This window comes from Kitasatospora sp. NPDC005748 (assembly GCF_040630735.1).
Classification (GTDB): Bacteria; Actinomycetota; Actinomycetes; order Streptomycetales; family Streptomycetaceae; genus Kitasatospora.
This window is the reverse complement of record NZ_JBEXYD010000003.1, coordinates 1-112,718: the sequence shown is the minus strand read 5'-3', so window position 1 is coordinate 112,718 and position 112,718 is coordinate 1. Positions and strand designations below refer to the sequence as shown.

Below are 112,718 nucleotides of genomic sequence, written 5' to 3'. Positions count from 1 at the left end.
GACGAGCACCGGGTCCGGCGGCGGCTGCGCGACTCCTTCTCCACCCGCTGGACGTCGGCCGTGCTGGTCGACGGCGCCCTCGCCGGCTGCGTCACCGTCCGCCCCGACGGGCAGGGCGGGCGGCTGCTGGAGCACTTCTACCTCGCCCCGGAGCTCCAGGGCCGGGGCGTCGGCTCCGGCGTCCTGCGGTCCGTCCTGGCCGAGGCCGACGCCGCCGGCGAGCCGGTGCGGCTCGACGTCCTCCGGGGCAGCCCCGCCCGCCGCCTCTACGAGCGGCACGGCTTCACCCTGGTCTCCGAGGACCCGGTCGACGTCCGGCTGCTCCGCCGGCCCGTCGGCTCGCCCGCCGCCGCCCGGCTGCGGGACCGGGCCCTGCTCTGGACCATCGGCGAGCTGCGGGCCCGCGAGGTGGTGGAGGCGGCCTGCGGGGCCCTGGCCGCGGGGCTCGACACCCCGGCCCTGCGGGCCCTCGCCGCCCGCACCTACGGGGAGGCGGACGCCTCGGTCGCCGAGCTGCTGGCGCCGGCGCTCGCGGAGCTCGGACTCGACCTCCCGCCGGTCGACAGCCGCACCGCCGAGCGGGCGGGGCTGGTGGCGCTGGCCGCCCGGCTGCTGACCGGCGAGCTGACGCCGAGGGAGCTGGCGCACGCGGCGCACCGGCGGTGGGGGCACGAGGACGGGCCGGCCGAGGCGCTCGCCCTCCTCGACGACGACTACGACCTGCTCGGCCGCAGTACCCGGACGCGCGGCGAACTCGACGAGGAGGTGTGGGCCGAGGCCCGCCGGCTGACCGCGCACGCCGGGGCCGGGGCCGGGGCCGGGGCGTCGGCCGCGGCGGCGAACTGATCCGCGGGCGCCGGGCGTCCCGCCACCACCGCCGAAGCGCCGCCGCCGCGTCGGTCGGAAACCGGCGGGCCCGGCCCGCTCGCGGCGGCCCCGGTTGGCCGCCCACCGGTCCCGGCGGGCTGTCGACCGGCCCTGGGCCAGGGGCGGAGCCGTCATGGCCGCGTCGGTCAGCGGCGGTCCGGACCGGTCGCCGGGCCACTCGCGGCGGGCCACCGCCGCTGGGCACTTCGCCGGTCTCCACCGGGCCCGGGACGGTGCCGGCGGGCCGGGCCGGAGCCTGCCCGGCAGGGCCCGGGGGCGGTGCCCGACCGCCCCACCGGCGGCGTTGTCGGTGGCCCGGGCGATGATAGGGGCTGTTTCGACCAGCAGGACGGAAGGACGCACCCCTATGAGCTGGTGGCAGCAGCCACTGGTCGGCTTCGACCTGGAGACCACGGGCACCGACCCGACCGTGGACCGCATCGTCACGGCCGCCCTCGTGGACACCGTCGGAGCCCGCCGGCTGAGCGCCACCGGCTGGCTGGTCGACCCGGGCGTCCCGATCCCCGCCGAGGCGGAGGCGATCCACGGCATCGGCGACGAGCTCGTCCGCAGCAAGGGCCGCCCGGCCAAGGCGGCGGTCGACGAGATAGCCACCGCCCTGTGCGAGCGGCTCGCCGCCGGTCACCCGGTGGTCGCCTTCAACGCCCCCTTCGACCTCTCGCTGCTCGACGCCGAGCTGCGCCGCCACGGCCTGGCCCCCTTGGCCGAGCGCCTCGGCGGTCCGGTCGCGCCGGTCCTCGACGCCCTGGTCATCGACCGGGCCGTCGACAAGTACCGCAAGGGCTCGCGCACCCTCCAGCGGGTCTGCGAGGTGTACGGGGTCGAGCTGACCGACGCCCACGAGGCCGGCAGCGACGCCCTCGCCGCCGTCCGGGTCGCCGTCGCCCTCGCGGAGCGGTACCCGGCCGAGGTCGGCGAGGTGCCGCTCGCCGTCCTGCACACCCGCCAGATCGACTGGTACCGGAGCTGGGCGGAGGGCCTGGAGGCCTGGCTCCGCCGCGGCAAGGACCCGCAGGCCGTCATCGACCCGCGCTGGCCCCTGCGCTGAGGGCCTGACCGCCGGAGCACCCGGCCGCGCGGGCCGGGCCGACCCGGGCCTCGCGCCGCGTCGGGCACCGGCCCGGTCGTGCGGGACGGCGATCAGGTCCGCCGACCGGGTGGCCGGCGGTGGGGAGGCCGTCGCACCCCGTACCCGGTGTTCAACCGCTGTCCGGGCGCGTCGGGTTGATCGGTCGCCCGGTGCGGAGCGGTGATCACCGGGCCGGGCTGTCGCGAGGTGTTCGGCCGGTCGGCCGGGTCAGCGCGCGGGGAGGTCGAAGCGGTAGCCCTGGGCGATCAGCCAGGGGAGCAGCTGCTTCAGCGCGGCGACGGTCTGGCTCCGGTCGCCGCCGCCGTCGTGCATCAGGATCACGCCGCCGGGCCGGAGTTGGCTCTGCACGGTGGAGACGATCGAGGCGACGCCCGGGCGGGACCAGTCGCGCGGGTCGACCGACCAGCCGAGCGGGCGCAGGCCCTCGGCCGCGGCGATGTGCTGGTTGTCGGCGGTGAACCCGCCGCCGGGGGCCCGGAACCAGGCGACCTCGGTGCCCGGCCCGCCGGCCCGCACGATCATGTCCCGGCCGCCGGAGATCTGGGACGCGGCCTTGTCGTGCGAGAGCGGGGCGAACGGCAGCGGGTGGCTCACGGTGTGGTCGCAGAGCCGGTGGCCGGCCGCCCGGATCCGCTTGACCATGGCGGGTTGGGCGGCGGCCTGCTGGCCGATCTGGCAGAACGTCGCCTTGACGCCGTACCGGGCCAGCAGGTCCAGGACCTCGCCGGTGGCGGGGCCCGGCCCGTCGTCGAAGGTGAGCGCCACCGTCCGCCCGCCGGAGGAGGTGGAGCGGACGACCGAGGTGGACACCCCGGTCGCGGGCGGGGCGGGCGGGGCCGGCGGGGCGGGTGTCGTCGTGGGCGGCCGGGTGGCCGGTGCGGAGGACGGGGCCTTGGCGGGCACCGGGGTCTTCGAGGGCGCCGGGGTCCGGGGAGGAGCCGGTGGCTTGGGCGTGGCCGGTCCGCCGGTCGCGGGCTTCGAAGCCGGCACGGCGTCGCCCGGCGGGGTGGCGGCGGGGGCGCTGCCCGACGGCGTGGAGGAGGACGGGGAGGAGGAGCCGGAGGGGGACCCGGCGGACGGAGCCGGGGCGCCGGTGCCCGACGCGGTGGTGCCCGAGGCGTTCCCCGACGCGGTGAGGCCCGGCTGCGGCTGCAGCGCCCCGTTGGCGGTGCCGCAGGCGGCCAGGGCGAGTGAGGCGACCACCGCCACGCAGCCCGCGAGCAGCCGGCGGCGGCGTCGGACGGAGGGGGAGGGACGCTGCGAGGTGGTGTGCTCCGGCATGGCTGCGGCTCCTGAGACACTGGGCGGCTACCGGTCCCCGATCAGGGAGACTGTCCGACAAGACGCCCGTCGGACCGCCCCGGTTGCACGCCGGAGCCGCCGATCCCACGCGGAAGACGGCAGGCTCAGAACGGGTACCAGCGCACTCCGGTGGCGCCCTCGCGCAGCGAATCGACCCGCCGGCGGAACTCCGCCAGCGCGGCCGGGTTGCCCGGCGCCTGCTGGGCCACCCAGGAGGCGCTCGCCGTCTCGCGGGCGCCGCGCAGCACCGCGAAGCCCGCCCACTCCCGGACGTCCCAGCCGTACGCCTCGGTGAACGCCCGGTACTCCTCGGCCGGGACGCCGTACCGGTCGTGGCTGAGCGCGAGAACCACCAGGTCGTGCTCGCGCAGGTCGTGCGAGGCGTACTCCAGGTCGAGCAGGACGGGCCCCTCCGCCCCGATGTGGACGTTGCGCGGCAGCGCGTCGCCGTGGATCACGCCGGTCGGCAGCTGCGCGGGCAGGCCGGGCAGCGCGGCGGCGAAGTCGTCGCGGCGGTCCCGGAGGAAGGCGACGTCGGCGGGGTCGACGTGCCCCTCGGCGGAGGCCAGCCAGCGCTCGACAGGGGCGAGGAGGTCCCGGCGGGCGAGCGGGAAGGGCGGCAGCGGCAGCCGGTGGAGGGCGAGCAGCAGCGGCGCGAGGTCCACCGGCCGGGCGGGCCGTTCGGCGGGGGCCAGCCGCTCCCAGAAGGTCACGGGGTGGCCGTCGACGACGTTCGGCTCGGGCGGGACGGCGTCGTACGGGCGGACCACCGGGATGCCCCGGTCGGCCAGCCAGCGGGCGAAGCCGAGCTCCCGCCCGGCCCGGTCGGACAGCTCGGGGCCGCGGCCGACCTTGGCCACCACGGCCGGGTCGCCGAGGTCGAAGACGGCGTTCTCGCCCAGGGCGAGCAGCCGGGCGCCGCCGGGCTCGGGCAGGCCGGCGGACGCGCAGGCCCGGGCGAGCAGCAGCCGGGCGCGGCCCTCGTCGAAGGGGATCATGGGGCTGCTCCGTTCCGCGGGACGCCTGGACGGTGATCATCATGACGCACGCGGGCCGGGCCCCGCGCGACGCGGGGCCCGGTCACGGCCGGCGGCCGGCGGCCGGCGGGCGACGGGCGGGTGGCGGCCGGTGGACGGCGGGGTGCCGGCGCTGGTGTCAGACCCCGACCCGGCGGTGCCGGGGCCGCTCGGGTTCGGCCGGCCCGGTGGTGGTTCCGGGGCCGTGGACCGCTGCGCCGACCGGCGGGAGGCTCCCGCCGTGCGAGAGCTCGGACAGCCACCGCAGCCAGGTCGGCAGGTACCAGGTGCGCTCGCCGAGCAGGGTCATCACCGCGGGCAGCAGCACCGCGCGGACCACCGTCGCGTCGATCAGTACCGCGACGGCGAGGCCGGCGCCCATCTGCTTCATCGCCCGCATGGAGAGGGTGCCGAAGACCGCGAACACCGCGACCATGATCACTACCGCGCCGGTGACCACCCCGGCGGTGCCGGGGCGGCGCAGCCGGCCGAGCAGCGGGACGCGGCCCTTCTCGACCCGGTCGCCCAGCATGGACAGCAGGGCGGGGAGCACGGTGAGCGAGCCGAGCACGGCGGTGACCACGACCACGATGGTGGCGTAGGCCATCGCCTGGAACTCGGCCATGCCGGGGAGGAACGTGCCGGCCATCGCGACCACCACGGCGACCCCGGAGACCAGCACGGCCGTGACGTTCTTCACAGGCACCTCGTCGCCGCCGGCGACGTCGAACCGGACGAGGACGGAGCGGCCGTCCGCCGAGACCGCCCCGGTGTCGTACGGGGAGCGGACGTAGGTGGCCCGGCCGGTGCCGGTCACCCCGGCGAGCACCTGGTCGACGGCGGCACGGAAGGCCGGTGCGTCGGCGGTCGTGGTGGCACTCTGGACCAGCACGGTCTCGCTCGCCGGGGCGGTCAGCCCCGCGTCGTCGAGGATCCGCGCGGCTCGGGAGACGTGGCCGGGAAGGGGCCGTTGAGCAGGCATCCGGCTGGCGGGGGAGTCGTCCCGGGGGGTCGGCCACGGGAACGGGGTGGGGTCATCCCTACCGGGGAACCCTGACTTCTCCTCCCTCAGAGTGGGTGCGAACTCCACCCTGAGGGGGAGTGGTCTCCACCCCGAGCACGAGGTGAGAGGGCCGGTCGGCGGGTGAAGATGGTGCGGGGCGGCTGGACGGCGTCCCTGAGGGGGTTGGTCTACGGGGGATATTTGCTTGCCGGTCGGCAAGCAAGTTCTCGTATGATGATGTCCTCATCTCACTTACCTGCCGACCGGCTAGGGGCGGGCCTCGTCGCCATGCCCTGCCCGGTCCTCCGTCGCCCGGAGTCCCGTCCCCCAAGGGCTGGCGGTGAACCATGCCCAGGAGGCATCACGAGCATGTTCCACCGACTCGGACATTTCGTCGTCCGTCGCGCCTGGTGGGTGATCGCGGCATGGGTTGTCGCGATGATCGCGATCGTGGCCGGCGCGCCGACGATCACCGCACAGACCGACGAGGCTTCCTTCCTTCCCAAGCACTACGAGTCCATCCAGGCCTCGGCGCTCCAGGAGAAGGCGTTCCCGGCCAACTTCACGCCCTCCGCGATGGTGCTCTTCGAGCGCAACGACGGCGCCGCGATGAACGACGCCGACAAGGCCGCCATGGCCAAGATCGTCCAGGGTCTCTCGGACAAGAAGATCGCGGACGTCGAGAAGGTCATCCCGGTCAGCGAGCAGACGACGTCCAAGGACGGCAAGTACGCGCTCGCGCCGATAGCCATCGACAAGGCCAAGCAGCAGTCCGAGGACTTCGGCGAGGCCGCCAAGCACCTCCGCGAGGAGGGCAAGTCGCTCACCTCGGGGACCGACCTGAAGTTCCAGCTCGGTGGCGCCGCCGCCCAGGCGCTGGACCAGAAGGAGTCCTCCGGCTCGGCCGACGCGCTCATCGCGATGTCCACGGTCGTCCTGGTCGCGCTCATCGTCGGAATCATCTTCCGCAGCGTCCTGGCCGGACTCCTGCCGATCCTGATCTCGCTGGTGGTCGCCATGCCGACCGCCAACGGCGTGATCGCCTACGCCACCAAGGCGTTCGGCCTGGAGAGCACCCCGGTGCTGTCGGCGATCCTGATCGTCGTCGTGCTCGGTGTCGGCACCGACTACTTCCTCTTCCTGGCGTTCCGCTACCGCGAGCGGCTGCGGGCCGGGGACGACCGCAAGGAGGCCGTGGCCAACGCCGTCGGCCGGGTCGGTGAGGCGATCGCCTCGGCGGCCGGCGCCGTCACCGTCGCCTTCGCGGTGCTGATCCTCTCCAGCCTCGGCATGTTCAAGGCCCTCGGCCCGGCGCTGGCCATCGCGGTGATCGTCACCGCGCTCGCCTCGCTCACCCTGGCCCCCGCCGTGCTCGCGGTCATCCCGGCGCGCGGTGTGTTCTGGCCGGGCAAGAAGTGGATGAACGAGCCGGGCAACGCCCGCTTCACCGCGCTCGGCCGCATGGTCGAGAAGCGCCCCGCCCTGGTCGCCCTGGCCTCCGGCGGCGTGCTGGTGGCGCTGTCGGCCGGCGCCCTGGGCTACAACGGCACCTTCGACCTCGCGGGCAGCTCCATGCCCAAGGACAAGGAGTCGATGGTCGTCCAGGACAAGCTGATGAACGGCTTCTCGGCCGGCGCGGCCGACCCGAGCCACGTCTACCTGACCAGCACCGCGGGCACCAAGCTCGACCCGGCCGCGTTCGAGGGCTTCGCGGCCAAGCTCGGCGGCGTCCACGGGGTGTCCCCGGTCGCGGCGAAGCCCCAGCTCAGCGAGGACGGCACGACGGCCGACTTCACCGTGCTGCTCAACAACGAGCCGTCCAGCAACGCGGCGATCGACTCGCTCACCGAGCTGCGGGAGGTCGCGCACAGCCAGGCGCCGACGGGCACGGAGGCGAAGGTCGGCGGTCTGACCGCCGTCTACAAGGACATCAACCTCGCGATGAACCACGACTACAAGCTGGTGTTCCCGGTCGCGGGTCTGCTGATCCTGCTGATCCTGGGCCTGCAGCTGCGCAGCGTGGTCGCCCCGTGGTACCTGATGGTCTCGGTCGGGCTCGGCTTCACGGCCACCCTCGGCTCCGCCACGCTGCTCTTCCAGAAGCTGGGCAGCGAGAGCGGTCTGATGTTCATGCTGCCGATCCTGATCTACCTCTTCGTGGTGGCGATCGGGACGGACTACAACATCCTGATCATCGCCCGCCTGCGGGAGGAGGCCCGCGCGGGCCGCAACCCGCGTGAGGCGGCCCGTGAGGCGCTGCGCCACGGCGGCCCGACCGTCGCGGCGGCCGGGTTCATCCTGGCGGCGTCGTTCGCGACCTTCATGCTCGCGGGCAACGTGTTCATGCTGGAGTTCGGCTTCGCGATGGCCTTCGGCATCGCCCTGGCGGCCTTCGTGATGGCGCTCTTCTTCACCCCGGCGCTCACCGCGCTGATCGGCCGCGCCGCCTGGTGGCCCGGCCACGGCGCCGACGACCAGCACCAGTCCGGCCCGGCCCCGGTGGCCGGTTCGCACGGTGTGCCGGAGCCGGCCGGACGGCACTGACCGCCCCGTCGCACCGCACGGCACGCGGCGTCCGCTTCGGCGGGCGCCGCGTTCCCGCTTTGCGGCGCGGGCAAACGTGACGTGCCAGGCAAAAAGTCCCCGGTCAATCGGGGTGGCGCCGTGCTACAGTCGACTCAGTTGCAGTTTTGGTTCCCATGAACGTTTGTGTGCGCCTGCTGGTTCAACCCAACAGGCGCATTTGTTTTGTCCGGTGTTTCAGTCTCCGGATGGGGATCGCGGCTACTTGGGGTCCACGAAGTGTGGGCTCTGATGCCCCAGTTTTTTGAGGAGACGGTTATGGCTACCGGCACCGTGAAGTGGTTCAACAGCGAAAAGGGCTTCGGCTTCATCGAGCAGGATGGTGGCGGCGCTGACGTGTTCGCCCACTACTCGAACATCAGCGCTCAGGGCTTCCGTGAGCTCGTCGAGGGCCAGAAGGTCGAGTTCGACGTCACGCAGGGCCAGAAGGGCCCGCAGGCCGAGAACATCCGCGTCATCTGAGTCCAGCTTCCGAGCTGACTCGCGATCTCGCGTAGCGAGGGCCCGTACCGCACGGTGCGGGCCCTCGTGCATGCCGCCGAACGGCCGGGGCGGCGAATTCCCACCCGACGGCCGACCAGCCCCGACCGGGCTGTGCCTCCCATCGGATGGAGAATCCATGACCACCCCTGCCCGCGCACCCCGTGACAACGAGCGCGGCGGCGACCGTTCGCGCAAGCCCCGCACCGGCGGCGGCGCCCGCAACGGCGGCGCCCCCCGCGCCTCCCGCGGCGGCGCCCCGCGCAACAGCGCCCCGCGCGCCGCCCAGGCGCCCGCCGACTTCACCGTCGTCCAGGGGGGCACCCCGCCGCGGCCCCCGGCGGCCACCTTCGGCGAGCTGGACCTGCCCAAGGGCATCCTCAGCGCGCTCACCCGCGAGGGCGTCACCGAGCCGTTCCCGATCCAGGGCGCCACCCTGCCGGACTCCATCGCCGGCCGCGACGTGCTCGGCCGCGGCCGCACCGGCTCCGGCAAGACGCTCGCCTTCGGCCTGCCGCTGCTGGCCCGCACGGCCGGCAAGCGCGCCGACTCCCGGCACCCGCTGGCCCTCGTCCTGGTGCCCACCCGTGAGCTGGCCCAGCAGGTCACCGACGCGCTCACCCCGTACGCCACCGCCGTGAACCTGCGGATCGCCACCGTCGTCGGCGGTATGTCGATCACCCGGCAGGCCAACGCCGTGCGCCGGGGCGCCGAGGTCCTGGTCGCCACCCCGGGCCGGCTGGACGACCTGATCAACCGCGGCGACGTCCGACTGGGCGACGTGGCCATCACCGTCCTCGACGAGGCCGACCAGATGGCGGACATGGGCTTCCTGCCGCAGGTCACCAAGCTGCTGGAGCAGGTCGCCGAGGGCGGGCAGCGGATGCTGTTCTCCGCCACCCTGGACCGCAACGTCGACCGGCTGGTCAAGCGCTTCCTGACCGACCCGGTCACCCATTCGGTCGACCCGTCGGCCGGCGCGGTGACCACCATGGACCACCACGTGCTCCAGCTGGACCCGGCCGACAAGGCCTCCGCGACCGCGCACATCGCCTCGCGCGACGGCCGCGTGATCATGTTCGTGCACACCAAGCACGGCGCCGACCGCCTCGCCAAGCAGCTGCTGGCCAACGGCGTGAAGGCGGCGGCCCTGCACGGCGGCAAGTCCCAGCCCCAGCGCAACCGGGTGCTCGACCAGTTCCGCGACGGTCTGGTGACCGCGCTGATCGCCACCAACGTGGCCGCCCGCGGCATCCACATCGAGGGCCTCGACCTGGTCGTCAACGTGGACCCGCCGATCGACCACAAGGACTACCTGCACCGCGGCGGCCGCACCGCCCGGGCCGGCGAGTCCGGCACGGTCGTCACCCTGGTCCTTCCCGACCAGCGGCGCGAGGTCAACCGGCTGATGACGGTCGCCGGCATCCGCCCGACCACGACGAAGATCCGCCCGGGCGACGCCGAGCTGACCCGGATCACCGGTGCCCGCACTCCCAGCGGCGTACCCGTCGCGGTGGTCGTCCCGGCCCCGGCCGCCGCCCCGGCCGCCGAGGCCAAGGCCGGCGCCCCGCGCCGCCGCCCCGCCAAGCGCTCGGGCCTGCCCACCGACGTCGACATGAACGGCAACCCGCGTCGCCCCCGTCCGAAGCAGCGCCTCGGCGGCGCCGGCGGCGGCCAGGGCGGCGGCGGCAGCCGCCAGGCCGCGGGCTTCATCGGCCGCTCCTCCGGCCGCCCGGCGCCCGGCTCGGGCTCCAAGACCGGCGCCAACTACGGCACCGGCCGCCAGCGCCGCAAGACCGACTGAGTCCTTCCGGACGCGGACGAGGACGAACGGCCCGGCTCCCCTCGGTGGGGGAGCCGGGCCGTTCGCGTGCGCCGGAGGGGGCGTGCCGGGGGGTGTGTTCCGGCCGGGCGGCTCAGGCGCTGGCGCTGAGCGCCGGTGCGGCGACGGCCTCGCGGCAGGCCCCGAGGTAGCGCCTGAGCACCAGGCGGGCGATCTCGGGGGCGGCGCCGAGGACCTCGGCGAGGACGTCCGCCTCCGCCTCGGCCGCGGCGTCCACGATCCGGTCCGGCAGCAGACCCGGGGCGAGCAGGTAGGGCGCGACGGCCACCCGGCGGGCCCCGGCCGCCCGCAGCGCGGCGGCGGCGGCGGGGACGCGCGGGCCGCCGGCGGAGGCGTACGCGACCTCGACGCCGGCCCAGCCGCGGGTCCGGCGCCACTCGGCGGCCACCGCCCGGGTGGCGGCGTCGGCGGCCGGGTCGGAGGAGCCGGCCGCGGCCAGCACGACACCGGTGCGGGCGCGGACGACGGGGGAGCCGACGGCCAGCCCGGCCCCGGCGAGGCGGCGGTCCAGCGCGGCGAGCAGCAGTGGGGAGGGGACGGGGAGCGGCCCGGTCGCCTGCGCCGCGTCCGCGACGCGCGGTCGCGCCGGGCCCAGCACGTTCGCGACCGGCAGGTCGGCGCCGGCGGCGCGCAGGGCGGCGGGGATGTCGTGCTTGGCGTGGAAGGCCCGGTTCAGCAGCAGCGGAACGGCCACGGCCGCCGGCAGCCGGCCGGCCACCTGCGGGATCCGCGGCGCGCAGTGGTCCAGGTACGCGGTGGCGACCTCCAGCCCGGGGCGCAGCGCCCGGACCTGCTCGACCACCCCCGCCACGGTCGCGGCGTGGCGGGGGTCGCGGCTGCCGTGGGCGATCAGCAGGAGCGGTCGATCCGGTGCAGACATGATCACAGGAACCTCGATGGTCAGCGGGCCGTGCCCACCAGGCCCCGGTTGCGCAGCACCCGGCGCTCCAGCGGGGCGAAGAGCAGGAGGTCGATGGCGATGCCGACGAACAGGACGAGGATGATGCCGAGGAGGACGCCGGACATGCTGGCCGACTCCCGCTGGTTCTCCAGGAACCGGCCCAGGCCCAGGCCCAGGTCGGGGGAGGACGCGACGAGTTCGGCGGCCATCAGCGAGCGCCAGGAGAACGCCCAGCCCTGCTTGAGGCCGGCCAGGTAACCGGGGAGGGCGGCCGGCAGCAGGATGTGGCGGGCGTTCGACAGGCCGGTGGCGCCCAGGGTGCGGCCGGCCCGGAGGAACAGCGGCGGCACCTGGTCGATGCCGGCCACCAGGCCGTTGGCGATGGAAGGGACGGCGCCGAGCAGGATGACGGCGTACATCATCGAGTCGTTGATGCCGAGCCAGATGACGGCGGCGGGCACCCAGGCGACCGAGGGCAGCGACTGCAGGCCGGAGAGCACCGGCCCGAGCGCGGCCCGGACCGGCTTGACCCGGGCGACCAGCAGACCGATCGGGGTGCCGATCACGACCGCGATCAGGAAGCCGGAGATACCGCGCCAGACGCTCGTCCAGATGATGCTGAACAGCGTCCCGGCCTCCCAGAGCTCGACCAGCGAGCGCCAGACGTCGGCCGGGCTGGGCAGCTTGTAGGAGGAGGTCAGTTCGAGGCTGTAGGCGCCCTGCCAGAGCGCCAGCACGAGCAGCAGCCCGAGCAGCGGCGGCAGCGCCTTCGTCCGCAGGATCTCGCCGAGCGGCACGCGCCGCACCTGGACGGCGTCCAGCGCGTCCAGGCCGGCGCCGACGTCGGCGATGTCCGCCGGCCGGTCCTTGGCCAGGGTGGTGGTGCTGTCAGTGCTGGCCATGGCGGCGGATCTCCCCACGCAGTTCTTCGGTGATCTCGATGGACAGGTCGGCGACGCCGGCGGACTCGATCCGGCGCGGCTGCGGCAGGTCGATCCGCCACTCGCGGGCGACCCGGCCGGGGCGCGAGGAGAGCAGCACCACGCGCTGGGCGAGCCGGACGGCCTCCCGCACGTTGTGCGTGACGAACAGGACGGAGAGCTTGTGCTCGGCCCAGATCCGGGTGATCTCGTCGTGCAGCACGTCCCGGGTGATGGCGTCGAGCGCGGCGAACGGCTCGTCCATCAGCAGGACCGAGGCGCCCTGGGCGAGCGCGCGGGCCAGTGCGACGCGCTGGCGCATGCCGCCGGAGAGCTCGTGCACGCGCTTGCCGTAGGAGCCGCCCAGCCGGACGAGTTCGAGCAGCCGCTCGGCCTCGGGGCGGCGCTCGGGGCGGGGCACGCCGGCGAGCTTGAGCGCGAGTTCGATGTTCTTGCCGGCGGTGAGCCAGGGGAACAGCGCGTGCTCCTGGAACATCAGCGCGGGGCGTCCGCCGGTCACCTCGATCGAGCCCGCGGTGGGCTTGTCGAGGCCGGCGACCAGGTTGAGCAGGGTGGACTTTCCGCAGCCCGAGGCGCCGAGCAGCGTGACGAACTCGCCGGGCGCGACATCGAGCGTGATGTCGTCCAGGACGTGCGTGGCGGCACCCGGGCGGCCGAAGGACTTGTGCACGTGCGAGATCCGGACGGCGGGCGAGCCGCCGCGGGTGTCGACGCCGACGGCGTCGTCCGAGGTGGTCAGTGCCGGGGTCATCCGGGCACCTCCTGCATCTGGGGGCAGCTCCCGGCCGGGGGCCGGGGGCGGTCATGGGCCCCTCCTGCCGGTCGGCGGGCGAGGAGGGCGGGTGGCGAAGGAATCGGGGCCGGGGTCCGGCCCCGCCCGTCCCGTGTGCTCTGGGGGCATCGATCGGGCATCGACCGGGCGGGCGGGGAACCGGACCTCGGGGCTTGGGTGCGGCGGGGCTTCCGTGCGCCGTGGGTGGCGCGGGTGCCGCGCGGTGCTACTTGGCGCCGAGCCCGGCGTCCGCCACGGGAGCCTGGCCCTTCTCCTTGAGCACCTTGTTGAGCAGCGTCAGGTCGTAGATCCCGGCCAGGTTCGGCTTCTTGAGCAGGCCGGCGGTGACGGCGTGGTCGGCCTCGGCCTGCAGGGTGCCGGCCAGCGGGTCGTCCAGGAAGTCGATGTCGGCCCAGGCCGGGTCGAGGATCTCGGCCGGCAGGGCGTTGCCGGCCTCCTTCTTGATGGCGGCGTTGGCGTCGGCCTTGGCCTTGTCGGAGTTGGCCTTGATGAAGGTGTTGGTGTTCACCGAGCCGCGCAGCACGGCCTCCACCACGTCGGCGTGCTCCTTGAGGAACTTCTGCGAGACGATGATGTTGGTGATCACGAACTTCTTGTCCGGCCAGACGTCCTTCTCGTTGAGCAGGACCTTCGCACCGAGGGTGACCAGCTTGGACGCGGTCGGCTCGGGCACCCAGGCGCCGTCGATCGAGCCGGAGCTGTAGGCGTCCGGGGTGACCTTGTTGTCGCTCCGCACCACCGAGACGTCGCCGGCGCCGGTGTCGGGGTTGACCTTCAGCCCCTTGCCCGCCAGGTAGTTGAGCAGCGCCACGTCCTGGGTGTTGCCGCGCTGCGGGGTGGCGATCTTCTTGCCCTTGAGGTCGTCCAGGCTCTGGATCTTCTCGGGGTTGACCACCAGCTTGACGCCGCCGGAGGCCGAACCGCTGATGATCTTCAGCGACTCGCCGTTGGACTGGCTGTAGCCGTTGATCGCGGGGGAGGGGCCGATCCAGCCGATGTCGATGGAGCCGGCGTTCAGCGCCTCGATCTCGGCCGGACCCGCGTTGAAGACCTGGGTCTTGATCTGGGTGGTCCCGAGCTCCTTCTGGAAGAGGCCCTCCTGGAGCCCGACCAGCGGGGTGCCGTGGGTCAGGTTGGCGAAGTAGCCGATCTTGACCGTGTCGGCGGAGAGCTTCACGCCGGAGGCGGAACCGCCGGCGGCGGCGGCCGCGGCGGGCTTGTCGTCCTCGCTCTTCGAGCCGTAGCCGCAGGCGGAGAGCAGCGCCACCGCGGTGAGGCCGGCGACGGCGGCCGCGGCGGAGCGTCTGATCCGGCCGGCGGCCGGGTGTGTCGGCCGATCGGGGAGGGTGGCGGGCGCGAGTGCGTGGTTCGGTGCCATGGGCGAAGTCCTGTTCACGGGCGGACCGTCGCGGGGACGGTCCCGGGCGGGAAGGGGCGGGTCGTGCTCGCGGCATCGGGGGATGCCGGGCAAGCCGGGTCGGTGCGCCGCACCAGCTGTGGGGTGGGACAGCGGCCGGCCCGGTGACAGGGCTCCGGTCAGCCCTGTCGGCCCGCACATCGGGTCAGGCCGCCCTGGCCGCTGCCGAGGACGCCGCTGCCGATGCGGCCGCCTTCCTTGTCCATGCCCGAGAACGCCTCGCGGGGCATCAGACCCAGTCCTCCTCGTCGGGTGCGCCGGACGCGTCGGGGCGCACGGTGTCGAAGGCCTCGCCCGCCATGCCGGCGGTGAGGGTGGTGCCGTCGGCCGGGTCGATCAGCAGGAACGAACCGGTCCGGCGGTTCACGCGGTAGTCGTCGAGGGCCAGCGGCTCGGCGGTGCGCAGCACCACGTGGCCGATGTCGTTGACCTCCAGCCCCTGGGCGCCGGAGCGCTGTTCGAGGCTGTCGATGTCGATGCGGTAGGAGATCGCCTTGACCAGCGCGCGCACGGTGCGGGTGGTGTGCTTGAGCAGCACCTTGTCACCGGCGCGCAGCGGGCGCTCACTGAGGTGGCTGACGGTGGCCTCGATGTCCTTGGTGGGCACCGGGACCGGGCCGGCCGCGATCAGGTCGCCGCGGGAGACGTCGATGTCGTCGGCGAGGCGGACGGTCACCGACTGGGGGGCCCAGGCGAGGTCGGTCTCCGCGCCGAGCGCGTCGATGCCGGCGACGGTGGTGGTGTGGCCCGAGGGCAGCACCGTCACCGGGTCGCCGACCCGCAGCACGCCGGAGGCCAACTGGCCCGCGTAGCCGCGGTAGTCGGGGTGCTCGTCGCTCTGCGGGCGGATCACGTACTGGACCGGGAAGCGGGCCGGCTCGACGCTCGGGTCGCTGCCGACCGGCACCGTCTCCAGGTGCTCCAGCAGGGTCGGGCCGCCGTACCAGTCCATGTGGGCGGACGGCTCGACCACGTTGTCCCCGGCGAGGGCGGAGATCGGGACCGCGACCACGTCCCGGACGCCGAGCGAGGCGGCGTAGGCGGTGAACTCCTCGGCGATGGCGGCGAAGACGGGCTCCGCGTACTCGACGAGGTCCATCTTGTTGACGGCCAGCACCACGTGCGGCACCCGCAGCAGCGCGGCGACGGCGGCGTGCCGGCGGGTCTGCTCGACCACGCCGTTGCGGGCGTCCACCAGGACGACGGCGAGTTCGGCGGTGGAGGCGCCGGTCACCATGTTGCGGGTGTACTGCACGTGCCCGGGGGTGTCGGCGAGGATGAACCGCCGGCGGGGGGTGGCGAAGTAGCGGTACGCGACGTCGATGGTGATGCCCTGCTCGCGCTCGGCGCGCAGGCCGTCGGTGAGCAGTGCGAGGTCGGGCGCTTCCTGGCCGCGGCTCAGGGAGGCGCGCTCGACGGCCTCCAGCTGGTCGGCGAGCACCGACTTGGAGTCGTGCAGCAGCCGGCCGACCAGGGTGGACTTGCCGTCGTCGACGGAGCCGGCGGTGGCGAAGCGCAGCAGGGCGGTGGCGCTGGTCCGGGTGGTGGTGCTCATTTAGAAGTATCCCTCGCGCTTGCGGTCTTCCATCGCGGCCTCGGAAAGCTTGTCGTCGGCCCGGGTGGCGCCGCGTTCGGTGAGGCGGCTGGCGGCGATCTCGGCGATCACGGCCCCGATGTCGGCGGCGTCGGAGTCGACGGCGCCGGTGCAGGACATGTCGCCGACCGTGCGGTAGCGGATCAGGCGCCGCTCGACCGGCTCGTGCTCCTTGGGGCCGCCCCACTCGCCCGCGGTCAGCCACATGCCGCTGCGGGAGAAGACGTCGCGCTCGTGCGCGTAGTAGATCTCCGGGAGCTCGATGCCCTCGCGCTCGATGTACTGCCAGACGTCCAGCTCGGTCCAGTTGGAGAGCGGGAAGACGCGCACGTGCTCGCCGACCGCGTGCCGGCCGTTGTACAGCGACCAGAGCTCGGGGCGCTGGCGGCGCGGGTCCCAGGCGCCGAACTCGTCGCGCAGGGAGAAGACGCGCTCCTTGGCGCGGGCCTTCTCCTCGTCGCGGCGGCCGCCGCCGAAGACGGCGTCGAAGCGGTTGCGCTCGATGGCGTCCAGCAGCGGGACGGTCTGCAGCGGATTGCGGGTGCCGTCGGGGCGCTCGCGCAGCCGGCCGTCGTCGATGAAGTCCTGGACGTGGGCGACGTGCAGGCGCAGGTTGTGCTCGGCCGCCACCCGGTCGCGGTACTCGATGACCTCGGGGAAGTTGTGGCCGGTGTCGACGTGCAGCAACGAGAACGGGACGGCGGCCGGCCAGAAGGCCTTGAGCGCCAGGTGCAGCATGACGATGGAGTCCTTGCCGCCGGAGAACAGGATCACCGGGCGCTCGAACTCCCCCGCGACCTCGCGGAAGATGTGCACCGACTCGGCCTCCAGCGCGTCCAGGTGGGACAGCGCGAAGCCGCTCTCTTCGGTGGGGACCAGGCTGTCGGTCGCGGTGGTCACGCGAGACCCCTCTCGGTCAGGAAGGCGTGGAGTTCGGCGGCGCTCTCGGCCACCTCGCGGCCCTGGGTCTGGAGCCGCAGCTCCGGGTCCACGGGGGCCTCGTACGGGTCGTCGACGCCGGTCAGGCCGGAGAGCTCGCCGGCCGCCTGCTTGGCGTACAGGCCCTTGACGTCGCGCTCGGCGCAGAGCTCGACGGGGGTGGCGACGTGGATCTCCAGGAAGCCGGTGCCGTGGGCGGCGTGCCGCTCGCGGACCGCCGCCCGGGAGTCCGCGTAGGGGGCGATCACCGGGGCGAGCACCTTGACGCCGTTGGCGGCGAGCTTCTCGGCGACGAAGCCGATCCGGGTGACGTTGGTGTGCCGGTCCTCCCGGGTGAAGCCGAGGCCCTTGGAGAGGAACTCGCGGATCTCGTCGCCGTCCAGGACCTCGACCTTGTGGCCCTCGGCCCGCAGCCGCTCGGCCAGGGCGAAGGCGAGCGTGGTCTTGCCCGCACTCGGGAGCCCGGTCAGCCACACGGTGGCGCCGCGCTCGCAGGGGGCGGCCGCGGGGGCCGCCTCCGCGGCTCCGTCGGCGGCCAGGGTGGTGGCTGTGCTCACGGTGGGTTCTCCAGACGGGTAGTGACGGTGGATCGGTGGTGGGGCGGTGGCTCGCTCAGAGGTGGATGCCGCACTCGGTCTTGCCGGAGCCGGACCAGCGGCCGGCCCTGGCGTCCTCGCCCTCCTCGGGCTTGCGGGTGCACGACAGCGGCGAGCAGCCGACCGACGTGTAGCCCTCCCACAGCAGCGGGTTGAGCAGGACGCCGTTGGCGTTGACGTAGGCGTCCACGTCCTCCTGCGTCCAGCGGGCGATCGGGGCGATCTTGACCTTGCGGCGCTTGGCGTCCCAGGCGACCACCGGGGTGCCGGCCCGGGTGGGCGACTCGTCGCGGCGCAGCCCGGTGGCCCAGGCGTCGTAGCCGCCGAGGCCGCGGTTCAGCGGCTCGACCTTGCGCAGCGAGCAGCAGAGGTCCGGGTCGCGGTCGTGCAGGGCGGGCCCGTACTGGGCGTCCTGCTCGGCGACCGTCTGCAGCGGCTTGAGGGTGATGAGGTTGACCGGCATCACCGCGGCCACCGCGTCCCTGGTCCCGATGGTCTCGGGGAAGTGGTAGCCGGTGTCCAGGAAGACCACGTCCACGCCGGGGAGGACCGAGGAGGCGAGGTGGGCGACGACCGCGTCCTCCATCGAGGAGGTGACGCAGAACCGCGCGCCGAAGGTGTCGGCGGCCCAGGCCAGGATCTCCTGGGGGGTCGCCTCCTCCAGCTCGCGGCCGGCGGCGGTCGCGATCGCCTCGTAGTCAGTCGTCGTGCCGGTCATGTGACGTACCCCCGTCGGTCGCCGTGGTCCTGTCGGGTGCCGAGAGCAGGCCGAGGAACTTCAACTGGAAGGCCCGGCGGCAGCCGTGGCACTCCCAGGCGCCGTGCCCGGCCTCGGAGGGGCGCAGGTCCTCGTCGCCGCAGTACGGGCAGAAGAACGGTGCCGCCCGCTCACTCATTGCCCACCTCGCTGCGCTCGGCGTCCGCTTCGCGAGACACGCCCCTGCCCCATGATTCGCTCGCTGCGCTCACTCATGACAGCTGCTCCTCGCTGGCGCGGGCGGCCCACTGGGCGAAGCGCTCGCCTTCGGCGCGGTCGGCCTGGTAGCGCGTCAGCACCCGCTCGACGTAGTCCGGCAGGCCGTCCTTGGTGACCTTGAGGCCGCGGACCTTGCGGCCGAAGCCGGCCTCCAGGCCGAGCGCGCCGCCCAGGTGCACCTGGTAGCCCTCGACCTGCCGGCCGTCGGTGTCGGTCACCAGCTGGCCCTTGAGGCCGATGTCCGCGACCTGGATGCGGGCGCAGGCGTTCGGGCAGCCGTTGATGTTGATGGTCAGCGGCTCCTCGAAGTCCGGCAGGCGCTTCTCCAGCTCGTCGATGAGCGTGCGGCCGCGCTCCTTGGTCTCGACGATGGCGAGCTTGCAGTACTCGATGCCGGTGCAGGCCATGGTGCCGCGGCGGAAGGGCGAGGGGGTGACCCGCAGGTCCAGCGCCTCCAGGCCGGCCACCAGCGACTCGACCCGGTCCTCGGCGATGTCGAGGACGAGCATCTTCTGCTCGGCGGTGGTGCGCAGCCGGTCGCTGCCGTGGGCGGCGGCGAGGTCGGCGATCCGCCCGAGCAGGGCGCCGTCGACCCGGCCGACCCGCGGCGCGAAGCCGACGTAGTAGTTGCCGTCCTTCTGCCGGTGCACGCCGACGTGGTCGCGCCAGCGGCCGGCGGGCTCCTTCGGTGCGGGGCCGTCCACCAGCTGGTACTTGAGGTACTCGTCCTCCAGGACCTGGCGGAACTTCTGCACGCCCCAGTCGGCGACCAGGAACTTCAGCCGGGCGCGGTTGCGCAGCCGGCGGTAGCCGTAGTCGCGGAAGATGCCGATGACGCCGCCGTAGACGTCCGCGACCTCGTCGAGCGGGACCCAGGCGCCCAGGCGGACGCCGAGCTTGGGGTTGGTGGAGAGGCCGCCGCCGACCCAGAGGTCGAAGCCGGGGCCGTGTTCGGGGTGCTCGACGCCGACGAAGGCGACGTCGTTGATCTCGTGCGCGACGTCCAGCAGCGGGGAGCCGGAGACGGCGGACTTGAACTTGCGCGGCAGGTTGGAGAAGTCCTTGTTGCCGATGAAGCGGCGCTGGATCTCCTCGATGGCGGAGGTGCCGTCGATGATCTCGTCCTCGGCGATGCCGGCCACCGGGGAGCCGAGGATGACGCGCGGGGTGTCGCCGCAGGCCTCGGTGGTGGACAGGCCGACGGCCTCCAGCTTCTGCCAGATCGCGGGGACGTCCTCGATCCGGATCCAGTGGTACTGGACGTTCTGCCGGTCGGTCAGGTCGGCGGTGTTCCGGCCGTAGAGCTCGGAGACCTCGGCGATCGCCTTGAGCTGGGCGACGGTCAGCCGGCCGCCGTCGATGCGGACGCGGAGCATGAAGTACTCGGCGTCCAGCTCGTGCGGGTCCAGGATCGCGGTCTTGCCGCCGTCGATGCCTTCCTTGCGCTGGGTGTAGAGGCCCCACCAGCGCATCCGGCCGCGCAGGTCGGCGGGGTCGATCGAGTCGAAGCCGCGCTGCGAGTAGATCGTCTCAATACGTGTCCGCACATTGAGACCGTCGTCGTCCTTCTTGAACTGCTCGTTGGCGTTCAGAGGAGTGAAGTGGCCCATGCCCCACTGGCCCTCACCGCGGTGGCGGGTCACCTTGCGAGGCGCGGCGGGGCGGCGTGCCTCGGCGCGATCGGCCGTCGGCTCGGCGGTCTCGGGGGTGGTGGCCATGGTGAAGTCCTTCGGGGCAGGTGGCTCTGACGCCGGATCGGTCGCTGGGCGTGCTCGGCCGGGCGCTGCTGCTGTGACCTGCGGGTTTCTCAAGGCCGGGAGAGCAGTGACCGTGGCCGGGCGGGCGCCTGCGCATCCGCGTCGGCGGGGATGGCGGGGTGGTGGCGCCGGGTGCGGTGGGTGGCGGCGGGGTGGGGCTCAGATCACCGGACAGATGGCGCTGGACACGCGAAGGAGATCGACGTGGAGTCGACCTACTAGGGTGGTTCCGGCGCTAGGCATGGCAAGAGATTCGCACGGAGCACGACGCGAGGTCCACTAACGTCCGAATGATGGACGCAAAGGTTTCGCATACCGAGATGCCGAGACGTTCCCGCCGCTCCCCGGATCGGACCCCCGTCGAACGGCCCGCGACACGGGAGATCAACGGACCTGCCCCGGCCCGATACCGTTAGCCCTGTGCAAGCAGCAGGCGAAACGACGAGACCGAACCCGGAGCGGCCCTCCCGTCGTCGGGGCAAGGGCTCCCGACGGGCGGCCAAGGCCACCTGGCGCACGACGGCCTGGGCGCTGGTCAGGGACACCACCAACACCTGCGTCGAGTACCGGGTCACCGGGCTCGCGGCGGAGGCGGCGTTCTTCACCCTGCTGTCCATCCCGCCGCTGCTGCTCTGCCTGGCCGGCACCCTCGGCTACCTGGACGACCTCCTCGGCGCGGGCACGATCGACAAGCTGAAGCAGGACATCCTCAAGGCCTCCGGGACGGTCCTCTCGGACTCGTCCATCCAGGACGTGGTGATCCCGCTGCTGGACGAGGTCTTCAAGCACACCCGCCCGGACCTGGTCTCGATCGGCTTCCTGCTCTCGCTCTGGTCCGGGTCCCGGGCGCTGTACATCTTCATCGACACCATCACCGTGATGTACGGGCTCGACGGGAAGCGCGGCATCGTCAAGACCCGGCTGATGTCGCTCGGCCTCTACCTCGGCGCCCTGGTGATCGGCTCCCTGGTCCTGCCGCTGCTGCTGGTCGGGCCCGGGCTGGTCCAGAACACCGTCCAGGACCTCGCGACCGTGGTCAACGCGCTCTACTGGCCGGTCGCGATCCTGTTGCTGATCGTCTTCCTGACCACCCTGTACCACCTGGCCGTACCCGTCTCGACGCCCTGGCGGGAGGACATCCCGGGCGCGCTGGTCGCGCTGGTGGTGCTGGTCTTCTGCAGCGTCGGACTGCGGCTGTACCTGGTCAGCTCGGTCGAGGGCCCCTCGGTGTACGGCTCGCTGGCCGCGCCGGTGGCCGTGCTGCTCTGGATCTTCGTGGTCGCGCTCGCGGTGCTGATCGGCGCCGCGATGAACGCCGCCATAGACCGCCGCTGGCCGACCCTGGAGACCGCCGACGCCCGCGCCGAGAACGAGCGCGCGCAGGAGGAGGCCGCCGCCGCCGTGGTCCGCGAGGTGGCCGCCCGGCGCGCCGCCGAGCGCGCCCGGCGGGCGCGCGAGCTCGGCCTCGCCGAGGGGGCCGAGGAGGAGTACGCCGAGGAGGGGGATGACGTCGACGTGCCCTCCGAGTACCCCGAGCGCTGGGCCGACGTGCTCGCCGCCGACAACGTCCGGGCCCGGCTCACCAGCCGGAGCGGTCCGCACCACCGGCCGACCCCGCCCCCGCCGGACAGCGACCGGCCGACCGCGCCGCCGCCCGAGCGCACGCTGCCCAGCCACCCGCCGCGGCCGCCGTGGGAACAGCGCTGACGCGCCGCGGCGCCGGGCGGTCGGCGCGGCGCCGGCCGTCGGCGACCGGGTCGTCGGCGACCGGATCGGCGCAGGTGAAAAACCGGTTGGCAGCGCCGGAGACGGCCGCTACGGTGTGACCAGTTCGGTTTGAGGGGACCGCTGTACCGGTCCACGGAGAAGAGAAGCGAGGTGAGCCTTGTGACCGTCTTTGCCGTCACGGCTGCCCTGGGCAGCGCTCGCACCCACCACCTCTCCCTCCCGGCCGTCGGCTGACGCCGCCTTCGCGCGCGCAGCCGTAGCCCGGCGGGATCACTTTCCTCCCGAAGGGCCCACTGCGTTGTTCAACGCTGCCTCCGTTTCGTCCCTCCTCTCCTCCGATTCCGACTCCTGTGACTTCCCGCTGGCCGACTACGGCTGGACGGCCGAGTCCGAGGAGCTCTTCGCCCCGCTCGCCGAGGCCGGGCTGACGCCCGCCCGGATCGTCCGGGTGGACCGCGGCCAGTGCGACGTCGTCCTGGCCGACCCATCGACCGGCGAGCCGCGCACCGTCCGGGCCGACACCCGGTCGGTCGGCGACGTCGACATGATCAACTGCCCCTGCACCGGCGACTGGGCGGCCGTGGACCTCGCGGCCCAGCCCATGCCGGCCGTCGCGGCGCTGCTGCCGCGCTCCACCGCGATCATCCGCAAGGTGGCCGGCAAGCGTTCGGACGGCCAGGTGCTGGCGGCCAACGTCGACACCGTCCTGATCGCCGCCTCGCTCGCCGCCGAGCCCGACCTGGGCCGGATCGAGCGCTTCCTGGCCCTGGCCTGGGAGTCCGGCGCCGATCCGGTGGTCGTCCTCACCAAGGCCGACCTGGTGGACGACGCCGACTTCATCCGGGCCGACGTCGAGGCCATCGCCCCCGGCGTCACGGTGCTGGTGGTCAGCGCCGAGACCGGCGAGGGGGTGGACGTGCTGCGCGCCTGCACGCCCGGCACCACCGCCGTGATCGGCCAGTCCGGCGTCGGCAAGTCCACGCTCACCAACGTGCTGGCCGGTGCCGAGGTGATGACCGTTCAGCAGGCCCGGGCGGTCGACCAGAAGGGCCGTCACACCACGACCACCCGTGAGCTGATCCCGCTGCCCGGCGGCGGGGTGCTGATCGACACGCCCGGCCTGCGCGAGGTCGGCCTCTACGGCGGCGAGGGCGTGGCGATGGCCTTCTCCGACATCGAGGAGCTGGCCGAGGGCTGCCGCTTCCATGACTGCGGCCACCACACCGAGCCCGGCTGCGCGGTGCGGGCCGCGCTGGAGGACGGCACGCTCCCGCAGCGGCGGATGGACAGCTACCTCAAGCTCCAGCGCGAGAGCGAGTGGATCGCCTCCCGTTCGGACGCCCGGCTGGCCTCGGCCCGGCTGAAGAAGTGGAAGACCATCACCAAGTCGGTGCGCGCCCGGGGCGTCGTCAAGCGGTGACGGCGGACCGGCGGGGCGGCGGGTGCGCTGCGGCGGCCCGTCGCCCCGCGGGCCCGGCGGGCGTTCGAGGCACTCGACCGGACGGCGCGCTACCGGCTCGTCCTCCCGCTGCTCCAGGCGCTCACCCCGCTGGCCCGGCGGGACCGGCTCGACCGGGCGCTGCAGCGGCTGACGGGCGACGGCGGCCCGGCGGCGTAGCGGTCGGCGGCCGGTGCGGCGCGACGCCGAGCGGGCGGCGTCGGCGGCCGGTCGGAGCTCCGTCAGCGCAGGAGGTCGGCCACCACGCGGAACCGCTCCAGCACGACGGGAGTGGAGTCGTCGACGGTGAAGCCGGGATCGCCCAGCGCCGCCCGCAGCTCCTCGCTGTGCCAGAAGTCCTCGTGGCCCGCGCGCCACGCGGCCACCGTGGTGAAGCCCTCGCCCTCGTCCACGGCGTGCCGCAGGTCGACCTCCGCGAGCGGGACGACCCGGACGTCCGTGGTCTCGGTCACCGCCACCGCCCGGCCGTCCGAGTCGATCACCGCCGAGCGGACGCCCACCCTCGGCAGCGGTTCGTCCTCGTGCTCGTACTCGGCGAGCAGGCCGGTGGTGCTGGTCTTGGCGCCGCTGACGACGGCCGCGACCAGCCGGTCGCGCAGCGGCCCGGGGAAGGCGAACTGCTCCACCCGTAGCGCGGTGACCCGGGGATCGTCCGGGCCGGTGTACGGCTGCTCGGTCACGGGAGGCTCCTAGTCGCGGGGAGAATGGGTCAGTCGGTCGGGCGGATCGGGTGCCCGGCCCGGCCAGGGTAGCCGCGGGCCCGGCCGCACGGCTCGTGGTTTTCCCGGCGCGGGCGAGCGGTCGGAAGCCGCTTCGGCGGACCCGCACGCCCATGTCCGATTCCCGCCAGTCCCACCCCGCCGAGTGCCGCAGACTGGACAGCGTGATTGACGACGACATCCGGTACCGAGCCGTGGACAGCAGGGACTCCCGCTTCGACGGCGTCTTCTTCACGGCCGTCACCTCGACCGGCATCTACTGCCGGCCGAGCTGCCCCGCCGTGACCCCCAAGCGCGTCAACTGCACCTTCTACCCCAGCGCCGCCGCCGCCCAGGGCGCGGGCTTCCGCGCCTGCCGGCGCTGCCGCCCCGACGCGGTGCCCGGCTCGCCCGAGTGGAACCACCGCGCCGACCTGGTCGGCCGGGCGATGCGGCTGATCGGCGACGGCATCGTGGACCGCGAGGGCGTCGCCGGTCTGGCCCACCGCCTCGGCTACAGCTCCCGCCAGCTCCAGCGCCAGCTCACCGCCGAACTCGGCGCCGGGCCGATCGCGCTGGCCAGGGCCCGCCGCGCCCAGACCGCCCGGCTGCTGCTGCAGACCACCGAGCTGCCGGTCACCGAGATCGCCTTCGCGGCCGGGTTCGCCTCCGTCCGGCAGTTCAACGACACCGTCCGCGAGGTCTACGACCGCACCCCCAGCGGGCTGCGCGCCGAGGTCACGGCGGGGCGGCGCACCGCGACCCCGGCCGGCGGGCTCACCCTGCGGCTGGCCTACCGGGGCGCGCTGGACAGCGACCACCTGATCGGCTTCCTGGCCCTGCGCGCCGTGCCCGGGGTGGAGGAGGTGGTCACCGGCACGCGCCCGGGCCTGCGCACCTACCGCCGCACCCTCACGCTTCCGTACGGCCACGGCATCGCCGAGGTGGACGGGCTGGCGGCCGACGAACCCCGGACCCGCGGCTGGCTGGACTGCCGCCTCTTCCTGACCGACCTGCGGGACCTGCCGACCGCCGTCCAGCGGCTGCGGATCCTGTTCGACCTGGACGCCGACCCGGACGCGGTGGACGGCCGGCTCGGCACCGACCCGGTGCTCGGCGCGCTGGTCCGCGCCCGCCCCGGGCTGCGTTCGCCCGGTCACGTCGACCCGCACGAGCTGGCGGTCCGCGCCGTCCTCGGCCAGCAGATCACCGTCGGCGCGGCCCGCACCCTGGCCGGGCGGCTCGCCGAGAAGTACGGCGCCGTCCTTCCTGAGCCGAACGGCGGGCTGCGGCTGCTCTTCCCGACCGCCGCCGCCCTGGCGGTGGCCGACCCCGAGGACTTCGCGATGCCGGCGGCCCGCCGCCGGGCGCTCACCGGTCTCTGCGCGGCGCTGGCCGAGGGCGTCGTCCGGCTGGACGGCGGCGTCGACCGGGAGGAGGCGGCGGCGCAGCTGCTCGCCCTCCCCGGCATCGGCCCCTGGACCGTCGGCTACCTGCGGATGCGGGCCCTCGCCGACCCGGACGTCTTCCTGCCGAGCGACGTCGGCGTGCGCCACGGCCTCGTCCGGCTCGGCGCCCCCGGCGACCCGAGATCCGCCGACCGCGCCGCCGAGGCCTGGGCCCCCTGGCGCTCCTACGCCGTCCACCGCCTCTGGGCGGGCGCCGCGAGTGACCTCAGCACTGGAACGGAGAACACCCGAGCATGAGCACCACCGTCTTCACCTTCATGGAGAGCCCGTTCGGCCGGCTGCTGCTCAGCGGCGTCCTGCCGACGGACGGCGGACCGGCCGCGCTGTCCACCGTCACCGTCCCCGGCCAGAAGTACGCGCTGGCCGAGCCCGCCGACCACTGGGTCCACGACCCGGACGCGCTGGTCGAGCCGGTCGCCCAGCTCACCGCCTACTTCGCCGGTGAGCGCACCGCCTTCGACCTCCCGCTGGCCCCGGTCGGGACCGACTTCCGCCGGAGCGTCTGGGCGGCGCTGGACGGCATCCCGTACGGCGAGACGGTCACCTACGGCCGGCTCGCCGAGCTGGCCGGTGCCTCGCCGAACGCCGTCCGCGCGGTGGGCGGCGCCGTGGGGGCCAACCCGCTGCTGATCGTCCGGCCCTGCCACCGCGTGATCGGGGCCAGCGGCTCCCTCACCGGCTTCGCCGCCGGGGTGGACCGCAAGCGCTGGCTGCTGGAGCTGGAGGGCGGCACGCTGTTCTGAGCCTGGCGGGGACCGTGCCCGGCGCGGTCCCCGCCGGGCCCGGTCCGTCAGGAGGACCGCTCCGGTCTTTCAGGAGGACCGCTCCGGTCCGTCAGGAGGACGCCAGGACGTGGCGGTCACGGCTCGCGCCGAAGGCCGCGACGGTCTGGGCGACGAGCACGGCGAGCAGCGCGGCGACCGGCAGCGACCATCCCCCGCTCGCGGAGTGCAGCAGGCCGAGACCGAGCGGGCCCAGGCAGGCGACGAGGTAGCCGATCCCCTGGGCCATGGTCGAGAGCCGGCCGGTGTGGTGCGCGTCGGGCGAGCGGGCGACGATGTAGCCGAGGGCGAGACCGATGGCGAGGCCCTGGCCCAGCCCGAGCGCGGTCATCCAGAGGTAGGCGCCCGACACGGGGGAGGTGAGCAGGCCGACGAAGCCGGTGGCGCACAGCAGGGACGCCGCCAGGGGCGGGATGAAGGCCGGGCGCAGGCGGTGCTGCAGCCAGGGGGCCGCGAAGGACGCGGCCATCCCGGGGAAGCTGGAGAAGGAGAGCATCCATCCGGCCTGGCTGTCGCTCATGCCGTGGTCCCGCAGGAGCGTCGGCAGCCAGGAGAGGATCGCGTAGTAGCCGAGGGACTGCAGACCCATGTACAGGGTCACCGCCCAGGCGGTCCGGTCGCGCCACAGCGACCCGCGTGCGGCGGTATCGGCTCCTCCCCGCTGCACCGGCTCCGGTCGCCGGCGGTTCGCGGAACGCCGGTCCGGCGCGAGCAGTTCGGGAAGCCAGGCGAGAGCGGCCAGGAGGGCGGGGACCGCCCACAGCGCGAGCACCGGCCGCCAGCCCCAGCCGGTGGCCGACACCAGCGGGACGACCAGGCCCGCGGCGAGCGCGGCTCCGCCGGACAGGGCCAGGGAGTAGCAGCCGAGCATCAGCCCGGCGCGGCCGGCGAAGTCGTGCTTGATGAGCTGCGGCATGAGGACGTTGCCGACCGCGATCGCCACCCCGGCGATCAGGGTCCCGCCGAACAGGGCGGGCACTCCCGGGACGGAGCGCAGCACGATGCCGCCGGCCAGCGCGAGCAGCGCGTACCAGAGCAGGTGGTGGGGGCCGAAGCGGCGGGTGAGCCGGGGCGCGAGGAACGCGAACGCCCCGAAGCAGACGACCGGCACCGTCGAGAGGGCTCCGGCGCCGAAGGACGAGAGGTGTTCGTCGTGCTCGACCTCCGCGAGGACGGGGGACAGGGACGCGACGGCGATGCGCAGGTTCAGCGCGGCCAGGCTGAACGCGAGAGCGGCTTGTACGGCGCGTGCTCCGGCCGGTCCGGGGAGGGACGGCCGCCGGGACGCCGACGGGTGGGCCGCCGGGGCCTGATGGGTCACTGGGGCCTGATGGGTCACTGGGCTGGTCATGCCGTCCACTCTCGGGCGGAGCCGGCGTGGCGGGCCACCGATAGGATGCCAAGCTATGAGGGAAACCCGCCATCTCGATCCCGCGGCACGCGGCCGCATCGCCCTGGCGCACGGGCAGCGGCTGCCCGTCCACGCCCACGACCGCGGTCACCTGGTCTATCCGGCCACCGGCGTGCTGTCCGTGACCACCGTCGGGGGCACGTGGATCGCCCCGCCGACCCGGGTGGCGTGGACTCCCGCGGCCTTCGAGCACCACCACACCGCGCACGGCAACGCGGACATGCGGATCCTGTTCCTGGTCGACGCGCTCGCCGCCCGGCTGCCCGCGCGCCCGGCCGTGCTCAGCGTCTCCGGGCTCGCCCGCGAAGCCCTGCTCGCCCTCACGGCCGAGGAGGCTGCCGCCGGCGGGCGGGCGCCGGAGGCGGTCGACCGGCTGCACGCCGTCGTCGTCGACGAGCTCGCCCTGGCGCCCGAGCAGCCGCTGCACCTGCCCGAGCCGGCCGACGACCGGCTCCGGGCGCTGACCGGCATCCTCTACGCCGACCCGGCCAACCAGCAGACGCTCGCCGAGCTCGGGACGCGGGTCGGGGCGAGTGAGCGCACGCTCAGCCGGCTCTTCGGGCAGGAGCTGCGGATGAGTTTCCACCAGTGGCGCACTCAGCTCCGCGTCCACCACGCGCTCACCCGGCTCGCCGCGGGGAAGTCCGTCACCGAGACCGCTCTCGCCTGCGGCTGGGCCAATCCGACGACCTTCATCGAGGCTTTCGCCGCTCTCGTCGGCGAGACCCCGGGCCGTTACCGCACCCGTCAACTCCCCGGCGGGCGGGGCTAGGCGGGGTCCGCGCGGAGGTCCACCCGCCAGTCGTTGCTGCGCATGGGGCGCCCGGGCGGGAACTCGAAGGCGGTCTCGCCGAGGAGGGTGAAGCCGGCCTTGCGGCAGACGGCGTTCGAGGCGGGGTTGGCCACGTCGGGGAAGGCGTGCAGATGGGGGTGGCGGGCCTCGCGGCGGGCCGCGGCGACGGCGGCCCTGGTGGCGGCCACCGCGATGCCCCGGCCCTGGTGGGCGGGCAGGACGTTCCAGCCCATCTCGTGGACGGTCGCGCCCTGCCACGTCCGGGTGCCGTAGCCGACGGTGCCGACCGGCTCGCCGCCGGGGAGCAGCACGATGCGGTACATGCAGCCGACGCCGGAGGGGACGAAGTCGAGGTAGCGGCGGTGCCGGTGGAGGAGTTGCCGCTCCGTCTCCGGGCCGCCGACGTGCCGTTTCATCTCCGGGGTGTTGACCTGGCGGAGCAGCGCCAGATCGGCGTCCGTCCAGGGCTCGATCCGTATCCGTGCGGCGTCCGCCCGAGTGCTCTCCACCCACGGACGGTAGCCGCCGCCGGGCCCGCTCGTCACCCGACTATTCGGGCCCGGTCCGCTGCTCGGGCGCACCCGGGTCGGCCAGCGCGCGGGCGAGCCGGTCGAGGGCGGGGAGCGCCTGCATGACGGCCTCGCGGTCGGGGGCGGTCAGGGTGGCGAGGGCGGTGGCGATGCGGCGCTCGTGGGCGTGCCGCCAGTCGTCCAGCTGGCGCAGACCCGCCGGGGTGAGCGCGATCCGGGCGGTGCGGCGGTCGCCGGGATCGGCCTGGCGGTCGACGAAGCCGGCCTCCAGCAGCTTGCCGACCAGGCCGCTGACGGTGTTCGGGGCCAGCCGCTGGCGGGCGGCGAGTTCGCCGACCCGCAGCGGCGCGGCGGCGAGTGTCTGGAGGAGCTCGACCTGCGCCATCGGCAGGGACTCCCACGGGTACTCGGTGCGGATGCTGCTGCGCAGGGCGCGGCGCAGCCGGGTGACCACGTCGGTCAGCCGCCGGGCGCGTTCGATCGCCGGAGCGGGGAGCTCCGCCGGGACCCCGGGGGCGGCCTGGGTGTCGGCAGGCGCGGCGGCGGGGTCGGGAACGGGGGGTGACGACGGCATGGCGGACAGCGTAGCGCCTGGTGGCGGCCGCGCCGTCGGCCCGATCACCCGCCGAGAAGGGGTCGGTCGCCGACCCCAGGCCGCCCACCGACCGCCCACCCCCGACCGCCCGCCGGAGGCCGCGGCCGCCGGTCGCGTACCGTCTCGACACCGGGCCGACACCCATCGGTGGCCGATCAGCTCGTAGAAGGAACATATCTGTATCCGATATATTTCGCCGCATGAACGCCACCGCCCTCGCCGCCAGGCTGCTCGCCGAGCGCCCCCGGCCGCGCGGCATCGCCGGGTGGCGGCACGCCCACTGGCTGGCCGTCGGCACCGTCTGCCTAGGGGCGTTCCTCGGCCAGCTCACCGCCGGCATCACCGCCCTGGTGCTGCCCGCGCTCGGCGGGCACTTCCGGGCCGACTTCGCCGCGGTGGAATGGGTCGCGCTGGCCTACCTGCTGGTGCTGGTGGCCCTGCTGGCCCCGGTCGGCCGGCTCTCCGACCTGGTCGGGCGCAAGACGATGTACCTCGGCGGCTTCGCCGTCTTCGCACTGGCCTCACTCGGCGCGGGGTTCGCCGGCGGCCTCTGGATTCTGGTGGCCTGCCGGGCCGTGCAGGCGGTCGGCGGCGCGATGATGCAGGCCAACAGCGTCGCCCTGGTGGCCCGCGGCGTCCCCGGCCACGCGATGCGCCGGGCGCTGGGCATCCAGGCGGCCGCCCAGGGCCTCGGCCTGGCGCTCGGGCCCAGCCTCGGCGGGCTGCTGGTCGAACACGCCTCCTGGCGCTGGGTGTTCTGGATCAATGTGCCGATCGGACTGTTCGGCATCCTGGCGGGCTGGTTCCTGCTGCCCCGCACCCGCGCCCGGGCGTGGGTCCCCGGTGTCGCCGACGGCGACGGCGACGGGGGCGTGGGCGGGGGCGTTACCGGGGGCGGCCGGTTCGACCTGTCCGGGTTGCTGCTGCTCACCGGAGCCACCACCGCGCTGCTGCTCGCCCTCTCCACCGCCTCCGGCCTGACCCTGCCCGGCTGGGCCGCGGCGGCCCTGCTGCTCGCCTCGGCGCTGCTCACCCTCGGCCTGGTCCGCCAGGAGCGGCGGGCCGCCCGGCCGATCCTGGCGCCGGGGCTGGTCAACACCCCGGGCGTGCGGCCCGGGCTGGCCGTCGCGCTGATCGGCTATCTGCTGCTGTTCTGCCCGCTGGTGCTCGGCCCGGTGCTGCTCGCCGGGGCGGGCGTCCCGGTGGTCCGGGCCGGTCTGGTGATCACCCTGCTCCCGGCCGCCTTCGCGCTCGCCGCGACCGTCGGCGGCGCGCTGCTGCCGCGGGGCTGGTCGGACGTCGACCGCTGCCGGTTGGGCGCCGCCGTCGCGGGCGCCGGGCTGCTGCTGCTCGCGCTGCTGCCGGTGGGGGCGGCGACGGCGGCGGGCCCGCTGCTGGTCGCCGGGTACGGGCTGGGGCTGCTGCTGCCAGCCAACAACGCGCTGGTGATGCGGGCGGTCCCGCCGCAGTGCTCGGCGGTCGGCGGCGGCATGGTCAACATGGCCCGCAGCCTGGGGACGGCGCTCGGCACCGCGCTGCCCGTCCTCGGTGTCCATCTGGCGGGCGCGGCGTCCGGCGGGCGGACGGTCCTGCTCGCGCTCGCCGCCGTGGCCGTCCTCGCGGTGGCGCTGGTCCGCCCGGCCGGGCGCACGCCGGGGCGGCCGGAGCCGGGCGGGGCCTGACCGGTGGCGCCGCGGAGGGGGCCCGGGGCGCCGGCCCCGGTGGCCCGTCACCCCTCGGCCTGGGCCTTGAGGTGGTGCAGCCAGGCGTCCAGCGAGGCATCCAGCGCCGCCTGGAGTTCCGGCCGGGCGGCCTCCACCGGCGCCCCGGCCCAGGACTCCTCGGTGTGGACGCGCACGCCGTCCCGGACCGGGGTGAAGGTCCAGACGTGCACGGCGGTGATCCCCTGGGCCGGGCCGCCCCAGACGATCCGGTGCGGCGGGCGCACCTCCCGGACGGTGGAGGTGATGTCGCTCAGGCCGTGCACCGACCAGCGGAACACCGAGCCGGTGCGCAGCGGGCCGGGAGTCAGCCACTCGGTGCGGGTGACGTCGGGCTGCCAGGACGGCCAGGCCCCGATGTCCGTCTGGATCCGCCAGATCCGTTCCAGCGGCGCGTGGATGACGATGTCGTCGCGGGTGATCACCGGGGCCCGGGGGTCGATCCGGACGGCAGGCTGCTGCCCGCCGCCTCCGCAGAGCCCGGTGACGACGGCGACGGGCAGGGCGGCGGCCCTGGCGGCGAGGGTGGTGAACATGGTGGGTCTCCTGGTCGGGGTGCCTGAGGGGGATGCCTAGGGGGGATGCCTGGGGGGCGATCGGGCGGGGCCGCGCCTACGGGACGAGGACGACCTTTCCGGCGACGGTGCCGGACTCCGCCAGGCGCATCGCCTCGGCGGCGCGCGCCAGCGGCAGTTCGGCGGCGACCCGGGCCGTGATCTCGCCCCGGTGCAGGGCCGCGAACACCTGCGAGAGGTCGGCGCGCAGGCGGGCCCGGAACCGGTTCGGGGCGAACGCGCGGCCGGCCCAGACGTTGAAGAAGTAGGCGTGGCGCCCGTTGGGCAGCAGGTTCCACAGCCACACCCGGCCGAGCAGCGCGAGCACGGGCAGCTGCTTGGAGCCCTCGGCGTCGCGGGTGGCGGCGCTGCCGTAGGAGACGAGCGTGCCGCCGGGGGCGAGCAGCCGCCAGGAGTCGGTGATGCCGGGGCCGCCGACGTGGTCGAACACGGCGTCCACGCCGCCCGGGGCCAGCTCCCGGACCCGGGCGGGGACATCCTCGCGGCGGTAGTCCACGGGCGTGACGCCGAGGGCCCGCAGGGCGTCGTGGTGGCGGCCCGAGGCGGTGCCGATCACCCGGGCGCCGGCGCCGAGCGCCAGCTGGACCAGCACCGAGCCGACCCCGCCGTTGGCGCCGTGGACCAGGACGGTCTGACCGGCCCGCACCCGGGCCTTGCGGTGCAGCATCTGCCAGGCGGTCAGGCCGTTGACGACCGCGGTCTCGGCCGCCGCCGCGCCGACGCCGTCCGGCACCTCGACGAGGTCCGCGGCGTCCAGCGCGACGTGGCTCGCCCAGCCGCCGGTCTTGGTCATGGCGGCGACCCGACGGCCGACCAGCTCGGGCCCGACGCCGGGGCCGGCCGCCAGGACCGTACCGACCAGGTCGTACCCGGGGACGAAGGGGAACGCCGGCTGGTCGTAGTAGCGGCCGCGCCGCATCTGCTGCTCGGCGAACGAGACCCCGGTGGCCTCCACCCCGACCAGCACCTGACCGGCGGCGGGCACCGGGAGCGGCAGCCCCGAACGAACCTCCAGGCCTTCCGGCTCGACCTTGCCCGGCAGGACGACCTCGACGTACTCGGTGGCAACCATGGTGATCTCCTCTGTGTTTGATGCTCTCGCTTCCGTTAGAAGCTATAACTAGAATGAATGCCGCCGAGGGTCGTGTCAAGCGAGCGAATCCATCGATCGTGAGCGCCTCTGCCGTGAGTGATACCGTCTAACCCGTGCTGTGGTCCCCGTACCCGGCGGGCGGCGGGGGCGGGCGAGCGGGCAGGACGGGGGCGGGCGGCCGGGTACGGCGACGGACCGATCCCGGGACGGATTGATCCAGGGAGGGACCGATCCCGGGACGGGCGGATCCCGGGGCGAGCGGAAGAAGGAGACAGACATGGCCGACAAGGCGCCGACCCCACGCGAGCGGTACCGGCAGCAGGTCCGCGCGGAGGTCAAGGAACGGGCCTGGGAGCAGATCGCCGGGGTGGGCGCGTCCGCGCTCTCACTGAACGCGATCGCCAAGCAGATGGGCCTGAGCGGACCCGCGCTGTACCGGTACTTCGCCAACCGCGACGAGCTGATCACGGAGCTCGTCCGGGACGCCTACCGCAGCCTCGCCGACGCCCTGCTGGCCACCGGCTCCGCCGGTGGCACCCACCCGGCGGACCTGCTGGAGCTGACCCGGACCCTGCGCCGCTGGGCGCTGGCCGACCCGCACCGCTACTTCCTCGTCTACGGCACCCCGGTCCCGGGCTACCACGCTCCCGAGGACACCACCGTGATCGCATCGGAGATCATGTCGACCCTGCTCGACGCCTGTGTCGCCGCCGGTCCGGGGCCTGAGCCGGCGGGGCCGGCCGCCGCGCTCGACGCCCACCTGGAGCACCACCGCCCCTGGGCCGCCGGACACCCCGGCGCCCGCCCGGCCGAGCTGCGCCGCGCGCTCGCCTTCTGGACCCGCCTGCACGGCACGCTCTCGCTGGAACTGGCGGGCCACTTCACCGGGATGGACCTCGACCCGGAGCTGCTCTACGCCGCCGAGGTGGCCTCCCTCACCTCGTGACGCCCGCCCACCGGGCGGCCCCGTCCGATGGGAGCGACGGCCGGGGCGGGCGAGGACGGCGGCGGCGCCGAGACGTCGGCGGGCGGGGGTGAGGCGGGTGGTCATGGCTTTCCTCCTGGTGACGGGGCACGAGGAGGGCGGCAGGGTGTGTGTGGCAGCCGGGCGGCAGGAGGGGCGGGGTGGGTCCGGGGTGGGAAGTCCGCCGACTCCCCACCCCGGACGTTCAGGATCAGCGCGCGGCGGTCGCGGGCGGGGTGAGGAGCAGGCGCTGGTTGCGCACCCCGGTCGAGTACCACTGGATCACCGGGGCGCCGTCGGCGAAGTCCCCGCCGTTGACGTCCAGGACGAGGTCGCTGTGGAAGTTGACGACGGCCATGCTCCGGTCGCTGACGCCCAGGCCCCCGTTGCCGACGTTGACGGCCCCCCAGCGCTGGTTGTCGCCGCCGGTGCAGGTCCACTGGCCGATCGGGGCGGCCGGGGCGGTGCTCCAGCCGGGGACCTCCAGGCACTTGCCGCTGTGCACGTTGACGGCGTAGCCGTCGGTGAAGCGCCACTTCTGGTTGTCGCCGCCGGTGCACGTCCACTGGCGGACGGGGGCGCCGTCGTCGGTGCGCCAGTCGGCCACCTCCAGGCACTTGTCGCTGAAGGTGGCCCGGATCTCGACGTCGCCCGTGCTGTTGACGGGCCGGTAGGCGGTCGTGGCCGAGGCGGGTGCGGCGATGCCGGCCGTGCCTGCCGCGCCGAGGAGAAGGGCTGCGGCGGCGGAGCCGAGGTGTCGCTTGATGCTGTTCATGAGTCCCCCTGGGACGGAGCTGTGCAGAGATCGGGCAGGACGGACCGCCCCGGTCCGGCCGGCGGCCGGTTGCGCGGATCGGGCGCCGGGTGGCCGGAGGCGTCATGTGATTGGACGTGCGTCGTTCGAAAAGGTTGTGCGTCGCTCCGGTGGATTTGCCGGCCGTCGGCGGACCGGTGGGTGCGCGACAGACGCAAGCCCCGGCCGACGGCGCCCTTCGGCCGGGGCTCCGGTGGTGTTCCGGATCAGGAGGCCACGTAGTGCCAGCCCTGGTTCGTGCCGCCGGTGCGGGCCCACTGGATCACCGCGGCGCCGTCGGCGGTGCTGGCGCCGGACACGTCGAGCAGCAGCCCGCTGTTCAGGTTGGGGAACCGGCGGGCGGAGTCGTTGGTGCCGTCGGACTCCTCGAACCACCACTGGTTGTCGCCGCCGTGGCAGGTCCACTGGACGGCCTGGGTGCCCCACGCGGTGCTTCCGCCGGGGATGTCCAGGCACTTGCCGGTGAGGACGTTGACCAGCAGGCCCCGGTCCCAGGTCCACTTCTGGTTGGCCCCGCCGTGGCAGCTCCACTGGATCACCGCGGCGCCGTCGGCGGTGGACCCGCCGGAGACGTCCAGGCACTTACCGCTGGCGGCGTTGACGAGCTGGAACACGCTCGGGGTGTCGGCCCGGGCCGGGGCGGCGGGCGCGGCCACGGCGAGCCCCGCGGTCGCGGCGAGCACCGCGGCGGCGGAGGCGATGCGTCTGGTGTCGATGGCTCTGATCAATGGCCCCCCTGTGGATCGGTGGCGTGCTCCCTGCACGGCCGCGCGTATTGGATCACACCGCGGGGACGGGCGGGAAGCGTGTTTCACTCTGTCAGGACCGGGGCGGGGTGCGGGCGGCCGGAGCCGGCCGGCACGGCGGGACGTTCGGCGCGGCGCAGCGCGCCCGCGCTCAGGACCAGCGCGAAGGCGAGCGCGGCGCCGTGCCTGACGACGGCGTTGTGGTAGCCGGCGTCCACCCAGACCTTCGTCACCGTGGGTCACTGGCCGGCGAGGGTGTCCAGGACCTGCTTGCCGCCGGCAGAGTCCTGGACACCGGCGGCGGTGACGATCAGGACCAGGAGCAGGCCGAGGGTGTCGGTGGCGATGTGCCGCTTGCGGCCCTCGACCCGCTTGCCGCCGTCGTAACCCTGGCTGTCGGCCGGGGTGTTGGGTGATGCCTTCAGCGCGGCTGCGTCGCCACTCCACCAGCATCGGCTCGATGAGCTCCCCCCTGACCGCCCTTCAGGTCCCAGGGAGACCTGCGTCGTTCCGTCACAACTGATCAATGTCGCGGACACGGATCCGGCCGCCACGAGATCCTGGAACCGAGTCCGTGCCCCAAGAATCAAAGCCGGACAGTTGGGGGGAATCCCCTGTCGAACACCCTCCGAGAGGGCCGGGGCTGAGACGGTCGGGGCTGAGACGGCCAGGGCTGAGACGGCCGGGGGCGGTGGACGGAATCCGTCCACCGCCCCCGGCCGGGTGCTGCGGGTCGATCAGGACGCGGGCACACCAGGGGTGGCGCCGCGCTCGGTGAGCATGTCGGTGATCAGCTGGATCTCCGAGGTCTGCCCGACCACCATCGACTGGGCGAGCCGCTTCTCGGTCTCGTTCTTCGCCAGGTCGACGTAGCCCTGGGCCATCTCCACCCCGCCCTTGTGGTGCTCCAGCATCAGCTGCAGGTAGAGCACCTCGGCGTCCCGCCCGCTGAGCGAGCCCAGCTTGGCGAGCTGGGTGTTGGTGGCCATGCCGGGCATCAGCGAACCGTCGTGCGCCGCATAGTCGTGGCCCATCTTCATCCAGGCCATCGGCTTGGCCGCCGAGTGCTGCGGGAGCCCCCACTGGTCGAGCCAGCCCATCATCATCCCGCGCTGGTTCGCCTGGGTGTTGATGATGTCGAAGGCGAGGGTGCGCACCGACGCGTCGCCGGTCCGGTCCCGGACGATGAACGACAGGTCCACGGCCTGCTGGTGGTGGGTCGCCATGTCACGGGCGAACCCGGCCTCGGGCGAGTCGTCCGCCGGGGCCGCGATCGAGGACGAGCCGGACGCCGACGTCCCGCTCGCCACCAGCGCGGGGACCCCGAGCGCGAGGGCGAGCGCGGCGGCCAGCGCCGCCGGCCACCAGAGCCGCTTGCGGCCGGGCCGGGGCGCCGCGTCCGGGGTGTCGTCCAGGGCGTCGCCGTGGCCGGTGTCCCGGCCGTCGTCGTGCGCCCCGGACACCGCCGCGTCGGCGGTCACATCGCCCCCATGGTGCAGGACGCGCCCGGCTCCTGGGTCTGCTTGCCCTGCACGTACTTGGTGAAGAACTCGCCCACCCGGGGGTCACTGGCGCTGTCCACGACCAGCTGGGTGCTCCAGGCGCTGAGGGTGATGGTGCCCTTCTCGTCCGGGTACGGGCTCATCAGCGAGTACGGGGTGGCCTTGACCTTGTCGGAGAGGGTCTTGATGTCGTCCGGCGTGGCCTTGCCGTTGTAGGTCACCCAGACCGCGCCGTGCTCCAGCGAGTGGACGGCGCGCTCGTTCTCGACCGGCTGGTCGTAGACGTGGCCCATGCAGTCCAGCCAGATCGCGTTGTGGTCGCCGCCGACCGGCGGGGTCTGCGGGTAGGTGACCTTCTCCTTGACGTGGTTGCGGCTCAGGTCGCCGAAGGTCTGGACGCCGTCGATCGGCGCGGCGGCCGCGGTCTCCTTGGCCTTCTTGTCGTTGTTGGCGTCGACCACGATCCAGGTGCCGGTGGCGATCGCGGCGATCACCAGGGTCCCGGCGACCACCGAGGCGATGATCTTGTTGCGGCGGTCGCGGCGCTGCTCGGCGGCGCGCAGCTCGGCTATCCGGGCACGACGGTCGAGACCGGCCTGCTTGCCGCTCGGCTTGTTGGACTGCTTCGAGGCGGAACCCATGAGGTGTCCTTGTCCCCGCCGCGCGCTTCGGGCGCGGCGGTCAGATGAGAGGGCGGAGGGGCGGATCCGTCGGTGCCGCCCCGGCCGCCGTCCGTTCGGACGGGCGGGGGGAGGACCGGCGGTGGGTTCCGCTCAGGACCGGTGAACTTGGAGCTCGTGCAGGTCGGGTGCCGGGCGCGGACCGTCCGGGAGCCCGCGCGGAAGCATCCGGGGCCGGGCCCCGGGAGTCTCCGGGCGGGGCGTCAGGGCGGGCTGCTGCTGGGGCGGCGGATTGGGCAGCTGGGCGTCCTGGGCGCAGTACGGGTGACCGGAGCAGCCGTTGTCGCGGTGCGGCGGCTCACCGTCGGCGGAGCACCACGTCCGGTGCCGCTTCTGCTCGGCGAGCCGGTCGGCGAGCGTGCCGGCCGGACCGGTGCGCGGGGCTCCGGCCTGCCGGGACGCGTGCTCCGCCGCCGGCGTCCGCGGCGCTCCGGCGGTCGGAGGTGTCCCGGCGGTCCGCGGTGTCCCCGTCGTCGGGGCGGCCGCGAGGGCCGGGCCGGCGGCGCCGTCCGGAACGGACGCGGGGGCGGACCGGTCCACCGAGACCGCCTGGGCCTGGCCCGCGCACGGGAGCGCCGCCAGCAGCCCGACCAGCAGGAGGAACCACAGGGCGCCCACCGGGCGGCCCGCGAACGCGGTCCTCCCCGGTCGGAGCGATCTGGGGGCCGACGCGGTCATGCGCACATTTAATCAGCCGAACGGGTGAAGCGATGCCCCTCCTAGGCCCCCATTTTCGGCCCCCGAACCTCCTGAATACCCCGGAAACGCCCTGCTCGGGGCAGTTCCGGCAAGCGCGGACGGAACGGAAACGAAACATGGGGCGAACCCGGTCATTGGGATCATCCGATCAGTGTGCGGTTGTCGCCGAAACCCGGACACCGTCGTTGCACTCGGAGACAATGACGTCGAGTCCGGCCCCGCCGGGGGCGGCGCGACCACGGACCGACCAGGAGCCGCCAGATGAGCAAAAAGGGTGCACCCGCACAGCAGCCCCGACCGGACGACGGTTGGTGGGAAACGGTCTACGAAGGGCCGGCGGGCACCCTCCCCGACACTCCGGACGCGGTACCGGGGGAGGGTAGCGTCGACGACTGGTTCGACACGGCGGCCGGGCTGATCGGCCAGCAGCGCACGGGTGGGCCGGAGGGCGAGGCGAAGCCCGCGATGGCGCCCGAGGTGGCGGAACCTGCGGCGCCGGCGGCGCCGGTGCCCGAGGGGTCGGCCCCCGAGGCGTCGGAGCGGGCCGTGCCGGAGCCCGACCTGCTGGAGCGGGACAGCATCGACGACTGGTTCGACACCGCGGTCGGGGTGATCGGGCAGCAGCGCGGGCCGGAGGAGACGCACCGGTTCCCGGCCCCGGCCTGGGCGGCCGCGCCCGAGGCGGAGGCGGGGCCCGAGCCGGAGCCGGGTCCGGGTCCGGAGGCGGTGGAGGAGCCCGTTCTCCGGAAGGGCCCGGAGCCGGCACCGGAGCCGGACCCCGTGGTGGAGCCCGAGCCCGAGCCCGTCCCCCCGGCTGCGGCGGTGGCCGTCGCCCGCCCCGCCGCCCGGTCGGTACTCGCCGACGCCGGGCCCGCCGTCCCGCACGTCGGCGAGCGCCCGCCCACGTACGGGCCCGAGCCGACCGCCGTACCGGAGGCCGACCCGGGCTCGCTCGGCGCCGTGGTGCCGGACACCGTGCTGGAGGGGGCCCAGTACGCCACCGCCACCGTGCGCGCCGTCTCGGTCCGCGGCGACTCCGCCCGCTACCGCGGCGAGCCCCGCCGGGACGCGCTGCTGGTGACCAGGTTCGGCGAGGGCACGGACGGCCTGCTGCTCGCCGTGCTCGGCGGCTTCGACCGCACGGGCGCGGGCTCCGCCGAGACGCTTGCCGGCCTCGCCGACATCGCCCCGGAGGCGGTCGCGACGGCCTCCGCCGAGGCGTGCCGCCAGCTCGCCGCCGCGATCGGCCGCAGTCGGGCCGGCCTCGCCGCCGACCTGCGCGACGGCGCGCGGGACCGCCTCCGCTACGGCCTCCAACGGCTCGCGACGGCCGCCGCCGCCCCGCTGCGCGGCCTGGCCCCCCGGGCGGCCGGCGAGGACCCGGTCTTCCCGGCCTCGCTGCACTGCCTGCTGCTCTCGCTCGACCCGTCGGCCTCCTACCGGGCGGCCTTCGGGGTCGGCCCCGGCGGGCTCTACCTGCTGCGCTCCGGTCACTGGATCGACGCCTACGCGGCCCGGCTGCTGCACCACCCGGACGGTCAGCCCCCGCTGCCGGACGGTCCGGCGCCGGACCCCCGCCCGTTCCGGTTCCGGATGGTCCCGGCCACTCCGGGCGACATCCTGCTGCTCTGCACCCCGGGTCTGGCCCGGCCGATCGCCGACGAGCCGGCCGTCGCGCACTTCCTCGCCGCCCACTGGGCACACCCGCACCCGCCGGGCACCGTGGACTTCCTGCGCCAGGTCCAGGTCCGTGCCAAGGGGTACGCCGACGACCGCACGGCGGCCGCGATCTGGACGGAGTGACGCTGCCGGAGTCCCTCCGTCAGGCGGGCGCCAGCAGGGTCCGGCAGGCCGACTCCGCGAGGTGCAGGGCCCTCGCGCGGAGCGCGCCGGGCAGGCCGAGCGCGAGCGGTACGGCGAGACCGTCCAGCAGCGCGCGGATCTGGGCGGCCCGCTCGGTGGTCGCTCCGGGCGCCGCGGCGAAGGAACCGGAGGCGGCGCCCTCGTCGAGCAGGGCGACCAGGTCGGCGTCCCAGGGGGCCTCGATCTCCAACTGCCCCTGCCGCAGCTCCTCGCTGGCGGGGGAGCGCCCCCACACCTCCACCCAGAGGATCCAGCGCGGATCGCCCGCGCCCTCGGGCAGGTAGAGCCGGGTGTAGTCGCCCAGCCGCTCCCAGACGTCCCGGTCGCCGTCGGCCAGCGCGGTGCGGCGGCGGGCCCCGAGCTGGTCCTCGCTCCAGCGCAGCGTCTCCAGCAGCAGTTGGTCCTTGCTGCCGAAGTAGTAGAGCAGGTGACCGGCGCTCATCTGCAGCTGCTTGCCGAGGCCGGCCATGGTCAGCTTGGCGAGCCCGTGTTCGGCGATGGCGGCCCGCGCGGTGGCGAAGACCTCCTCGCGGGGCCGCGCCGGCCGGCGCGGGCGGGCGTCCGCCATGTGCTGCTCTCCTCTGTGCCGCTGCGACCGCGCCGCAGCGGCACCCACGATACCGGCGGCGCCCGAACCCCCCCCTGACCAGGAGCCCACCGGGCCGACGCCCCACCCCCGCCCTCTCGGCGCGGGCGGGGCCCGCCGCCGGGGCGGCTCAGCTGTTGGTCCGCGCGAGCCGGTAGGGCCCGAGGAAGTACGAGAGTGCGGCGTGGGAAGGGCCGTCGGAGATCTCGCCGCTGGTCAGCAGCTTCACGACCCCGGCTTCCGACACCCACTCCACCCGGGCCGCTTCGGAGATGTCCTCCGGCTCGCCGATGCGGGTGCATCCGGTGACGTGGTAGCTGCGGAAGTGTGCGTCCGAGATGCCGGCCATGGCGTCGTACTCGGTCATCAGCTCGACCCGGCCCGGACGCCAGCCGGTCTCCTCCTCGACCTCGCGGGCGATCGCCACGGCCGGGTCCTCGCCGGGATCGGCCCAGCCGGCCGGTACCTCCCAGCCCCACCGGCCGGTGATGAAACGGTGCCGGTGGATGAGCAGGAACTCGCCCGCCTCGTTGGTGACGACGGAGGTGGTGGAAGCCCGGGGCATGCGGACCACGTGATGCTCGATCCGGCCGACGCCGGGAATGTCCACATCGTCGAGCCAGACCTCGACCCAGGGCGAGCCGTACACCTGCCGCCGACCATGCACCGGCCACTCCGCTCCCGCCACCGGGCCCTCCTCATGCGCGTGCGAGCTGGTGGCCCGACTCTCTCACGCGTGCGGCCAGCTCCTGTACGGGCTTCTCGCCCGCCCATGGGGCGAGGGCCTGCTGGAGTGCGCGGGCCCGGAGGATGAGCGGCTGGACGACGGCAGGGCCGGCGAGGTCAAGGCCGGCGTGCGCGGTGGCACATGCAGCATCGAGGTCGCCTTGGCCGAGTCGAACTTCGGCGAGGTCGAGGGTGAGGACGGCCCGGCCCTTGATATCGGCGACGGCCCGGTGGGCGATAGCGGTCTCCAGGAGGTGACCGGCGGCGTCGTGTTCGCCGAGGTGGGCGTAGGTCTCGCCGGCGAGACCGTCGAGGCGTGGGGCGGTGAAGAAGTCGAGGCCCGCTGGCTCCTCGCCGGTGAGGTCGAGAAGGTGGCCCGCCTGGTCGAGAGCTGCGAGCGCCTTCTCTCGGAGCCCGCTGGCCGCGAGAGTGCGGGCGAGGTTGGCGTTGACCCATGCCCGCCGCCGGGGCGCCGCCGTCTCAGCGTGGGTGACGGCCTTCTGAAGGAAGACGGCGGCGGTGTCTCGGCGGCCCGCGGTGTACTCGACGATCGACTGCATGGTGTAAAGCCAGGCCGTGAGGTCGTCAGCTTCGCCTTCGCCCGCCGCGACGGTTCCGAGGTGGAAGTGCGCCTCGGACCGGCTGCGGTCGCCGAGGTCGTGGTTGGCAAGCCCGAGGAGCCCCGCGACGACAGCCAGTATCCGTACGCCCCGGCGCCGGGCGGCGAGGGACTGGGGCCGGGCGAGCATCTCGTGCACGCCGACGAGCTGCCGCTGGAGTAAGGGCATGGAGTCTGCGGGCGGAGTGGCCGGATAGCGGTAGGCCGCGTCGGCGACGGCCGCCTCCAGGTGGGTGAGGGCGGCATTCGATGCGGTGGACCGGCTGAGCATGTCGAGGACTTCCCAGGTCTCAGGGACAGCTGTGGGCCGATATGCCTCCGAGGCCGGCTGGTTCTCCCAGGGGCGCGCGGCAAGCCCGAGTAGCTGGCCGGGGATGTGTAGGCCGTCGGCGATGCGCTCAATGACGTCCATGCTGGAGACGGATCGGCCGCCGGTCATGATCTCGGTGACGCGGCTGGTCGTCAGCCCGGTACGTCGGGCAAGGTGCGCCGGGCCGATGCCGGCCCGTCGGGCTAGCTGAAAGACGGTGCCGATCTCTCGCTGAGCGCACGCGCTGATGAACGCGGGGTCAGCGAGAAGTCGGGCGGGGAGTGGTTCCGGTGCGGGCACGGCGGCCTCCCGGGTCGGTGATGGCAGAAGCGTAGTGGTGCCATCGGGCTCGTCGGGGCGCCACGGTGGGTACCCATGGTGGCTCTGGTACCGGCGTGTGTGGGTGCCGATGCTGTGGCCGTGACGATCGTTCAGTTGTCTCCCCCGACACCGTTCACCCGGGCTCAGCGCGAGCTCCAGGCGTGCATCAGGTGCGGGGGCGAGGACGGCGAGCTCGTGCCGGACGGCCACCGCTACACGGCGACTGGGTCCACCACGTCTCCGCTCGGCTGGGCGGTCGTCGCACACCCCGCCTGCCGGACCGCCGTTCCCGAGGAGGAGCAGTGACCACTTCAGACCCCGAGCCCCAGTCCGAGCCGGAGCTCCGCGACATGGCCGACCTCATGGGCTCGACCCCGCCGGCGCTCCCGCCGATTCCCCCGCAGGATCCCCGGTGAACGCTGTCGGCGGCCGTGCCCTCGATCGGGACGACGTGGGCGTGATGCCAGCCCCGCACGGCGGGTGCCACACGTGCGCGGAGCTGACACGCCAGCACGGGGACGCGGTGGAACGGCACGACCACTCGGCTGCTGTCGACGTGCGCATCTGGATGCGCGGACACCAGGAGCAGGACCACCGCTGATCTCCCTGGCCGGCCGTACGGCGGTACGACCGGCCAGGGCTACTCGTCTCGGAAGAGGTGATCTGGAGGGATGCCGAGTGCGTGGGCGATCAACAGCAGGCTGTCGACACTGATGCTGTTCGTCCCAAGCTCGGTCTCCGGGAGATGGTGCGCCGGTCTAGGCCTGCCGCGTGGGCGAGGCCCTCCTGGGAGCGGCCAGCTGATCTTCGTACCGCGCGCATGCGGTGACCACTCCGCTGGCGCTCGTGGAGAACCCAGCTGGGGAGATGGGACGGCACCCCGGCTCTTTCATGATCAAGTGGGAGAAAGGGGGGAGATGATCTACGAAGGAGCTGCTGTCCAGTGCCGGCACTGGACAGCAGCTCTCGGTAATCCGGCAGGTCAGGGGGCTGACCTGCCGGGGTGTCACACCTTGGGCTGCTGCTGGGTGATGCAGTGGATGCCGCCGCCGTTGGCGAAGATCTCGCGGGCGTCGACCAGTTCGACGGTGCGGCCGGGGTAGGCCTGGCCGAGGATGGCGGCGGCCTCCTGGTCGCGGGGATCGTCGAAGGCGCAGAGCACCACGGCGCCGTTGGCCACGTAGTGGTTGATGTAGGAGTAGTCGACCGGCTCGCCGTCCTCGTCCGACAGGACGGTGGGGGCGGGGAGTTCGATGACCTCCAGGGCGCGGCCCCGGGCGTCGGTGGACGCGCGCAGGATCGCCACCAGCTCCTGGCACACCTCGTGGTCGGGGTGGGCCGGGTCCGGCTGGACGTGGGCGACCACGACGCCGGGGCGGACGAAGGAGGCGACGATGTCGATGTGGCCGCGGGTGCCGAACTCGTCGTAGTCGCGGGTGAGTCCGCGCGGCAGCCAGATCGCCTTGGTGGTGCCGAGGTGGGCGTGCAGCTCGGCCTCGACCTCCTCGCGGGTCCAGTCGGAGTTGCGGCCCTCGCCGAGCTGCACGGTGTCGGTGACGAGCACGGTGCCCTCGCCGTCGACGTGGATGCCGCCGCCCTCGTTGATCAGGCGGGAGGCGAAACGCTGAACACCCGTCAGTTCGCTGATGTGCTCGGCGATGTGCTGGTCGTTGTCCCAGCGGGCCCAGGACTGCGCCCCCCAGCCGTTGAAGATCCAGTCGGCGGCGGCCAGCGAGCCCTTGCCGTCGATCAGGAAGGACGGGCCGATGTCGCGCATCCAGGCGTCGTCCAGCGGGCGCTCGACGATCTCGACCTCGGGGGCGACGTACTTGCGCGCCTCCTCGGTCTCGCCGGTGTTGACCACCAGCGTCACCGGCTCGTACCGGACGATGGTGTTGGCCACCGCGGCCCAGGCCTCGCGCCCGGCGTGCAGGTGCTCCGGGCTGTGGAAGGTCGGGTTGGTGGTGGGGAACGCCATCCAGGTCCGCTCGTGCGGGTGCCACTCGGCGGGCATCCGGTAGCCGAGCGAGGCGGGGGTGGGGGTCATCTTCGCGTCCTTGGAGGGGAGGTGAGGGTGGGTCAGAGGAAGTACAGGCGGCTGAGCGAGACGCTGTCGGCGGGCTCGGAGCGCAGCGGGTCGCCGTCCAGTGAGACCAGGCCGGTCTCGGTGACCTGCACGTCGCCGATCCGGGCGTTGCGGACCATGTCGCGCGGGCCGATGCCGCGGGTGTTGCGGACGCCGACCCGGCGGCGCCGGGTGGGCATGCCGTCGGCGGCCCGGTCCAGGTAGGCGCCGTCGGCGGCGGCTTGGGCGACGAAGGCGACCGAGAGGTCGGCGGCGGTGGCGCCGTGGGCGCCGAACTGGGGGCCCAGTACGAGGGGTTCGCAGCGGTCGGTGGAGGCGTTGGGGTCGCCCACGACGCCGTAGGCGGGGAAGCCGGCCTTCAGGACGAGCTGCGGCTTGGCGCCGAAGTGGTCGGGGCGCCACAGGACGATGTCGGCGAGCTTGCCGACATCGATCGAGCCGACCTCGTGGGCCAGGCCGTGGGCGATCGCCGGGTTGATGGTGAGCTTGGCGATGTAGCGCAGGACGCGCTCGTTGTCGTCGCCGCCCTCGGTCGTCCCGTAGGAGCCGGTGCCGTCGAGGGCGCCGAGCTCGGCCTTCATCTTGCCGGCCATGGCGAAGGTGCGGCGCACGGTCTCGCCTGCCCGGCCCATGCCCTGGGCGTCGGAGGAGGTGATGCCGATGACGCCGAGGTCGTGCAGGACGTCCTCGGCGCCCATGGTGCCGGCCCGGATGCGGTCGCGGGCCATCGCGGCGTCGCCGGGGAGGTCGACCTTGAGGTCGTGGGCGGAGACGATCATGCCGAAGTGCTCGCCGAGGGCGTCGCGGCCGAACGGCAGGGTGGGGTTGGTGGAGGAGCCGATGACGTTCTCGACGCCCGCCATCTTGAGGACGTTGGGGACGTGCCCGCCGCCGCAGCCCTCGATGTGGAAGGCGTGGATGGTGCGGCCTTCCAGGACCTTGAGGGTGTCCTCCACGGAGAGGCACTCGTTGAGGCCGTCGGTGTGCAGGGCGACCTGGACGTCGTACTCCTCGGCGACCCGCAGGGCGGTGTCCAGGGCGCGGGTGTGGGCGCCCATGTCCTCGTGCACCTTGAAGCCGGAGGCGCCGCCCTCGGCGAGGGCCTCGACCAGCGGGGCCGGGTCGGAGGAGGAGCCGCGGCCGAGGAAGCCGATGTTGACCGGCCAGGCGTCGAAGGCGTTGAAGGCGTGCCGCAGCGCCCAGGGCGAGTTCACGCCCACGCCCCAGACCGGGCCGAACTCCTGGCCGATGATCGTGGTGACGCCGGAGGCGAGCGAGGCCTCCATGATCCGCGGCGAGAGCAGGTGGACGTGGGTGTCGATGGCGCCGGCGGTGGCGATCATGCCCTCGCCGGAGACGATGGTCGTCCCGGTGCCGACGACGACCTCCACGCCGGCCAGGGTGTCCGGGTTGCCGGCGCGGCCGATGGCGGCGATCCGGCCGTCGATCAGACCGATCGAGGTCTTCCGGATGCCCTGGATCGCGTCGATCACCAGCACGTTGCTGATCACCACGTCGCAGGTGTCGCGGACGGCGGCGGCCTTGAGGTGCAGGCCGTCCCGGGCGGTCTTGCCGAAGCCGGCCAGGAACTCCTCGCCGGGCGCCTGCGAGTCGGACTCGACCCGGACGATCAGACCGGAGTCGCCGAGCCGGATCCGGTCCCCGGCGCGCGGACCGTGCACCGCGATGTAGTCGTGCGGGGTGATGGCGGTCACGATTCCACCTCGGCGTCGTCGAAGTTGGTCAGGTAGCCGGTCGCGCGGGCCTTGGCCAGGGCGGCCTCCTTGGCGCCGGGCGCGTCCAGCGGGCCGTCCACCAGCCCGGCGAAGCCGATCGCGACCCGCTCGCCGCCGATCGGCACCAGGCCGACCTCGACGGTGGCACCCGGGTCGAAGCGGACCGAGGAGCCGGCCGGTACCGCGAGGTGGGTCCCGTAGGCGGCGGCGCGGTCGAAGGCCAGGCGCGGGTTGGCCTCGAAGAAGTGGAAGTGCGAGGTGACCGAGATCGGCACCCCGGAGGTGTTGTGGACGGGCAGCACCACCGTCTCCTCGACGGGGTCGTAGCCCGTGCCCGCGCCGATCAGCGCGCCGCCGGGCGCGTCGTCACCGAGCGAGCCGGCGCCCTTGAACGGGTCGTTCACCACGGCCAGCCGGGTGCCGTCGTCGAACACCGCCTCGACCTGGACCACGGTGACCACGTCCGGGACGCCGGGGAGCACGTCGTCGGCGGTGAGCACGCTGCGCCCGGCCTCGATGGCCTCGGCGAGCCGCCGGCCGTCGCGCGCGGCCTCGCAGACGGTGTCGGCGATCAGGGCGTGCGCTTCGGGGACGTTGAGGCGTACGCCTCGGGCGCGCCGGGCGCGGGCCAGCTCGGCTGCTGTGAAGATCAGCAGCCGGTCCCGCTCGGTGGGGGTCAGTCGCACGGTTCCTCGCTCGCGGTCGCCGGGGGGTGCCGATGGGTGCTGGGGGTGCCGGGGGTGAAGTTAGAACGGCGTTCAAACATCTCGGGTCATTGAACCCGGACCCGGCCGCTCTGTCCAGCGTTGCCCGAAAACGACTCGTACGCATCGCAAACCTGTCCGGCGCGGGCAGTTGGATCACGAGTGCCGCGCCGTGCCCCTTTCACCCCAGGTGATCGGACGCATACTGTTCCAAACGGCGAAAGCTGGGCATGAGGATGGTGGTCAGAACGAGGCGGCCACCCGACCGGCGGGGGATCCGGCAGCGGGTGCCCGGATTGAGGGCGGGGGCAAGTGGTGATGGACGGTCAGTCGCGATTCCCGCGGCAGCGGACGGGCTCGGGGGACGCCTTCCGAGCCAGGCCCCAGGGGGGTGCGCCGGGTGCGTCGGCGGCCACAGGCACGGCGGGCCAGGCACTGCCGAGCATTCCGGCCCCGGGGTGTGCGCTGAACCGCCGGCTGCACGTGACGCTCGACGCGGCCGACCTGGTCGCGGTCGGCGCGGTCCGCCGGCGGCTGCGCTCCGCGCTCGGCCACTGGGGGGTGCCCGAGCTGGCCGACACGGCGGAGCTGCTCTCCTCCGAGCTGGTCACCAACGCGTTGCTGCACACCGGCCAGGGCGCGGTCTTCGACGCGGTGCTCACCGCCGACCTGCGGTTGCGGATCGAGGTCCAGGACAGCGTCACCCGGCTGCCCGGCCGCCGCCGGGACGCGGACGCCGAGTACGCCACCTCGGGGCGCGGGCTGCTGCTGGTCGAGGCGCTGGCCGACTCCTGGGGGGTCCAGCTGCGCGGGGACGGCAAGGTCACCTGGTTCGAGCTGGTCACCGCCTGAGCTGTTCGGGCTGGTCGCCGCCCGCGTTCCCGCCGCGTGACGCCCGCCTGCCTCCGCGCCCGCCGCCGCCCGCTTCCGCGCCCGCCCGCCTCCGCGCCCGCCCGCCTCCGCGCCCGCCGCCGCCTCCGCCCGCCGCCGCGCCGCTCCGGTGGCCCCGGCGCCACCCGTTCGGCGCGGTTCCCGGACCCCGGCCGACCCGGCGTCCGAGCCGGGAGGACCAGGTCGTTCGCCGCCGAACGGCACCTCCGGGCGAAGGGCGAGCCGAAGATTCCCGGTCCGGTGCCATTGCCGCTCGGCCGAACATTGGCGAGGATGGTGGGAATGTGTGTCCACGTGCGGCAAACAGCGGGGAGACCTCACCTCGACTGGTCGCCGCCCGGCCGCACGGTCCGATCGAGCACCACCCACTCACACTGCCCCGCGGCCAGGCCGGACACCCGGCGCGGCTCGCCACGGCAGCGGCAGGAGCAGCATGCCCACTGAGCCCGAGTCGCCGGGGCCGGCGCTTCCTCCCGGTCAGTCCACGGCCGGGTCGGGGCGGGCGAGACCACCCGCCCAGGCGGTGCGCAGGCACGCACTGCGGACGACGCCCGGACTCGCCGGGGGCCGGCTGGCGCCGATGCTCTCGGGTGGCCTGCCCGTCGCCTCCGGGGACTCCACGCCGGACTGGCTGGAGCCCGCGATGGCCGCCAACGGCATCGGCTCCTTCGACTGGGACATCCGCCGCGACGTCCTGGAGGGCGACCAGCGGGCCTGCGCGATCATGGGCCTGGACGCGGCCGAGCGGGACCGCTTCGACCGCACCTCGTCCTCCTTCCTGGCCCTGCTGCACCCCGAGGACGCGCCGGTGGTGCGCCGCCGGGTCGAGCGCGCGGTCGCCGAGCTGGGCCAGTGCGGCGCCTACTACCGCACCGTCGGGCCGAGCGGGACGATGCGCGCCGTGCGGTTCCGCGGCCGGGTCCTCGCGGACGCCTTCGGCCGGGCCTCGCGGATGGTGGGCTTCATCTGGGACGCCACGGTCGAGCTGCGCAAGCGCGACCGCGCCGACCGGATGGCCCTGCTGCGGGAGGAGCGCTCGCGGTTCATCAAGGAGGCCGCCCGCGCGCTCTCCGAAGCCGTCACCGTCCGTGACGTCGCCCGGGTCTTCACGGAGCTCCCGCTGCCCGGGCTGCCGCCGGACGGCCTGGTGCTGGCCTCCTTCGAGTCCGGCCGGGTACAGATCCTCGGCGCCTCCGGCTACCGGCCCGAGGAGCTCACCTTCTGGGACCGCTCGGTGCTGCCCGCCGACCATCCGGCGGCCGAGGCGCTGCGCAACCGGGCGCCGGTCTTCATCGCCAGCCGCGAGGAGTTCCTGGAGCGCTACGCGAAGGTGTGGACGCCGACCAGCCGGACCGGCCGCAGCTCCTGGGCCTTCCTGCCGCTGGTCGCCAGCGGCCGGCCGATCGGCGTCTGCCTGGTCAGCTTCGACGACGACCGCCAGCTGGACACCGACGAGCGCACCCTGCTCTCCACCCTCGGTGGCCTGGTCGCCCAGTCGCTGGCCCGGGCCCGGCTGCACGACGCCGAGCACGAGCTGGCGGCCGGCCTGCAGCGGGTGATGCTGCCGCGCAATGTCCCGTCGGTGCCCGGCGTGACCACCGCCGTCCGCTACCTGGCGGCCGGCTCCGGCCTGCAGATCGGCGGCGACTGGTACGACGTCGTCCCGCTGCCCGGCGGGCACGTCGGACTGGTGATCGGCGACGTCCAGGGGCACGACGTGCACGCCGCCGGGATCATGGGCCAGCTGCGGATCGCGCTGCGCGCGTACGCGGCCGAGGGCCACCCGCCGGCGGCGGTGATGGCCCGCGCCTCCCGCTTCCTCGCCGACCTGGACACCGACCACTTCGCCACCTGTACCTACGCCGAGGTCAACGTCGACTACGGCGTGGTCTACGCCGTCCGGGCCGGCCACCTCGACCCGCTGGTCCGCCGGGCCGACGGCACCGCCACCGTGGTCCAGGTGGCCGGCGGGCTGCCGCTGGGCATCGCCCCGGACGAGGAGTACCGGGTCACCCGGTTCAGCCTGGACCCGGGTGAGACGGTGCTGCTCTGCACCGACGGCCTGGTCGAGGCGCGCGGCATGGACCTCGACGACGGGATCGCCCGGCTGGCCGAGGTGGTCGCCGGCCCGCTGGCCGAGAGCCGGGAGGGCCACGCCGACCCGCTGGAGGAACTGGCCGACCGGATCTCCTCCCAGGTCGCCGACTCCAGCGAGCGCGAGGACGACATAGCGCTCCTGCTGCTGCGCTGGGACGGCCCGGAGGGCGGCCTCGCCGCCCAGCAGCTGCGCCGCCGGATCGGGCAGGCCGACCTCGAACGGATCTCCGAGGTGCGGGCCGAGCTGCGGGACGCGCTGCGCCGCTGGGGCGTGGCCGAGCTGGTGGACACCGCCGAGCTGCTCGCCTCGGAGCTGGTCACCAACGCGATCCGGCACACCGACCGGGACGCCATGTTCACCGCCCGGCTCTACCGCGAGGCGGCGGCGGACGGCGGCCGGGCCCGGCTGCGGGTCGAGGTGGAGGACGAGTCCGACCTCTGGCCGACCCGCCGGACACCGGGGGAGCAGGCTTCCTCCGGGCGCGGGCTGATGCTGGTCGAGGCGCTGGCGGACGGCTGGGGCGTGGAGCCGCGCGGCTCGGGCAAGCGGATGTGGTTCGAGCTCACCGCGACGACGCCGACGGCCTGACCGGCCCGGCTCACCGGCGCCGGCCGGACCGGGGCCGCCCGGCGCCCCTGAGCCGGGCGCGGGTCGTGCGCCGGGCGCTGCCGTCCGGCGCCCGCCCGTCGGCCCTGCGGCGTCCGAGCGGCCCGGGGCCGGCCGGTGGAGCGCCGGCCGGCGGGCGGCCTCAGCCGAACTGCTGCTCCAGGTCCTTCAGCTTGCGCTCCAGCGAGTCGAGCCGGGGCAGCGCGACGGTGTCCTCCTCCATCGTGAGGTCGATGGTGCGCCGCTCCGGGCGGGCCGGCAGCCCGGTCTGCACCACCGGGCCCTCGGTGGCCGGCGCGGGCGGCTCCACGGCGGGCGGCTCCACGGCGGGGCGCTCCGCCATGGGCCCGCCGGTTATGGCGGACTCCTGGCCGGCCTCCAGCTGCCGGGCGGCGCCGCGGCCGCGCCAGGCACTGTTGGAGCGGTTGATGGCCCGGATCTCGGCCCGTTCGCGGCGCCCGGCCAGCCTGCGGCGCTCCTTCTCCATGATCTTCTCCCGCTTGTCGTCGCGGACCTCGTCCACCGCCTCGTCCAGGCTGCGCACGCCCTCCAGCAGCATCAGCGACCAGGCCGCGTAGGTCTCGCGCGGGGCGCGCATCCAGCGGACGATCCGGATCTGCGGCAGCGGGCGCGGGACGAGGCCCTGCTCGCGCAGCGCGGCCCGGCGGGTCTGCTTGAGCGCCCGGTCGAACAGCACGGCGGCCGAGAGCGACATCCCCGCGAAGAACTGCGGGGCACCGGCGTGGCCGAAGCCGCGCGGGGCGTGCACCCAGTTGAACCAGGCGGAGGCACCGGCGAACAGCCAGACCAGCAGGCGCGAGCCGAGTGCGGCGTCACCGTGGCTGGCCTCGCGGACGGCGAGCACCGAGCAGAACATCGCCGCCCCGTCCAGGCCGAACGGGACGAGGTATTCCCAGCCACCGGAGAGGTTGAGGTTCTGCATCCCGAAGCCGACCAGGCCGTGGAACGACAGCGCGGCCGCGACGCCGGCGCAGCAGAACAGCAGCGTGTACGAGGCCGCGCCGTACAGGGATTCCTTGCGGCGGCGGCGTTCCTCGGAACGCTCCCAGGAATCCGAGCCGCGCGGGCCGGCGGATCCCCGATTTCGGACCAGGGCCACCAGCAGGGCGGTGACCAGCAGCACCGCAACGCCGGTGACGGCCCAACCGAGCGGTATGTCGGACAATTTCATCGCCTGGACCAGCCTCGCTTTCCTGCGTCGTGATGGCGGGGACCATCATGGCGGATGCTCGGCCCGAGAATGGCCGATTCTCCGTCAATGCGCTGAGGAGAGGGATTTCTGACGTGGGAGAAGTCCCATTGTCGTATTAATTAAGGGGTGCTATTCCCCGGAATTCCGGGGATTCCGGGGGCCGTCCGAAGGCCGATGCCGTCAACTTCGCGTGACGCGGGGGCAGCCGCCGCACATCTCCTCCGGCCGCACGGTGTAGACGAGGCAGCAACTGGCCCGGGCACGGTCGGTGCCCGAAGCACCTTCGGTCGCGAAGCCCGCGCCGGGGGTGAAGGACGGCGCGCACACGCCGGGCGTGCACGCCCTGGCCACCGGGAGCGCCGGGGCTGCCGCTGGCCCGTCGTCCGCCCGGTCCGGTGCCAGCAGGTCCGAGAGCTCCGCCCGGGCCCGTTCCTCCTCGCCGAGCAGCCCGCCGACGTACCAGAGGCCCTCCACCACCGCGTCGGTCGCCATCGCCCAGAGCATCCGTGGGCTGCGCCGCACCGCCGGGCGGAAGGCGGTCAGCACCGGGGCCAGGAAACCGGCCAGCGCGGTGCGCAGTTCGGCGGCCAGTGCCGCCTCGTCGGCCACCGTCCGGGCGCCGGGCAGCCCGGCCGCCGGGTCGTCCGGCAGGCAGACGAACACCCCCGGGCGGGCGGTGAGTTCGCCGGTGGCGCGGCGGATCGAGACGTCCTCGGGGGTGAGCAGCGGCACCCGGCGCTCCAGGAACCAGGGCAGGGTGAACAGCAGCGCCGTCGGCCAGCTGAAGCGGTGCAGGCCGAAGCCGGCCGCGACGTCGGGGCGCAGCGGGCGGCCGTACCGGGCGAGCCCCTCCCGGGCGTCGTGGGCGATCAGTTCGGCCAGTGCGTCCGGGTCGGTGAGGAGGTCGGTGCCGCTGATCCAGCCGTCGCCGGTGCGGGGAGGGGCGCTGTGCACCCGCAGTGCCGGGAAGAGCCGGCCGAGTCTGCGGTAGCTGGTGGTGCATGGCGCCGGCGTGCGGGTGACAGCGTGCGCGGGGGTGGTGCGGGGGGCGTACGGCGCGGGGCCGGGTCGGGTGCTGCTCGCGGTCATGGTGCGGGCCCTATCGGGTCGACCGGCCCCGTGCCGGACCGTCCGACCCGTGCCCGGCCGGGTTCGCCGGCGGCCGGGCCCGGCCGGCCGGGGCCTGGCGGAGCCCGGGAACGGCAAGGCGAACCTGGCCGGAGTACTGCTCACCCCGGCCAGGTTAGGCTCACCTTAGCTGATTGTTCCCCGGGGTTCCCGTTCGACGCGTCCGTCCGGGGGAGCGCCCGGCGTACGCACCGCGCTCAACTGGCGTGCGAGCCAGACCGGTACGCCCCCGAGCGCCTGGACCAGCCTGGTCGCCTCGGCCCGCAGCCGGACCGCCTCGTCCGGTTCGGAGACCTCGGCAAGCGCCGCCAGCGCGGGTGCCACCCCGACCGTGAAGCCGAGCTGCTCGCGCAGCCGCAGCGAGGCGTCGAATCCCTCCCGGGCCCGGTCGTGGTCCCCGGCGGCCTGGGCCAGTGCGGCCAGGTGCCGCCAGGTGTAGGAGCGCAGCAGCTCGTCCCCGCGCTCGTCGGCCCCCTCGTGCGCGCGGCGGTAGGCGATCCAGGCCGCCGTCGGGTCGCGCAGCAGGTTCTCCGCGACCAGTCCCCGGCGGAAGTCCAGCAGCGGACGCCCGGGGGCGTCCGGCGGCAGCAGCGCCGAGGTGCGTCCGAGCGCCGCCTGTGCTTCGTCCAGCCGGTCGCGTGCGCCGAGCACGCTGGAGACGTAGGCGAGGAACCCGCGGGCGCAGGAGGCGCCCGCGCGCTGCTCGGTGCTGGTCACCAACGCCTCGGCGAGGCGCAGCGCCTGTTCCGCCTGGGTCCAGTTGGCCGCGGTGAACAGGCACTGCTCGATGAGCAGTTCGGCCCGGCCGAGGGCGGCCTCGGGGTCGCGTTCGGCGGCCGGGCGTAACAGCTCCGCGGCCTCCTGCCAGCACGCCCGGGACCGCAGCCGCCATACGGTGTCCCCCGGTTCGCGGGGCGCCGGCCGCCCCCGGCCGTCGCGCCCGCCCTGGCCACTCGGGCCCCATCCGTGCTCCGACAACGCCACCTCCTTGTGTGCGCCATCCAGCAGGACGCCGGCCTCTGCCCCCAAGGCCCGCGTTGTGGCGGCAATTCAACACGGGGGTGAGCTTGTGCACCAGATCACGAGCGCAGGTTGTTGCGGGCGAACCGGTTCCGCGCCGATCGCTCCCGGGGGCGGGTGGGGCCACCGGGACGGCCGGGGCCGGTGGGCCGGGCAGGCCGACGGCCCGGGCCGCGGGCGGACGGTGTCAGGCGGGCCGGGCCGGTCGGAGCGGGGTCAGGACGTCCAGCCGGTCTCCATCAGCGCCTCGGCGGCGCCGTTGGCGGGCTGGGGCACTCCGGCGAGGTCGAGGCTGAACAGGGCGACCAGCAACTGCTCGCCGCGCACGGTGGCCTGGTGCGAGTAGCCGGCCAGGGTGAACATCGCGGCGGCCATCTCCTCGGCGTGCAGGGTCTGCAGCCAGAGGCACTCCACCGACTTCACGTCGGCCGGCTCGGTCCAGGTGTCCACCTGGGCGACCATCCGGCTGCCGAGCAGGGTGACGCCGTCGCGCTCCTGGGCCTCCGTCAGCTCCAGGTCGTCGAAGCCCAGCCACTCCAGGTAGCGGGCGGCGGTGAACACGGCGTCCTGCGAAGTGCGCACCGGGTGCGGGCGGAACGGCGCGCGCCGCCGCCAGGGGGTGGCCGAGGCACCGGAGCCGCCGGGCGGGGCCGGGACGGGCGCGTTGAGCGGGTGGGCGGGGTGCGGGCGGGAGTTCTGCGGGCCGGCGGTGCCGAGCTGGCCGGTGGTCGCGCTGCCGCCGAGGCGGGTGGTGCGGTCCACCGGCAGCCGCACGGTCGCGCCGCAGTTGCAGGTGAACTCGGGCTGCGGCCACTGGTCGGAGCGGCCGCAGTGCGGGCAGCGCATGTTCAGCCAGGAGTCCTCCCAGGACCGGAACCGCACCTGGACCGGCACGCCGCCGCGCAGCAGCGGCACCTTGAGCGAGGCGCCGCACGGGCAGGGCAGCGACGGCGGCTCGTACAGGTGCTCGCGCCGGCAGGCGGGGCAGCGGATCGCCCGGGCGCCACCACCCGCCACCGGCCCGTGCTGCGCGGGGTCGCGTCCGGTGAAGTCGTCGGGCAGTCCGGACATCGCGGGCACCGTCCGTTCGAATCGAGGGGAAGGACGTGTCCCATGCTCCCCGAAACCCGGGGGCCGCGGCGCGGAATGGGGCAATCCTCAGGGACAGATCAGGGGTGTGCGGTCGATCCCTCGTCGGGGAGGAGGAGCCCGCCCCACCCCGTGGGGGGACCGGCCGCCGGTCCGGACCGGGAGAGGATCACCCCGTCGTCCAACGGGCGAGGTCGGCGGGGGTGTCCAGGTCGTCGGGGACGGCGATGTCGGCGCACTCGACGAGCGTGATCCCGTCGGCGTGCGCCGCCAGCAGAGCCCGCGCGCCGGAGTCGCCGGCGGCGCCCGCCGCAGCCTCGGCGAAGTGCCGGGCGCCGATCAGGACGGGGTGCCCGCGCCGCCCCGCGTAGGCCGCCGCCGCCAGCTCGGCACCGGCCCGGTGCGCGGCGAGCAGCCGGGCCACCGCCGCCGGGGTGACACCGGGGGTGTCCACCAGCATCACCAGGACGGCCGAGGCCTCCGGCGCCAGGGCGGCCAGCCCGGCCCGCAGCGAGGAGCCCATCCCGCCGGCCCAGTCCGGATTGGCCACCAGCCGGCAGCCCGGCAGATGGGCGGTGGAGCGGACCCGGTCCCCGGCCGCGCCCAGCACCACCGTCACCGAGGCGCAGCCGCCGGCCCGGACCACCCCCGCCGCGTGCTCGACCAGCGGCCGGCCCCGGTACCGGATCAGCGCCTTCGGCCGGCCGCCGAGCCGCCGCCCGCCCCCGGCGGCCAGCACCAGGGCGGCGACCGGCCGATCACCACCCGTCCGGCGGCTGGTCCCCGTCCGGCCACTGGTCCCCGTGCTGTCGCGCATGGACCCAGCCTGCCCGTCCGGGGTGCCCCGGCGCAGCCGTAGGAAGCCACAGTTGGACGAACGCACAAGGAGAACCCGCAGGTCGGGGCAGCTCCCCGGTGGTTCGGCCGCTGGTATCCCGGCCCGGCTGCCCCTGTACTGGGCCGATGAACACCGCACCGCGCCCGCTGTCGGACCGCTTCGGCAGGGTCCACACCGACCTGCGGGTCTCCCTCACCGACCGCTGCAACCTGCGCTGCACCTACTGCATGCCGGCCGAGGGCCTGAACTGGCTGCCGAAGGCCGAGGTGCTGAGCGACGACGAGGTGGTCCGGCTGGTGCGGATCGCCGCCGGGCGGCTGGGCATCGGCTCCGTCCGGCTGACCGGGGGTGAGCCGCTGCTGCGCCGCGGCCTGCCCGACCTGGTCCGGCGGATCACCGCCCTCGGCCCCGAGGTCTCGCTGACCACCAACGGCATCGGCCTGGCCCGCACCGCCGACGCGCTGCACCGGGCCGGCCTGCACCGGGTGAACGTCAGCCTGGACACCCTGCGCCCCGAGCGGTACGCGGCGATCACCCGCCGGGACCGGCTCGCCGACGTCCTCGCCGGCCTGGCCGCCGCGCAGGCCGCCGGGCTCGCGCCGGTGAAGGTCAACGCGGTGCCGGTGCGCGGGGTCAACGACGACGAGATCCTCGACCTGGTGGAGTTCGCCGCCGAGCACGGCTACCGGATGCGGTTCATCGAGTCCATGCCGCTGGACGCGCAGGGCGCCTGGGACCGGGCGACGATGGTCACCGCCGACGAGATCCTCGCCGTCCTCGGCACCCGGTGGGACCTCGTCCCGGTCGGCCGGCACGGGAACGCGCCGGCCGAGGAGTGGCGGATCGCCGGCACCGGCACCGTGGTCGGCGTGATCGCGTCCGTCACCCGCCCGTTCTGCGGCGGCTGCGACCGCGTCCGCCTCACCGCCGACGGCCAGTTGCGCAACTGCCTGTTCGCCACCGAGGAGTCCGACCTGCGGGCACTGCTGCGCGGCGGCGCGGACGACGACCGGATCGAGGCCGCCTGGCGGGCCACCATCGGGCGCAAGGGCCCCGGCCACGCGATCAATTCGGCCGACTTCGTCCAGCCGGACCGGCCGATGTCCGCGATCGGGGGCTGAGCCCGGCGGGAGGAGGCGGGGCGGGGCCCGGGCGGGCGCCGGGGTGTGAGCTTCGACATGCTCGAACGCTCCGTGCCGCGCCGCCTTGACGGCCCGTGGGGCGACTGGTCTGCTGGGGCGCCGTCAGCCACCCCCCAGTCCGGGAGTCCCCGTGCCCGCCCGCCGCACCGCCCTGCTCGCCGCCGCCGCCTTCCTGATATCCACGCCGGCGCTGGCCGGTTGCACCGGGGGTGCCGGGAAGCCGGCCACCGAGGCGGCCGGGCCCGCCGGCGCGGGCACCAGCCCGCTGCAGAATCCCGACGGCACCAGGCCCGGCCTGGCGCCGCTGACCACGCCCGAGGAACGGAAGGCCGGCCGCGACATCATCGCCGGGGTCGCCACCGCCGCCGCCGGACCCAAGGACGGCTACGACCGCGACGAGTTCGGCCCGGCCTGGACGGACAACGTCGACGGCGTCCCGGGCGGCCACAACAACTGCGACACCCGCAACGACCTGCTGGCCCGGGACGGCCGCTCGGTCGAGCGCAAGGACGGTTCGGCCTGCACCGTCACCGCGATGACCATCGATGACCCGTACACCGGGAAGACCGTCCGGTGGAGCAAACAGCAGGCCTCGAAGATCCAGATCGACCATGTGATGCCGCTGTCCTACGACTGGCAGATGGGCGCGTCGACGTGGGACAAGGCCAAGCGCGTGCAGATCGCCAACGATCCGCTCAACCTCGTCCCGGCCGACGGCTCGCAGAACGCCTCCAAGGGCGACTCCGGTCCGGCCGCCTGGCTCCCGGCCAACACCGCCGTCCGCTGCTCGTACGCGGTGCGCTTCGCCCAGGTCTCGCTGAAGTACCGACTGCCCGTCACCGAGGCGGACAAGAAGGCCATGCTCCAGCAGTGCGGCGGTTGAGGAAACGTTCCGTCACGCTTTGCCCCCCTTCGCCGTCCGCCGGTCGATCACGAGATGACCGGTGTGACGGTCAGGTGATATTCGTGTGCGGTGCATTCGATGATCACCCGGTTCTCCCGGCGCGCCCTGCCCGCGGCCGTCGCCGCCGCCCTCCTGGCCGGCTGCGCCGGCTCGGGCGGATCCACCACCACCGACGCGGCCTCCGGCACGCCGTCACCGGCCGCCGCCCCGGCCACGCCCAGCGCGTCGCCGACCACCCCGCCCACGCCGACGCCCAGGCCCACCGGCGCGGCCGACCCGGCACTCAAGCCCTTCTACGGCCAGCAGATCGCCTGGGCGCCCTGCGCCGACGACCCGAAGACCGCCAAGGTCGACGAGTCGGTGCTGCAGTGCGGCTCGCTCAACGTCCCGCTGGACTACGCCCATCCGGCCGGCGACCCGCTGGCCGTGGCCGTCGTCCGGGTCCCCGTCGCCAGGCAGGACCAGCGGCTCGGCTCCCTGCTGGTCAACCCCGGCGGGCCCGGCGGCTCCGGCGTCGGCATGGTCAAGGCCGCCCCCGCGCAGTTCGACGGCCCGATGCACGACCGCTTCGACGTGGTCGGCTTCGACCCGCGCGGCGTCGGTCTGACCACGCCGCTGAACTGCCTGGACGACAAGGCCCGCGACGAGTGGCTCGCCACCGGCACCCCGGGCGACGACCACGGCAAGGTGCTCGCCGACGCCTGCCAGGCCAAGTTCGCCAAGCTGCTGCCGTTCATCGGCACCCGCGACACCGCCCGCGACATGGACGTCCTGCGCGCCGCGCTGGGCGACCAGAAGCTCAACTACTTCGGCATGTCGTACGGCACCTACCTCGGCAGCCTCTACGCCGAGGAGTTCCCCGACCGGGTCGGGCGGCTGGTGCTGGACGGTGCGGTCGACCCGTCCGTGCCGCTGGCCCAGCACAACACCGTGCAGTACGCGGGGTTCGAGCGCTCGCTGCGGCTCTTCGCCGCGTACTGCGCGAAGCAGGACCAGTGCCCGCTCGGCAAGGACCCGGCCAAGGCGGCCGACAAGCTCGCGGAGTTCCTCGACGGGCTCAAGGCGAAGCCGCTCACCACCACGAGCGGGCGCGCCCTCACCGCCAACGCCGCCTGGGCCGGCGTGCTCGACAGCCTCTACGGCGACGAGAAGACCTGGGACGCGCTGCGCAACGACCTCGGCTGGGCCATGGTCCGGAGCAAGGGCGACAACCTGCTCGCCCGCGCGGACGGCGCCTACGGCCGTGACGAGAAGGGCCACTACGGGGTCTCCGCCGACGCCTACACCGCCATCCACTGCGCCGACGGCGCGACCGCCGTCCCGACCGGCGAGGCCCTCCAGGCCGCGTACGCCGACCTGGCGGCGAAGGCCCCGCTGATCACCCGGCACGAGCCGAGCCTGGCGCTGTTCGACCCCGACTGCCGTGCCTGGCCGTTCCGTTCCGCCGAGCAGCCGCACCCGATCGTCTCGAAGAGCGCGGCCCCGATCGTGGTGGTCGGCTCGACCGGTGACGCGGCGACGCCCTACGCCTCGGCCGAGAAGCTCGCCGCCCAGCTCGGCAACGCCGTCCTGCTCACCCGCGAGGGCGAGGGCCACATCGGCTACGGGCGGAGCACGTGCGTCCGGGCCGCGGTCGACGCCTTCCTGACGGACGGCACCGCGCCGGCCGCCGGAACGCGCTGCCCGACCGACTGATCCGCGCCGAACGACGACGGAGGGGACGCACCGCCGCTGGGCGGTGCGTCCCCTCCGTCGTTCTCCCGCGGCTCCCGGCTCAGGGGGTGCGGCTCAGGGGGCGGGCGTCTGCGTCAGGTCGTAGAAGGTGGTGCCGCCCACCGTCTTCGCGGTGAAGTGGCTCGCCACCCAGGTCTCGATCTGGGCGGTCTGCGACTCCTGGGCGCCGCCGTCGGCACCGGCGGTCGGACCGGCGGTCGCGGCGGGATCGGTGCTGGTGCCGGTCCCGGTGCCCGTGCCCGTCCTGGTGCCCGTGCCCGTCCCGGGGCCGGCCGTCCGGCGGGAGCCGCCGCTGATGAACCAGTGCACCTTGCCCTCCCGGACGTACTGCCGGAAGGCGTCCAGGCCGAGCGACGGGTCGGTGCCGTTGAAGCCGCCTAGGGCCATCACCGGTTCGCCCGAGGCGAGTTGGTAGCTGGCGGCGGTCTGCGAGCCGCCGGTCGCGGCGGCCCAGGTGTAGCGGTCGGCGTCCTGCCGGAGCAGGGCGGCGGCCTCGTCGCTCACGGTGGCGCCGTTCAGCAGCCCGCCGATGCCGCCGGGGGCGCCGCCGGCCATTCCGCCGCCGCCGAAGCCACCCGTGCCGCCGAAGCCGCCGGCGGCGCCGCGTCCGTTGCGGCCGCCGCCCGTTCCGCCGGTGCCCGTTCCGTCGCTGCCCGTGCCGCCCGCGCCGTTCGCGGCGCCGCCGGGCAGCTGCCCGGGCGCGCCGCCCTGACCGGGCGAGCCCTGCTGCCCGTTGAGGAAGAACCGGCCGTCGCCGCCGGGCGGCATCCCGCGCATCCCGCCCGGGCCCATTCCCCGCCCGCCCGCGACCGCCGGACCGGCCGTCACGATCGAGCCGGTGTGCGGCGTGTTCACGGTGTCCACCGCGTACGCCGCCGGACCGCCCAGCGCCGCCGCCAGACCCACCAGCCCGACCGTCGTGGCGAGTCGGGCCGCCAGCCGCCCGGCCAGCAGCAGCGCCGCCCCGGCGGCGAGCCCGCCGACCAGGACCGCCCAGCGCAGCCACGGCAGGAAGTCCGCGCTGCGCCCGAGCAGGACGTACGCCCAGACCGCCGTGACCGCCAGCGTGGCGCCCAGCACCGCGGCGTAGGGCAGCCGGTGCCGGACCCGCCAGAGGCCGTCGACGCCCATGCCGACCAGCGCCGCGACCGCCGGGGCCAGCGCCACCGTGTAGTACTGGTGGAAGATGCCGGACATGAAGCTGAAGGTCAGCGCGGTGCAGACCAGCCAGCCGCCCCAGACCAGGAAGGCCGCCCGGGCGGTGTCGGTGCGGGCGTAGCGGCGGGTCGCCCAGAGCCCGAGCAGCAGCAGGATCAGCGCGGCCGGCATCAGCCAGGCGATCTGCCCGCCGATGTCGCCGTCGAACAGCCGGGTGATGCCGGTCTCGCCCCAGCCGCCGCCGCCCATCGCGCGGCCGCCGCCGGGCGGTGCCTCGGCCCCGCCCATCAGCCGGGCGCCACCGCCGCCGACACTGCCGGTCTCGTCGCCGTTGAGCCGGCCGAAGCCGTTGTAGCCGAAGGTGAGCGAGAGGAAGCTGTTGTCCTGCGAGCCGCCGATGTACGGGCGGGCCGAGGCCGGCACCAGCTCGACCACCGCCACCCACCAGCCGCCCGCCACCACCATGGCCAGGCCGGCGGCCAGCAGTTGCCGCACCCGCCGCCAGAGCCCGGTCGGCGCGACCACCAGGTAGACCAGCGCGAACGCGGGCAGCACGAGGAAGGCCTGGAGCGTCTTGGTGAGGAAGGCCAGCCCGAACATCACCCCGGTGAACACCAGCCACCGGGTACCGGCCGCCTCGGTGGCCCGCAGCAGGCCGTACGCGGCCAGCGTGAGCAGCAGCACCAGCAGCGCGTCCGGGTTGTTGAACCGGAACATCAGCGCCGCCACCGGCGTCAGCGCCAGCGCACCCCCGGCCAGCAGGCCGCCGAGCGGCGAGAACCGGCGGCGCACCGTCGCGTACAGGGTGGCCACCGTGGCGACCGCCATCAGCGCCTGCGGGGCCAGCACCGACCAGGAGGAGAGGCCGAAGAGGCGGGCGGAGAGCGCCATCGGCCAGAGCGCGAGCGGCGGCTTGTCGACGGTGATGAAGTTCCCGGCGTCCGAGGAGCCGTAGAAGAAGGCCTTCCAGCTCTGGCTGCCCGCCTGGGCGGCCGCCGAGTAGAAGGAGTTGGCCCAGCCGGAGGCGCTCAGGCCCCAGAGGTAGAGGACGGCGGTGGCGGCCAGCAGCGCCAGCAGCGCGGGGCGCACCCAGCGCGGGTCGTCGGCGCGGCCGCGCCAGGACCGGGCCGCCAGGGTGCGCAGCCGGCCGGCCCAGGACGCCGGGCCCTTGGGACCGGCGGCGGGTGGCGGGCACGGCGGGAAGAGCGCCTCGGCCGGCGCGGGGGCGGGAGCCGCTCCGGGGACGGGGGCGGGGCCGGGGAGCCCGGGGGCCGGCTGCGGCACCTCCGGCGGCGGATAGTTCGCGGCCTCCGGCCACGGTTCGCCGGCCGGAGGGGAGAAGCTGGTCGTGGTCATGGACGCTACGCTCGGCCGCCCGGCTGAGAGGACCGTGAGACCGGGCTGTGAGCCGTCTCTAATCCTGCCGGGGGCCGTGCGGACGGCCGCGTGCGCACGCCCCCGGCGGCCGCGGCGGGTCGGTGCGCGGCGGGGAGTGCGCGGCGGGTGCTACGCGGCCTGGGGCATCGTCAGGTGCTTGCCCAGCCACTCCATCGCCGGCGGGATCTCCCGCGTCCAGGTGTGGAAGTTGTGGCCGCCGGTGTCCAGGGTGATCGTGGAGAGCTTGGTCGGCGCCTTGAACGCCTTCACCATGTCCTGGGTGGCGGCGTAGTTGTTCTCGTCGTGGGCGGTGGCCAGCAGCAGCGAGACCGGCGCGGCCGGTTGGTTCTGCAGCCGCCACAGCAGGTCGTTCTCCTGCTTCAGCCGGCTGTCGCCGCCGAAGAGGTCACCGGTGGTCTCGTCGATCGGCGCGGTGTAGTAGCCGGAGAGGGAGACGGCGGCCCGGTAGGCGTCCGGCTTGCGCAGCGCGAACTTCAGCGCGCAGTAGCCGCCGGTGGAGTTGCCGATCACGGCCCGGTTGGCCGGGTCGGTGCCGATCCGGTAGGTGGTGCCGAGCGCCTTGGGCAGGTCGCTGGTGAAGAAGGTCTCCACCTGCGGGCCGTTCGGGACGTCCACGCACTCGGTGTCCCGGTTGTTGACGAGGGTCGGCCGCATCATCACCAGGATGGTCGGCGGGAGCTTCTTCTGGTCGATCGCCTCCAGCGCGGAGGCCGGGTACTGCATCAGCGAGATCAGCTTCTCGGGAGTGCCGGGGTAGCCGGCCAGGACCAGGGCCATCGGGAACTTCTGCTGCGCGAAGTCGGGCTGGAAGTACTGCGGCGGCAGGTAGACGAACCCGTCGGTGCTCAGGCCGCTGCCCGCTCCTTTGACGGAGACCTTGTGGATCAGGCCGACCCGCTCCGGGTTGGAGCCCTGCTGGGCGTAGAACTTCTGCTCGCCGGTGATGGCGACGGAGGCGTTCGGCTGGTGGTCGACCACCGTGCCCGGCCCGCCGTTGGTGCCCAGGAGGTCGGTCCAGGAGCTGTAGAAGCCGAAGTAGCCGTTGGCGATCAGCCCCATCGCGACCAGCACCGAGATCTGGGTGGCGAGGAAGGCGCCGATCCGCCCGAGCCAGGCCTGCCAGCCGCGCCCGCCGAATCTCGGCCAGAGCCACATCGTGGCGGCGAAGACGCCGATCGCGAGGAGGGACGCGATGATCTGGAGGGGGAGTCCCGTAAGCCTGAGCACGTGACCGATCGTAGTTGACGCGCGGTGGCGTCCCGTGCGCCCCTCTCTGCGCCCCGCCTGCGCCTCAACACGCCTCTTGTGCGCCCTGTTGACCGCGTGACAAAGGCTCGGGATCATGTCCGCGGGGAATGCACGGAGCGTGCATGAGAGATCACCGGGGGAGCGGGCATGAAGTCCTTCGTCAAGGTCGGCCTGGCGGCCGGCACAACGCTGCTGCTGGCGGCGTGCTCCAGTGGAGGGTCCGGAGGGGCGGACTCCTTCGGCCTGGGCCCGGGCAAGAGCGCCCCGGCGTCGGCGAGCGCCAGTGCGAGCCCCAGCCCGACACCCACCCCGACCCCGACGCCGACCAAGCCGCCGTACGGGCCGGTCCTGGTGAGCTACATCGACCCGGTCAGCGCCGCGCTCGGCAAGCTCAACGCCTCCGCCGGTCTGGACGCCTTCGCCACCACGCTCCAGGAGGCGGCCACCGCCGCGTCCTCGGCCGGCAGCGGCCTGGGCCTCGCGGGCGAGCCGGCGGCCGTCAGCACGGCGCGGCGCCAGCTGGTGACGGCGCTCGGCCAGCTCTCCACCGACCTGACCAAGGTCCGCAGCGACATCAAGGCGAAGAACCTCTGCGCCACCACCTCGGCCTTCGCCCAGGTCGGCCTCTCCGAGGGCCTCAAGGCGGTGCCCCCCGCCCTCGCCCAGATGGCCGCCGCCGGGTATCCCACCACCTTCAACGTCCCGCAGACCCCGCAGCTCCAGACCCGGTCGCTGGAGAGCGGCACCATGGTCCGCTCGGGCCGCCTCAAGGGCGAGGGCGTCCTCAACGTCGACAACGGCGGCAGCTCCGACGCGGTGGTCTCGCTCGCCCAGAACGGCAAGTCGATCCACTCGGTCTACGTCGGCAAGGGGAAGAAGGCGTCCATCGAGGGTGTCGAGGACGGCACCTACGACGTCTACTTCGCCGGCGGCGTCGACTGGGACCCGACGCTGAAGGCGTTCACCCAGAGCTGCGACTTCAGCAAGTTCGACGACAGCATGGCCTTCGAGACCGGTCGCACCTATACCTCGTGGTCCATCACCCTCCAGCCGGCGGTCGGCGGCAACGCCAAGACCAGCGACGTGGACGAGGACACCTTCCCGCAGCCGTAGCGGAAGAAGTACCCGCGGCGGGCCGGGAGCCCGCGGCGCCGTCGGCCGATCCGGCCGGCGGCGTCGTCCTGCGTGGGGCGCCGTCCCGTGTCGCGGGCGACGCGCGCCAGGGCGGCGAGCGGTGTGCCGACGAGGACGGGCAGATCCAGGTGCAGGTGGTGCCGGCGGGGGCGGGCAGGTCCCGGGTGGGCCCCGGAATCTGCGACACCTGACGGTTCACCCGGTGGCACCGGTCCTGCCGTCGCACCGCCGGGCAGGCTCGCGGGTGGCGCCGCCGACATGTGGTGCACATCTCGAACCTGCCTCCCGGGTAGCAGGTTTGGGGCGGGGCGCGTGCTGCGACCTCGGGTGATGGGGCCTAGGGCGGCGAAGGCCGTGGCAGCGGCGCGGAATCGGTGGCGCGAGTTCTGTCGGCATGGTTGACCCGTTGAGGTGGTCATGGCACTTTCGTGCGGCGCGGGCGTCCGCGACCGGTCGTACGCCCCGCAATCCCCCACAAGGAGAAGCATGTTCAAGAGACTTGCCGCCCTCGTCGGCGCAAGCGCCGTCGTCGCGGGTGGGCTGACCCTCGCCGCCACCCCCGCCCAGGCGGTCCAGGCCGGCGATCTGACGTCCACCATCGCGCTGAGCAACTGCTCGGCCTCGCTGGTCCGTTACCCCTCGTCGGTGGACACCGACCGGGCCCTGATGCTCACCAACGGCCACTGCCTGCCGACGATGCCGTCGGCCGGACAGGTCGTCCAGAACCAGAGCGCCAGCCGCAGCGGCACGCTGCTCGGCTCCTCGGGCAACTCGCTCGGCACCGTCCAGGCGGACAAGGTCCTCTACGCGACCATGACCGGCACCGACGTCGCCCTGTACCAGCTGACCGACACCTTCGCGTCCATCACCTCGAAGTTCAGCGCCACGGCGCTGACGATCAGTGACACGCACCCGGCCGACGGCTCGGCGATGTACATACCCTCGTCGTACTGGAAGCAGGTGTGGAACTGCTCGGTCAACGGGTTCGTCGACACGCTGCGCGAGGACGAGTGGACCTGGCACGACTCGCTGCGCTACAGCGCGGGCTGCAACACCACGCACGGCACGTCCGGTTCGCCGATCGTCGACGCCGCCACGAAGAAGGTCGTCGGCATCAACAACACCGGCAACGACGACGGCCAGATGTGCACCCTCAACAACCCGTGCGAGGTGGCGGCCGACGGCACCACCAAGGCCACCAAGGGCCAGAGCTACGGCCAGGAGACGTACTGGTTCACCACCTGCCTCGGCGCCGGCCGGGTCATCGACCTCAACGTCAGCGGCTGCCTGCTCACCAAGCCGGCCGGCACCAGCGTCTCGGTGACCAACCCGGGCAGCCAGAGCACCGCGCTGAACGGCTCGGTCAACCTGCAGATCTCGGCCTCCGGCGGCACCGCCCCGCTGACCTTCACGGCCACCGGCCTGCCGACCGGCCTGTCGATCAGCTCCAGCGGCAAGATCACCGGCACCGCCACGGCCGCGGGCACCTACAACGTGACCGTGACCGCGAAGGACGCCGCCAACAAGACCGGCACCGCCGCCTTCACCTGGACGGTCACCGGCGGCGGTGGCGGCACCTGCACCCCGGCGCAGCTGCTCGGCAACGCGGGCTTCGAGACCGGCAGCGCCGCGCCCTGGACGGCGTCCAGCGGTGTCGTGGACAACAGCGCCTCGCAGGCCGCGCACGGCGGTTCGTGGAAGTCCTGGCTGAACGGCTACGGCTCAGCCCACTCGGACAACCTCTCGCAGGCGGTGGCCGTCCCGGCCGGCTGCAAGGCGTCGCTGAGCTTCTACCTGCACATCGACACGGCGGAGACCGGCTCGACGGCGTACGACAAGCTGACCGTCTCGGTGAACGGCACCGCGCTGAAGACCTACTCCAACGTAGACGCGGCGGCCGGCTACCAGCTGCGGACCTTCGACCTCTCGTCCTACGCGGGCCAGACGGTCACCGTGAAGTTCGCGGGCACCGAGGACGCCTCGCTGCAGACCAGCTTCGTGATCGACGACACGGCGCTGCAGACCAGCTGACGCCTGCGCCGTAGTCCCCTCGGCCGCCCGGTCCCCGACCGGGCGGCCGTTCGCGGGTCAGAACAGCCGGTGCCCCTTCACCCAGACGCTGCGCCTGCCGTCGGCGCCCACCAGCCGGAACTTGTTGATGCCGGGGTAGGACCAGCCGACCCGGAAGAAGCTCAGCCCGAAGACGAACGCGAGGAAGGCCCACAGGAACAGGAGGCCGAAGCCGTCCGTCGCGTCCGGGTCGTTCTCGTCCACGGTCTGCCCGCCCAGCTGGACCAGCATCGGAACGACGACCGCCAGCGAGAGCAGCAGCACCGCCCCCACCACCAGGTAGATCCACCGCTTCCGGCGCGCCGTGGGGCGGCTCTCGACCCTGGCGCAGAACGCCCGCCGGCACCGGTCGCAGGTGAACGACGCCACCGCGCTGCCCTGTTGAGGGCGCTTGCGGTCCTCGCCCGAGATGATGCCGATGTTCCAGTTGACCCTCGTGGCGGTGAACCCGGCCTCGACGCTCACCCGGCACCCCAGCGCGATCGAGTACCGCTCCTCGATCGACGGATTCCTGACTCCCATACGTCCCCCCCTGCCGCCCGCGCCCGCCGCGGGTGAGCCAGGGTACCGCCCGAGACCGGCCCGGGGGTCGGAGTGCCGCCCAAGTTCCTTGTTTTGCAGACGCGTTGGCCTAGCCGGTCGGCGTAGGCCGTCTCGCCGGGGCCCGCTCGGCGGGCCACGGTGCGGGGCGGGCCGGAGCCCGCCCGCGCCGCAGGCGTCAGCAGTCCGACCCCGGGGGAGGATGCCGGCACTGTCCTGGTGAGCGGGCCCCGGCGGGGCGCGACGGGGGCGTCAGGCCTTGCTGAGCCAGGCGGTGGCGTTGAGGGCGAGGGCGGCGTTGGTGCCGGCCGGGTCGTTCCAGCCGTTGAAGAGGGTGTTGCCGGACTGCCCGGTGCCGTCGTCGGCCGGGGAGCTGTCGCCCCAGATCGCGACCCGGCCGCTGCCGTAGCCGCTGGTGACGAAGAAGGCGCCGGTGGTGCCGCTGTAGCCGGTCCGGTAGAGCAGGCCCTTGACGGAGGGGTTGTCGGCGGGCTTCAGGGTGAAGGTGGTGCCGGAGCGCAGGATCGAGCCGGTGACGGTGCCGAAGGCGCCGTGCAGGACGGGGTCGGCGGGGTCGTTGACGGCGCGCGGGTTGTCGGTGGAGATGTTCTTGACGTCGACGCTGAAGCCGAAGGGGTCGTTGTTGTCCACCCCGTTGTTGGTGAGCAGGTCGTTGATGACGGCGGGGGAGTCCCAGCCGTCGTTGTTGCGGTCGCTCTGGTTGTGGTCGGAGATCAGGAAGAGCCCGCCGCCGTTCTGCACGAAGCGGATCAGAGCGGCCTTCTCGGCGGCGCTGAAGCGGACGTTCGGCTCGGGCACCACGAAGGTGTCGAAGTTGGCGAGGTCGAGCGCGGCCCCGGTGCCGTAGCTGATGGTGGAGCCGGCCGGGAGGGTCTTGAGGCTGTACTGGCCGGTCTTCTGCAGGGCGACGCCCCAGGCGGAGAGCGCGCCCGTCCAGCTCTTCTCGGTGCTGGGACTGGCGTTCTGGGCCAGCGGGTCGGGCTGGCTGGTGGAGATGATCCAGTCGGCGTTGCCGGCGGTCTCGGCCTTGGTGTTGTCGAACAGCACCCGGTGGGGGGCGGCGGCGGCCGCGGTGGGGGCGGGTGCGAGGCCGGCCGCGGTGCGGGCGGTGGGGGAGGCCGAGGCGGTGGGGGCCAGGCCGGAGAGGCCGGCCGCGAGGAGGGCCGGGGCGACCAGGGCGGCAGCCGTTCTCATGCGGATCATGTGCCGTTCCTCCGTGGGGAGTTGAGGTGTCGGCGCCCGAGTATTCGCGCGTAGATCCGAGTATCCGCGTGCGGTCCGTCCGGTGAAAGCCTCCGGAGGTTACGGGTATTTGTACGGTACATGGCGATCTTTGGGAGGACCGGAGCGCTTCCGGAATGCGCCCTCCGCGCGCCGTCACGTCCCGACCGCCCCGGACCAGTACTTGCGTATGACTTGCAAGTACTTCCTCGCCGAGGGAAAGATGGCCCAGCTCCGCCCGCTCCCCCGAAAGGACGACACGATGTCCAGCCCCGCCGCAGGTGCCACCGCCGTCAGATGGCGCGACCGGCTCACCCGTGAGGAGTGGATCCGCCTGGCCGGCATGGGCGGCTTCATCCTCGCGCTGCACGTGATCGGCTGGTTCACCCTCCTCGCGGTCATCGCACCCGAGCACTACGACGTCGGCGGGCAGGTGTTCGGCGCCGGGATGGGCCTCACCGCCTACACCCTCGGCATGCGGCACGCCTTCGACGCGGACCACATCGCGGCCATCGACAACACCACCCGCAAGCTGATGGGCCAGGGCAAGCGACCGCTCTCGGTCGGCTTCTGGTTCTCGCTGGGGCACTCCTCGATCGTCTTCGGCCTCTGCGCGCTGCTCGCCTTCGGCATCCAGTCGCTGGCCGGCCAGGTCGAGTCCGACGACTCCACCCTGCACGACACGACCGGCCTGATCGGCGTCTCCGTCTCCGGGACGTTCCTGCTGCTCATCGGCCTGATCAACCTCGGTGCCTTCAACGGCATCCTCAAGGTCTTCCGCAAGATGCGCGAGGGCGAGTTCGACGAGGCCGAGCTGGAGCAGCAGCTCGACAAGCGCGGCTTCATGAACCGCATCCTGGGCCGGGTGACCAGGGCCGTCACCAAGCCCTGGCACATGTACCCGGTCGGCCTGCTGTTCGGCCTCGGCTTCGACACCGCGACCGAGGTCTCGCTGCTGGTCCTGGCGGGCGGCGCGGCCGCGTTCCAGCTGCCCTGGTACGCGCTGCTGGTGCTGCCGGTGCTGTTCGCGGCGGGGATGAGCCTGCTGGACACCATCGACGGCTCGTTCATGAACTTCGCCTACGAGTGGGCTTTCTCGAAGCCCGTCCGCAAGATCTACTACAACCTGACCGTCACCGGTCTCTCCGTCCTGGTCGCGCTGGTCATCGGCTCGATCGAGCTGATCGGGCTGCTCGGCGAGAAGCTGGACATCACCAGCGGGCCGGTCGCCTGGATCGGTGAGCTGGACCTCAACTTCGTCGGCTACGCCATCGTCGGCCTCTTCGTGCTCACCTGGGCGGCGGCGATCGCCTACTGGAAGCTCGGCCGGGTCGAGGAGAAGTGGTCGGCGGGCCTGGCGAGCGCGGCGGAGAAGGCCGAGTAGCGGCGGGGCTCCGCGGGTGGGCGGTCGGCGCCGGCCGCCCGGAGCGCGCGAACGGCGGGCCGGTCCGGGGTTCTCCCCCGGACCGGCCCGCCGTTTCGTCGTTCGGTCCGTCCGTCCGTCTGTCCGGCTGTGTCCGTCCGCATCGTCCCGGCTCCGCTCGGAGCCTGCCCGGAGCTCGCTCGCAGCCCGCCCGGACCGGCCGGCCGACCCGCCCCGGGGGACGGAGCGCGGGTGCCGGGCACCCGGTCGGAGCGGCGAGCGCTCGAAATCGGCCAAATTTCCGAGGGATGGGGATCGGTGGAAACCCCTACGGAAGGCCGGAAAGCGGCGCCGGCGGTGCCGTCAGGGCATCGCGGGCGCGAAGCGGCCGGTCGGGCCGGCCGCCAGGGTGCGGTCGAGCAGGGACAGCGCCCGCAGCTCGGCCACGCCCTGGTCCGGCGCGCGGACGTACAGCACCAGTCCCACACCCCCCGGGACGGCGCAGGCGCGCACGTGCTCCAGACCGTCGCCCGGCCCCGCGCACCCCCACACAGCTGCCTGGACGTCGGCGGCCCCCGCCTCGCCCGTCGGCGCGGCGGAGACGTCCAGGAGGGTCAGGTGGACGGGGAACACCGAAGGGTCAGTCCCAGCCGATGCCCGGGTTCCCGGTGGGGGTGGTGTCCCAGCCGATCGCCGCGGGCAGCGGGTGGTCCCAGCCGATGCCGGTGTCGGCGGCCACGCCGGCGGTGACGGCGGCGGCGGCCGGCTGGGCGGCGAAGGCGGGCGCGGAGATGCCGGCGAGGGAGAGTGCGAGGGCGGCGGCGGCGAGCAGCCGGACGGTCTTGGGCACGGCGGTTCCTGTTCTGGGCACAGTGGTTCAGGGCGCGAAGGGGCAGAGCGCGGGGGAGGTGTGCGAGCGCGGGGCGTTGGAGCGCGGGGGAGGGTGCACGCACGGGGAATCCTCCCCGGTGGCGGCCCCCGGGCGGGAGGGGCGGCGGCGGGCAGCAACAGGCCAGGCAGCAAGCTGCAACCTCCTGGCGAAATCCCCGCGGATGCGCCCACCGGCCGGCCCGCCCCCGTCGGCCGGTCCGCCGGCGGGGCCGTGGGCGCGGTGGCGGTGCCGCTCGCCAGGGCCGCTGCCGGTGCCCCTCGGGCGACACCCCCGGTACCGTTCCGGCGGGGCTGTCGGCGTGGTTCCCCGCCGGGGGCCGGCGTACACCCGAGTCGCTTGACCGGATCATGCCTTGTGAGGCCGGTGCCACGGCGCAAGGATCGAGCCGCAGATCGCCCGATAATCCCATTGCGACGAGCAGGGGTCATTGAAGTGCTGGAACTGCTGGGCCTCGACACCACCGCGGAGGCCGTCTACCGCGAGATGCTGGCCGACCCCGAGGGTGGCGTGGTCGAGCTGTGCCAGCGGCTCCGGCTGCCCGAACGCGCCGTCCGGGAGGCACTCGACCGGCTCGCCGACCTCACCCTGCTGCGCGCCTCGCGGGACCGCCCCGGGGCGTTCTGGCCGGTCAGCCCGGAACGCGGACTGGAGCTCCTGCTGCGCCGTCAGGAGGAGGACCTCGCCCGGCGCCAGCAGGAGCTGGCCGTCTCCAAGGCGGCCGTGGCGCGGGCGGTGGCCGAGTACGCGACGCTGCGCGCCAGCACCCTGGTGGACGGCGGCGAGCGGCTGGTCGGCCTGGACGCCATCCAGGCCAAGCTGGAGGTGCTGACGGCCCGGCTGACCTCCGAGTGCCTCGCGGTGATGCCCGGCGGCGCGCAGTCCGCGGCCAGCCTGGCCGCCTCCCGGCCGCTGGACGAGGACGCCCTGGTGCGCGGGGTGAGCCTGCGCACCATCTACCAGGACAGCGTCCGCAACGACCCGGAGACCCTCGGGTACGCGCAGTGGATGACCGGTCTCGGCGGGCGGGTGCGCACCGCGCCGGTGCTGCCGCCCCGGATGCTGGTCTTCGACCGCTCCACCGCCGTGGTGCCGATCGACCCGGAGAACACCCGGCTCGGCGCCCTGTGCACCGAGGAGCCGGGCATCGTCGCGTCGCTGGTCGCGCTCTTCGAGCAGACCTGGGAGACGGCCGTCCCGCTCGGCACCCACCGGGCCGAGGATGCCGGCACCGGCCTGAGCGCCGGTGAGCGGGAGCTGCTGCGGCTGCTCTCCACGGGGCTCACCGACGACGCGGCGGCCAAGCGGCTCGGGGTCTCGGTGCGGACGGTGCGCCGGCAGATGGCCGCGCTGATGGAGCGGTTGGACGCGGGCAGCCGGTTCGAGGCGGGCCTGAAGGCCGCTCAGCGCGGCTGGCTGTAGCGGGGGTCGCGGCCGCGGCGGTCGGCCCCACGGTGACGGGCTGCCGGGGTGGCCCGTCGGCCCGGGCGGCCCGGCGGTGCCGGGACAAGCATCCCCTCGGCCCCGGGAGTGACCGTCAGGGCGGCGGCGGGACCTCGTCGGGCGCCCAACCTGTCGCGCGCGTCACAGCTTCGGGTGTGATCTCGCCGACGGTCTCGATTGTTCACCGCCGAGGTCTTGTCGCGTCATTTTCTACGCGCGTATCTTAAGGCGCTGCGGGGGGCCGTCCAGGATCCCCGGGCCCGCGCCTCTACGCGGGTAGCGCACTCGCGCCCGTCTGACCCACCCTCACGTCCCGGCAGCCCCACGACTGCCGGGCCACTCGTGCCACCCCCGTTGCCGTGCCGCTGCGCGCCACGACGAACCAAGGAGTCCCGTCCAGGTGACCACCTCCCCCGCTTCCCGCCCGCGGTCGCGCCGCACCCTGCTCCGCGCGACCCTCCTTCCGGCCGGCCTGGCCGTCTCGCTGGTGCTCGTCCCGCTGCCGGCCGCGGTGGCCGCGCCCTCGGCCGACGCGGTGATCGCCGAGGTGTACGGCGGCGGTGGCAACTCGGGTGCCACGCTGAAGAACGACTTCATCGAGCTGGCCAACAAGGGCGGCGCCGCCTTCGGCCTGGACGGCTGGAGCGTGCAGTACATATCCGGCACGCCCGGCGCGAACTCCCAGTGGGGCGTCACCCCGCTGACCGGTGCGATCGCCCCCGGCACCCGCTACCTGGTCGCCGAGGCGGCCGGCGCGGCCGGCACGGTCGACCTGCCCACCCCGGACGCGGCCGGCTCGCTGGCCCTGTCGGGCACCAGCGGCACCGTCGCGCTGGTCCGCGGCACGGACCCGCTGACCTGCAGGACCGCCGCCGACTGCGCCGCCGACCCGCGCGTGCGGGACCTGGTCGGCTTCGGCACCGCCGTCGTCCACGAGGGCTCGGCCGCCGCCGCCGGCGCCTCCAACACCGCCTCGGTGGCCCGCAAGGCGGGCCTCGCGGACACCGACGACAACGCGGCGGACCTCGCCGCCGGCGCCCCGAGCCCGACCAACAGCAAGGGCGAGGTTGCCGAGGGCTCCACCCCGACCGGTCCGACCGAGCCGGGCACCGTCCGGATCCACGACATCCAGGGCACCACCCGGCTGTCGAGCCGGACCGGCAAGACGGTCGCGGGCGTGCCCGGCATCGTCACCGGCGTGCGCGGCTACGGCTCCAAGGGCTTCTGGATCCAGGACCCGAACCCGGACGCCGACCCGGCCACCAGCGAGGGCGTCTTCGTCTACACCGGCAGCGCCAACCCGACCGTCAAGGTCGGCGACTCGGTGCTGGTCACCGGCAAGGTGACGGAGTACTACCCGAACTTCAACGGCGGCTCGCAGTCGCTCACCCAGCTCAGCGGCCCGGCCGTCACCGTGCTCTCCTCGGGCAACCCGCTGCCGGCCGCGGTCGAGGTCGACACCCGCAACATCCCCGGCACCTACACCCCGCAGGCCCCGGCCGGCGGCACCGTCGAGTCCCTGCCGCTCCAGCCGGAGAAGTACACCCTGGACTTCTACGAGTCGCTGGAGGGCATGCGCGTCCAGGTCAAGGACGTCCGGGTGATCCAGGCGACCGACAAGTACAACGAGCTCTGGGTCGCGGCCGACAAGCAGGACCAGAAGAGCCGGCGCGGCGGCGTGCTGTACGAGTCGTACGAGGAGCCGAACGTCGGCCGCCTGATGGTGCAGCAGCAGGCGCCGGCCGCCCAGCAGCCGTTCCCGGTCGCCAACGTCGGCGACGTGCTGACCGGCACCACCGACGGCCCGCTGGACTACAACGGCTTCGGCGGTTACACCCTGGTCGCCGGTGCCCTCGGCGCGCTCCAGGACAACCACCTGGCCCGCGAGGTGACCGCGCAGCCGGCCGACCGCGAGCTGACCATCGCCACCTACAACGTGGAGAACCTGGCGCCCGGCAACCCGGACGCCAAGTTCGCCGAGCTGGCCCAGGCCGTGGTCACCAACCTGCGCTCGCCCGACGTCCTCGCCCTGGAGGAGATCCAGGACAACAACGGCGCCAAGAGCGACGGCACGGTGGACGCGAGCCAGACCGTCGCCAAGTTCGTCGCCGCCATCAAGGCGGCCGGCGGTCCGGCGTACGACTGGCGCTCGATCGACCCGGAGGACGGCAAGGACGGCGGCGAGCCCGGCGGCAACATCCGCCAGGTCTTCCTCTTCAACCCGCAGCGGGTCTCCTACACCGACATCGCCGGCGGCAGCGCCACCGCCGCGGTGGACGTGGCCGGCACCGGCGCGGCCACCGCGCTGACCGCCTCGCCCGGCCGGATCGCCCCGGCCGACGAGGCCTGGGTGAACAGCCGCAAGCCGCTGGTGGGCCAGTTCTCCTTCCGCGGCAAGAAGGTCTTCGTCATCGCCAACCACTTCAACAGCAAGGGCGGCGACCAGGGCATCGACAGCCGCTTCCAGGCCCCGGCCCGCAGCTCCGAGGTGCAGCGCCTCAAGCAGGCCACGGTCGAGCAGGCCTTCGTCGCCAAGCTGCTGGCCGCCGACAAGGAGGCCAAGGTGGTCTCGCTCGGTGACTTCAACGACTACCAGTTCTCGCCCGCGCTGGCCGCGCTGACCAAGGACGGCGTGCTGCGCGACCTGGTGAACGAGCTGCCGGAGAAGGAGCAGTACTCCTACGTCTACCAGGGCAACTCGCAGGTGCTGGACCACGTCCTGGTCAGCCCCGAGGTCGGGTACGCCAAGTACGACGTGGTGCACATCAACAGCGAGTTCGCCGTCCAGGCGAGCGACCACGACCCGCAGGTGGTCCGCATCAAGCCGTAGGGCCCGCGGCACGACCGAGGGGGCGGTGACCGGAGTCCGGTCACCGCCCCCTCGGGGTTCCCGCCCGCGCCCGCGGCTACTTCAGGGCGGCGAGCACGGCGTCCGCCATCACCTTCTCGCCGGTGGCGTTGGGGTGGAACGGGACGGCCGGGGAGCCCGGCAGCGCGCCCTCGATCCAGCGGTCGTCCGAGCAGACGTCGTGGCCGGCGGTCGGGGTGGCGGTGTCCACGTAGGTGGCGCCGCCCGCGGCCGCGGTGGACCTGAGCATGGCGTTCAACCGGCCGAGCACGCCGTACATGTACTCGACGTCCCCCGCCGTGACGGGCTGGCGCAGGAAGCACGCGGAGCCGTCGGCCGGCAGCACGGACGGGTAGCCCACCAGCAGGACCCTGGCGCCGGGGGCCTTGGCGTGGATGCGCTTCAGGGTGTCGGCGATCTGCGGCCGGGCGGCGGCGATCCGGTCGGCCAGGTCGTCGTTGCCGTACTGCCAGGACCAGCTGGACCAGTCCCAGTAGCCGTGGTGGAAGACGTCCTTGCAGGGCGTGCCCAGCGGGTTGACCGCCGCGCCGGCGATGCAGACCCCGACCAGTTCGCCGAGGCCGAGGTCGGTGGCGCCGAGGTCGTTGCCGCCGATGCCGAGGGTCACCAGGTCGGTGTCGGCGGTGACGGCGTCCAACTGCGGGTCGTTGACCCGGATGAACGCGTCGTACTGGGGCTGCGTCATCGCCTTCACCTTGGCGGCGGCGCAGGTGACGTCGGTGTAGGCGGTGGCCTTGAGGGCGGCCGCCACCAGGTGGCCGTAGTTGCGGTCGGAGCGCAGGCACAGGCCGGCCGACTGGCCGGGCACCCCGGCGCCGGCGGCGTAGGAGTCGCCGAGGGCGACGTAGTGGCGGGGGGCGGGCGTGGCGGCCTGCGCGCTGGTGGAGGTCAGGGCGAGGGCCGCGCCCAGTGCGGCGGCGGCGAGCAGGGCGGGCTTCCGGGAAGTCCGGGTCGTACGGCGTTTCCGGGCAGGGCTGAGCACGGGTTCCTCCTGGGGGAGAGAGAACGAGTGGGGGGTCGCGCCAGCCGGGCCACAGCTTTACTACTGACAGGTAAGTTACCGCCAGGTTTCGAATGCGTCCATGCCCGGCGCGGAAATTCCCGAAAACCCGTCAGAAGCATTTCGGAATAACGCTCCACCGTGTATCGGAGGTATTTCCGAAACGCCCCGGAGCGGAATTGCCGCCGCAGCTTGTTACCCACCGGTTGACGCGCCCCGCCGCAGGCCGCAGTATCGGGCGCACGCCGCACCGCCCGAACGCCGCACCGCAGGACCACCGGCCGCACCGCCGGACCACTGATGGAGGAGAGCGCATGGCCCTGGACGCCGATGTCATCGTCATCGGAGCCGGTCTCGCGGGCCTCGCCGCGACCGCCGAACTCGCCGACGCCGGACGGCGGGTGATCCTGCTCGACCAGGAGCCCGCGGCCTCCTTCGGCGGGCAGGCGCACTGGTCCTTCGGCGGTCTCTTCCTGGTCGACTCGCCCGAGCAGCGCCGGATGCGGATCCGCGACTCGCACGCGCTCGCCCTCCAGGACTGGCAGGGCACCGCCGGCTTCGACCGCGCCGAGGACGCCTGGCCGCGCCGCTGGGCCGAGGCCTACGTCGACTTCGCGGCGGGGGAGAAGCGGGCCTGGCTGCGCGCCCAGGGCGTGCGGTTCTTCCCGGTCGTCGGCTGGGCCGAGCGCGGCGGGCTGCTGGCCGACGGACCCGGCAACTCCGTCCCCCGCTTCCACATCACCTGGGGCACCGGTCCCGGCCTGCTCGAACCCTTCGTCCGCCGGGTCCGGGCCGCCGCCGAACGCGGCCTGGTCGACCTGCGGTTCCGCCACCGCGTCACCGGCCTCTCCGCGCACGCCGGGGTCACCGACACCGTCGCCGGCGAGGTGCTGGTGCCCAGCAACGCGGCGCGCGGCGAAGCCAGTTCGCGCGAGGTCGCCGGCCAGTTCGAACTCCGCGCGCAGGCCGTGATCGTCACCTCCGGCGGCATCGGCGGCAACCACGACCTGGTCCGCAAGGCCTGGCCCGCCCGGCTCGGCACCCCGCCCGAGCGGATGCTCTCCGGCGTCCCCGCCCACGTCGACGGCCTGATGCTCGGCATCACCGGCGAGGCGGGCGGCAACCTGATCAACGGCGACCGGATGTGGCACTACACCGAGGGCATCGAGAACTGGGACCCGATCTGGGCCCGGCACGGCATCCGCATCCTGCCCGGCCCGTCCTCGCTCTGGCTGGACGCCCGCGGCCGCCGGCTGCCCGTCCCGCTCTTCCCCGGCTTCGACACCCTCGGCACCCTCGAACACCTCCGGACCACCGGGCACGACCACACCTGGTTCGTGCTCAGCCAGAAGATCATCGAGAAGGAGTTCACCCTCTCCGGCTCCGAGCAGAACCCCGACCTCACCGGCCGCTCGGTGCGCGGCGTGCTCGGCCGCGCGCTGCCCGGCGCCCCAGGCCCGGTCCGCGCCCATCTGCGGCACGGACCCGACTTCGTGGTCGCCGGCAACCTGGCGGACCTCGCCCGCGGCATGAACGCCCGCACGCGCGAGGCGCTGATCGACCCGGACGAGCTGCGCCGCACCGTCGAGGCCCGGGACCGGCAGCTCGCCAACCCGTTCGCCAAGGACCTCCAGGTCACCGCCATCCACGGCGCCCGCCGCTACCTGGGCGACAAGCTGATCCGCACGGCCGCTCCGCACCGCATCCTCGACCCGGCGGCCGCCCCGCTGATCGCCGTCCGGCTGAGCATCCTGACCCGCAAGTCGCTCGGCGGGCTGGAGACCGACCTCTCCGCCCGGGTGCTGCGGCCCGGCGGCGAGGTGCTGGAGGGCGTGTACGCGGCCGGCGAGGCCGCCGGCTTCGGCGGCGGCGGGGTGCACGGCTACCGCTCGCTGGAGGGGACCTTCCTCGGGGGCTGCCTCTTCTCCGGCCGCACGGCGGGCCGGGCGGCGGCGGCCGCGACGGCGTAACGGGCGGAAGCGGGTCCGTCGCACCTCAACGTGCCAGGACCGCCGTCGAGTCGGCCCGGGAGCGTGCTGCGGCCGGCGTGGATCCGGGCTGCACCGGTCGGTCCCGGGTGCCCGCACCCACGCGCCCGTCACCGGCCGTTCGACGGCCGTTCGGCGGCCACCACCCGGCCCCGGGCGGGGCCGTGCCGACCCTGCCCGGTAGCGTCTGATGCTCGCCGCGGCCCGAACGGCCGGGTCCGACCGGTACCGGTGGCGCGGCGGGCGGGGGAGAGTGGTGGCAGCACAGGCCGTGTTGGTGACGACCCGTTGGGGCGGGGCACTGCGAAGGGGCGGGGCATGAATGGTCGGGGGACCGTACTCGGAGGTCGGTACGCGCTGACCGAGTGGATCGGTGGCGGCGGCATGGGCGCCGTCTGGCGCGCCGACGACCGGGTGCTGGAGCGGCAGGTCGCCGTCAAGGTCCTGCACGCGGGACTGCTGGAGGAGGGGACGTTCGCGTCGCGGTTCCGGCGCGAGGCCCAACTGCTCGCGGCGATCAGCCACCCGGGCATCGTGGAGGTCCACGACTACGGGGAGCAGGGCGGCGACGCCGGCCACGGAGCCGAGGGCGAGCGGATCGCCTACATCGTGATGGAGCTCGTCGAGGGGCGGCCGCTGGACAAGGCCCTCGCCGAGGACGGCCCGATGCCGCCCGAGCGGGCGCTGAGCCTGCTCGCCAGGGCGCTCGACGCGCTGCACGCCGCCCACCAGCAGGAGATCGTGCACCGGGACGTCAAGCCGTCCAACCTGATGCTGGGGGACGACGGCCGGGTGACGGTGACGGACTTCGGCATCGCGCGGGCGCTGGTGAGCACCACGCTCACGGCGACCAACGTGGTGGTCGGCACCGCCCTGTACATGGCCCCGGAGCAGGCCGGCGGCGGCGGAGTCACCCCGGCCTCGGACCTCTACTCGCTCGGTGTGGTCTGCTACGAACTGCTGACCGGCACGCCGCCGTTCACCGGCGAGAGCGTGGTCGAGGTGGCGCTCAAGCACGTCCAGCAGCCGGCGCCGGAGCTGCCCGGTGAGTTCGCGCCGGCCGTGCGGGAGTTCGTCGCCCGGGCGCTGGCCAAGCAGCCGGGGGACCGGTTCGCCGACGCGGCCGCGATGGCGGCCGCGGCACGGGAGGCGGTCGGCGACAGGTCGGCGCCGGTCGCCGCGGTGGTGCGCCCGGTCCCGCCCGCCGTGCCCGGGACTCCGGTGGCCGGCGCCCCGGCGGCCGAGGTCGCCCGGGTGGCACGCCGGACCGGCGCCGAGCCCGGTGCGGGCCGCCGGTGGCGCCGCCTCCTGGTGCCCGTCATCATTCCGGTGGTCATCACCGGTGGCGCGGCCACGGTCGTGCTGGTGGAGCGGGGCCCGTTCCACACGCAGACGCAGACGCAACAGCCCGGTGCGCAGCCGGCGGTGTCGGTGTCCGCCGGCCCGCTCACCGACAGCCCGGCGGCGACCGCCTCGCCGACCGGAGAGCTCCCGGCCACGCCGGCGCCGGGCGCGGAGCCCACGCCGGGCGCTCCACCGGCCGCGGAGCCCGAGGCCGGCGGAGCGCCCGTGCCGCCCGCCGGCGGCGCGCCGGAGGTCCCGGCACCGGGCGCGGCACCGAAGCCGGGCGGCGGCACGGGGTCGGCCGGTACGGGGTCGGGCGGTACCGGGTCGGGCGGTACCGGGTCGGCTGGCGGGTCCTCCGGTGGGTCGGGCGGCACCTCGCCGAAGACGGGCGGCAGCGGTGGGGGCGGTGGGGCGGCTCCCGCGCCGAACCAGCCCGCGCCGCAGGCCCCCGCACCCAACCAGCCCGCTCCGTCGGCGCCCGCGCCGAACCAGCCGGCGCCCAGCCCCGAGGCTCCCAAGCCGCCGGAGTCCAAGCCGTCGGCGCCGACCGTGCCCGCGGGGTGCGGCGGCAGCCGGTGGGGCGACATCGTCAACGTGGCCGACGGCCAGAAGCTCGGCCTGGCCGCCGCCGGCCCGTCGCCGGGCGGCGCCGTCGTGGTGGGCGGGACGACCGCCTACGGCTGGGTGCGCTCGGACCCGAACCCGGGCGGCTGGTACGAGATCCACGCGTGCGGCCTGAGCGGGCCGGCCCTCGTCCAGGACACCGACTTCTCCAACACGTCGAGTCAGAAGGTGCTGCTCTCACCGGGGTTCAGCTTCATGGCCAACTGGTCGGTGGTCGGCGCGGGCGCCCAGGGCGTCTACTACCTCAAGGACTACATGGGGTCGACCTGTCTGACCGACAACGGCGCGGGCAGGCAGGCCACCATGACGGCCTGCACGCCGGGCAACGCCTACCAGCAGTGGCGGATGCCCTGAGCCGCGGGGCTCCGGAGTGAGCCCTACCGGTCGTCGGTGACGCCGAGGCGCAGGTGGTCGACGTGGTAGACGGCGTGGTCGAGGAGTGCGGCGACGTGGTCGTCGTGGAGGGAGTAGACCACCGAGCGGCCGCGGCGCTCGCCGACGACCAGGCCGAGGTTGCGCAGCAGGCGGAGCTGGTGGGAGCAGGCGGACTGCTCCATGCCGACGGCGTCGGCGAGTTCGGTGGCGGCCCGCGGGCCCTCCCGCAGCTGGGCGAGTATCAGCAGGCGGGAGGGGGTGGCCAGGGCCTGGAGGGTGTTCGCCACCTTGGCCGCGTTCGACGCGTCCAGGCGCATCTGCGGCACGGCGTTCTCGGCGGCTGCGTGTCCCATGGGGGCATCCTACGGGGCGGGGCTCAGGCGGGGCCCGGCACGCAGGAACGAATGAAAGTGTGTTCATATGTTCCTGTATCGTGGCGGACATGTCCGCCACCGTGCTCACCCGACCGCCGGTCCCCACCGCCCCCGCGACGGCGCCCCCGCGCCGCACCCGGGTGCTCGCGCTGCCCGAGGCCCGCTGGGCGGCCGCCGCCACCGCGGCCTTCCTGGCCGCCCTCGCCGTGCGGTTGCTCGACGGCCCCGGGTGGGCGTCCGGGGCGCTGTACGCGGCCGCGTACCTGGCCGGCGGCTGGGAACCCGCCCTGGCCGGGCTGCGGGCGCTGCGCGAGCGGACCCTGGACGTCGACCTGCTGATGGTGGTCGCCGCCCTCGGCGCCGCGGCCATCGGCCAGCCGCTGGACGGCGCCCTGCTGATCGTGATCTTCGCGACCAGCGGCGCCCTGGAGGCGCTGGCCACCGCCCGCACCGCCGACTCCGTCCGGGGCCTGCTCGACCTCGCCCCCGCCACGGCCTGCCGGCTCACCGCCGACGGCCGGGAGGAGACCGTCCCCACCGCCGCACTCGCCGTCGGCGACACCGTGCTGGTCCGCCCCGGCGAGCGGATCGGCGCCGACGGCCGGGTCCTCGACGGCAGCAGCGAGGTCGACCAGGCCACCATCACCGGCGAACCGCTGCCCGCCGCCCGGTCCGCCGGCGACGAGGTGTACGCGGGCACCCTCAACGGCGGCGGCGCCCTGCGGATCCGGGTCGAACGGGACGCCGCCGACTCCGTGATCGCCCGGATCGTCGCCATGGTGCAGGAGGCCTCCGAGACCAAGGCGCCCACCCAGCTCTTCGTCGAGAAGGTCGAACAGCGCTACGCCGCCGCTCTGGTGGCCGCCACCCTGCTGCTCTTCGCCGTCCCGCTCGCCCTCGGCGCGGAGCTGACCGCCACCCTGCTGCGCGCCATGACGTTCATGATCGTCGCCTCGCCGTGCGCCGTGGTACTGGCCACCATGCCGCCGCTGCTCTCCGCCATCGCCAACGCCGGCCGGCACGGCGTGCTGGTCAAGTCCGCCGTGGTGATGGAGCGGCTCGGCCAGGTGGACACCGTCGCCCTGGACAAGACCGGCACCCTCACCGAGGGCACGCCGAAGGTCGTCGAGCTGCGCCCGCTGGGCGTCACCGAGGCCGAGCTGCTCTCCCTCGCGGCCGCCGCCGAGCACCCCAGCGAGCACCCGCTGGCCCGGGCGGTGGTCGCCGCCGCCCGCGAGCGCGGCCTGGTGCCGCCCGCGGCCACCGACTTCACCGCCACCCCGGGGATCGGCGTGCGGGCCGTGGTCGGCGGCGCGGTGGTCGCGGTGGGCGCCCCCGGTCCGTACCGCGGGCACCCCGCGGTCGCCGAGCTGGAGGCGGCCGGCCGCACCGCCGTCCTGGTGCTGCGCGACGGGGAGCCGGTCGGCGTGCTCGGCCTCGCCGACCGCCCGCGCGAGCAGGCCGCGGCCGCCGTCCGGGGCCTGGCCGCGCTCACCGGCCGCCCACCGGTGCTGCTCACCGGCGACAACCGGCTCGCCGCCGAGCACCTCGCCCGGGAGGTCGGTCTGACCGACGTCCGGGGCGCGCTGTTGCCCCAGGACAAGGTGGCGGCGGTCCGCGAACTGGCCGTCGGCGGGCACCGGGTGCTGATGGTCGGGGACGGCGTCAACGACGCCCCCGCGCTGGCCGCCGCGCACAGCGGCGTCGCGATGGGCCGGGCCGGGTCCGACCTCGCCCTGGAGACCGCGGACGCGGTGGTGGTGCGCGACGAACTGACCGCGGTGGCGGCCGTGGTGGCGCTCTCCCGGCGGGCCCGCCGGCTGGTCGTGCAGAACCTGGCGATCGCCGGGGCGTTCATCACCGTCCTGGTGGTCTGGGACCTGGCCGGTACGCTGCCACTGCCGCTCGGTGTCGCCGGGCACGAGGGCTCCACCGTGATCGTCGGCCTCAACGGCCTGCGGCTGCTGCGCGAACGGGCGTGGCTGCGGGCCCTCCACCAGGAAGCCCCGGGCGCCGGGGCCGGGAACCACGAGGAGCGCTGAGCCGATGAGCCGTCGAGACCGCGAGCGCGGTGGCGGGAAGGGGCCCGCGGCCCCGGTGACCGTCACCGTCTGCCGGGGCTGCTGCTGCGGCACCCAGGAGAAGCACCCGGGCGTCGACCACGCGGGCCAGTACGAGCGGTTGCGCGAGGCCGTCGGTGGAGCGGGCAAGGTCCGCGCGGTCAAGTGCCTGGACGCGTGCGCGCACTCCAACGTCGTGGTGGTCGGCCCGTCCAGCGAGGGCCGCGCGGCCGGCGGCCGCCCGGTCTGGCTGGGCTGGGTGCTGGCGGACGACATGGTCGAGGAGATAGCCGAGTGGGTGCACGCCGGCGGCCCGGGCCTGGCCGAGCCGCCGGGGCTGCTCGACCTCCAGCAGGTCACCGTCTCCCGCCGGATCCGCGACGGCCTCCCGGGCTGAGGCGCCGGGAGCCCGGTCCGGCGGCCCGCACCGGGCCCGGTGCGGGTGCCCGGCTCCGGGGCGGTCCGTCCGGCGGGCCGGGGCACTACCATTTACCGGGCGCCCCGGCTTGGGAGGAATCACGACGTGACCACGGTCTGCCGCATCTGCGCGGGCACCGGCCGCACCGCCGGTCTCAGCTGCCGCACCTGCCAGGGCACCGGCACCACCGAGGTCGGCGGCGGTGGTGGCAACTGCTTCCTCTGCGACGGCACCGGTGTCTACGTCCGCTACCGGGTCGACGCGGCCGGCGCCAAGCACGCCTACCGCGACGAGGTCTGCCGGACGTGCGACGGCACCGGCAACCGCGCCCCCTCCACCTGGGACGAGATCGCCCCGCCGCCGCGCTGAGGCCGTCGGCCGGCGGAGCCCTTCGTCTGCCGGGGCCCCGGCCGGTAGCGCAGGGCCCCGGCCGGTCCGCGTGCGCCCCGGCCGGTACGGCGGAGCCGGCGACGGGGGATCAGGACCCGGGGGATCAGGACCCGGGCCGGGCCGGATGATCCGGCGGCCTCCGGCCGCCCGGGGCGACTTTGCCGAGACATGGTCGAACATTGGCGTTCGACTGACCGGCACGCCGGGGTGCGTTCACCGCCTGTAGGTGTGCGGTCAACGCTGCGCTGGAAGAGTCCCGCCCATGGATATCCCCCACATGGGCGTGCCCGCGAAGCTCGCCGACCGCATGAGCATGGCCGAGCAGCACGAGTACCTGCGGGCCCGTTTCTCCCGCCGCCGGATGCTGACCGCCGGTGCCGTCGGCGTCGGCGCCCTGGCCGTGGGCGGTTCGCTGGGCAGCGGTGTCGCGACGGCCGCGCCGGCCTCCCCGCAGCTGCTGACCGGCGGCACGGCCGACGGCGTCGACGGCTCGCTCGTCGCCCCGATCGGCCGTCACCTCGCGTTCGGCCCCGAGCCGGACACCCAGTTCCGGGTCTCCTGGCAGGTCCCGGCCCCGGTGAAGAAGCCGTTCCTGCGCTACGGCAGGAACCCGTGGGACCTCGGCCACAAGGTCCAGGCCGAGGTGCGCGCCCTGCACACCCCCGCGCTGACCCCGACCGGCCAGCCGGTGGACCAGTACTACCTGCACGTCGCACTGGAGGACCTCCAGCCCGACACCACGTACTACTACGGCGTCGGCCACCAGGGCTTCGACCCGGCCTCGCAGCAGGCGATCTCCACCCTGAGCACCTTCCGCACCGCGCCCTCGCGCGACCACCGCTGGGGCAAGGTGTACGAGCCGTTCACCTTCACCGCCTTCGGTGACCAGGGCGTCAGCGCGCACGCGGCCGGCAACGACCACGTGATCCTGGCCCAGAACCCGGCCTTCCACCTGCACGCCGGCGACATCTGCTACGCCGACCCGGCCGGCTCCGGCCAGGACGCCGACAAGTCGGTGTACAACGCCCGCACCTGGGACGACTTCCTGGTCCAGACCGAGACGGTCGCCTCGAAGGTCCCGTGGATGGTCTCCTACGGCAACCACGACATGGAGGCCTGGTACTCGCACCACGGGTACGGCGGCGAGAACAACCGCTTCTTCCTGCCGGACAACGGCCCGGACCCGCGGACCGTCCCCGGCGTCTACAGCTTCCGCTACAAGAACGTCGGCGTCATCTCGCTGGACGCCAACGACGTCTCCTACGAGATCCCGGCCAACCTGGGCATCTCGGCGGGCAAGCAGACCGCGTGGCTGCAGCGCACCCTGAAGGACCTCCGCAACGACGAGACCGTCGACTTCGTCGTGGTCTTCTTCCACCACTGCGCCTTCTCCACCACCCACCAGCACGCCTCCGAGGGCGGGGTGCGCGAGGCGTGGGTGCCGCTGTTCGAGAAGTATCGGGTGGACCTGGTGATCAACGGTCACAACCACGTCTACGAGCGCACCGACGCGATCCTCGGCAACAAGGTCTCCAAGGCGGTGCCGAGCGGCGCCACCGTCGAGCCGGCCACCGACGGCGTGGTGTACGTGACGGCGGGCGCGGCCGGCCGCAGCCTGTACAGCTTCGACGCCCCGGACACCTACGAGGGCCACGAGAACCGGCTGGACTCGGTGGACACCTACCACTTCGCCAAGGGCGGGGTGAAGGTGACCGAGAAGGTCGAGTGGTCGCGGGTCCGCTACACCGGCTACTCGTTCATCAAGGTCGACGTCACCCCGGCGCACCTGGGGCAGAAGTCGTCGATGAAGGTCACCGCGCTCGCCGAGAACGGCACGCAGGTCGACCACTACACGATCCTGCGCAAGGTCGGCGAGGGCTGGGACGGCACCACCGACGACGACGGCGAGGGCGGCGGCTGGGGCTGGTAGTCCGTCCCGCGCCCCCGGGCGCGCGGGACGGACTACCAGCCCCACGGGGCCCGGTGGCCCGGTCGGGAACTCCCGGCCGGGCCACCGGCGTGTCCGGCCCGGCCCGGGGACTGCCGCGTGCGCCGCCCGGGCTCCCCGCCGCCCGCCGGCGGGCCGGTCTAGCCGAGTGCGGCCAGTTGCGCCGCGAGGGTGTCGCTGTGCTGGAAGGTCAGCCCGGCGAGCGCGACGTGCTTCCAGCGGACCGTGCCGTCGCCGTCCAGGACGAACACCGAGCGGCGCAGCCCGAGCCCGGGCACCGCGATGCCGTAGGCGCGGACGACGGTCCGGTCCGGGTCGGCGAGCAGCGGGAAGCCCAGGCGGTGCTTGCGGGCGAACTGCTCGTGGCTGTCCAGCCCCTGCGGGCTGATGCCCCACACGGTGGCGCCCAGGCCGCGGAAGCGGTCCAGGTCGGAGCTGTACGAGCAGAGCTGCTTGGTGCAGACCGCGGTGTCGTCGCCGGGGTAGAAGACCAGGAGCAGCGGGGCGCCCTTGGCTTCGGCGAGGCGGTACTCGCGGCGTTCGGCGGTGCCGGCCTGCTCGTCGAACAGCAGGCCGGGCAGGGTGAACTCGGGGGCGAGGGAGCCGATTTCGGGGGGTTTGGCCATCGCTGTGCGGTCCTCACGGGTGGGCGGTGGGGTCGCCGCCCACCCTATGCCCGGGTGGCGGCCGGGCTCGTGATGTTGAAGAGTTGACGCTGGTCTGCGAAGGCTTCGCGACTGTCGTGCGGGAATATCCGACGGATCTTCACTTCATAACGAATCGAGCAGCAAGGTATCGAGTTTCCCTTCAGTTATTGACGGAATCGCCGAGCACGGCTTGACTCCGACCTCTGCCGCAAAGCCGCGGCGCAGTCAGGAGGCAGCACCCACCATGAACAGAACGACCCGTCGCGCGGGCGCGGGCACGGCCACGCTCGCGCTGGCCCTCGCCCTCGCAGCCTGCGGCCAGAGCGACGGAGCGGCACCGCACTCGGACGGCGTCGCCGGCAAGACCATCGGGCTGCTGCTGCCCGAGAAGACCTCCTCGACCCGGTACGAGGCCTTCGACAAGCCGCTGATCGAGGCCACGGTGGAGTCCCTCTGCACCGGCTGCGTCGTCGACTACGCCAACGCCGACGGCGACGAGACCGTCCAGAAGCGGCAGTTCGACGACCTGCTGGCCAAGGGCGTCAAGGTCGTCCTGCTCGACCCGGTGAACGCCAAGGCCACCGCCCCCTGGGTGGAGGCCGCCGCCGCCAAGGGCGTGAAGGTCGTCGCCTACGACCGGCTGGCGGAGGGCAAGGTCGCCGCCTACGTGTCCTTCGACAACCAGCGCACCGGCGAGATCCAGGGCCAGGCCCTGCTCGACGCGCTCGGCCCGAAGGCCGCCGCCGCCACGGTCGTGATGATCAACGGCGCCGAGTCCGACCCCAACGCGGCGATGTTCAAGGCCGGCGCGCACCGGTCGCTCGACGGCCGGGTCAAGAAGATCGGCTACGAGCAGTCCGGCGAGTGGAAGCCGGAGGTGGCCCTGGCGAAGACCAACGAGGCCATCCAGGCCCTCGGCAAGGACGGTTTCCAGGCCGTGTACGCGGCCAACGACGGCATGGCCGCGTCCGTCATCGAGGCGCTCAAGGCGGCCGGGATCAAGAACGTCCCGGTCGGCGGCCAGGACGCCTCCATCGACGCGGTGCGCCGGGTGCTGACCGGCGAGCAGTCCTTCACCGTCTACAAGCCGTACAAGCCCGAGGCGGACGCCGCCGGGAGCATCGCCGTCCAGCTCCTGAAGGGGATGGACATCAACGCGGCGGCCAACGCGGGGGTCGACAGCGGCGGACAGCGGATCCCCTCGCTGCTGCTCACCCCGATCGTGGTGACCAAGGCGAAGGTGCAGGCCACGGTGGTCGGCGGCGGCCTGTACAAGGCGGCCGACATCTGCACCGCGCCGTTCGCGGACGCCTGCGCGGCGGCCGGCGTCAAGTAGGCGGGGGTGCCGGCGTCCGCCGGCGTCCGCCCGCCCCGGTGCTGTGCGGCAGCGCCGCCGCTCAGCGCCGGGGGCCGTACATGATCACGGCGACCCCGGCCAGGCAGACCAGCGCCCCGGCCACGTCGTAGCGGGTGGGCCGGAAGCCGTCCACCGCCATGCCCCAGAGCAGCGAGCCGGCCACGAAGACGCCGCCGTACGCGGCCAGCACCCGGCCGAAGTCGCTGTCCGGCTGGAGCGCGGCGACGAAGCCGTACCCGCCGAGCACCACCACCCCGAGGCCGGCCAGCCACCACGGCCGCTCCTCCCGCACGCTCTGCCAGATCAGCCAGCAGCCGCCGATCTCGGCGAGGGCGGCGAGGGCGAACAGGGCGGCGGAGCGCAGGACCGTCATGGTCGCCAAGCCTACGAGCCGCGGCGGGCGGGGCCGTGCCCGCGTCGCCGGGGGCGCGGGGGCTCCCGGGCCGCCGGCGACCGGGGCGTCAGGCCTGCCGGCGACCGGGGCGTCAGGCCTGCCGGCGACCGGGGCGTCAGGTCTGCCGGTAGGTGGCGAGGAAGCGGCCGATCCGGTTGATCGCGGTCTCCAGGTCGTCGGCCCGGGGGAGGGTGACGAAGCGGAAGTGGTCCGGGCGCGGCCAGTTGAAGCCGGTGCCCTGGACGACGTGGATCTTCTCGCGGAGCAGCAGGTCCAGGACGAACCGCTCGTCGTCGACGATCCGGTGCACCGCCGGGTCCAGCCGGGCGAACGCGTACAGCGCGCCCTTGGGCTTCACACAGCTGACGCCGGGGATCTCGTTCAGCGCCTTGTACGCGACGTCGCGCTGCTCGGTGAGCCGGCCGGCGGGCAGGACGAGGTCGTTGATGGACTGGTGGCCGCCGAGCGCGGCCTGGACGGCGTACTGGGCCGGGACGTTGGGGCAGAGCCGCATGCCGGAGAGCATGGTGAGGCCCTCCAGGTAGTCGGTGGCGTGCTGCTTGGGCCCGGAGACGACCAGCCAGCCGCTGCGGAAGCCGGCCACCCGGTAGGACTTGGAGAGGCCGTTGAAGGTGAGCGTCAGCACGTCCTCGGCGAGTGCGGCCAGGCAGTGGTGCTCGGTGCCGTCGTAGAGGATCTTGTCGTAGATCTCGTCGGCCAGCACCATCAGCTGGTGCCGGCGGGCGAGGTCGAGGATGCCCTCCAGCAGTTCCTTCGGATAGACCGCGCCGGTCGGGTTGTTGGGGTTGATGACGACGATGGCCTTGGTGCGGTGGGTGATCTTGGCCGCGATGTCGTCGAGGTCCGGGTACCAGTCCGCCTGCTCGTCGCAGGCGTAGTGGACGGCCTTGCCGCCGGCCAGCCGGACCACGGCCGTCCAGAGCGGGTAGTCGGGCATCGGGACGAGCACCTCGTCGCCGTCGTCGACCAGGGCCGTGACGGCCATCTGGATCAGCTCGGAGACGCCGTTGCCGAGGTAGACGTCGTTGACGGTCACTCCGGCGACGCCGCGCTGCTGGTAGTACTGCACCACCGCGCGACGGGCCGGCAGGATGCCGCGCGAGTCGCTGTAGCCGTGGGCGTTGGGCAGGTTGCGGATGATGTCCTGGAGGATCTCCTCCGGCGCCTCGAAGCCGAACGGCGCCGGGTTGCCGGTGTTCAGACGCAGCACACTGTGCCCGGCCGCCTCCAGCGCATTGGCCTGGTCGACCACCGGGCCCCGGATCTCGTAGCACACACCCGTCAGCTTGCTGGACTGCCGAAACTCCATCTGAGGCCTCCCGACCGGTCAACCCGCACGTTCTGCTCGCTTTGTTCTACCAAGTAAGCACTTGGAAAGTCCAACCTTTTGGCTATGCTGATCCACATGTCACGCCGAAGCTACGACCAGTACTGCGCCGTCGCCCGCGCCCTGGACGCGGTGGGGGAGCGCTGGAGTCTCCTGATCGTCCGTGAACTCCTCGCCGGCCCGCGCCGCTACACCGACCTGCACGCCGACCTGCCCGGCGTCTCCACCGACATCCTCGCCGCCCGGCTCAAGCAGCTGGAGGGCGAGGGCCTGGTGCTGCGCCGGCGGCTGGAACGGCCGGCCAACGCCACCGTGTACGAGCTCACCGAGCGGGGCGCGACGCTGCGCCGGGTGGTCGACGCCCTGGGTGCCTGGGGCCTCGACCTGCTCGGCGAGCAGCGGCCGACGGACGCGGTGCGGGAGCACTGGGTCACGGGTGCGGACGGCGCGGGTGGCGCGGAGGCGGCCGGCGGGGTGGCCGGACCGGACGGCGGGCGCGAACTGTCGGCGGACGGCGCGGTGGTGGCGGGCTAGGGTGCCGCGGGAGGCGATCCGCGGGTGCCGTCCCGGCGCACCTCGCGTGGACGGCGCCTTCGCCCCTCAAGCCCGTCGACGCCCGCGCTGACGGCTTCCGCCGGCCGCTGACGGAGGAGGGCGGGTACGCGACCGGATACCGGATCCCCGACGACGCGTGGCTGCCGGCCGACCTCCCGGTCCGGCGGAGCCCGGTCACGGACCGGGCTCGCGCAGCTCTCCGCGAGAGCTGCGCGAACCCCTCCGTACCGGCGGCGGATCCGTGACGGCTCCGGCGACCAGCTCCCCCGTTGCTGGTCGTCGCTCCGCGCCGGCGGTCGGGTGACCCGGACGAGTGCGGCCGCTGTGGTGCACGGGCTGCGGCCGGTCCTGCGCTCCGGGTGCCCTCCTCGGCGGGCGGTGCCTGCCGGGCGTCCCCTCCCGGCCCGACCCACTCTGGCGCCGGCCGATAAACGGCCGGTCGGCGTTCGGTTGCCGCCACCGTTGATTCGGGCCGGTCCGGTCCGTTGCCCCGGTCCGGCTGTCGGGCTTGCGCGGTGCCGGGGGTGTCCCCGGCAGCCGGTGGAGGTGCGCGTACGATCGTCGGGCCATGGAGAACACAATGGAGAAGAGCGCGCCCGGCGCGCCCACCGAGCCCACCGGGTACACCAGTTACGTCGCCGTCGGGGACTCCTTCACCGAGGGCATGTGCGACGACCTGCTCCCCGACGGCCACTACCGGGGCTGGGCCGACCGGGTCGCCGACCGGCTCGCCGCCGAGCAGCCGGCCGGCGCCTTCCGGTACGCCAACCTCGCCGTCCGGGGCAAGCTGATCGGCCAGATCCACGACGAGCAACTGGCCACCGCCGCCGCGATGCGCGCCGACCTCGTCACCCTGGCCGGCGGCCTCAACGACGTGCTGCGGCCGCGCTGCGACATCGCCCAGGTCGAGGACCTGCTCGGCCGCTCCGCCACCGCGCTGCGCGCCACCGGCGCCACCGTGGTGCTGTTCACCAGTACCGACCCCACCCGCCGGATGGCGGGCAGCACCCGGCTGCTCCCGGCGATCCTGCGGATGAAGGCCTTCGTGCACGAGCTCGGCCAGGACCGGGGGATCGCGGTGGTCGACCTCTTCTCCGCCCCGTGCTTCGACGACCGCCGCCTCTGGGCCGAGGACCGCCTGCACCTCGGCCCCGAGGGCCACCGCCGGGTCGCCGAGGCCGTCCTGGAGGCGCTCGGCCGCCCCGCCGCCTTCGACTGGCGCGCCCCGCTGCCGGCCGCCGCCCTGCCAGGCCGGGCGGAGAAGCTGGCCGCCGACGCCCGCTGGGCCCGGACACACCTCGGCCCCTGGATCGGCCGCCGCCTCACCGGCCGCTCCTCGGGCGACGGCCGCCCGCCGAAGCGCGCGGAGCTGCTGCCGTACGAGGGCTGAGCGTTTCCCGGGTGCCCGGGCACCCGGGGCGGCCGTCGCCGCACCGGCCGTGGCCCGGCCGCCGCCCGGGTGGCGGCCGGGCGCCGGAGCGTGCGGAGCGGTCGCGCTACGAGGGCTGAGCGGTTCCCGGCTCGCCGGGCACCGACCGGGCCGGGAACCGCTCGGCCTCCCGACGGAGCGGTGGGGGCGGCCCGACCGATTCCGCGAGGATCCGCCGGAGCCGGTGCCCGAGTGCGGGCTGACGGCTCCAGACGCCCGGACTCCTGGTGAGCACGGCGTGGAGCAGGTCGCCCTCGTAGAGGTCGCCCGCCACCATCGGGTCGTCCCGCAGGACGTCCAGCGCCCGTGGCAGGAGGTGCGGCAGGCCCACGTCCTGCCGGATCAGCAGACGCAGGTCCTCGACGGTCAGCTCGCCGACCGGCTTGCGCCGCGGGGCGTGCGCGGTCGCCACCAGCCGGGTCGCGCCGACCGGGAGGTCCGGCCCACGGCCGCTCTCGCGGTCGGGTTCGCGGTCGGGTCGCGGTCGGGTTCGAGGTCCGCCGGGGAGGGGTCCCGGTTCACCGGACGACCGCAGGCGGGGCCGCCGCGGCCTCCTGGGGTCGGCCCGGTCGGCCCCGGAACCCGGTCAGCCCCGGAAGAGGTTGTGGCCGACGTCCGACGGCACCTCGTCCTGGTACCCCGTGCTGCCCGGGCCGGGCACGTGCTCGCCGGGGACCGGCTCGGAGCTCTCCCGGTGCAGCAGCACCACGCCGTCCTCGGACCAGACCTGCCGGTAGCCGTGTGCCAGCAGCAGCTCGATCCGGGCCGCCTGCTCGCGGTCGGTCTTGAACGGGAACGCGCGCTTGTCGGCGCGGATCAGCACGTACTCGCGCCCGCGCGGGGTGCCGTCCACCAGCACCACGTCGGTGCGGGCGGTCAGCCGGGGGGCGGCCTGGTTGTCGGCCTCGACCGTGACGCCGTCCGGGATCCGCTCGGCGCCCCGGATCAGCGCCGCCTCGCTCGGCTTCGCCTGCCAGTAGGTGGGGACGAACAGGCCGGCCGCCCCGAGCGGCAACGCGGCCGCGATCGTCACGGCGGCCGCCGCCACCCCGAGGCGGCGGGTGCGCACGCGGTCGTGCCGGCGGCCCAGCACCTCCAGTGCCGCGACCAGCAGGACCGGCCAGAGGAACGCGTCGTAGTGCCGGGCGATCGACCAGTGGTTGGGGTTGCTGGAGAGCACCCGCTCCGCCAGCAGCGGCAGGGCGCAGAGCACCGTGGCGGAGCGCAGCGGCAGAAGGAACAGGGTGCCGAAGATCCAGAGCAGCAGCAGCGGCTTCAGCGGGGCGTCGAAGGCGGCCGACACCAGCAGCGTCGGGTCCGCGAGCACGCTGGAGGCGGCGTTGCCGGCGTCCGTCCCCAGCGAGCCGTAGTTCCAGTAGTAGCCGGGCACCCCGCCCATCGCCGGTACCAGCCAGGCGATCGCCACCACCGAGGCGAGCGGTCCGCCGAGCAGGAAGCCGGTGCCCCAGCGGAGGGTCCGCCGGCGCCGGTCGCGGTCCTCGTCCCGGCGGGCCCGCAGCAGCAGCACCAGCCCGTACGCGCCGACCGCCAGCCCCAGGTCCTCCTTGGTGCAGCAGAGCAGCAGACCGGCCAGCGCCGCCGTGCCGTAGCGGCGGGCCAGCCCGCGCTCCAGCATCAGCAGGGTGAGCGGGACGGCGAAGGCGACCTCGTGGAAGCCGCCGCGCGAGGCCACCAGCAGCGGCCAGCCCAGCCCGTAGGCGAGGCCCGCCAGGTCGGCGGCGCGGCGGGCGGTGCGCGGGTCGGCGTCCGCGAAGCAGCGGTCGGCGACCCGGCGGACCAGCGGGACCCCGGTGGCGAACAGCAGTGCCTGGCCCACGAGCAGCGAGCGCGGGTCGTCCCAGAGCCAGTACAGCGGCGACAGCAGCGCGATCACGGGGGAGAAGTGGTCGCCGAGGAGCGAGAAGTCCGGCGGGAACTCGTGGTGGAAGCTCTTCAGCGACGACACCGGCAGACCGAAGTGCGCGTAGCCGCGCACGCCCTGGTCGAAGATGCCGAGGTCGAAGCCGCCCAGCTGGGCGGTGGTCCACTGCTGGGCACCGATCGCCAGGCAGACGGCGAAGCAGAGCAGGGTGAGGGCGGCGGTACGGGCGCGGGGCGGGAGGCGCAGGGCCGCCGCCGCCTTCGCGGGGGCGGGGTCGCCCGCGGTGCGGGCGTCCTCGCTCTCGGTGTCCGGGTACGGCGTGACGTCGTGCCGGGACATGCCTGATTCCTCCACTGTTCGGTTGCTCCGGTGCCTGCGGTGCCCCCGATTCGTACGGACCTTCGTACAGATCCCGAACCGACACCGGCCGACCACACTAACGGACTGCCGCTCACCGCCCCCCGGTTCCCGGGCCGCCCCGGCCCCGGCGCCGGTGTCGGTACGCTCTACGACGGGCCCCGCGCACTGCGCGCGAGCCCCCGGCAGGCCCGGCAGCCCCTGGCCGCCCCTGCCGCCCCGCGGACCCGGACCGCCCGGGCGCGGCCGTACGGAGGAACACCAGCACAGTGACCGAGCCCACGCCCGCCCCGATCAGCCTGCTGTCCGACTGCGGGAGCTGTTTCGGGCTGTGCTGCGTCGCGCTGCCGTTCGCGGCCGGCGCCGACTTCGCCGTCGCCAAGGCGGCCGGCACCCCGTGCCGCAACCTGCGGACCGACTTCGGTTGCGGCATCCACGCCCAGCTGCGCGACCGCGGTTTTCAGGGCTGCACGGTCTACGACTGTTTCGGGGCCGGTCAGCGGGTCTCCCAGGTCACCTTCGGCGGCCGGAGCTGGCGCGAGGCACCGGAGGACACCCGGCGGATGACCGACGTGTTCCCGGTGGTGCGGCAGCTGCACGAACTGCTCTGGTACCTCACCGAGGCGCTCTCCTACGAGCCCGCCCGCCCTCTCCGTGCCGAGCTGCGCCGGGCGCTCGCGGAGACCGACCGGCTCGCGGCCGGCACCCCGGCGGAGATCCTGGCGGTGGACGTGCCCGCCCACCGCCAGGAGGTGAGCGAGCTGCTGCTGAAGGCGAGCGAGCTGGTCCGGGCCGCCGTCCCGCGCCGCAAGGAGCACCGGGGCGCGGACCTCTTCGGTGCCCGCCTGCGCGGCGCCGACCTGCGGGGCGCCAACCTGCGCGGGGCGCTGCTCGTCGCGGCCGACCTCTCGGGCGCGGACCTGCGGACCGCCGACCTGATCGGCGCGGACCTGCGGGACGCCAACCTGGCCGGCGCCGACCTCACCGATGCGCTCTTCCTCACCCAGGCCCAGCTCAACGCGGCCCGCGGGGACGCCGCCACCAAGCTGCCCCCCGCCCTCGCCCGCCCCACCCACTGGCCCGCCACGGCCACCACCCCGGCGGCCGCCGACCGCCGCTCCCCGCGCAAGCCCCGCCCCGGCAGCCCCGGCAGCCGCCCCCGCCGCCGCTGACGGCCAGCCGGGGGGCGACGGGCGCGGGCGCGGGCACGGAACGTCGAGCGGGCCGACCGGCTGCGCACGGGATCCTGATTCAGGGGCCCGGTGCGGGTGCCGGTACCGGAGCCGGATCGTCGCGGCGGGCGTGTTTCGTCGCGGCTCCGAGTGCGGGTGCTTCGCTCTGATCGGTGGTGCGTGGGAAGTCGAGTGGGTCGACTTCCCACGCACGGACGTGGACGGCCGGAGGGCGGGATTCCTGGTCAGTACTGCGCAGGAAGTCGGACGGGCCGATTTCTTGCGCGGGGTGTCAGGTCAGGACGTTCTGGTCTGTCAGGGGGCGGGGGCGCAGGAGGGCGCAGGTGGTGCCGGCCAGGAGGGTGAGGGTGACGGCGGTGAGCGCCTGGGTGGATGCGGCGGGGTGGAGGGGCCAGGCCCAGGGTTGGGGGCGGCCGTCGGGGTGCCAGCCGGCCGCCGCGCAGAGCAGCGGGACGGCGGCGATCGCGGCGGCGGCCGGGCGGTGACCGATCAGCGGGTGCAGCAGCAGCGCCGAACCGAGGTAGCCGGCGATGTTGCGGGCGAGGACGAGGGCGAGGTCGTCCTGGCCGGCCGCGTGGGTGAGCAGGCCCAGCGCCGCGCCCGCCGTCGCGACGGCCAGGGCGAGTGCGGTGTCCAGCCCCCGCAGGAAGCGTCCGGCGACGGCCTCCGTCCGCAGGTCGCCCCGGCCGAGGCCGTGCAGCAGGAACGCGGCGGGCAGCAGCGTGATGATGTGCCCCACCAGGAAGTGGCCCGCATGCCCGTGCAGTGCGGGCACCGGCAGTTCGCCGTCGCCGATGAGCAGGCCCACCGCGAACGTCCCGGCCAGGGCGGCGACGACGGCGGGTACCGCGCGTGCCTTGCACCACCAGATCACCGGTCACCGCCCGGGGGCAGTGCGGGTGCCGGGGTGTCGCAGTGGCGCAGGGCCTCGGTGGCCGCCCGGTACCAGTCGAGTTGGGCTTCCCGGGGGAGCCGCAGCAGGTGCCCGGCGAGCGCGGCGTCCTCCGCGCCGAACCGACCCCGGGCGGCGGGCGCCGCTCCGTCCGGGGCGGCCTCGGCGGTGAGCCACGCGGCCACCGGTCCGGCGGCCGCGGCGGCCGGGTAGGGGGCGCCCGCCCGGGCGCAGTCCGGGGTGCGGGGGAGCAGCCCGCCGACCACGCCGGGTGCCACGTCCTGCGCGCGGGCCGTGGTCGGGACGCCCAGCTTGGCCTCGCCCGGCCCCGGCCGGGCCGCCATGGTGAGCGTCGCGGGTACCGGGACTCCCCGCTCGGCCAGGGTGGTGACGACCCGTCGGGCCTCCGTGCGGACCAGGTCCGCACGGGCGGTGCCCAGCTCCGGCCAGAGGCAGATCCGCGGCCGGCCGTGGTCGCAGACCAGTGCGGTGCCGGGCCGGTCCAGTACGGGCTCGGGTCCGAGCCCCCGGGCGAGGTGGGTGGCGAGCGTGATCCCGCCGGCCGTCACCGCCAGCGCGACGGCGAGCGCGGCCGGCGCGCCGCGGTACCGGATCACCAGGACGGCCGCCGCGCACACCGCGCCCGAGAACGCCAGGGCGCTGAGCACGGCCTTCTGGTCGAGGACCTGGTCCACGGCGCAGCAGTCGGAGAGCCCGCCGCCGACCAGGTGCCGCAACCAGTAGGTGGTGGACGAGGCCGGGTAGGCGTTCAGCACGAAGCTGCTGACCAGGGCCAGCGGCACCGCGACCACCGGTACCAGGACCTGCCCGACGATCGAGCCGACCAGGGTGTTGGCGAGCAGCAGCCCGGCCCAGGCGGCGAACAGGCCGGGCTGCGGCGTGCCGGCCGCCGTGCCGCCGGCGACCGCGGCGGCGCCGACGGCCGCGGCCATGCCGAGTCCGCCCATCACCACCACCGGGAGCAGGACGGGCGCCGTGATCGCCAGCGGCGACCGGACCGGTGAGCGGTCGAAGACCCGCCCCCGGTGCAGTCGGCCGCCCTCCCAGGCCCCGGCGGCCGCGCAGGCCGCGCCGGCGAACGGCAGCGCGATGCTCGCGTGTCCGGTGGCGGAGAGGCCGTAGCCGGGGGTGACCCAGTCGGTGATCTCGTCGCCGAGCGCGACGAGCAGGAATCCGACCAGGAACGGCAGTGCCCGCAGTCCGGCGGAGGTGCGGAGGACGGTGCGCAGCAGCACGTCAGGCCTCCCGCTCGACCAGGTGCGTGTAGGCGGCCTCGGCGCCCTCGCCCCGGCCGGGGGCGAGGGCGTGGAACTCGTCGATGCCGCCCTGGAACCGGACCCGGCCCTGGTCCAGCACCACCACGTGCCGGTAGCTCGTGGCGAGGTCCTCGGTCTGGTGGGTGGAGACGATCACGCTCACCTCGGTGGTCAAGTCCTCGACGAGGGTGCGGAACATGCCGCGCTGCGCCGGGTCGAGCCCGGCGGTCGGCTCGTCCATCAGGATCAGTTCGCTGCGGTGCGCCAGGCAGCCGGCGATGCCCAGCCGGCGCAGCTGCCCGCCGGAGAGCCGGTGGCTGCGCCGGTCGGCGAGCGAGGCCAGCCCGACCCGGTCCAGCGCGCCGGCCGACGCGTGCCAGGCGTCGGCGCGCGACATGCCCTTCAACCACCCGCTGTACGCGACCTGTTCGCGCACGCTGAGCCCCGGGACCGGGGTGACCTGTTGCGGCAGCCAGGCCACCGCCCGCCGGTAGGCCGCCCGGTCGCCGTGCCCGGTCGGGGTGCGTCCGCGCCAGGAGACCGAGCCCCGGCGCGGGGCGAGTTGGGAGGAGGCCAGGGCCATCAGGGTGGACTTGCCGGCGCCGTTGGGGCCGAGCAGGACGGTGGCCGGATCGTCGATCCGCAGGGCGAAGCCGGCGAAGAGTCCGGCTTTCCGGCTGTACTGGAAGTCGACGTGGTGGAACTCAAGGGACATGGCGGGGTCGACGCATTTCGCTCGGTGGGTGCGGGGCGATACCGGGGAGGGGAGGGAGGCGGGTCGGCGGGCGGGGTCTCCACCGGCCCACCGGGTCGTCGGGAGGCCGGGGAGTCCCGGGAAGTCGGGGAACGCCCGGACTTCCCGGGACGCCGGTGGGTGGGCCGGGCTCAGTACTGGGTGCTCACCGAGTCGACCCAGAGCTTGCCGCCGGCGCGCACGCCCTCCAGCGCGAAGTAGTACTCGCCGGAGCTCTGGTCGCCCCAGACGGAGGTGTCGCACCGGTTCAGCCGGTACCCGTAGGCCCGGTCGGGGCCGACGACGTCCTTGTAGAGCTGGAGATCGGCGTTCTTGAACTCGTTGGTGTCGGTGGTGCAGCCCTTGAACGACACCGTCGTCACGGCGTCGTCCCGGTCGTAGTCCGTCCACCGGCGGGACTCGGAGCCGGGCCCCCAGTTGCTGATGTGGGACGTCCAGGAGCCCTCGGCGAGGGCCGGCGTCGCGCCGGCGAACCCGAGCAGCGCGCCGGCCACCAGAATGCCGCGCACGAGCGTGCGGTGCTTTGCGTGCATATCCCGTCCGATCTTTTCGGTGACGCCACGGGGGGCGTCATACAGGCAAAAAGAAGCGAGCGGAGGTTCGACTGCCATCGGCCTTGATCACCCGATCGGACGAGCCGCCGCGGGAACGACCTTAGCGTGCACGAACAGCTGCCAAGAACCATTATTTCTTGCCATTCGGAGGGTGGGGTTGATGGGGCCGGGGCTTGGCAAGTCGGTGATACGAAGTGCTCGAAGATTTGCTTGGCTGACGGGAAGTCGGCCAAGCATTTCCGCAGATGTCCTCGGATGAGCGAAAGGTTGTTCAGGTCTGATTTTGTAGGATTGTCATTTGCAAAATGGGGTGGCCAGTTCCCGCCGCCCGTCGGCTATTCGGTGAGCAGCCGGGAGCGCAGTGCGCCGATCAGTTCCTCGTCGACACCGAGTGTGCCGGTGGCATAGGCACGCACCGAGCCGTGGGCGGCGGTGAGGTCGGCGAGCACGTGCCGGATCACGTCCTCCGGCGCGCGCCCGTACCCCGGCCAGCGCAGCGTGCGCCCGGGGTTGGCGGCGTGCCAGTCGGCGACGAGGTGCGGCGTGGCCAGTTCGGTGAGGGCGAAGTCGGCCGCGATGTCGACCTCGGGGACGTCGAGCAGGGTGAGGAGCAGTGCGGCGATCAGCCCGGTGCGGTCCTTGCCGGAGGCGCAGTGGAAGACCACCGGGTGGTCCGCGGCCGCGACCAGTTCGATCACCTGGCGGATCTCCGCCACCCCGTCCTCGGTCACCTCGGCGAACCGGTCCGCGAGGTAGCGCCAGGGATCGACGTCCGGGGCGATCTCCGCCTGGTCGTACGGCCGGTGCTCGATCGAGAGGTTGTGGTAGGCCACGCCGTCCATCACGGGTATCCGCCCCTTGGCGGCGATCTCCCACGGGTAGCGCAGGTCGATCACGGTGCCGATGCCGAGGCCCCGGAACACCGCGAGGTCCTCGGGCGAGGAGAGCTTGCCCAGCGAGTCCGACCGGTAGAGCCGGCCCCACCGGACCGACAATCCGTCAGAGTTCCGGTATCCGCCCATGTCACGGAAGTTGTGCAGGGCGTCGAAGGCGATGTGTCGCATCATGGCCGCACCCTACCGACCGCCGGCCGGGCACCTCCCGGCGAGAACGGGCGAATCCCCTCCCCGGTGGCCCGGAGGAGGGGATCCGGATGCGGTCGTTCAGTGGCCGGGCGTCGGGAAGGAGTCGGCGCGGACGGCGTCGATGAAGGACTGCCAGGTGGTGGAGGGGAACGAGAGGACGGGGCCCCCGGGGTCCTTGGAGTCGCGGACGAGCAGGGAGGGGCGGCCTTCGGCCACCTCGATGCAGTTGCCGCCGTTGTTGTCGCTGTAGCTGGACTTGCGCCACGGAGTCTCGGGCGTGTGGGTCTTGACGGGAATCATGGTGAGAAGTCCTTCCCTCACGCTGCGGATCAGAGCGGCGCTGTCGCTGGGAGACAGCGCATCCGCCTGGAGGCGATCATAGGCCCGCTGCCTTCGCTGGACCTCCTTCGGATCCTCGATGAAGTGGCCCTGGTCCAGACTTTCGGAGTAGAGCCTGGTCTTGCCCTCGGCCGACGTCACCAGGGTGACGAGAGTGCCGAACGGGAGACGCTCGCCGAGACTCAAAGGCGCGATCTGGTGGACGATGTCGGGACGTTCTCCCATGCGCAGCAGGTGTCCCAGTTGCTCGTGCATGATCTCGGGTCCGCCGACGACCGAGCGGATGGCCGCCTCGGAGTGCACGACCATCAGAAGGGGACCGCCCTGCTCGTTCAGCCGGTGCTGGCGGGCGAGCCGGGAGCTGACGCGCTCTTCGATCAGCGCATGGTTCCCGGCCGCGGTGCCGGAGGCCAGTAGCGCTCGCGCGTAGGCCTCGGTCTGCATGAGACCTGAAACGCGGATGAGTTGGAACTCGCAGATCGTCGAAGCCCGCTCCTCGAACCCGGCGTAGCGCCGGAACCAGTCCGGGTGCTCCACCCGGGCGTACCAGTCGATCTCCCTCCAGAGGTCCATCAGCTGTCCGCCGGTGTCCAGCAGCCGGTCGGCCGCGAGGACGAAGTCCTCCTGCGGGTTGCGGGTGCCGGCCTCGATGCGGGAGATGTGCGGGCGGCTGCACGGGACGAGTGCGGCGAGTTCGCCCTGCGAGATTCCCTTCGCGTCGCGGAATCGCCGCAGGACGGCACCGAACACCGCTCCCGCGCTCGACCGCGGGTTCGGATGGACGGACTTCTGACGAGTCATGGTTCAGGCCCCCCTGTGTCAAGACGTTCCCTGGAACCGGCTGATCACTCGTCACCGAATTCGGAACCGTCGATGCTAAGCGTGGAACGGAACGGGTGCCCGCGCTAGTGAGTGCACGAAGCGCCCCGCCCGCGCACGGACCCCCCAATGCATCAGAAGGTGGCACCGTCATGCCCGAATCGCTTGACAGCACCCCTGGGGACCGATCCTGCTCCCTCCCCGTCATCTCTCCTCCGCGTCCGCCGCGCGGATCGTGCTCCGGGGGTTCCTCGCGGACGTCACGGGCGGCGCATGCTACGGGGGCGAGGCGGATGTCCTGCCGGTCGCCGCCCGTGAGCTGGACGCCGCCGAGGGCCGCCCCGCCGATGCGCGGGCGCTGCTCGACGAGTCCGCCGAACTGGCCGCCGGCGCCGGGGCGAAGGCCGTCCTGCACTCGATCGACGAGGCGCGGGCCGAACTCTGACCGGTACGGGCGTCGGCGCGCCGCTTCACACGCTGCGGTCGGCGAGGACCTCGCGGATCACGTGGCGGGCGTTGGCCGCCAGGGCGGGGTTGGTGGTGCGGTAGTAGGGGAGTTGGATCAGGGCGATGGACAGGGCCCAGGCGCGGCCACGGGCCCAGGTGGCGTCGTCGGCGGCGAGTGCGGCGCGGAAGGCGGGCCGGGCCGCGGCGGGGAGCAGGTTCCAGGCGACGATCTGGTCCACGGTCGGGTCGCCGACGCCCATGACGCCGAAGTCGATGACGGCGCGCAGCCGGCGGTTGCCGAGCAGGAGGTTCCCGGGGGACAGGTCGCCGTGCATCCAGGCGGGTCTCCCGGCGTGTTCCGGCAGGCGAAGTGCCTTCTCCCACAAGGTGGTTGCCGCCTCCGTGTCGATCGATCCGCGGAGCCGGCCGATGGCGGCCCGGGTGGAGGCGTCACGGGAGGCCAGCGGCACGCCCCGGGAGCCCGGTGGGCCGTCCGCCGGGTCGACCGCACGCAGCGCGGTGATGAACCCGGCGAGGTCCTGGGCGAGTTGGATCGGCGCGGTGGTCGCGCCGACCACCGGGTTGGCGCCGTCGATCCAGCGCAGCACCGACCACGCCCACGGGTAGCCGGCGGCGGGCCGGCCGAGTGCCAGCGGGGCGGGGATGGGGAGCGGCAGGTGCGGTGCCAGCTTCGGCAGCCAACGCTGCTCGCGTTCGACGCTCCCGGCCGCCCACCCCACCCGGGGCAGCCGTACGGCGAGTTCGGGACCGAGCCGGAACATCGCGTTGTCCGTCCCGGAGGAGGCGACCCGTTCGAGCGGCAGCCCGGCCCAGTGCGGGAACTGGGCGGCGAGCAACCGCCGTACCAGGGCGGTGTCGATGTCCGGTTCGTCGTCATGCATCCGGGCTGCAGCGCACATGCCCGGCACTGTACTCCCGGGTTCCACGGCCGTTCACCGTATTTCGAACACCGGGGTGGGGCGGTGACGATCAGGTGGGGACGTCGGGTCGGGTGGGGGCGCCCGGCGGTGCGGTCGCGCGGTGGGTGCCGCCGCGGCGGGCCGGACCGACGTCGTCCGGATCGCCGCCGACGGCCGCCCCTCCCCGACCGTCAACGGCTGAACTCCGCCGCCGCGCCACGCCCGGTCGCTCCGGGGGCGGCCGGGAGGTGTCGCCGGTCAGTGCCAGAATGCGGGGGTACGGGGAAAGCAACTCTGGAGAAGGTGACCGGCTTCGTGAGCACGCCAGACGAACAGGTGGCCCAGCAGGCCCAGCAGGCGATCGAGCGCAAGATCGCCGAGGAGCTGGGTGTCCGCGGCGGGCAGGTGAAGGCGGCCGTCGATCTGCTCGACGGCGGCGCGACCGTGCCGTTCGTGGCCCGCTACCGCAAGGAGGCGACCGGCTCGCTCGACGACACCCAACTGCGCACCCTGGAGGAGCGGCTGCGCTACCTGCGGGAGCTGGAGGAGCGGCGCACGGCCGTCCTGGAGTCGATCGAGTCCCAGGGCAAGCTCGACGAGGCGCTGCGCGGGCAGATCCTCGCCGCCGACTCCAAGGCCCGCCTGGAGGACATCTACCTCCCGTTCAAGCCGAAGCGTCGGACGAAGGCGCAGATCGCCCGCGAGGCCGGTCTGGAGCCGCTCGCCGACACCCTGCTCGCGGACCCGACGCAGGACCCGGCGGCGGTGGCGGACGCCTATCTGAACGAGGCGGTGGCCGACCGGGCCGCCGCGCTGGAGGGCGCCCGGTCCATCCTGGTCGAGCGGTTCGGCGAGGACGCCGACCTGGTGGGCTCGCTGCGCGAGCGGATGTGGACCCGGGGCCGGGTGGTCGCCACCGTCCGTGCGGGCAAGGAGCAGGAAGGCGCCAAGTTCGCCGACTACTTCGACTTCGCCGAGCCGTACACCAAGCTCCCCTCGCACCGGATCCTGGCGATGCTGCGCGGCGAGAAGGAGGAGGTGCTGGACCTCGAACTCTCCCCCTACGACGGCGAGGAGGCCGGTGACCTCCCCGGCGCGAGCGACTACGAGCAGCGGATCGCCGCCCGCTTCGGCATCGCCGACCACGGCCGTCCGGCCGACAAGTGGCTCGGCGACACCGTCCGCTGGGCCTGGCGCACCCGCATCCTGGTGCGGCTCGGCATCGACCTGCGCGGCCGGCTCCGGCAGGAGGCCGAGGACGAGGCGGTGCGCGTCTTCGCCGCCAACCTGCGCGACCTGCTGCTCGCCGCACCGGCGGGCACCCGCGCCACGATGGGCCTGGACCCGGGCTTCCGGACGGGCGTGAAGGTCGCGGTCGTGGACGCCACCGGGAAGGTCGTCGCGTACGACACGATCTACCCGCACCAGCCCGCCAACAAGTGGGACGCCGCGCTGGCCACCCTGGCGGCGCTGGCGAGGAAGCACGGCGTGGACCTGGTCGCGATCGGCAACGGCACCGCCTCCCGCGAGACGGACAAGCTCGCCGAGGACCTCATCAAGCGCCACCCGGAGCTGAACCTCACCAAGGCGATGGTCAGCGAGGCCGGCGCCTCGGTCTACTCGGCCTCGGCGTTCGCGTCCCAGGAGCTGCCCGAGCTGGACGTGTCGATCCGCGGCGCGGTCTCCATCGCCCGCCGCCTCCAGGACCCGCTGGCCGAGCTGGTCAAGATCGACCCCAAGTCGATCGGGGTCGGCCAGTACCAGCACGACCTCAGCGAGGTGAAGCTGTCCCGCTCGCTGGACGCGGTGGTCGAGGACTGCGTCAACGCGGTCGGGGTGGACGTCAACACCGCCTCCGCGCCGCTGCTCACCCGGGTCTCCGGGATCACCGGCACGCTCGCGGACAACATCGTCGCGCACCGCGACGCCAACGGCCCGTTCCGGACCCGCAAGGCGCTCAAGGACGTCGCCCGGCTCGGTCCGAAGGCGTTCGAGCAGTGCGCGGGCTTCCTGCGGATCCCGGACGGCGACGACCCGCTGGACGCCTCCGGGGTCCACCCGGAGGCGTACCCGGTGGTGCGCCGGATCCTCGCCGGCACCGGCGGTCAGCTGCGCGAGCTGATCGGCAACAGCGCCGCGCTGCGGGGCCTGCGGCCGGGGGACTTCGCCGACGAGACCTTCGGCATCCCGACCGTGACCGACATCCTCGGCGAGCTGGACAAGCCGGGCCGCGACCCGCGCCCGGCCTTCCGCACGGCCACCTTCAAGGAGGGTGTCGACAAGATCGGCGACCTGGAGGTCGGCATGGTGCTGGAGGGCGTGGTCACCAACGTCGCGGCCTTCGGGGCCTTCGTCGACGTGGGCGTGCACCAGGACGGGCTGGTGCACGTCTCGGCGCTGTCGAAGAACTTCGTCAAGGACCCGCGCGAGGTGGTCAAGCCGGGTGACATCGTCACCGTGCGGGTGACCACGGTGGACGTGCCGCGCAAGCGGATCGGGCTGACGCTGCGCCTCGACGACGAGGTCGGCCGGGAGCGCGGGGGCGACCGGGGTGACCGGGGTGACCGGGGCGGTGACCGCGGGGGCGACCGCGGCGGCCGGCAGGCGCGTCCGCCGCGCCAGGACCGGCGGGGCTCGGGCGGTGGCTCGGGTGCGGGCGCCGGCGGCTCCGGTTCGGGCGGCCAGGCCCCGCTGGGCAGCGGGGCGATGGCGGACGCGTTGCGCCGGGCCGGTCTGGCGGGCGGGTCCGGCTCCGAGGGCGGCCGCCGCTCCGGGCGCCGCTGAGGCAGCCGCCCCTGCTGGGGTCTCCGGGGCCCGGTTCCGCCGTTCGGACGTGACGCGGGCGGCGGGCCGGTGGACGTGCGGTCCACCGGCCCGCCGCCCCGGTCGGTCCCGGCTCAGGCCGGTCGCCGCTCAGGCCAGGAGCTTCTCCTTGGCCCGCTGGTACTCGACCTCGGTGATCGCACCGCCGGCCTTGAGGTCGGCGAGCTTGGCGAGGTCGTCGACGTGGCTGCGCCCGCCGGCCGCGGCGGCGCTCGCGGTGGAGCCCGTCGAGCCCGTGGCAGCCGGGGCACCCGCGCCCGGCGGACCGCTCCCGGGCGCCTCGGCGGCTGCCTCCCGGATGTACGCCTTGAACGCGGCCTCGTTCTGCCGGGCCTCGGCCACGTCCCGCTTGCTCATCGACGTGCCACGGGCGATCACGTAGACGAGGACGCCGATCAGGGGCAGCAGGATCACCAGGATCAGCCAGCCGGCCCGGCCCCAACCGCTGAGGTCCTGGCTGCGGAAGATGTCCGTGATGATCTTGAACAGCAGGAAGAACCAGAGGATCCAGAGGAACAGCTCGAACATCGTCCAGAAGATGTTGAGCAGCGGGTAGTTGTCCATGACGCTCCCGTCGGTGACGACCCAGGTCAAATGAGTCATATCACCGCATGAAGGGCATGGTGCCGCTGTGATCGGCCATCCCAGTGATCTTCGCCGCCGCCGGGTGTGAGCCCCGCCCGGGCCCCGGTTGCGCCCGGCCCCACCCGCGCCTGTGCCCCCCCCCGGCCCACGCCCCGGCCCCGGCTCGCCCCGGCCGCCGCTCCGGCCGCCGCCCCGCTTCGCTATCCGGCGGACGTCCGCCCGCGCAGCTCCACGGCCAGGCCGACCAGCTCGCCCCACCACGGCTCGTGGCTGCCGACCAGCAGCCGCTGCGCCTCGGCCGGCTCCACCGCACGGACCTCGACCACCTGCTCGCCGTCGTCCGGGTTGGTCGGGGTGGAGTCCACCGACACCTCCGCCCAGCCCCAGAGCCAGGCCTTCTCGGGGTGCGGCTGCCACGGCCGGTACGGCTCCGCGCTGTCCGTCACGCAGCGGTGGGCCCCCAGCCAGGACGGCTCGCCGAGCAGGCGCGCGCCGGCCTCCTCACGCAGCTCGCGGACCAGGCAGGACTCGATCGACTCGCCGCTCTCCCGCGTCCCGCCCGGCAGGAACCAGTGGTCGCGGTCGTCCCGGCAGAGCACCACCAGCCCGGCGGAGAAGCCCACCAGGTGGATGTTGGTGATGAGTTCGTCCGGTGGCAGCGCGAGGGAGAACTGCGCGTCGTACCGGCCCCAGGGCCAGTACTGCGGTGCGTGCAACGCGGGGAAGCGCGCGGCCAGTTCGGCCGCTCTGGCAGAGACGTCGGATCGGTCCGTGGTGTCGGTCATTCGGTGATCGTAGTCCCGGCCGGACGCAGCAGGGGGGTGGTCGCCTGGACGAGGGCGAGGTCGGCCACGTCGATCGCCCGGGGGCGGCGCGGGATGGTCGCCTCGATCGGGACGGCGGCCCAACTGCCGAGCGAGATCTCGGCGGTGATGCCCGGTCCGAAGCCCGCGATCAGGCCGTGGGTGCCGTCCGCGACCCCGCCCTCCTCGAAGAGCCGGGCGAGGGCGTCGAAGACGACCGCGCTGGCGATGTTCCCGCGCTCGGTGAGGGTGGCGCGGCTGAAGCGGAAGGCCGCGGGCTCCAGGTCGAGGTAGTGGCAGAGGTCGTCGAGGATCCGCGGGCCGCCGGCGTGCACGATGTAGAAGCCCAGGCCCGAGATGTCCCAGCTGTGTTCGGTGGCCAGCGTGCGCAGGGCGGGCGCGAGCATCTCCATGGTGCCGGGGACGCGTTTGTCGAGCTGGAAGTGGAAGCCGGTGTCCCTGACGCCGTAGGAGATCCAGTCCTCGGTGTGCGGGACGAGGTGCGAGCCGTTGCGCTCGATGTGCACGCCGGTGCCGCCTCGGCCGCGCATCACGGCGGCGGCGACGGCGTCCCCGAACAGGCCGTTGGAGAGCAGCGACCCGACGCCGAGGTCGGTCGGCTGGTAGCAGAGCGAGCAGAACTCGCAGGCCACGATGAGCACGTTGGCGCCGGGGTAGGCGCGGCAGAAGTCGTGCGCCCGGTTGACGGCGGCGCCGCCGGCCGCGCAGCCGAGCTGGGCGATCGGCACCTGGCGGGTGTCGGAGCGGAAGCCCATGGTGTTGATCAGCCAGGCGGTCAGCGACGGCATCATGAAGCCGGTGCAGGACACGTAGATGATCAGGTCGATCTCGCGGGCGGACAGCTCGGCGTTGGCCAGGGCGCGTTCGACCACCTCGGGGACCCTGCGCTTGGCCTCCCGCTCGTAGACCGCGTTGCGGCCGGTGAAGCCGGGGTGGCGCAGGGTCTCGTCGATGGGCTGGACCAGGTGCCTGGTCCGGACGCCGGTGTTCTCGATCAGACGCAGGGCGAGGCCGAGCTGTGGATGGTCGGCGTGCAGGCCGCGGGCCAGGTCGAGGGTCTGCTCCAGGGTGATGACGTGTTCGGGGACGGCGATGGCGGGTCGGCAGAGTGTTGCCATGGGTACGGATCTCCCCTGGAGGGCCTACGGGTGCGTCGGAGGGGCGCCGGGCCGGCGCGGCGGGGAGCTGGTCACCAGGCGACCGGCAGGGTCCGCGGATAGCGCCAGATCGAGCCCGTCCGCCAGTCCAGCTCGGCGGCCGGCACGGCGAGCCGCAGGTCGGGGAAGCGGCGCAGCAGGGTGCCGATGGCCACCTGGAGCTCCATCCGGGCGAGGTGGGCGCCCGCGCAGTGGTGCGTCCCGTAGCCGAAGGCCATGTGGTTGGCCGAGCCGCGGTCGAGGTCCAGCTCGTCGGGCCGCTCGAACATCTCCGGGTCGCGGTTGGCGGCCAGGTAGGAGACGTGGACGGCCTCGCCGGCCCTGATCCGCACGCCGCCGAGTTCGACGTCCTCGGTGGCGACCCGGGCGATGCCGACGCCCTGGCGGAACGGGATGAAGCGGAGCAGCTCCTCGATGGCGCGCGGCAGCAGCTCCGGCTGGGCGCGGAGCTTGCCGAGCTGCTCGGGGTGGGTGAGCAGGGTGTAGGTGATGTTGCTCAGCTGGTAGGTGCTGGTGTCGTGGCCGGTGACCAGCAGGACCATGGCCATCACGGCGAGCTCCTGGTCGTCCAGCAGCTCCTCCTCGTCCCGGGCGGTGGCCAGGGCGCTGATCAGGTCCTCGCCGGGGGAGCGGCGGCGGGCGGCGGTCAGCTCGGAGAAGTAGGCGCGCAGTGCGGCCTTGGCCCGGACCTGGCCGTCGCCGCTGCCGGGGCCCATCGACATCATCGCGACGGCGTGGCCGCGCAGCTCGGCGCGGTCCTCCTCGGGGATGTCGAGCAGCTCGCAGATGGTGACCATGGGGAGCCGGGAGGCGAGGTGGTGGACGAAGTCGGCGGGGGAGCCGTGCTCCGCCATCTCGTCCAGGAAGCCGTCGACCGTGCGCTGGGTCTTCGGCCGCAACTGCTCGACCTGCCGGTTGGTGAACCCCTTGGCGACCAGCCGGCGCAGCCGGTTGTGGGCCGGCGGGTCCATCAGGTTGATCGCCTCGACCTGGGCGATCGGGGCGGGCGTCATCCGGGGGAGGTCGCGGCCGATGCCGGCGGCGCGGCTGAACCGGCGGTCGGTGGTGACGACGCGGACGTCCTCGTAGCGGGTGGCCAGCCAGGCCTCGCCCTCGCCGTGCGGCAGCCGGATCCTGGCGACCGGGTCCTCGGTGAGCAGTCGCTTGAGGAGGGGGTCGAACTCCAGGCCTTCGGTGTGGTTGAAGGGGCAGTCCCACACGGGGGCGGAGGTAGTCACGGGCTTATCCCAATGGCCGGAGTTGGTGCCGCCCGACCGGGGGATCGTTCGGGCGCGGACGTGCTGATGTTCCCCCATGGAAAGGCAAAAATGTGGATAAGGAGGATAGTTCGCTCGATCGAGCGAGATTGATGATTGTCGTGCGATATGCGGGAGTTGAGGGCGCGCGGATGCCCGGGCGAGCGGGGCGCGCCCGGGCGGTCGGGCGCGCCCCCCGGTCAGCCGCCGAAGTTGAGCGCGTACAGCGAGCGCGCGAGGTCCGGGGTCACGAAGTCCAGCGGGACGGTGCCGAGCACCGGGCGGGCGGGGCGGTCGAGGGCGCCCAGGTAGGAGCGGAGCTTCGGCGTGATCGCGTCCGCGGCCTGGCGCGGCCAGAGGCCCCAGCCGGAGCTGGAGGTGAAGGTGAGGAACAGGCGGCCCGGGTCGGCGGCGGCTCGGGCGGCATCCAGGTGGGCGGAGACCTCGGGCCACTTGCGGGAGTTGAGCTCGAAGATGGTGCCGATGTCGTAGTCGTCCTCGATGTCCGTCCGGGGACCGCCCCAACGGAGGCCGGGCAGGCCGGAGTTGTCGGCCAGCAGGACCACCCGCCCGCGCACCTCGGCGAGCCCGGGGATCCGGTCCTCGCTCCAGAACAGGCCCGGCCAGCGCGCCTGGTAGCCGGCGAAGAGTGCGCCGAACTCGCTGTCGGAGACCGTGGAGTACTCCTGTTTGACCCGCATGACCAGGGTCTCGCCCGGGTGGGCGGCGAGGAAGGCCAGGCAGTGGTTGAGGACGTCGCCGAAGAAGATCTGCTGGAAGACCGGGCCGTGGTGGATCGCGAGCACGCCGTCGATCGCGCGGCAGCGGATGTCCAGGAAGCGCACGCCGGCCGCGAACTGGTCGGGCAGGGCGAGTGTCTGGGTTTGTGTCAGCGGGCCGCCGTACAGCGCGCAGCTGTCGTGCGTGCCGGGGAGGGTGAGCCGGGAGAGCGGGGCTCCGCCGTCGACGGCGCCCAGCCAGTCGGCTCCCGCCGGGACGGCGAGCGCGCCGGCCCGGGGCGTGGCCGCCCCGAGGCCGGCGGCGGTGAGGGCGCCCAGCAGGGCGGTTCGGGTGAAGGTGCGCCGGCTGATCGGCGCGTGCGAGGTCACGGGCACGGTCTGGTACCCCCGTCGGGTGTGGTGGCCGGATCACGACAATGGCATGTCCATTGTGGAGAGATCGGCCCGCCCTGCCCAGCCCCGCGACGGCGCGCGGTCGCACCTCCGGCCGTCAGCGGCGGGCGAGTTGTCGTGCGGGCGGGCGAGGTCCGGCCGGCCCGCGCCGCGCACGGGTGAGGTCCGGCCCGGTGTCCGGCCGGCCCCCGGGAGTCACCAGGCCGCCTCGCGGTAGTCCTTGAGGAAGACGCCCGACACCGGCGCCCCGGCCTCGCCGCGGACGATCGGGTCGTAGACGCGCGCAGCGCCGTCGACGATGTCGAGCGGGGTGCGGAACCCGTCGGCGGCCAGCCGGGCCTTCTTGGGGGCCGGGTTCTCGTCGGTGATCCAGCCGGTGTCGACCGCGCACATGTGGACGCCCTGAGCGGCGAGTTCCTCGGCGCTGGTGCGGGTGAGCATGTTGAGGGCGGCCTTGGCCATGTTGGTGTGCGGGTGACCGGCGGTCTTGTTGCGGACGGCGAACCGGCCCTCCACCGCGGTGACGTTGACGATGTAGCGGCGGGCGTGCGGCGCGGCCAGCAGCAGCGGCAGCAGGCGGTCGCAGAGCAGCGCGGGCGCGAGCGCGTTGACCAGCTGGGTCTCCAGGAGCTCCGCCGGGTCCAGCGCGCCGAGCCGGGCCGACCAGGAGTTGACCGGCGCGGGGTCGGGCAGCAGGCCCGCCTCGTCGGCCCACTCGGACGGCAGGGCGAGGGCTGACCGGTCGGCGGCGGTGTCGAGTTCGGCGGCGGGCCAGGCCGGGGCGAGGGCGGGCATCGGCCGGAACCCCGGGGCGTGGACGACCGCGGTGGACGCGGCGGGCAGCGCGGCCCGCTCACCGGCGGCCAGCAGGGCGTAGGACCCGGGCGGGCGGCGCAGGGTCTGCGCGGCGTTGTTGACCAGGATGTCCAGCGGGCGGCCGTCGGCGCGGAGTTGCTCGGTGAGGCCGAGCACCTGGCGCGGGTCGCGCAGGTCGATGCCGACCACGGTGAGGCGGTCGCGCCACTCGGCGCTGCCGGCGGCGGCGTGGAAGCGCCGTACGGTGTCGTGCGGGAAGCGGCTGGTGACGATCAGTTCGGCGCCGTCGCGCAGCATCATCAGGGCGAGCTGGAAGCCGATCTTCACCCGGCCGCCGGTGAGCAGTGCCCGGCGCCCGCGCAGGTCGGTGCTGAGGCCGCGACGGGCGGTGTTGTCGACGGCGCAGTCGGGGCAGAGCATGTGGTAGAAGGCGTCCACCCGGCGGTAGTGCTGCTTGCAGACGTAGCAGCGGCGGCCGAGCCGGAGCTCGCCGAGCGGGGCGGCCGGGGCGGCGGCGGTCAGCGGCGCGTCCTCGCGGCGGTCCGGCGCGCCGGTGGCGGTGGCGGCGAGCAGGCCGGCATCGGCCAGGCGGTCCTCGTCCCGGGCGTCCTGGCGACGGCGCTTGCGGCTCTCCCGGACGAAGGACTCCAGTTGGCGCTCGGCGTGCCGGCGGACCGAGTGGTCGGCGGGGAGGGCGCGCAGGCGTCCGAGGGTGCGGCCGAAGGCCGCCAGCTCCTCCGGGCCTATCTCGTCGGCCGCTGTCCGCTCGTCGCTCCGGACCGTCATGTCCTCCCCCTCGTGCGCTGTGCTGCGATGCCGTGTGCTGCGCTGTCCTGTACTGCGGTGCCCCGTGCTGCGGTGTTCTGTGCTGGGATGCCCCGTGCTGGGATGTCCGCGCTGCGGCGCCCCGGTGGTCGCGGCCGGAGGCGAGCGGGCGGTGCGCCTGCCGTCGTGCCACCGGACCAGAACGAGGACCAGACCAGGGCCGGACCAGGACCAGGACCAGGACCAGGACCAGGGCCAGGACCAGGACCAGGACCAGGACCAGGACCAGGGCCCGCCGGGGAGGCCGGACGCGGACCGGCGTGCCCGCCGCGGTGCCGCCCCCGGGCGGTGGTGAGGACTGTAGCGGCTGCGCCCGACAAGTGAGATCGCATTATTCGTAGGATGAGACCTTGATCGCGGCGGATGTGCTGCGAGTCCGCCGCGCGGTGCGCGGCGGGATCGAGGCGGTTGCGCGTCGCGGCCTCGCGGCGGGCCGGCCGCCGGCCCGCGGTGTCCGCACCGCGGCCACGAAGGGAACGGGGAGAGCGGCACGATGGTGAGTCTCGGCGCGATAGCCGGCATCGCGATGGTGGAACTGGGGATGGTCCTGTCCCCCGGTCCGAACATGATCTACCTGGTGTCCCGCTCGGTCGCCCAGGGCCGGCGGGCCGGGCTGACCTCGCTGGCGGGCGTCTTCGTCGGCTTCCTGGTCTACCTGGTCGCGGCGACGGCCGGGATCGCGGCGGTGTTCGCGCTGGTGCCGGAGGTCTATCTGGCGCTCAAGCTGGCGGGCGCGGGCTACCTGCTCTGGCTGGCCTGGAAGGCCGTCCGGCCGGGCGGCACTTCGGCGTTCGCGCCGAAGGAACTGGCGGCCGACCGGCCCGCCCGGCTGTTCGGCATGGGCCTGCTGACCTGCCTGCTGAACCCGAAGATCGCGATCCTGTACGTCTCGCTGCTGCCGCAGTTCGTCGATCCGGACCGCGGCCACGTCGCGGTGCAGAGCCTGCTGCTGGGCCTGACGCAGATCGCGGTCGGCGTGGCCGGCAACGCGGTCTTCGTGCTGATGGCGGGCTCGGTGTCGGCCTTCTTCGCGCGCCGCCCGACCTGGCAGCGGGTCCACCGGTACCTGATGGGCACGGCGCTGGCCGGCTTCGCGGTGCGGCTCGTGGCGGACCGCTCGAACGCCGCGGTGGCGGCGCCCTGAGCCGCCGTCGGCGGTCACCGGCCCCGCGGGGCCGGT

At 74.0% G+C, this 112,718-nt stretch carries 99 protein-coding genes and 5 pseudogenes (1 of these 104 running past the window's edge); 40 read left to right on the top strand and 64 right to left on the bottom strand.

The features are described from left to right. Positions 1-333: pseudogene (locus ABZ495_RS03650) on the top strand (GNAT family N-acetyltransferase) (its annotated part extends 114 nt beyond the left edge of the window); the annotation flags it as partial. Positions 334-1,234: 901 nt separating this feature from the next. After that, positions 1,235-1,936 carry an exonuclease domain-containing protein gene (locus ABZ495_RS03645; RefSeq protein ID WP_352290295.1) on the top strand — a complete coding sequence of 234 codons (702 nt, stop codon included), beginning with the start codon at positions 1,235-1,237 and terminating at the stop codon, positions 1,934-1,936. Positions 1,937-2,185: 249 nt separating this feature from the next. Here ABZ495_RS03645 and ABZ495_RS03640 read toward each other — a convergent pair whose 3' ends face one another. From ABZ495_RS03640 to ABZ495_RS03630, 3 genes and pseudogenes are all read right to left on the bottom strand, one after another. Beyond that, a complete protein-coding gene (locus ABZ495_RS03640) occupies positions 2,186-3,259 on the bottom strand; it encodes a polysaccharide deacetylase family protein (RefSeq protein WP_359834262.1) in 1,074 nt (357 codons plus the stop codon). A gap of 125 nt (positions 3,260-3,384) precedes the next feature. Further along, positions 3,385-4,278 (bottom strand): aminoglycoside phosphotransferase family protein, encoded by an 894-nt coding sequence (locus ABZ495_RS03635; RefSeq protein WP_359834260.1) that lies wholly within the window; start codon positions 4,276-4,278, stop codon positions 3,385-3,387. A 157-nt stretch (positions 4,279-4,435) separates the two neighbouring features. Then, positions 4,436-4,765 (bottom strand): annotated as a pseudogene (locus ABZ495_RS03630) (MMPL family transporter); the annotation flags it as partial. A gap of 903 nt (positions 4,766-5,668) precedes the next feature. Between ABZ495_RS03630 and ABZ495_RS03625 the strand changes: the two are divergent. The 3 genes from ABZ495_RS03625 to ABZ495_RS03615 all read left to right on the top strand — a co-directional run bounded on the left by ABZ495_RS03625 (position 5,669) and on the right by ABZ495_RS03615 (position 10,166). After that, a complete protein-coding gene (locus ABZ495_RS03625) occupies positions 5,669-7,843 on the top strand; it encodes an MMPL family transporter (protein WP_359834258.1) in 2,175 nt (724 codons plus the stop codon). Between the two features lie 297 nt (positions 7,844-8,140). Next, positions 8,141-8,344 (top strand): cold-shock protein, encoded by a 204-nt coding sequence (locus ABZ495_RS03620; protein ID WP_329487154.1) that lies wholly within the window; start codon positions 8,141-8,143, stop codon positions 8,342-8,344. Between the two features lie 157 nt (positions 8,345-8,501). After that, the gene (locus ABZ495_RS03615; protein WP_329487153.1) at positions 8,502-10,166 is read left to right on the top strand and encodes a DEAD/DEAH box helicase; all 1,665 of its coding nucleotides are present in this window, start codon (positions 8,502-8,504) and stop codon (positions 10,164-10,166) included. 112 nt (positions 10,167-10,278) lie between these two features. On the opposite strand, the gene ABZ495_RS03610 is transcribed toward ABZ495_RS03615, so the two are convergent. The 11 genes from ABZ495_RS03610 to ABZ495_RS03560 form a co-directional block, all read right to left on the bottom strand. After that, positions 10,279-11,085 carry a CbiX/SirB N-terminal domain-containing protein gene (locus ABZ495_RS03610; RefSeq protein WP_359834257.1) on the bottom strand — a complete coding sequence of 269 codons (807 nt, stop codon included), beginning with the start codon at positions 11,083-11,085 and terminating at the stop codon, positions 10,279-10,281. A gap of 20 nt (positions 11,086-11,105) precedes the next feature. Further along, complete coding sequence (locus ABZ495_RS03605) at positions 11,106-12,008, bottom strand: ABC transporter permease (protein WP_329487152.1); 903 nt, start codon at positions 12,006-12,008, stop codon at positions 11,106-11,108. Then, positions 11,995-12,798 carry an ABC transporter ATP-binding protein gene (locus ABZ495_RS03600; protein ID WP_329487151.1) on the bottom strand — a complete coding sequence of 268 codons (804 nt, stop codon included), beginning with the start codon at positions 12,796-12,798 and terminating at the stop codon, positions 11,995-11,997. The genes ABZ495_RS03605 and ABZ495_RS03600 overlap by 14 nt, the downstream gene beginning before the upstream one ends. A 247-nt stretch (positions 12,799-13,045) precedes the next feature. Continuing rightward, complete coding sequence (locus ABZ495_RS03595) at positions 13,046-14,218, bottom strand: aliphatic sulfonate ABC transporter substrate-binding protein (RefSeq protein ID WP_359802369.1); 1,173 nt, start codon at positions 14,216-14,218, stop codon at positions 13,046-13,048. A gap of 268 nt (positions 14,219-14,486) precedes the next feature. Next, positions 14,487-15,812: a GTP-binding protein gene (locus ABZ495_RS03590; RefSeq protein WP_352290309.1), complete on the bottom strand. Its 1,326-nt coding sequence runs from the start codon at positions 15,810-15,812 to the stop codon at positions 14,487-14,489. After that, a complete protein-coding gene (gene cysD / locus ABZ495_RS03585) occupies positions 15,813-16,751 on the bottom strand; it encodes a sulfate adenylyltransferase subunit CysD (protein ID WP_359802366.1) in 939 nt (312 codons plus the stop codon). Further along, positions 16,748-17,329, bottom strand: a complete 582-nt coding sequence (gene cysC / locus ABZ495_RS03580) for an adenylyl-sulfate kinase (RefSeq protein ID WP_329492071.1) — start codon at positions 17,327-17,329, stop codon at positions 16,748-16,750. The genes cysD and cysC overlap by 4 nt, the downstream gene beginning before the upstream one ends. Positions 17,330-17,402: 73 nt before the next feature. Further along, positions 17,403-18,104 (bottom strand): phosphoadenylyl-sulfate reductase, encoded by a 702-nt coding sequence (locus tag ABZ495_RS03575; RefSeq protein WP_359802364.1) that lies wholly within the window; start codon positions 18,102-18,104, stop codon positions 17,403-17,405. Continuing rightward, on the bottom strand, positions 18,085-18,282 hold the full coding sequence (locus ABZ495_RS03570) for a hypothetical protein (RefSeq protein ID WP_329487146.1): 198 nt from the start codon (positions 18,280-18,282) through the stop codon (positions 18,085-18,087). The genes ABZ495_RS03575 and ABZ495_RS03570 overlap by 20 nt, the downstream gene beginning before the upstream one ends. A gap of 73 nt (positions 18,283-18,355) precedes the next feature. Then, positions 18,356-20,080, bottom strand: coding sequence for a nitrite/sulfite reductase (locus ABZ495_RS03565; RefSeq protein WP_359802362.1), 1,725 nt, complete (start codon positions 20,078-20,080; stop codon positions 18,356-18,358). Between the two features lie 198 nt (positions 20,081-20,278). Then, on the bottom strand, positions 20,279-20,362 hold the full coding sequence (locus tag ABZ495_RS03560; protein ID WP_329492070.1) for a putative leader peptide: 84 nt from the start codon (positions 20,360-20,362) through the stop codon (positions 20,279-20,281). Between the two features lie 177 nt (positions 20,363-20,539). Between ABZ495_RS03560 and ABZ495_RS03555 the strand changes: the two genes are divergently transcribed. The 3 genes from ABZ495_RS03555 (at position 20,540) to ABZ495_RS03545 (ending at position 23,465) form a co-directional block, all read left to right on the top strand. Next, the gene (locus ABZ495_RS03555) at positions 20,540-21,826 is read left to right on the top strand and encodes a YihY/virulence factor BrkB family protein (protein WP_359802359.1); all 1,287 of its coding nucleotides are present in this window, start codon (positions 20,540-20,542) and stop codon (positions 21,824-21,826) included. Between the two features lie 382 nt (positions 21,827-22,208). Continuing rightward, on the top strand, positions 22,209-23,267 hold the full coding sequence (rsgA, locus tag ABZ495_RS03550) for a ribosome small subunit-dependent GTPase A (protein WP_359802981.1): 1,059 nt from the start codon (positions 22,209-22,211) through the stop codon (positions 23,265-23,267). Between the two features lie 27 nt (positions 23,268-23,294). After that, positions 23,295-23,465 (top strand): YdeI/OmpD-associated family protein, encoded by a 171-nt coding sequence (locus ABZ495_RS03545; protein ID WP_359834388.1) that lies wholly within the window; start codon positions 23,295-23,297, stop codon positions 23,463-23,465. 62 nt (positions 23,466-23,527) lie between these two features. On the opposite strand, the gene ABZ495_RS03540 is transcribed toward ABZ495_RS03545, so the two are convergent. Continuing rightward, positions 23,528-23,932: an ASCH domain-containing protein gene (locus tag ABZ495_RS03540; RefSeq protein WP_359802980.1), complete on the bottom strand. Its 405-nt coding sequence runs from the start codon at positions 23,930-23,932 to the stop codon at positions 23,528-23,530. A 206-nt stretch (positions 23,933-24,138) separates the two neighbouring features. Between ABZ495_RS03540 and ABZ495_RS03535 the strand changes: the two genes are divergently transcribed. Beyond that, complete coding sequence (locus ABZ495_RS03535) at positions 24,139-25,710, top strand: AlkA N-terminal domain-containing protein (protein WP_359802354.1); 1,572 nt, start codon at positions 24,139-24,141, stop codon at positions 25,708-25,710. Continuing rightward, a complete protein-coding gene (locus ABZ495_RS03530; protein ID WP_359802352.1) occupies positions 25,707-26,216 on the top strand; it encodes a methylated-DNA--[protein]-cysteine S-methyltransferase in 510 nt (169 codons plus the stop codon). Before ABZ495_RS03535 ends, ABZ495_RS03530 begins: the two co-directional genes overlap by 4 nt. A gap of 91 nt (positions 26,217-26,307) precedes the next feature. Here the strand turns inward: ABZ495_RS03530 and ABZ495_RS03525 are convergent, their stop codons facing one another. Further along, entirely contained in the window at positions 26,308-27,606 is a 1,299-nt protein-coding gene (locus ABZ495_RS03525) for an MFS transporter (protein ID WP_359834255.1), read from the bottom strand. Positions 27,607-27,661: 55 nt separating this feature from the next. Between ABZ495_RS03525 and ABZ495_RS03520 the strand changes: the two genes are divergently transcribed. Continuing rightward, positions 27,662-28,438, top strand: coding sequence for a helix-turn-helix transcriptional regulator (locus ABZ495_RS03520; protein WP_359802349.1), 777 nt, complete (start codon positions 27,662-27,664; stop codon positions 28,436-28,438). Here the strand turns inward: ABZ495_RS03520 and ABZ495_RS03515 are convergent. Together ABZ495_RS03515 and ABZ495_RS03510 are read right to left on the bottom strand one after the other, a co-directional pair. Further along, a complete protein-coding gene (locus ABZ495_RS03515) occupies positions 28,435-28,968 on the bottom strand; it encodes a GNAT family N-acetyltransferase (RefSeq protein ID WP_359802347.1) in 534 nt (177 codons plus the stop codon). The two genes, ABZ495_RS03520 and ABZ495_RS03515, sit on opposite strands and share 4 nt — an antisense overlap. 40 nt (positions 28,969-29,008) lie before the next feature. Continuing rightward, positions 29,009-29,563, bottom strand: coding sequence for a MarR family transcriptional regulator (locus ABZ495_RS03510; protein WP_359834253.1), 555 nt, complete (start codon positions 29,561-29,563; stop codon positions 29,009-29,011). A 221-nt stretch (positions 29,564-29,784) separates the two neighbouring features. Here ABZ495_RS03510 and ABZ495_RS03505 point away from each other — a divergent pair, with 221 nt between their 5' ends. Further along, entirely contained in the window at positions 29,785-31,266 is a 1,482-nt protein-coding gene (locus ABZ495_RS03505; protein WP_359834252.1) for an MFS transporter, read from the top strand. Between the two features lie 47 nt (positions 31,267-31,313). Here the strand turns inward: ABZ495_RS03505 and ABZ495_RS03500 are convergent, their stop codons facing one another. Both ABZ495_RS03500 and ABZ495_RS03495 read right to left on the bottom strand, forming a co-directional pair. Further along, positions 31,314-31,841 (bottom strand): SRPBCC family protein, encoded by a 528-nt coding sequence (locus ABZ495_RS03500; protein WP_359834250.1) that lies wholly within the window; start codon positions 31,839-31,841, stop codon positions 31,314-31,316. Between the two features lie 76 nt (positions 31,842-31,917). Continuing rightward, complete coding sequence (locus tag ABZ495_RS03495; protein ID WP_359834249.1) at positions 31,918-32,952, bottom strand: medium chain dehydrogenase/reductase family protein; 1,035 nt, start codon at positions 32,950-32,952, stop codon at positions 31,918-31,920. A 298-nt stretch (positions 32,953-33,250) separates the two neighbouring features. On the opposite strand from ABZ495_RS03495, the gene ABZ495_RS03490 reads away from it, so the two are divergent. Further along, the gene (locus ABZ495_RS03490; RefSeq protein WP_352290338.1) at positions 33,251-33,919 is read left to right on the top strand and encodes a TetR/AcrR family transcriptional regulator; all 669 of its coding nucleotides are present in this window, start codon (positions 33,251-33,253) and stop codon (positions 33,917-33,919) included. Positions 33,920-34,148: 229 nt separating this feature from the next. Here ABZ495_RS03490 and ABZ495_RS03485 read toward each other — a convergent pair whose 3' ends face one another. From ABZ495_RS03485 to ABZ495_RS03455, 7 genes are all read right to left on the bottom strand, one after another. Then, the gene (locus tag ABZ495_RS03485; RefSeq protein ID WP_359802337.1) at positions 34,149-34,712 is read right to left on the bottom strand and encodes an RICIN domain-containing protein; all 564 of its coding nucleotides are present in this window, start codon (positions 34,710-34,712) and stop codon (positions 34,149-34,151) included. Between the two features lie 245 nt (positions 34,713-34,957). Further along, positions 34,958-35,479, bottom strand: a complete 522-nt coding sequence (locus ABZ495_RS03480) for an RICIN domain-containing protein (protein ID WP_359802335.1) — start codon at positions 35,477-35,479, stop codon at positions 34,958-34,960. A gap of 83 nt (positions 35,480-35,562) precedes the next feature. After that, on the bottom strand, positions 35,563-35,730 hold the full coding sequence (locus tag ABZ495_RS03475) for a hypothetical protein (protein WP_359802333.1): 168 nt from the start codon (positions 35,728-35,730) through the stop codon (positions 35,563-35,565). 6 nt (positions 35,731-35,736) lie between these two features. Next, entirely contained in the window at positions 35,737-36,036 is a 300-nt protein-coding gene (locus tag ABZ495_RS03470; RefSeq protein WP_359802331.1) for a transposase, read from the bottom strand. A gap of 198 nt (positions 36,037-36,234) precedes the next feature. Continuing rightward, positions 36,235-36,810, bottom strand: a complete 576-nt coding sequence (locus tag ABZ495_RS03465) for a DUF305 domain-containing protein (RefSeq protein WP_359802979.1) — start codon at positions 36,808-36,810, stop codon at positions 36,235-36,237. A gap of 164 nt (positions 36,811-36,974) precedes the next feature. Next, positions 36,975-37,640, bottom strand: coding sequence for a DUF3105 domain-containing protein (locus ABZ495_RS03460; protein ID WP_352290346.1), 666 nt, complete (start codon positions 37,638-37,640; stop codon positions 36,975-36,977). A 132-nt stretch (positions 37,641-37,772) separates the two neighbouring features. Next, positions 37,773-38,357, bottom strand: coding sequence for a hypothetical protein (locus ABZ495_RS03455; RefSeq protein WP_359802328.1), 585 nt, complete (start codon positions 38,355-38,357; stop codon positions 37,773-37,775). Positions 38,358-38,639: 282 nt separating this feature from the next. On the opposite strand from ABZ495_RS03455, the gene ABZ495_RS03450 reads away from it, so the two are divergent. Continuing rightward, positions 38,640-40,181, top strand: coding sequence for a hypothetical protein (locus ABZ495_RS03450; protein WP_359834248.1), 1,542 nt, complete (start codon positions 38,640-38,642; stop codon positions 40,179-40,181). 19 nt (positions 40,182-40,200) lie between these two features. Here ABZ495_RS03450 and ABZ495_RS03445 read toward each other — a convergent pair whose 3' ends face one another. The 3 genes from ABZ495_RS03445 to ABZ495_RS03435 form a co-directional block, all read right to left on the bottom strand. After that, on the bottom strand, positions 40,201-40,809 hold the full coding sequence (locus ABZ495_RS03445) for a TetR/AcrR family transcriptional regulator (RefSeq protein WP_359802324.1): 609 nt from the start codon (positions 40,807-40,809) through the stop codon (positions 40,201-40,203). A 148-nt stretch (positions 40,810-40,957) separates the two neighbouring features. Next, positions 40,958-41,515, bottom strand: a complete 558-nt coding sequence (locus ABZ495_RS03440; protein WP_359834246.1) for an NUDIX hydrolase — start codon at positions 41,513-41,515, stop codon at positions 40,958-40,960. A 10-nt stretch (positions 41,516-41,525) separates the two neighbouring features. After that, the gene (locus ABZ495_RS03435) at positions 41,526-42,782 is read right to left on the bottom strand and encodes a helix-turn-helix transcriptional regulator (RefSeq protein WP_359834244.1); all 1,257 of its coding nucleotides are present in this window, start codon (positions 42,780-42,782) and stop codon (positions 41,526-41,528) included. 120 nt (positions 42,783-42,902) lie between these two features. Here ABZ495_RS03435 and ABZ495_RS03430 point away from each other — a divergent pair, with 120 nt between their 5' ends. Continuing rightward, positions 42,903-43,109 (top strand): hypothetical protein, encoded by a 207-nt coding sequence (locus tag ABZ495_RS03430; RefSeq protein WP_359834241.1) that lies wholly within the window; start codon positions 42,903-42,905, stop codon positions 43,107-43,109. A 700-nt stretch (positions 43,110-43,809) separates the two neighbouring features. Here ABZ495_RS03430 and ABZ495_RS03425 read toward each other — a convergent pair. From ABZ495_RS03425 to ABZ495_RS03415, 3 genes are read right to left on the bottom strand one after another with little or no spacing between them, the layout of a single operon-like run. Beyond that, positions 43,810-44,850, bottom strand: a complete 1,041-nt coding sequence (locus tag ABZ495_RS03425; protein WP_359834240.1) for an agmatine deiminase family protein — start codon at positions 44,848-44,850, stop codon at positions 43,810-43,812. Between the two features lie 32 nt (positions 44,851-44,882). Continuing rightward, the gene (locus ABZ495_RS03420; protein WP_359834386.1) at positions 44,883-46,595 is read right to left on the bottom strand and encodes an urease subunit alpha; all 1,713 of its coding nucleotides are present in this window, start codon (positions 46,593-46,595) and stop codon (positions 44,883-44,885) included. A gap of 5 nt (positions 46,596-46,600) precedes the next feature. Then, positions 46,601-47,311 carry an urease subunit gamma gene (locus ABZ495_RS03415; RefSeq protein WP_359802295.1) on the bottom strand — a complete coding sequence of 237 codons (711 nt, stop codon included), beginning with the start codon at positions 47,309-47,311 and terminating at the stop codon, positions 46,601-46,603. Positions 47,312-47,812: 501 nt separating this feature from the next. Here ABZ495_RS03415 and ABZ495_RS03410 point away from each other — a divergent pair. Together ABZ495_RS03410 and ABZ495_RS03405 are read left to right on the top strand one after the other, a co-directional pair. Next, positions 47,813-48,181, top strand: coding sequence for an ATP-binding protein (locus ABZ495_RS03410; RefSeq protein ID WP_352290360.1), 369 nt, complete (start codon positions 47,813-47,815; stop codon positions 48,179-48,181). Between the two features lie 562 nt (positions 48,182-48,743). After that, positions 48,744-50,906, top strand: a complete 2,163-nt coding sequence (locus tag ABZ495_RS03405) for a SpoIIE family protein phosphatase (protein WP_359834238.1) — start codon at positions 48,744-48,746, stop codon at positions 50,904-50,906. A gap of 160 nt (positions 50,907-51,066) precedes the next feature. Here ABZ495_RS03405 and ABZ495_RS03400 read toward each other — a convergent pair whose 3' ends face one another. From ABZ495_RS03400 to ABZ495_RS03380, 5 genes are all read right to left on the bottom strand, one after another. Next, the gene (locus tag ABZ495_RS03400) at positions 51,067-52,116 is read right to left on the bottom strand and encodes a DUF2637 domain-containing protein (protein WP_359834236.1); all 1,050 of its coding nucleotides are present in this window, start codon (positions 52,114-52,116) and stop codon (positions 51,067-51,069) included. A 201-nt stretch (positions 52,117-52,317) separates the two neighbouring features. Then, the gene (locus ABZ495_RS03395) at positions 52,318-53,226 is read right to left on the bottom strand and encodes a (2Fe-2S)-binding protein (protein WP_359834234.1); all 909 of its coding nucleotides are present in this window, start codon (positions 53,224-53,226) and stop codon (positions 52,318-52,320) included. Between the two features lie 165 nt (positions 53,227-53,391). After that, complete coding sequence (locus tag ABZ495_RS03390) at positions 53,392-54,243, bottom strand: hypothetical protein (RefSeq protein ID WP_329487121.1); 852 nt, start codon at positions 54,241-54,243, stop codon at positions 53,392-53,394. A gap of 258 nt (positions 54,244-54,501) precedes the next feature. Continuing rightward, positions 54,502-55,356, bottom strand: a complete 855-nt coding sequence (locus ABZ495_RS03385; RefSeq protein ID WP_329487120.1) for a hypothetical protein — start codon at positions 55,354-55,356, stop codon at positions 54,502-54,504. A 187-nt stretch (positions 55,357-55,543) separates the two neighbouring features. Further along, on the bottom strand, positions 55,544-56,116 hold the full coding sequence (locus tag ABZ495_RS03380; protein ID WP_359834384.1) for a nucleotidyltransferase family protein: 573 nt from the start codon (positions 56,114-56,116) through the stop codon (positions 55,544-55,546). A gap of 221 nt (positions 56,117-56,337) precedes the next feature. On the opposite strand from ABZ495_RS03380, the gene moaA reads away from it, so the two are divergent. The 3 genes from moaA to ABZ495_RS03365 all read left to right on the top strand — a co-directional run bounded on the left by moaA (position 56,338) and on the right by ABZ495_RS03365 (position 59,953). Further along, positions 56,338-57,333 (top strand): GTP 3',8-cyclase MoaA, encoded by a 996-nt coding sequence (moaA, locus tag ABZ495_RS03375; protein ID WP_359834233.1) that lies wholly within the window; start codon positions 56,338-56,340, stop codon positions 57,331-57,333. Between the two features lie 211 nt (positions 57,334-57,544). Continuing rightward, complete coding sequence (locus tag ABZ495_RS03370; protein ID WP_359802975.1) at positions 57,545-58,237, top strand: HNH endonuclease family protein; 693 nt, start codon at positions 57,545-57,547, stop codon at positions 58,235-58,237. Between the two features lie 99 nt (positions 58,238-58,336). Beyond that, a complete protein-coding gene (locus tag ABZ495_RS03365) occupies positions 58,337-59,953 on the top strand; it encodes an alpha/beta hydrolase (protein ID WP_359834382.1) in 1,617 nt (538 codons plus the stop codon). A gap of 93 nt (positions 59,954-60,046) precedes the next feature. Here the strand turns inward: ABZ495_RS03365 and ABZ495_RS03360 are convergent, their stop codons facing one another. Beyond that, the gene (locus tag ABZ495_RS03360) at positions 60,047-62,506 is read right to left on the bottom strand and encodes a glycosyltransferase family 39 protein (RefSeq protein ID WP_359834231.1); all 2,460 of its coding nucleotides are present in this window, start codon (positions 62,504-62,506) and stop codon (positions 60,047-60,049) included. 150 nt (positions 62,507-62,656) lie between these two features. Beyond that, positions 62,657-63,775, bottom strand: coding sequence for an alpha/beta hydrolase-fold protein (locus ABZ495_RS03355; RefSeq protein ID WP_329487115.1), 1,119 nt, complete (start codon positions 63,773-63,775; stop codon positions 62,657-62,659). 168 nt (positions 63,776-63,943) lie between these two features. Between ABZ495_RS03355 and ABZ495_RS03350 the strand changes: the two genes are divergently transcribed. The 3 genes and pseudogenes from ABZ495_RS03350 to ABZ495_RS03340 all read left to right on the top strand — a co-directional run. Then, on the top strand, positions 63,944-64,909 hold the full coding sequence (locus tag ABZ495_RS03350; RefSeq protein WP_359802269.1) for a hypothetical protein: 966 nt from the start codon (positions 63,944-63,946) through the stop codon (positions 64,907-64,909). A gap of 438 nt (positions 64,910-65,347) precedes the next feature. Beyond that, positions 65,348-66,034 (top strand): annotated as a pseudogene (locus ABZ495_RS03345) (trypsin-like peptidase domain-containing protein); the annotation flags it as partial. Between the two features lie 201 nt (positions 66,035-66,235). Beyond that, positions 66,236-66,961 (top strand): annotated as a pseudogene (locus ABZ495_RS03340) (putative Ig domain-containing protein); the annotation flags it as partial. 57 nt (positions 66,962-67,018) lie between these two features. Here ABZ495_RS03340 and ABZ495_RS03335 read toward each other — a convergent pair. Together ABZ495_RS03335 and ABZ495_RS03330 are read right to left on the bottom strand one after the other, a co-directional pair. Beyond that, on the bottom strand, positions 67,019-67,522 hold the full coding sequence (locus ABZ495_RS03335) for a hypothetical protein (RefSeq protein ID WP_359802266.1): 504 nt from the start codon (positions 67,520-67,522) through the stop codon (positions 67,019-67,021). A gap of 270 nt (positions 67,523-67,792) precedes the next feature. Next, positions 67,793-68,764, bottom strand: coding sequence for a hydrolase (locus ABZ495_RS03330; protein WP_359834230.1), 972 nt, complete (start codon positions 68,762-68,764; stop codon positions 67,793-67,795). A gap of 280 nt (positions 68,765-69,044) precedes the next feature. Here ABZ495_RS03330 and ABZ495_RS03325 point away from each other — a divergent pair, with 280 nt between their 5' ends. After that, positions 69,045-70,166, top strand: coding sequence for a HoxN/HupN/NixA family nickel/cobalt transporter (locus tag ABZ495_RS03325; RefSeq protein ID WP_329492064.1), 1,122 nt, complete (start codon positions 69,045-69,047; stop codon positions 70,164-70,166). Between the two features lie 342 nt (positions 70,167-70,508). On the opposite strand, the gene ABZ495_RS03320 is transcribed toward ABZ495_RS03325, so the two are convergent. Then, positions 70,509-70,778, bottom strand: a complete 270-nt coding sequence (locus tag ABZ495_RS03320; protein WP_329487110.1) for a hypothetical protein — start codon at positions 70,776-70,778, stop codon at positions 70,509-70,511. Positions 70,779-70,785: 7 nt separating this feature from the next. Continuing rightward, positions 70,786-70,995, bottom strand: a complete 210-nt coding sequence (locus tag ABZ495_RS03315; protein ID WP_359834228.1) for a hypothetical protein — start codon at positions 70,993-70,995, stop codon at positions 70,786-70,788. Positions 70,996-71,469: 474 nt separating this feature from the next. Here ABZ495_RS03315 and ABZ495_RS03310 point away from each other — a divergent pair, with 474 nt between their 5' ends. Beyond that, positions 71,470-72,456 (top strand): helix-turn-helix transcriptional regulator, encoded by a 987-nt coding sequence (locus ABZ495_RS03310; RefSeq protein ID WP_329487108.1) that lies wholly within the window; start codon positions 71,470-71,472, stop codon positions 72,454-72,456. Between the two features lie 463 nt (positions 72,457-72,919). After that, positions 72,920-75,307, top strand: coding sequence for a lamin tail domain-containing protein (locus ABZ495_RS03305; RefSeq protein WP_359834381.1), 2,388 nt, complete (start codon positions 72,920-72,922; stop codon positions 75,305-75,307). A 76-nt stretch (positions 75,308-75,383) separates the two neighbouring features. Here the strand turns inward: ABZ495_RS03305 and ABZ495_RS03300 are convergent, their stop codons facing one another. After that, positions 75,384-76,328: an SGNH/GDSL hydrolase family protein gene (locus ABZ495_RS03300; protein WP_359802262.1), complete on the bottom strand. Its 945-nt coding sequence runs from the start codon at positions 76,326-76,328 to the stop codon at positions 75,384-75,386. A gap of 332 nt (positions 76,329-76,660) precedes the next feature. Between ABZ495_RS03300 and ABZ495_RS03295 the strand changes: the two genes are divergently transcribed. After that, positions 76,661-78,316, top strand: coding sequence for an FAD-binding dehydrogenase (locus ABZ495_RS03295; RefSeq protein WP_329487106.1), 1,656 nt, complete (start codon positions 76,661-76,663; stop codon positions 78,314-78,316). Between the two features lie 336 nt (positions 78,317-78,652). Then, complete coding sequence (locus tag ABZ495_RS03290; RefSeq protein WP_359834227.1) at positions 78,653-80,659, top strand: protein kinase; 2,007 nt, start codon at positions 78,653-78,655, stop codon at positions 80,657-80,659. A gap of 23 nt (positions 80,660-80,682) precedes the next feature. On the opposite strand, the gene ABZ495_RS03285 is transcribed toward ABZ495_RS03290, so the two are convergent. Further along, positions 80,683-81,033, bottom strand: a complete 351-nt coding sequence (locus ABZ495_RS03285) for a metalloregulator ArsR/SmtB family transcription factor (RefSeq protein ID WP_329487104.1) — start codon at positions 81,031-81,033, stop codon at positions 80,683-80,685. An 89-nt stretch (positions 81,034-81,122) separates the two neighbouring features. On the opposite strand from ABZ495_RS03285, the gene ABZ495_RS03280 reads away from it, so the two are divergent. The 4 genes from ABZ495_RS03280 to ABZ495_RS03265 all read left to right on the top strand — a co-directional run bounded on the left by ABZ495_RS03280 (position 81,123) and on the right by ABZ495_RS03265 (position 85,852). Then, complete coding sequence (locus ABZ495_RS03280; RefSeq protein WP_359834225.1) at positions 81,123-83,096, top strand: heavy metal translocating P-type ATPase; 1,974 nt, start codon at positions 81,123-81,125, stop codon at positions 83,094-83,096. 4 nt (positions 83,097-83,100) lie between these two features. Beyond that, the gene (locus ABZ495_RS03275; protein WP_329487102.1) at positions 83,101-83,511 is read left to right on the top strand and encodes a (2Fe-2S) ferredoxin domain-containing protein; all 411 of its coding nucleotides are present in this window, start codon (positions 83,101-83,103) and stop codon (positions 83,509-83,511) included. A 126-nt stretch (positions 83,512-83,637) separates the two neighbouring features. Further along, a complete protein-coding gene (locus ABZ495_RS03270; RefSeq protein ID WP_329487101.1) occupies positions 83,638-83,901 on the top strand; it encodes a hypothetical protein in 264 nt (87 codons plus the stop codon). Between the two features lie 283 nt (positions 83,902-84,184). Further along, positions 84,185-85,852: a metallophosphoesterase family protein gene (locus tag ABZ495_RS03265; RefSeq protein WP_329487100.1), complete on the top strand. Its 1,668-nt coding sequence runs from the start codon at positions 84,185-84,187 to the stop codon at positions 85,850-85,852. Positions 85,853-86,010: 158 nt separating this feature from the next. Here the strand turns inward: ABZ495_RS03265 and ABZ495_RS03260 are convergent, their stop codons facing one another. After that, positions 86,011-86,496: a peroxiredoxin gene (locus ABZ495_RS03260; RefSeq protein ID WP_359802253.1), complete on the bottom strand. Its 486-nt coding sequence runs from the start codon at positions 86,494-86,496 to the stop codon at positions 86,011-86,013. A 265-nt stretch (positions 86,497-86,761) separates the two neighbouring features. Between ABZ495_RS03260 and ABZ495_RS03255 the strand changes: the two genes are divergently transcribed. Then, on the top strand, positions 86,762-87,853 hold the full coding sequence (locus ABZ495_RS03255; protein ID WP_359834223.1) for a substrate-binding domain-containing protein: 1,092 nt from the start codon (positions 86,762-86,764) through the stop codon (positions 87,851-87,853). A 61-nt stretch (positions 87,854-87,914) separates the two neighbouring features. Here the strand turns inward: ABZ495_RS03255 and ABZ495_RS03250 are convergent, their stop codons facing one another. Together ABZ495_RS03250 and ABZ495_RS03245 are read right to left on the bottom strand one after the other, a co-directional pair. Continuing rightward, positions 87,915-88,247 (bottom strand): YnfA family protein, encoded by a 333-nt coding sequence (locus ABZ495_RS03250; protein WP_359802249.1) that lies wholly within the window; start codon positions 88,245-88,247, stop codon positions 87,915-87,917. A gap of 136 nt (positions 88,248-88,383) precedes the next feature. Next, positions 88,384-89,598 (bottom strand): pyridoxal phosphate-dependent aminotransferase, encoded by a 1,215-nt coding sequence (locus tag ABZ495_RS03245; protein ID WP_359834221.1) that lies wholly within the window; start codon positions 89,596-89,598, stop codon positions 88,384-88,386. Positions 89,599-89,694: 96 nt separating this feature from the next. Here ABZ495_RS03245 and ABZ495_RS03240 point away from each other — a divergent pair. Together ABZ495_RS03240 and ABZ495_RS03235 are read left to right on the top strand one after the other, a co-directional pair. Continuing rightward, a pseudogene (locus ABZ495_RS03240) lies at positions 89,695-90,045 on the top strand (helix-turn-helix domain-containing protein); the annotation flags it as partial. A gap of 694 nt (positions 90,046-90,739) precedes the next feature. Next, positions 90,740-91,561: an SGNH/GDSL hydrolase family protein gene (locus ABZ495_RS03235; protein ID WP_359834219.1), complete on the top strand. Its 822-nt coding sequence runs from the start codon at positions 90,740-90,742 to the stop codon at positions 91,559-91,561. Between the two features lie 106 nt (positions 91,562-91,667). On the opposite strand, the gene ABZ495_RS03230 is transcribed toward ABZ495_RS03235, so the two are convergent. Further along, a complete protein-coding gene (locus ABZ495_RS03230) occupies positions 91,668-92,015 on the bottom strand; it encodes a contact-dependent growth inhibition system immunity protein (RefSeq protein ID WP_359834379.1) in 348 nt (115 codons plus the stop codon). Between the two features lie 171 nt (positions 92,016-92,186). After that, the gene (locus tag ABZ495_RS03225) at positions 92,187-93,821 is read right to left on the bottom strand and encodes a DUF2079 domain-containing protein (protein ID WP_359834217.1); all 1,635 of its coding nucleotides are present in this window, start codon (positions 93,819-93,821) and stop codon (positions 92,187-92,189) included. 287 nt (positions 93,822-94,108) lie between these two features. Here ABZ495_RS03225 and ABZ495_RS03220 point away from each other — a divergent pair, with 287 nt between their 5' ends. Continuing rightward, on the top strand, positions 94,109-95,011 hold the full coding sequence (locus ABZ495_RS03220; RefSeq protein ID WP_359802242.1) for a pentapeptide repeat-containing protein: 903 nt from the start codon (positions 94,109-94,111) through the stop codon (positions 95,009-95,011). A gap of 292 nt (positions 95,012-95,303) precedes the next feature. Here ABZ495_RS03220 and ABZ495_RS03215 read toward each other — a convergent pair whose 3' ends face one another. From ABZ495_RS03215 to ABZ495_RS03190, 6 genes are all read right to left on the bottom strand, one after another. After that, complete coding sequence (locus tag ABZ495_RS03215; protein WP_359834215.1) at positions 95,304-95,906, bottom strand: hypothetical protein; 603 nt, start codon at positions 95,904-95,906, stop codon at positions 95,304-95,306. Then, on the bottom strand, positions 95,903-97,180 hold the full coding sequence (locus ABZ495_RS03210; RefSeq protein ID WP_359802238.1) for a hypothetical protein: 1,278 nt from the start codon (positions 97,178-97,180) through the stop codon (positions 95,903-95,905). The genes ABZ495_RS03215 and ABZ495_RS03210 overlap by 4 nt, the downstream gene beginning before the upstream one ends. A gap of 1 nt (position 97,181) precedes the next feature. Next, the gene (locus tag ABZ495_RS03205; protein WP_359834214.1) at positions 97,182-97,916 is read right to left on the bottom strand and encodes an ATP-binding cassette domain-containing protein; all 735 of its coding nucleotides are present in this window, start codon (positions 97,914-97,916) and stop codon (positions 97,182-97,184) included. A 170-nt stretch (positions 97,917-98,086) separates the two neighbouring features. Continuing rightward, positions 98,087-98,488, bottom strand: a complete 402-nt coding sequence (locus tag ABZ495_RS03200) for a hypothetical protein (protein ID WP_329487087.1) — start codon at positions 98,486-98,488, stop codon at positions 98,087-98,089. A 356-nt stretch (positions 98,489-98,844) separates the two neighbouring features. Further along, positions 98,845-99,576, bottom strand: coding sequence for a tyrosine-protein phosphatase (locus tag ABZ495_RS03195; protein WP_359834212.1), 732 nt, complete (start codon positions 99,574-99,576; stop codon positions 98,845-98,847). A 96-nt stretch (positions 99,577-99,672) separates the two neighbouring features. Further along, on the bottom strand, positions 99,673-100,734 hold the full coding sequence (locus ABZ495_RS03190) for a Scr1 family TA system antitoxin-like transcriptional regulator (protein WP_359834211.1): 1,062 nt from the start codon (positions 100,732-100,734) through the stop codon (positions 99,673-99,675). A 253-nt stretch (positions 100,735-100,987) separates the two neighbouring features. On the opposite strand from ABZ495_RS03190, the gene ABZ495_RS03185 reads away from it, so the two are divergent. Continuing rightward, positions 100,988-101,197, top strand: coding sequence for a hypothetical protein (locus tag ABZ495_RS03185; protein WP_359834209.1), 210 nt, complete (start codon positions 100,988-100,990; stop codon positions 101,195-101,197). 25 nt (positions 101,198-101,222) lie between these two features. Here ABZ495_RS03185 and ABZ495_RS03180 read toward each other — a convergent pair whose 3' ends face one another. After that, positions 101,223-102,119: an aminoglycoside phosphotransferase family protein gene (locus ABZ495_RS03180; protein ID WP_359834207.1), complete on the bottom strand. Its 897-nt coding sequence runs from the start codon at positions 102,117-102,119 to the stop codon at positions 101,223-101,225. 315 nt (positions 102,120-102,434) lie between these two features. On the opposite strand from ABZ495_RS03180, the gene ABZ495_RS03175 reads away from it, so the two are divergent. Next, positions 102,435-104,903 carry a Tex family protein gene (locus ABZ495_RS03175; RefSeq protein WP_359834206.1) on the top strand — a complete coding sequence of 823 codons (2,469 nt, stop codon included), beginning with the start codon at positions 102,435-102,437 and terminating at the stop codon, positions 104,901-104,903. A gap of 129 nt (positions 104,904-105,032) precedes the next feature. Here the strand turns inward: ABZ495_RS03175 and ABZ495_RS03170 are convergent, their stop codons facing one another. The 6 genes from ABZ495_RS03170 to ABZ495_RS03145 form a co-directional block, all read right to left on the bottom strand. After that, a complete protein-coding gene (locus ABZ495_RS03170; RefSeq protein WP_359834377.1) occupies positions 105,033-105,506 on the bottom strand; it encodes an SHOCT domain-containing protein in 474 nt (157 codons plus the stop codon). A 221-nt stretch (positions 105,507-105,727) separates the two neighbouring features. Further along, a complete protein-coding gene (locus ABZ495_RS03165) occupies positions 105,728-106,312 on the bottom strand; it encodes an NUDIX hydrolase (RefSeq protein ID WP_329487080.1) in 585 nt (194 codons plus the stop codon). Further along, positions 106,309-107,469 carry a type III polyketide synthase gene (locus tag ABZ495_RS03160; protein ID WP_359834204.1) on the bottom strand — a complete coding sequence of 387 codons (1,161 nt, stop codon included), beginning with the start codon at positions 107,467-107,469 and terminating at the stop codon, positions 106,309-106,311. Before ABZ495_RS03160 ends, ABZ495_RS03165 begins: the two co-directional genes overlap by 4 nt. 71 nt (positions 107,470-107,540) lie before the next feature. Further along, positions 107,541-108,746 carry a cytochrome P450 gene (locus tag ABZ495_RS03155; protein WP_352296261.1) on the bottom strand — a complete coding sequence of 402 codons (1,206 nt, stop codon included), beginning with the start codon at positions 108,744-108,746 and terminating at the stop codon, positions 107,541-107,543. Positions 108,747-108,964: 218 nt separating this feature from the next. Then, entirely contained in the window at positions 108,965-109,873 is a 909-nt protein-coding gene (locus ABZ495_RS03150) for a phosphatidylinositol-specific phospholipase C (RefSeq protein WP_359834202.1), read from the bottom strand. 219 nt (positions 109,874-110,092) lie between these two features. Next, positions 110,093-111,499, bottom strand: coding sequence for an SDR family NAD(P)-dependent oxidoreductase (locus ABZ495_RS03145; protein WP_359834201.1), 1,407 nt, complete (start codon positions 111,497-111,499; stop codon positions 110,093-110,095). A gap of 94 nt (positions 111,500-111,593) precedes the next feature. On the opposite strand from ABZ495_RS03145, the gene ABZ495_RS03140 reads away from it, so the two are divergent. Both ABZ495_RS03140 and ABZ495_RS03135 read left to right on the top strand, forming a co-directional pair. Further along, complete coding sequence (locus tag ABZ495_RS03140) at positions 111,594-111,833, top strand: hypothetical protein (protein WP_359834199.1); 240 nt, start codon at positions 111,594-111,596, stop codon at positions 111,831-111,833. 198 nt (positions 111,834-112,031) lie between these two features. Next, positions 112,032-112,682 carry a LysE family translocator gene (locus ABZ495_RS03135; RefSeq protein WP_329487074.1) on the top strand — a complete coding sequence of 217 codons (651 nt, stop codon included), beginning with the start codon at positions 112,032-112,034 and terminating at the stop codon, positions 112,680-112,682. Positions 112,683-112,718 lie beyond the last annotated feature (36 nt).

Coding starts and splice junctions, on each gene's coding strand:
- ABZ495_RS03645 (WP_352290295.1), top strand. CDS start 1,235: ATGAGCTGGTGGCAGCAGCCACTGGTCGGCTTCGACCTGGAGACCACG.
- ABZ495_RS03640 (WP_359834262.1), bottom strand. CDS start 3,259: ATGCCGGAGCACACCACCTCGCAGCGTCCCTCCCCCTCCGTCCGACGC.
- ABZ495_RS03635 (WP_359834260.1), bottom strand. CDS start 4,278: ATGATCCCCTTCGACGAGGGCCGCGCCCGGCTGCTGCTCGCCCGGGCC.
- ABZ495_RS03625 (WP_359834258.1), top strand. CDS start 5,669: ATGTTCCACCGACTCGGACATTTCGTCGTCCGTCGCGCCTGGTGGGTG.
- ABZ495_RS03620 (WP_329487154.1), top strand. CDS start 8,141: ATGGCTACCGGCACCGTGAAGTGGTTCAACAGCGAAAAGGGCTTCGGC.
- ABZ495_RS03615 (WP_329487153.1), top strand. CDS start 8,502: ATGACCACCCCTGCCCGCGCACCCCGTGACAACGAGCGCGGCGGCGAC.
- ABZ495_RS03610 (WP_359834257.1), bottom strand. CDS start 11,085: ATGTCTGCACCGGATCGACCGCTCCTGCTGATCGCCCACGGCAGCCGC.
- ABZ495_RS03605 (WP_329487152.1), bottom strand. CDS start 12,008: ATGGCCAGCACTGACAGCACCACCACCCTGGCCAAGGACCGGCCGGCG.
- ABZ495_RS03600 (WP_329487151.1), bottom strand. CDS start 12,798: ATGACCCCGGCACTGACCACCTCGGACGACGCCGTCGGCGTCGACACC.
- ABZ495_RS03595 (WP_359802369.1), bottom strand. CDS start 14,218: ATGGCACCGAACCACGCACTCGCGCCCGCCACCCTCCCCGATCGGCCG.
- ABZ495_RS03590 (WP_352290309.1), bottom strand. CDS start 15,812: ATGAGCACCACCACCCGGACCAGCGCCACCGCCCTGCTGCGCTTCGCC.
- ABZ495_RS03575 (WP_359802364.1), bottom strand. CDS start 18,104: ATGACCGGCACGACGACTGACTACGAGGCGATCGCGACCGCCGCCGGC.
- ABZ495_RS03570 (WP_329487146.1), bottom strand. CDS start 18,282: ATGAGTGAGCGGGCGGCACCGTTCTTCTGCCCGTACTGCGGCGACGAG.
- ABZ495_RS03565 (WP_359802362.1), bottom strand. CDS start 20,080: ATGGCCACCACCCCCGAGACCGCCGAGCCGACGGCCGATCGCGCCGAG.
- ABZ495_RS03560 (WP_329492070.1), bottom strand. CDS start 20,362: ATGCCTAGCGCCGGAACCACCCTAGTAGGTCGACTCCACGTCGATCTC.
- ABZ495_RS03535 (WP_359802354.1), top strand. CDS start 24,139: ATGTCCGATTCCCGCCAGTCCCACCCCGCCGAGTGCCGCAGACTGGAC.
- ABZ495_RS03530 (WP_359802352.1), top strand. CDS start 25,707: ATGAGCACCACCGTCTTCACCTTCATGGAGAGCCCGTTCGGCCGGCTG.
- ABZ495_RS03525 (WP_359834255.1), bottom strand. CDS start 27,606: ATGACCAGCCCAGTGACCCATCAGGCCCCAGTGACCCATCAGGCCCCG.
- ABZ495_RS03520 (WP_359802349.1), top strand. CDS start 27,662: ATGAGGGAAACCCGCCATCTCGATCCCGCGGCACGCGGCCGCATCGCC.
- ABZ495_RS03510 (WP_359834253.1), bottom strand. CDS start 29,563: ATGCCGTCGTCACCCCCCGTTCCCGACCCCGCCGCCGCGCCTGCCGAC.
- ABZ495_RS03505 (WP_359834252.1), top strand. CDS start 29,785: ATGAACGCCACCGCCCTCGCCGCCAGGCTGCTCGCCGAGCGCCCCCGG.
- ABZ495_RS03500 (WP_359834250.1), bottom strand. CDS start 31,841: ATGTTCACCACCCTCGCCGCCAGGGCCGCCGCCCTGCCCGTCGCCGTC.
- ABZ495_RS03495 (WP_359834249.1), bottom strand. CDS start 32,952: ATGGTTGCCACCGAGTACGTCGAGGTCGTCCTGCCGGGCAAGGTCGAG.
- ABZ495_RS03490 (WP_352290338.1), top strand. CDS start 33,251: ATGGCCGACAAGGCGCCGACCCCACGCGAGCGGTACCGGCAGCAGGTC.
- ABZ495_RS03485 (WP_359802337.1), bottom strand. CDS start 34,712: ATGAACAGCATCAAGCGACACCTCGGCTCCGCCGCCGCAGCCCTTCTC.
- ABZ495_RS03460 (WP_352290346.1), bottom strand. CDS start 37,640: ATGGGTTCCGCCTCGAAGCAGTCCAACAAGCCGAGCGGCAAGCAGGCC.
- ABZ495_RS03455 (WP_359802328.1), bottom strand. CDS start 38,357: ATGACCGCGTCGGCCCCCAGATCGCTCCGACCGGGGAGGACCGCGTTC.
- ABZ495_RS03450 (WP_359834248.1), top strand. CDS start 38,640: ATGAGCAAAAAGGGTGCACCCGCACAGCAGCCCCGACCGGACGACGGT.
- ABZ495_RS03445 (WP_359802324.1), bottom strand. CDS start 40,809: ATGGCGGACGCCCGCCCGCGCCGGCCGGCGCGGCCCCGCGAGGAGGTC.
- ABZ495_RS03425 (WP_359834240.1), bottom strand. CDS start 44,850: ATGACCCCCACCCCCGCCTCGCTCGGCTACCGGATGCCCGCCGAGTGG.
- ABZ495_RS03400 (WP_359834236.1), bottom strand. CDS start 52,116: ATGAAATTGTCCGACATACCGCTCGGTTGGGCCGTCACCGGCGTTGCG.
- ABZ495_RS03395 (WP_359834234.1), bottom strand. CDS start 53,226: ATGACCGCGAGCAGCACCCGACCCGGCCCCGCGCCGTACGCCCCCCGC.
- ABZ495_RS03385 (WP_329487120.1), bottom strand. CDS start 55,356: ATGTCCGGACTGCCCGACGACTTCACCGGACGCGACCCCGCGCAGCAC.
- moaA (WP_359834233.1), top strand. CDS start 56,338: ATGAACACCGCACCGCGCCCGCTGTCGGACCGCTTCGGCAGGGTCCAC.
- ABZ495_RS03365 (WP_359834382.1), top strand. CDS start 58,337: ATGATCACCCGGTTCTCCCGGCGCGCCCTGCCCGCGGCCGTCGCCGCC.
- ABZ495_RS03360 (WP_359834231.1), bottom strand. CDS start 62,506: ATGACCACGACCAGCTTCTCCCCTCCGGCCGGCGAACCGTGGCCGGAG.
- ABZ495_RS03350 (WP_359802269.1), top strand. CDS start 63,944: ATGAAGTCCTTCGTCAAGGTCGGCCTGGCGGCCGGCACAACGCTGCTG.
- ABZ495_RS03335 (WP_359802266.1), bottom strand. CDS start 67,522: ATGGGAGTCAGGAATCCGTCGATCGAGGAGCGGTACTCGATCGCGCTG.
- ABZ495_RS03330 (WP_359834230.1), bottom strand. CDS start 68,764: ATGATCCGCATGAGAACGGCTGCCGCCCTGGTCGCCCCGGCCCTCCTC.
- ABZ495_RS03325 (WP_329492064.1), top strand. CDS start 69,045: ATGTCCAGCCCCGCCGCAGGTGCCACCGCCGTCAGATGGCGCGACCGG.
- ABZ495_RS03295 (WP_329487106.1), top strand. CDS start 76,661: ATGGCCCTGGACGCCGATGTCATCGTCATCGGAGCCGGTCTCGCGGGC.
- ABZ495_RS03290 (WP_359834227.1), top strand. CDS start 78,653: ATGAATGGTCGGGGGACCGTACTCGGAGGTCGGTACGCGCTGACCGAG.
- ABZ495_RS03285 (WP_329487104.1), bottom strand. CDS start 81,033: ATGGGACACGCAGCCGCCGAGAACGCCGTGCCGCAGATGCGCCTGGAC.
- ABZ495_RS03280 (WP_359834225.1), top strand. CDS start 81,123: ATGTCCGCCACCGTGCTCACCCGACCGCCGGTCCCCACCGCCCCCGCG.
- ABZ495_RS03275 (WP_329487102.1), top strand. CDS start 83,101: ATGAGCCGTCGAGACCGCGAGCGCGGTGGCGGGAAGGGGCCCGCGGCC.
- ABZ495_RS03265 (WP_329487100.1), top strand. CDS start 84,185: ATGGATATCCCCCACATGGGCGTGCCCGCGAAGCTCGCCGACCGCATG.
- ABZ495_RS03260 (WP_359802253.1), bottom strand. CDS start 86,496: ATGGCCAAACCCCCCGAAATCGGCTCCCTCGCCCCCGAGTTCACCCTG.
- ABZ495_RS03255 (WP_359834223.1), top strand. CDS start 86,762: ATGAACAGAACGACCCGTCGCGCGGGCGCGGGCACGGCCACGCTCGCG.
- ABZ495_RS03250 (WP_359802249.1), bottom strand. CDS start 88,247: ATGACGGTCCTGCGCTCCGCCGCCCTGTTCGCCCTCGCCGCCCTCGCC.
- ABZ495_RS03245 (WP_359834221.1), bottom strand. CDS start 89,598: ATGGAGTTTCGGCAGTCCAGCAAGCTGACGGGTGTGTGCTACGAGATC.
- ABZ495_RS03235 (WP_359834219.1), top strand. CDS start 90,740: ATGGAGAACACAATGGAGAAGAGCGCGCCCGGCGCGCCCACCGAGCCC.
- ABZ495_RS03225 (WP_359834217.1), bottom strand. CDS start 93,821: ATGTCCCGGCACGACGTCACGCCGTACCCGGACACCGAGAGCGAGGAC.
- ABZ495_RS03205 (WP_359834214.1), bottom strand. CDS start 97,916: ATGTCCCTTGAGTTCCACCACGTCGACTTCCAGTACAGCCGGAAAGCC.
- ABZ495_RS03200 (WP_329487087.1), bottom strand. CDS start 98,488: ATGCACGCAAAGCACCGCACGCTCGTGCGCGGCATTCTGGTGGCCGGC.
- ABZ495_RS03195 (WP_359834212.1), bottom strand. CDS start 99,576: ATGATGCGACACATCGCCTTCGACGCCCTGCACAACTTCCGTGACATG.
- ABZ495_RS03190 (WP_359834211.1), bottom strand. CDS start 100,734: ATGACTCGTCAGAAGTCCGTCCATCCGAACCCGCGGTCGAGCGCGGGA.
- ABZ495_RS03180 (WP_359834207.1), bottom strand. CDS start 102,119: ATGTGCGCTGCAGCCCGGATGCATGACGACGAACCGGACATCGACACC.
- ABZ495_RS03170 (WP_359834377.1), bottom strand. CDS start 105,506: ATGGACAACTACCCGCTGCTCAACATCTTCTGGACGATGTTCGAGCTG.
- ABZ495_RS03165 (WP_329487080.1), bottom strand. CDS start 106,312: ATGACCGACACCACGGACCGATCCGACGTCTCTGCCAGAGCGGCCGAA.
- ABZ495_RS03160 (WP_359834204.1), bottom strand. CDS start 107,469: ATGGCAACACTCTGCCGACCCGCCATCGCCGTCCCCGAACACGTCATC.
- ABZ495_RS03145 (WP_359834201.1), bottom strand. CDS start 111,499: ATGACGGTCCGGAGCGACGAGCGGACAGCGGCCGACGAGATAGGCCCG.
- ABZ495_RS03135 (WP_329487074.1), top strand. CDS start 112,032: ATGGTGAGTCTCGGCGCGATAGCCGGCATCGCGATGGTGGAACTGGGG.